Annotated in this window: 95 protein-coding genes, 6 tRNA genes, 2 rRNA genes and 1 other annotated feature (1 of these 104 cut by a window edge); of the genes, 54 read left to right on the forward strand and 49 right to left on the reverse strand. The window is 63.3% G+C overall.

Features of this window, described 5'->3' with window-relative positions; genetic code table 11:
* From HXS65_RS00005 to rlmM, 3 genes are all read left to right on the forward strand, one after another.
* Positions 1-109, forward strand: a 23S ribosomal RNA gene (locus tag HXS65_RS00005); the annotation flags it as partial.
* A gap of 137 nt (positions 110-246) precedes the next feature.
* Positions 247-331, forward strand: a sequence feature (5S ribosomal RNA rRNA prediction is too short).
* A gap of 273 nt (positions 332-604) precedes the next feature.
* Positions 605-720, forward strand: a 5S ribosomal RNA gene (gene rrf, locus HXS65_RS00010).
* 195 nt (positions 721-915) lie between these two features.
* The gene (rlmM, locus tag HXS65_RS00015) at positions 916-1,989 is read left to right on the forward strand and encodes a 23S rRNA (cytidine(2498)-2'-O)-methyltransferase RlmM (RefSeq protein WP_103751373.1); all 1,074 of its coding nucleotides are present in this window, start codon (positions 916-918) and stop codon (positions 1,987-1,989) included.
* Between the two features lie 139 nt (positions 1,990-2,128).
* Here the strand turns inward: rlmM and HXS65_RS00020 are convergent, their stop codons facing one another.
* Positions 2,129-2,413: an antibiotic biosynthesis monooxygenase gene (locus HXS65_RS00020; RefSeq protein ID WP_077371336.1), complete on the reverse strand. Its 285-nt coding sequence runs from the start codon at positions 2,411-2,413 to the stop codon at positions 2,129-2,131.
* A gap of 59 nt (positions 2,414-2,472) precedes the next feature.
* On the opposite strand from HXS65_RS00020, the gene tusA reads away from it, so the two are divergent.
* Positions 2,473-2,718: a sulfurtransferase TusA gene (tusA, locus tag HXS65_RS00025; RefSeq protein WP_077371338.1), complete on the forward strand. Its 246-nt coding sequence runs from the start codon at positions 2,473-2,475 to the stop codon at positions 2,716-2,718.
* Between the two features lie 11 nt (positions 2,719-2,729).
* Here the strand turns inward: tusA and HXS65_RS00030 are convergent, their stop codons facing one another.
* Both HXS65_RS00030 and HXS65_RS00035 read right to left on the reverse strand, forming a co-directional pair.
* Positions 2,730-3,464 carry a hypothetical protein gene (locus tag HXS65_RS00030; RefSeq protein WP_077371340.1) on the reverse strand — a complete coding sequence of 245 codons (735 nt, stop codon included), beginning with the start codon at positions 3,462-3,464 and terminating at the stop codon, positions 2,730-2,732.
* A 322-nt stretch (positions 3,465-3,786) separates the two neighbouring features.
* Entirely contained in the window at positions 3,787-5,190 is a 1,404-nt protein-coding gene (locus tag HXS65_RS00035; RefSeq protein ID WP_240499759.1) for an MATE family efflux transporter, read from the reverse strand.
* A 461-nt stretch (positions 5,191-5,651) separates the two neighbouring features.
* On the opposite strand from HXS65_RS00035, the gene HXS65_RS00040 reads away from it, so the two are divergent.
* The 5 genes from HXS65_RS00040 to HXS65_RS00060 all read left to right on the forward strand — a co-directional run bounded on the left by HXS65_RS00040 (position 5,652) and on the right by HXS65_RS00060 (position 12,164).
* Positions 5,652-6,269, forward strand: a complete 618-nt coding sequence (locus HXS65_RS00040; protein WP_077373049.1) for an elongation factor P hydroxylase — start codon at positions 5,652-5,654, stop codon at positions 6,267-6,269.
* A 240-nt stretch (positions 6,270-6,509) separates the two neighbouring features.
* The gene (locus tag HXS65_RS00045) at positions 6,510-7,556 is read left to right on the forward strand and encodes a Fe(3+) ABC transporter substrate-binding protein (RefSeq protein ID WP_176492850.1); all 1,047 of its coding nucleotides are present in this window, start codon (positions 6,510-6,512) and stop codon (positions 7,554-7,556) included.
* 139 nt (positions 7,557-7,695) lie between these two features.
* Positions 7,696-9,498: an iron ABC transporter permease gene (locus HXS65_RS00050; RefSeq protein WP_240499590.1), complete on the forward strand. Its 1,803-nt coding sequence runs from the start codon at positions 7,696-7,698 to the stop codon at positions 9,496-9,498.
* A 179-nt stretch (positions 9,499-9,677) separates the two neighbouring features.
* Positions 9,678-10,214, forward strand: a complete 537-nt coding sequence (locus HXS65_RS00055; RefSeq protein WP_169477178.1) for an HPP family protein — start codon at positions 9,678-9,680, stop codon at positions 10,212-10,214.
* Positions 10,215-10,442: 228 nt separating this feature from the next.
* Positions 10,443-12,164 carry a DEAD/DEAH box helicase gene (locus tag HXS65_RS00060; RefSeq protein ID WP_176492851.1) on the forward strand — a complete coding sequence of 574 codons (1,722 nt, stop codon included), beginning with the start codon at positions 10,443-10,445 and terminating at the stop codon, positions 12,162-12,164.
* A gap of 92 nt (positions 12,165-12,256) precedes the next feature.
* Here HXS65_RS00060 and HXS65_RS00065 read toward each other — a convergent pair whose 3' ends face one another.
* Positions 12,257-12,823, reverse strand: a complete 567-nt coding sequence (locus HXS65_RS00065; RefSeq protein WP_240499589.1) for a hypothetical protein — start codon at positions 12,821-12,823, stop codon at positions 12,257-12,259.
* Positions 12,824-12,882: 59 nt separating this feature from the next.
* Positions 12,883-13,842: a TatD family hydrolase gene (locus tag HXS65_RS00070; RefSeq protein WP_176492852.1), complete on the reverse strand. Its 960-nt coding sequence runs from the start codon at positions 13,840-13,842 to the stop codon at positions 12,883-12,885.
* 330 nt (positions 13,843-14,172) lie between these two features.
* Here HXS65_RS00070 and HXS65_RS00075 point away from each other — a divergent pair, with 330 nt between their 5' ends.
* A complete protein-coding gene (locus HXS65_RS00075) occupies positions 14,173-16,110 on the forward strand; it encodes an ATP-binding cassette domain-containing protein (RefSeq protein ID WP_136938377.1) in 1,938 nt (645 codons plus the stop codon).
* A gap of 88 nt (positions 16,111-16,198) precedes the next feature.
* On the opposite strand, the gene HXS65_RS00080 is transcribed toward HXS65_RS00075, so the two are convergent.
* Complete coding sequence (locus HXS65_RS00080) at positions 16,199-16,651, reverse strand: universal stress protein (protein ID WP_077371357.1); 453 nt, start codon at positions 16,649-16,651, stop codon at positions 16,199-16,201.
* A gap of 247 nt (positions 16,652-16,898) precedes the next feature.
* On the opposite strand from HXS65_RS00080, the gene HXS65_RS00085 reads away from it, so the two are divergent.
* Positions 16,899-17,447 carry a preprotein translocase subunit YajC gene (locus tag HXS65_RS00085; RefSeq protein WP_176492853.1) on the forward strand — a complete coding sequence of 183 codons (549 nt, stop codon included), beginning with the start codon at positions 16,899-16,901 and terminating at the stop codon, positions 17,445-17,447.
* A 143-nt stretch (positions 17,448-17,590) separates the two neighbouring features.
* Here the strand turns inward: HXS65_RS00085 and slyA are convergent, their stop codons facing one another.
* On the reverse strand, positions 17,591-18,037 hold the full coding sequence (gene slyA / locus HXS65_RS00090) for a transcriptional regulator SlyA (RefSeq protein WP_077371363.1): 447 nt from the start codon (positions 18,035-18,037) through the stop codon (positions 17,591-17,593).
* 178 nt (positions 18,038-18,215) lie between these two features.
* Entirely contained in the window at positions 18,216-19,328 is a 1,113-nt protein-coding gene (locus HXS65_RS00095; protein WP_077371366.1) for a DUF5924 family protein, read from the reverse strand.
* A gap of 410 nt (positions 19,329-19,738) precedes the next feature.
* Between HXS65_RS00095 and fadB the strand changes: the two genes are divergently transcribed.
* The 3 genes from fadB (at position 19,739) to HXS65_RS00110 (ending at position 24,288) form a co-directional block, all read left to right on the forward strand.
* Positions 19,739-21,889 (forward strand): fatty acid oxidation complex subunit alpha FadB, encoded by a 2,151-nt coding sequence (fadB, locus tag HXS65_RS00100; RefSeq protein ID WP_136938375.1) that lies wholly within the window; start codon positions 19,739-19,741, stop codon positions 21,887-21,889.
* Between the two features lie 94 nt (positions 21,890-21,983).
* A complete protein-coding gene (gene fadA / locus HXS65_RS00105; RefSeq protein WP_136938374.1) occupies positions 21,984-23,162 on the forward strand; it encodes an acetyl-CoA C-acyltransferase FadA in 1,179 nt (392 codons plus the stop codon).
* Positions 23,163-23,355: 193 nt separating this feature from the next.
* Positions 23,356-24,288, forward strand: coding sequence for an amidohydrolase (locus tag HXS65_RS00110; protein ID WP_176492854.1), 933 nt, complete (start codon positions 23,356-23,358; stop codon positions 24,286-24,288).
* 89 nt (positions 24,289-24,377) lie between these two features.
* Here HXS65_RS00110 and HXS65_RS00115 read toward each other — a convergent pair whose 3' ends face one another.
* The 4 genes from HXS65_RS00115 to leuS form a co-directional block, all read right to left on the reverse strand.
* Positions 24,378-24,728 (reverse strand): DUF6482 family protein, encoded by a 351-nt coding sequence (locus HXS65_RS00115; protein ID WP_103751361.1) that lies wholly within the window; start codon positions 24,726-24,728, stop codon positions 24,378-24,380.
* Positions 24,729-24,770: 42 nt separating this feature from the next.
* Complete coding sequence (gene holA, locus HXS65_RS00120; RefSeq protein ID WP_077371377.1) at positions 24,771-25,829, reverse strand: DNA polymerase III subunit delta; 1,059 nt, start codon at positions 25,827-25,829, stop codon at positions 24,771-24,773.
* A gap of 145 nt (positions 25,830-25,974) precedes the next feature.
* A complete protein-coding gene (gene lptE, locus HXS65_RS00125) occupies positions 25,975-26,544 on the reverse strand; it encodes an LPS assembly lipoprotein LptE (RefSeq protein ID WP_084209267.1) in 570 nt (189 codons plus the stop codon).
* A gap of 182 nt (positions 26,545-26,726) precedes the next feature.
* Entirely contained in the window at positions 26,727-29,327 is a 2,601-nt protein-coding gene (gene leuS, locus HXS65_RS00130) for a leucine--tRNA ligase (protein WP_176492855.1), read from the reverse strand.
* Positions 29,328-29,656: 329 nt separating this feature from the next.
* On the opposite strand from leuS, the gene HXS65_RS00135 reads away from it, so the two are divergent.
* Both HXS65_RS00135 and HXS65_RS00140 read left to right on the forward strand, forming a co-directional pair.
* Positions 29,657-30,298, forward strand: a complete 642-nt coding sequence (locus tag HXS65_RS00135; protein WP_308477992.1) for a zinc ribbon-containing protein — start codon at positions 29,657-29,659, stop codon at positions 30,296-30,298.
* A complete protein-coding gene (locus HXS65_RS00140; protein ID WP_176492856.1) occupies positions 30,298-31,512 on the forward strand; it encodes a M48 family metallopeptidase in 1,215 nt (404 codons plus the stop codon). Before HXS65_RS00135 ends, HXS65_RS00140 begins: the two co-directional genes overlap by 1 nt.
* Positions 31,513-31,607: 95 nt before the next feature.
* On the opposite strand, the gene HXS65_RS00145 is transcribed toward HXS65_RS00140, so the two are convergent.
* From HXS65_RS00145 to miaB, 6 genes are all read right to left on the reverse strand, one after another.
* Positions 31,608-32,360 (reverse strand): YdcF family protein, encoded by a 753-nt coding sequence (locus tag HXS65_RS00145; protein WP_077371390.1) that lies wholly within the window; start codon positions 32,358-32,360, stop codon positions 31,608-31,610.
* A 65-nt stretch (positions 32,361-32,425) separates the two neighbouring features.
* Positions 32,426-33,955, reverse strand: a complete 1,530-nt coding sequence (gene lnt, locus HXS65_RS00150) for an apolipoprotein N-acyltransferase (protein ID WP_176492857.1) — start codon at positions 33,953-33,955, stop codon at positions 32,426-32,428.
* A gap of 87 nt (positions 33,956-34,042) precedes the next feature.
* Positions 34,043-34,951 carry an HlyC/CorC family transporter gene (locus tag HXS65_RS00155; protein WP_077371396.1) on the reverse strand — a complete coding sequence of 303 codons (909 nt, stop codon included), beginning with the start codon at positions 34,949-34,951 and terminating at the stop codon, positions 34,043-34,045.
* Positions 34,952-35,079: 128 nt separating this feature from the next.
* Positions 35,080-35,694 (reverse strand): rRNA maturation RNase YbeY, encoded by a 615-nt coding sequence (ybeY, locus tag HXS65_RS00160; protein WP_176493268.1) that lies wholly within the window; start codon positions 35,692-35,694, stop codon positions 35,080-35,082.
* A 122-nt stretch (positions 35,695-35,816) separates the two neighbouring features.
* Positions 35,817-36,950 (reverse strand): PhoH family protein, encoded by a 1,134-nt coding sequence (locus tag HXS65_RS00165; RefSeq protein ID WP_375782198.1) that lies wholly within the window; start codon positions 36,948-36,950, stop codon positions 35,817-35,819.
* Positions 36,951-37,151: 201 nt separating this feature from the next.
* Positions 37,152-38,501: a tRNA (N6-isopentenyl adenosine(37)-C2)-methylthiotransferase MiaB gene (gene miaB / locus HXS65_RS00170; RefSeq protein WP_077373068.1), complete on the reverse strand. Its 1,350-nt coding sequence runs from the start codon at positions 38,499-38,501 to the stop codon at positions 37,152-37,154.
* Positions 38,502-39,311: 810 nt separating this feature from the next.
* On the opposite strand from miaB, the gene HXS65_RS00175 reads away from it, so the two are divergent.
* Both HXS65_RS00175 and tmpT read left to right on the forward strand, forming a co-directional pair.
* A complete protein-coding gene (locus HXS65_RS00175; RefSeq protein WP_307722825.1) occupies positions 39,312-39,998 on the forward strand; it encodes a TIGR04211 family SH3 domain-containing protein in 687 nt (228 codons plus the stop codon).
* A gap of 70 nt (positions 39,999-40,068) precedes the next feature.
* Positions 40,069-40,752: a thiopurine S-methyltransferase gene (tmpT, locus tag HXS65_RS00180; RefSeq protein ID WP_255304378.1), complete on the forward strand. Its 684-nt coding sequence runs from the start codon at positions 40,069-40,071 to the stop codon at positions 40,750-40,752.
* A 139-nt stretch (positions 40,753-40,891) separates the two neighbouring features.
* On the opposite strand, the gene HXS65_RS00185 is transcribed toward tmpT, so the two are convergent.
* The 3 genes from HXS65_RS00185 to ggt form a co-directional block, all read right to left on the reverse strand.
* Complete coding sequence (locus HXS65_RS00185) at positions 40,892-41,494, reverse strand: YajG family lipoprotein (protein ID WP_077371405.1); 603 nt, start codon at positions 41,492-41,494, stop codon at positions 40,892-40,894.
* A gap of 157 nt (positions 41,495-41,651) precedes the next feature.
* Positions 41,652-42,917 (reverse strand): MFS transporter, encoded by a 1,266-nt coding sequence (locus tag HXS65_RS00190; protein WP_255304379.1) that lies wholly within the window; start codon positions 42,915-42,917, stop codon positions 41,652-41,654.
* 132 nt (positions 42,918-43,049) lie between these two features.
* A complete protein-coding gene (gene ggt / locus HXS65_RS00195; RefSeq protein WP_255304419.1) occupies positions 43,050-44,720 on the reverse strand; it encodes a gamma-glutamyltransferase in 1,671 nt (556 codons plus the stop codon).
* Between the two features lie 368 nt (positions 44,721-45,088).
* On the opposite strand from ggt, the gene rpe reads away from it, so the two are divergent.
* Complete coding sequence (rpe, locus tag HXS65_RS00200) at positions 45,089-45,796, forward strand: ribulose-phosphate 3-epimerase (RefSeq protein WP_077373074.1); 708 nt, start codon at positions 45,089-45,091, stop codon at positions 45,794-45,796.
* Positions 45,797-45,803: 7 nt separating this feature from the next.
* Positions 45,804-46,145 carry a GIY-YIG nuclease family protein gene (locus HXS65_RS00205; RefSeq protein WP_176492860.1) on the forward strand — a complete coding sequence of 114 codons (342 nt, stop codon included), beginning with the start codon at positions 45,804-45,806 and terminating at the stop codon, positions 46,143-46,145.
* Positions 46,146-46,225: 80 nt separating this feature from the next.
* Here the strand turns inward: HXS65_RS00205 and HXS65_RS00210 are convergent, their stop codons facing one another.
* Positions 46,226-47,527, reverse strand: coding sequence for an NAD(P)/FAD-dependent oxidoreductase (locus tag HXS65_RS00210; RefSeq protein ID WP_077371416.1), 1,302 nt, complete (start codon positions 47,525-47,527; stop codon positions 46,226-46,228).
* A 292-nt stretch (positions 47,528-47,819) separates the two neighbouring features.
* Between HXS65_RS00210 and HXS65_RS00215 the strand changes: the two genes are divergently transcribed.
* The 5 genes from HXS65_RS00215 (at position 47,820) to trpC (ending at position 53,143) form a co-directional block, all read left to right on the forward strand.
* On the forward strand, positions 47,820-48,641 hold the full coding sequence (locus tag HXS65_RS00215; RefSeq protein ID WP_375782199.1) for a phosphoglycolate phosphatase: 822 nt from the start codon (positions 47,820-47,822) through the stop codon (positions 48,639-48,641).
* A gap of 107 nt (positions 48,642-48,748) precedes the next feature.
* Positions 48,749-50,236, forward strand: coding sequence for an anthranilate synthase component I (gene trpE, locus HXS65_RS00220; RefSeq protein WP_077373081.1), 1,488 nt, complete (start codon positions 48,749-48,751; stop codon positions 50,234-50,236).
* Positions 50,237-50,558: 322 nt separating this feature from the next.
* Positions 50,559-51,194: an aminodeoxychorismate/anthranilate synthase component II gene (locus HXS65_RS00225; protein WP_077371419.1), complete on the forward strand. Its 636-nt coding sequence runs from the start codon at positions 50,559-50,561 to the stop codon at positions 51,192-51,194.
* A gap of 75 nt (positions 51,195-51,269) precedes the next feature.
* Positions 51,270-52,316: an anthranilate phosphoribosyltransferase gene (gene trpD, locus HXS65_RS00230; protein WP_084209260.1), complete on the forward strand. Its 1,047-nt coding sequence runs from the start codon at positions 51,270-51,272 to the stop codon at positions 52,314-52,316.
* Complete coding sequence (gene trpC / locus HXS65_RS00235; RefSeq protein ID WP_176492861.1) at positions 52,316-53,143, forward strand: indole-3-glycerol phosphate synthase TrpC; 828 nt, start codon at positions 52,316-52,318, stop codon at positions 53,141-53,143. The genes trpD and trpC overlap by 1 nt, the downstream gene beginning before the upstream one ends.
* A gap of 175 nt (positions 53,144-53,318) precedes the next feature.
* Here trpC and HXS65_RS00240 read toward each other — a convergent pair whose 3' ends face one another.
* From HXS65_RS00240 to ugpB, 7 genes are all read right to left on the reverse strand, one after another.
* Positions 53,319-54,128: an HAD-IIB family hydrolase gene (locus tag HXS65_RS00240; protein ID WP_084209799.1), complete on the reverse strand. Its 810-nt coding sequence runs from the start codon at positions 54,126-54,128 to the stop codon at positions 53,319-53,321.
* 55 nt (positions 54,129-54,183) lie between these two features.
* Positions 54,184-54,969: a DeoR/GlpR family DNA-binding transcription regulator gene (locus HXS65_RS00245; RefSeq protein ID WP_167593051.1), complete on the reverse strand. Its 786-nt coding sequence runs from the start codon at positions 54,967-54,969 to the stop codon at positions 54,184-54,186.
* Between the two features lie 7 nt (positions 54,970-54,976).
* Entirely contained in the window at positions 54,977-55,768 is a 792-nt protein-coding gene (locus HXS65_RS00250) for a glycerophosphoryl diester phosphodiesterase (protein WP_176492862.1), read from the reverse strand.
* Between the two features lie 192 nt (positions 55,769-55,960).
* Complete coding sequence (locus HXS65_RS00255; protein WP_084209798.1) at positions 55,961-57,070, reverse strand: sn-glycerol-3-phosphate import ATP-binding protein UgpC; 1,110 nt, start codon at positions 57,068-57,070, stop codon at positions 55,961-55,963.
* 131 nt (positions 57,071-57,201) lie between these two features.
* Positions 57,202-58,047 carry a sn-glycerol-3-phosphate ABC transporter permease UgpE gene (ugpE, locus tag HXS65_RS00260; protein ID WP_084209256.1) on the reverse strand — a complete coding sequence of 282 codons (846 nt, stop codon included), beginning with the start codon at positions 58,045-58,047 and terminating at the stop codon, positions 57,202-57,204.
* Positions 58,047-58,922, reverse strand: coding sequence for a sn-glycerol-3-phosphate ABC transporter permease UgpA (ugpA, locus tag HXS65_RS00265; protein WP_077371440.1), 876 nt, complete (start codon positions 58,920-58,922; stop codon positions 58,047-58,049). Before ugpA ends, ugpE begins: the two co-directional genes overlap by 1 nt.
* A gap of 191 nt (positions 58,923-59,113) precedes the next feature.
* A complete protein-coding gene (gene ugpB, locus HXS65_RS00270) occupies positions 59,114-60,478 on the reverse strand; it encodes a sn-glycerol-3-phosphate ABC transporter substrate-binding protein UgpB (protein WP_373996113.1) in 1,365 nt (454 codons plus the stop codon).
* A 280-nt stretch (positions 60,479-60,758) separates the two neighbouring features.
* Here ugpB and HXS65_RS00275 point away from each other — a divergent pair, with 280 nt between their 5' ends.
* Entirely contained in the window at positions 60,759-61,346 is a 588-nt protein-coding gene (locus tag HXS65_RS00275) for a hypothetical protein (protein ID WP_077371445.1), read from the forward strand.
* A 125-nt stretch (positions 61,347-61,471) separates the two neighbouring features.
* Here the strand turns inward: HXS65_RS00275 and HXS65_RS00280 are convergent, their stop codons facing one another.
* Positions 61,472-63,940, reverse strand: a complete 2,469-nt coding sequence (locus HXS65_RS00280) for an acyl-CoA dehydrogenase (RefSeq protein ID WP_176492863.1) — start codon at positions 63,938-63,940, stop codon at positions 61,472-61,474.
* A gap of 38 nt (positions 63,941-63,978) precedes the next feature.
* Here HXS65_RS00280 and HXS65_RS00285 point away from each other — a divergent pair, with 38 nt between their 5' ends.
* Positions 63,979-64,227, forward strand: coding sequence for a hypothetical protein (locus HXS65_RS00285; RefSeq protein ID WP_176492864.1), 249 nt, complete (start codon positions 63,979-63,981; stop codon positions 64,225-64,227).
* A gap of 238 nt (positions 64,228-64,465) precedes the next feature.
* On the opposite strand, the gene betA is transcribed toward HXS65_RS00285, so the two are convergent.
* The 3 genes from betA to betI all read right to left on the reverse strand — a co-directional run bounded on the left by betA (position 64,466) and on the right by betI (position 68,783).
* A complete protein-coding gene (betA, locus tag HXS65_RS00290; RefSeq protein WP_136938359.1) occupies positions 64,466-66,181 on the reverse strand; it encodes a choline dehydrogenase in 1,716 nt (571 codons plus the stop codon).
* 370 nt (positions 66,182-66,551) lie between these two features.
* Entirely contained in the window at positions 66,552-68,033 is a 1,482-nt protein-coding gene (betB, locus tag HXS65_RS00295) for a betaine-aldehyde dehydrogenase (RefSeq protein WP_084209252.1), read from the reverse strand.
* 87 nt (positions 68,034-68,120) lie between these two features.
* Positions 68,121-68,783 (reverse strand): transcriptional regulator BetI, encoded by a 663-nt coding sequence (gene betI / locus HXS65_RS00300; RefSeq protein ID WP_077371460.1) that lies wholly within the window; start codon positions 68,781-68,783, stop codon positions 68,121-68,123.
* 494 nt (positions 68,784-69,277) lie between these two features.
* Between betI and HXS65_RS00305 the strand changes: the two genes are divergently transcribed.
* The 5 genes from HXS65_RS00305 (at position 69,278) to HXS65_RS00325 (ending at position 71,004) form a co-directional block, all read left to right on the forward strand.
* Positions 69,278-70,231, forward strand: coding sequence for a choline ABC transporter substrate-binding protein (locus HXS65_RS00305; RefSeq protein WP_084209251.1), 954 nt, complete (start codon positions 69,278-69,280; stop codon positions 70,229-70,231).
* 86 nt (positions 70,232-70,317) lie between these two features.
* Positions 70,318-70,394: transfer RNA gene (locus tag HXS65_RS00310), tRNA-Met, on the forward strand.
* 174 nt (positions 70,395-70,568) lie between these two features.
* A tRNA-Asn gene (locus HXS65_RS00315) sits at positions 70,569-70,644 on the forward strand.
* Between the two features lie 78 nt (positions 70,645-70,722).
* Positions 70,723-70,798: transfer RNA gene (locus tag HXS65_RS00320), tRNA-Asn, on the forward strand.
* Positions 70,799-70,928: 130 nt separating this feature from the next.
* Positions 70,929-71,004, forward strand: a tRNA-Asn gene (locus tag HXS65_RS00325).
* Between the two features lie 348 nt (positions 71,005-71,352).
* Here HXS65_RS00325 and HXS65_RS00330 read toward each other — a convergent pair.
* Complete coding sequence (locus HXS65_RS00330) at positions 71,353-73,452, reverse strand: carboxy terminal-processing peptidase (protein ID WP_176492865.1); 2,100 nt, start codon at positions 73,450-73,452, stop codon at positions 71,353-71,355.
* Between the two features lie 294 nt (positions 73,453-73,746).
* Here HXS65_RS00330 and HXS65_RS00335 point away from each other — a divergent pair, with 294 nt between their 5' ends.
* Positions 73,747-75,075, forward strand: a complete 1,329-nt coding sequence (locus tag HXS65_RS00335) for a M18 family aminopeptidase (RefSeq protein WP_077371469.1) — start codon at positions 73,747-73,749, stop codon at positions 75,073-75,075.
* A 247-nt stretch (positions 75,076-75,322) separates the two neighbouring features.
* Here the strand turns inward: HXS65_RS00335 and HXS65_RS00340 are convergent.
* Together HXS65_RS00340 and HXS65_RS00345 are read right to left on the reverse strand one after the other, a co-directional pair.
* Positions 75,323-75,399 (reverse strand) — tRNA-Met (locus HXS65_RS00340).
* Positions 75,400-75,480: 81 nt separating this feature from the next.
* Positions 75,481-76,815, reverse strand: coding sequence for a D-amino acid dehydrogenase (locus HXS65_RS00345; protein ID WP_176492866.1), 1,335 nt, complete (start codon positions 76,813-76,815; stop codon positions 75,481-75,483).
* A 153-nt stretch (positions 76,816-76,968) separates the two neighbouring features.
* On the opposite strand from HXS65_RS00345, the gene HXS65_RS00350 reads away from it, so the two are divergent.
* Positions 76,969-77,928: a LysR family transcriptional regulator gene (locus HXS65_RS00350; protein WP_176492867.1), complete on the forward strand. Its 960-nt coding sequence runs from the start codon at positions 76,969-76,971 to the stop codon at positions 77,926-77,928.
* A 104-nt stretch (positions 77,929-78,032) separates the two neighbouring features.
* Here HXS65_RS00350 and ychF read toward each other — a convergent pair whose 3' ends face one another.
* The 8 genes from ychF to HXS65_RS00390 all read right to left on the reverse strand — a co-directional run bounded on the left by ychF (position 78,033) and on the right by HXS65_RS00390 (position 85,585).
* Complete coding sequence (gene ychF / locus HXS65_RS00355; RefSeq protein WP_077371478.1) at positions 78,033-79,124, reverse strand: redox-regulated ATPase YchF; 1,092 nt, start codon at positions 79,122-79,124, stop codon at positions 78,033-78,035.
* A 298-nt stretch (positions 79,125-79,422) separates the two neighbouring features.
* On the reverse strand, positions 79,423-80,007 hold the full coding sequence (pth, locus tag HXS65_RS00360) for an aminoacyl-tRNA hydrolase (RefSeq protein ID WP_084209246.1): 585 nt from the start codon (positions 80,005-80,007) through the stop codon (positions 79,423-79,425).
* Between the two features lie 31 nt (positions 80,008-80,038).
* On the reverse strand, positions 80,039-80,671 hold the full coding sequence (locus HXS65_RS00365) for a 50S ribosomal protein L25/general stress protein Ctc (protein WP_077371484.1): 633 nt from the start codon (positions 80,669-80,671) through the stop codon (positions 80,039-80,041).
* Between the two features lie 179 nt (positions 80,672-80,850).
* Positions 80,851-81,792, reverse strand: a complete 942-nt coding sequence (locus HXS65_RS00370) for a ribose-phosphate pyrophosphokinase (RefSeq protein WP_169477176.1) — start codon at positions 81,790-81,792, stop codon at positions 80,851-80,853.
* A gap of 72 nt (positions 81,793-81,864) precedes the next feature.
* Positions 81,865-81,939 (reverse strand) — tRNA-Gln (locus tag HXS65_RS00375).
* A gap of 29 nt (positions 81,940-81,968) precedes the next feature.
* On the reverse strand, positions 81,969-82,847 hold the full coding sequence (gene ispE, locus HXS65_RS00380; RefSeq protein WP_176492868.1) for a 4-(cytidine 5'-diphospho)-2-C-methyl-D-erythritol kinase: 879 nt from the start codon (positions 82,845-82,847) through the stop codon (positions 81,969-81,971).
* Between the two features lie 68 nt (positions 82,848-82,915).
* The gene (gene lolB / locus HXS65_RS00385; RefSeq protein WP_077371490.1) at positions 82,916-83,590 is read right to left on the reverse strand and encodes a lipoprotein insertase outer membrane protein LolB; all 675 of its coding nucleotides are present in this window, start codon (positions 83,588-83,590) and stop codon (positions 82,916-82,918) included.
* 111 nt (positions 83,591-83,701) lie between these two features.
* Positions 83,702-85,585, reverse strand: coding sequence for a tetratricopeptide repeat protein (locus HXS65_RS00390; protein WP_176492869.1), 1,884 nt, complete (start codon positions 85,583-85,585; stop codon positions 83,702-83,704).
* A 529-nt stretch (positions 85,586-86,114) separates the two neighbouring features.
* On the opposite strand from HXS65_RS00390, the gene hemA reads away from it, so the two are divergent.
* The 12 genes from hemA to HXS65_RS00450 all read left to right on the forward strand — a co-directional run bounded on the left by hemA (position 86,115) and on the right by HXS65_RS00450 (position 99,748).
* The gene (hemA, locus tag HXS65_RS00395) at positions 86,115-87,386 is read left to right on the forward strand and encodes a glutamyl-tRNA reductase (RefSeq protein ID WP_084209244.1); all 1,272 of its coding nucleotides are present in this window, start codon (positions 86,115-86,117) and stop codon (positions 87,384-87,386) included.
* A complete protein-coding gene (gene prfA, locus HXS65_RS00400; protein WP_077371499.1) occupies positions 87,383-88,468 on the forward strand; it encodes a peptide chain release factor 1 in 1,086 nt (361 codons plus the stop codon). Before hemA ends, prfA begins: the two co-directional genes overlap by 4 nt.
* A gap of 1 nt (position 88,469) precedes the next feature.
* Positions 88,470-89,318: a peptide chain release factor N(5)-glutamine methyltransferase gene (prmC, locus tag HXS65_RS00405; RefSeq protein ID WP_176492870.1), complete on the forward strand. Its 849-nt coding sequence runs from the start codon at positions 88,470-88,472 to the stop codon at positions 89,316-89,318.
* 260 nt (positions 89,319-89,578) lie between these two features.
* Entirely contained in the window at positions 89,579-90,079 is a 501-nt protein-coding gene (locus HXS65_RS00410) for an Lrp/AsnC ligand binding domain-containing protein (RefSeq protein WP_077371505.1), read from the forward strand.
* A 112-nt stretch (positions 90,080-90,191) separates the two neighbouring features.
* A complete protein-coding gene (locus HXS65_RS00415) occupies positions 90,192-90,944 on the forward strand; it encodes a molybdopterin-synthase adenylyltransferase MoeB (RefSeq protein ID WP_176492871.1) in 753 nt (250 codons plus the stop codon).
* A 299-nt stretch (positions 90,945-91,243) separates the two neighbouring features.
* Positions 91,244-92,629 (forward strand): FAD-binding oxidoreductase, encoded by a 1,386-nt coding sequence (locus HXS65_RS00420; protein WP_176492872.1) that lies wholly within the window; start codon positions 91,244-91,246, stop codon positions 92,627-92,629.
* Positions 92,630-92,728: 99 nt separating this feature from the next.
* The gene (locus tag HXS65_RS00425) at positions 92,729-93,898 is read left to right on the forward strand and encodes an ABC transporter ATP-binding protein (RefSeq protein WP_255304380.1); all 1,170 of its coding nucleotides are present in this window, start codon (positions 92,729-92,731) and stop codon (positions 93,896-93,898) included.
* Positions 93,899-93,900: 2 nt separating this feature from the next.
* Positions 93,901-94,824, forward strand: coding sequence for an ABC transporter permease (locus tag HXS65_RS00430; protein ID WP_084209239.1), 924 nt, complete (start codon positions 93,901-93,903; stop codon positions 94,822-94,824).
* Positions 94,821-95,621 (forward strand): ABC transporter permease, encoded by an 801-nt coding sequence (locus HXS65_RS00435; protein ID WP_176492873.1) that lies wholly within the window; start codon positions 94,821-94,823, stop codon positions 95,619-95,621. Before HXS65_RS00430 ends, HXS65_RS00435 begins: the two co-directional genes overlap by 4 nt.
* A 106-nt stretch (positions 95,622-95,727) precedes the next feature.
* Positions 95,728-96,792 (forward strand): PotD/PotF family extracellular solute-binding protein, encoded by a 1,065-nt coding sequence (locus HXS65_RS00440; protein WP_077371523.1) that lies wholly within the window; start codon positions 95,728-95,730, stop codon positions 96,790-96,792.
* A gap of 73 nt (positions 96,793-96,865) precedes the next feature.
* Positions 96,866-98,263, forward strand: coding sequence for a glutamine synthetase family protein (locus tag HXS65_RS00445; RefSeq protein ID WP_077371526.1), 1,398 nt, complete (start codon positions 96,866-96,868; stop codon positions 98,261-98,263).
* A gap of 192 nt (positions 98,264-98,455) precedes the next feature.
* On the forward strand, positions 98,456-99,748 hold the full coding sequence (locus HXS65_RS00450) for an FAD-binding oxidoreductase (protein WP_136938348.1): 1,293 nt from the start codon (positions 98,456-98,458) through the stop codon (positions 99,746-99,748).
* A gap of 83 nt (positions 99,749-99,831) precedes the next feature.
* Here the strand turns inward: HXS65_RS00450 and HXS65_RS00455 are convergent, their stop codons facing one another.
* The gene (locus HXS65_RS00455) at positions 99,832-101,208 is read right to left on the reverse strand and encodes a glutamine synthetase family protein (protein WP_077371532.1); all 1,377 of its coding nucleotides are present in this window, start codon (positions 101,206-101,208) and stop codon (positions 99,832-99,834) included.
* A 257-nt stretch (positions 101,209-101,465) separates the two neighbouring features.
* Between HXS65_RS00455 and HXS65_RS00460 the strand changes: the two genes are divergently transcribed.
* Positions 101,466-102,251 carry a gamma-glutamyl-gamma-aminobutyrate hydrolase family protein gene (locus HXS65_RS00460; RefSeq protein ID WP_176492874.1) on the forward strand — a complete coding sequence of 262 codons (786 nt, stop codon included), beginning with the start codon at positions 101,466-101,468 and terminating at the stop codon, positions 102,249-102,251.
* Between the two features lie 122 nt (positions 102,252-102,373).
* Positions 102,374-103,870, forward strand: a complete 1,497-nt coding sequence (locus HXS65_RS00465; RefSeq protein ID WP_136938345.1) for an aldehyde dehydrogenase — start codon at positions 102,374-102,376, stop codon at positions 103,868-103,870.
* A 123-nt stretch (positions 103,871-103,993) separates the two neighbouring features.
* On the opposite strand, the gene HXS65_RS00470 is transcribed toward HXS65_RS00465, so the two are convergent.
* The 4 genes from HXS65_RS00470 to gatC form a co-directional block, all read right to left on the reverse strand.
* The gene (locus HXS65_RS00470; protein ID WP_084209232.1) at positions 103,994-104,545 is read right to left on the reverse strand and encodes a cupin domain-containing protein; all 552 of its coding nucleotides are present in this window, start codon (positions 104,543-104,545) and stop codon (positions 103,994-103,996) included.
* Between the two features lie 126 nt (positions 104,546-104,671).
* A complete protein-coding gene (gene gatB / locus HXS65_RS00475; RefSeq protein WP_176492875.1) occupies positions 104,672-106,126 on the reverse strand; it encodes an Asp-tRNA(Asn)/Glu-tRNA(Gln) amidotransferase subunit GatB in 1,455 nt (484 codons plus the stop codon).
* Positions 106,126-107,604: an Asp-tRNA(Asn)/Glu-tRNA(Gln) amidotransferase subunit GatA gene (gene gatA / locus HXS65_RS00480; RefSeq protein WP_077371547.1), complete on the reverse strand. Its 1,479-nt coding sequence runs from the start codon at positions 107,602-107,604 to the stop codon at positions 106,126-106,128. Before gatA ends, gatB begins: the two co-directional genes overlap by 1 nt.
* A 133-nt stretch (positions 107,605-107,737) precedes the next feature.
* The gene (gene gatC / locus HXS65_RS00485) at positions 107,738-108,025 is read right to left on the reverse strand and encodes an Asp-tRNA(Asn)/Glu-tRNA(Gln) amidotransferase subunit GatC (RefSeq protein WP_077371550.1); all 288 of its coding nucleotides are present in this window, start codon (positions 108,023-108,025) and stop codon (positions 107,738-107,740) included.
* A 242-nt stretch (positions 108,026-108,267) separates the two neighbouring features.
* On the opposite strand from gatC, the gene HXS65_RS00490 reads away from it, so the two are divergent.
* The 6 genes from HXS65_RS00490 to HXS65_RS00515 form a co-directional block, all read left to right on the forward strand.
* Entirely contained in the window at positions 108,268-109,305 is a 1,038-nt protein-coding gene (locus tag HXS65_RS00490) for a rod shape-determining protein (protein WP_043332576.1), read from the forward strand.
* Between the two features lie 64 nt (positions 109,306-109,369).
* Positions 109,370-110,335 (forward strand): rod shape-determining protein MreC, encoded by a 966-nt coding sequence (gene mreC / locus HXS65_RS00495; protein WP_255304420.1) that lies wholly within the window; start codon positions 109,370-109,372, stop codon positions 110,333-110,335.
* On the forward strand, positions 110,335-110,817 hold the full coding sequence (mreD, locus tag HXS65_RS00500) for a rod shape-determining protein MreD (RefSeq protein WP_077371553.1): 483 nt from the start codon (positions 110,335-110,337) through the stop codon (positions 110,815-110,817). Before mreC ends, mreD begins: the two co-directional genes overlap by 1 nt.
* A gap of 87 nt (positions 110,818-110,904) precedes the next feature.
* Positions 110,905-111,585 (forward strand): nucleoside triphosphate pyrophosphatase, encoded by a 681-nt coding sequence (locus HXS65_RS00505; protein WP_176492876.1) that lies wholly within the window; start codon positions 110,905-110,907, stop codon positions 111,583-111,585.
* Between the two features lie 139 nt (positions 111,586-111,724).
* The gene (rng, locus tag HXS65_RS00510; protein ID WP_176492877.1) at positions 111,725-113,188 is read left to right on the forward strand and encodes a ribonuclease G; all 1,464 of its coding nucleotides are present in this window, start codon (positions 111,725-111,727) and stop codon (positions 113,186-113,188) included.
* A gap of 341 nt (positions 113,189-113,529) precedes the next feature.
* On the forward strand, positions 113,530-114,985 hold the 5' end (the start) of the coding sequence (locus tag HXS65_RS00515; RefSeq protein ID WP_176492878.1) for a YhdP family protein. Its footprint extends 2,660 nt past the window's final position; the window shows 1,456 of its 4,116 coding nt (coding positions 1-1,456); it begins with the start codon at positions 113,530-113,532; its stop codon lies beyond the right edge, outside the window.

Raw genomic sequence — 114,985 nt, forward strand, 5'->3', positions numbered from 1 at the left:
CTTGCGCCTCCTGAAGGGCCCTTGAAGACTACAAGGTTGATAGGCTGGGTGTGGAAGCACAGCAATGTGTTGAGCTAACCAGTACTAATTGCCCGTGAGGCTTGACCATATAACACCCAAGGGGTTTGCTGCGGTAAACGCCGGGATTGCGACAGGATCGACGATATATCGGTCAGCATGATTCATATTGCGAGTCGCGAGGCCACAAGCCTCGGGACTCAGGCATCGCAAGATGCCACCGTTTCGCCTGACGACCATAGCGAGCGTGAACCACCCGATCCCATGCCGAACTCGGAAGTGAAACCGCTTAGCGCCGATGGTAGTGTNAGCCCCCTTCAAGATGAGACTTCCCTGAGGCCTTGCGCCTCCTGAAGGGCCCTTGAAGACTACAAGGTTGATAGGCTGGGTGTGGAAGCACAGCAATGTGTTGAGCTAACCAGTACTAATTGCCCGTGAGGCTTGACCATATAACACCCAAGGGGTTTGCTTCGGCAAACGCCGGGATTGCGACAGGATCGACGACATATCGGTCAGCATGATTCATATTGCGAGTCGCGAGGCCACAAGCTTCGGGACTCAGGCATCGCAAGATGCCACCGTTTCGCCTGACGACCATAGCGAGCGTGAACCACCCGATCCCATGCCGAACTCGGAAGTGAAACCGCTTAGCGCCGATGGTAGTGTGGAGTTTCTCCATGTGAGAGTAGGTCATCGTCAGGCACTTATACCGAACCGCCCCTGCAGCCTTGCTGCAGGGGCGGTTCTCTTTGCGGGTCAAAAACCGGAAAGCCGGTACCCGTCAGCTGGCAGGCCCGGTGGGCCTGAGTAGCGGCTTCCTCGCTGAGTCAGTCATTGTCGCCATGCTTGTCGTGGACAGGAGCGAGGCGGTAGACTCCCCAGCCTTCCGTTATGGAGATGATGATGCAACCTCAAGAACTGTTGCTGTATTGCCGCCCGGGCTTCGAGGCCGACCTGGCCGCAGAAGTCTGTGAAAAGGCCGCTTATCTGGGCGCCCCGGGTTATCCGATTGCGGCACGCGACAGTGGCTTCGTGCGTTATGTGGTGACAGGTGATGAGCCCGCCAATAGCCTGCATCGTGACATGCCGCTTCAGGCGTTGGTCTTCGCTCGCCAGACACTGGTGGCATTGGAGCCATTGGTCGGCATGTCGCGGGAGAATCGAGTCTCGCCGATTCTGCAGCAGGTGGTCGACGCTGGCTGGAGCTTCGAGGAGATCCGCCACGAGATGCCGGACACCAATGATGGCAAGGCACTGTCGGGCCTTGGCAAGGCCGTCGGCCGCCCGTTGGAGTCTGCGCTCAAGAAGCGTGGTGCACTGCGTCGCAAGGCCGGTGGGCGGGCGCTGCACGTCTTCTGGACGGATGGTGACGAAGTGCAGCTGGGCATGAGCTTCCCGGGCAACCGCAGCGAATATGCCAACGGCATCCGTCATCTGCGTTCGCCGAGCCGTGCCCCCAGTCGCTCCACACTCAAGCTGGAAGAGGCCTGGCATGAGTTCGTGCCGCGCGACCAGTGGGAGCGTCGCATCGCGGTTGGCATGCAGGCAGCGGATCTTGGGGCAGCGCCGGGTGGCTGGACCTTCCAGCTGGTCGAGAAGGGCATGTTCGTGTTTGCCATCGACAATGGCCCCATGAACAAGGATCTGATGGCGACAGGACAGGTAGAGCATCTCAAGGAAGATGGTTTTACCTGGGAGCCACCGCTGCGACTGGACTGGCTGGTCTGTGACATCGTCGACAAGCCCATCCGCGTGACGGAGATGGTCGAGCGCTGGCTGAAGAAGCGCTGGTGCAATGAGGCGGTCTTCAATCTCAAGCTGCCGATGAAGCAACGCTGGAAGGAAGTCTCCCGCTGTCTCGATTATCTGGCGGCCAGCCTTGAGCGTTCCAATGTCGGTGCCGAGATCCGGTGTCGTCACCTGTACCATGACCGCGAAGAAGTCACCGTGCATGTGCGTATCACGCACTGAGCCACCGGGTTCTCTGGTGCAACCACAAGCCCCCACGGACCGAGCGGTCCGTGGGGGCTTGTCTGTGCGGTACTGTCAGGTCGATGGACAGAGCCTCGCTGAGGGATGCTGCATTCGCGAGGCTTGAATCTCTCGCAGGTCAGGTGTGCTCAAGCAACACGATGCGTTCCGGTTGAGAAAGCATCGGCCCCAGACGCGCCATCATGCGTTCGCGCGCGTGACTGCTCGACCACTCCTGCCAGGCTCTTGCGTCTCGCCATGAAGTGATCAATATTCGGTGGCCGGGACGTCCGCTTTCCACCAGATTCTCGCCCGAGATGAAGCCCTGTGCATGCATGGCTTCACGCACGACCTCGCGTGAGGCCTGCTCGTAATCCTGTTCGAGTCCCGGCATGATATGCCGCTCGATCATTACCTTGATCATGCCCGTCTCCCGTCTTCATACATTCTGCCTTGTCAGTGGCAGGACCTCAGGAGTCATTGATGACCGATACCCCCTTGCCCGTTGCCGATGCAGAGCTGGATACCAGCGGTCTGTATTGCCCCGAACCCATCATGATGCTGCACAACAAGGTGCGTGAGCTCGCGAGCGGAGACCTGCTGCGTGTCGTGGCGACCGATCCGGCGACGACACGTGATGTGCCCAAGTTCTGTGCATTTCTTGGGCACACACTGGAGCGCAGTGACGAAACGCCGGATCACTTCCTTTATGACATTCGCATCAGTTGACGTCAGTCGTCTCAGGCTTCGCGGTCGTGCACTTCCACACTGACCTGATCACTTTCGCCGGTCATCATCAGCGCGAGAGCTTCCAGGGTGGCCGGGTCCTGCTCACGAATCTGGTTGGCGACGGCGCGCTGGAAGAAATAGACCACGTCATGACGACTGCGACCGGGGTAGAGGCAGTCATCTCCAGCCAGCACCGGTGTCTGGGTGACGCGTGTCTCATCGACCAGCAGTGCCTCGATGTTGCCATCGCTGTATAGACGCCAGCCGAACACCTGCTTGAGCTGCCACGCAGACTCGCCATTGGTCATGCACAGGGCATGAGTCCCGAGCGTATCCGGTAGCTGCTGCAGCAAGGTGGTCTTCTCCGACACCTCATAGTCGTAATAGGCCGCGGCATGCTCGAGCTCATAGACCTTGTGGTCCGGAGCCAGCATGAAGACCTCGTCGGTTTCCGGGTCTCGGTAGCCGACGAAGTGGCCCTGCTGCGGATCTTCCAGCTCATGGCAGGGCATCAGCCCCTCCATCCATGGCACCAGGCCGACCACCTCACCATCCTCGCGCAGACCCCAGGCCAACACGGGAAGGCTGTAGTAGCTCTCCGGGTCGCTTTCGAGCTGATAGAGCATTTCCAACCCATCGTGTTCCGGCGCAAGCCGGAGAATACGACGTCGTGCACGCATCCTGTCACGCATGACATTCAGGTCGATGACCTTGGCGGAGCGGGGGGAAGAAACTGGTACGCCCATGACGAACCCTCCTCAGCAGCTTGTCGATCGTCCTCGGCGTGTGCGGGTGTGCAAACAGCCGCCGCTTGCAAGATGGCGCACTGCATATGAATGCACTGCCTTGAATAACCATTAGCACAGCCTGAGCCCTGACGGTAACCCCTCCTTGGACGAAATGACCGTCCATGCGCAGATGAAGGATTAAACGCAAACGCCCCGCGACCGGGGAAAAGGCCGGTGGCGGGGCGTCTGAGGCGAGTGCTTGAGCGGGTGGGAAAAGGGATGGAACACTGGCCGCCGTCGGTATCACGAGCTCGCGGCCAGCGTTGGCAGGGGGCTTCGCTCAGCCGGGCAGGCTGCCCTCCTGAATGGCGCGGCGCGCGATGACCCACAGACGCCAGCCAAGCAGCAGAGCCGCCACGGTCAGGCCGGCCACCATGCCAATCCAGTAGCCATAGACACCCATGCTCTCGACAGCCCAGGGCCAGACGGGGAACTGCTCACTGCCCACCCCCAGCAGATGTCCGCCACCAAGACCGATGATCCAGTAGGCGAACATGGTGATCAACATGATGATGCGAGTGTCCTTGAAGCCGCGCAGAGCCCCCGCCATGGCAACCTGCAAGGAGTCGGAGACCTGATAGAGCATCGCCAGCGTGATCAGGGAAAGCGCCAGCGCCTGCACCTTGAGGTTGCTGGTGTAGAGCGCCACGGCAGGCTCTGCCAGTACCCAGATCACCAGGTCATTGATCAGAGCGACCACCAGTGAGAAGGCCACGCCATTCCACGCCACGAAGCGCGCCTCGTTCATGTCACCACGGCCGATGGTATGCCCCACTCGTACGGTGAGTGCCATGGCCAGTGACAGGGGGAGCATGAACAGCAATGAGGTGAAGTTGAGCGCGACCTGGTGGGCTGCCACCTTGATCTCACCGAAGCTTGCCACGAACAGCGCGATGACGGTGAACAGCGTGACCTCGAAGAAGATGGCGATGCCGATCGGCAGACCGACCTTGAGCAGTTCCGAGATCTTCTTGAGCTGAGGCGCGCTGGGTTGGCACCAGAGAGCGACTGCCTGGTAGGCGCTGCTGCGACGGGTGTAGAGAAACATGCTCAGACACATGATCCACATGGCAAGCCCTGTCGCGATACCGCAGCCTGCAGCGCCCATGGCCGGGATATCGCCCAGCAGTCCCGGCAACGTGATCCCCAGCAAGTCATCCACGCCTGCAGAGCCATAGATCAGCAGGTAGTTGAGCGGAATGTTCGACAACAGGCCGATCAAGCTGATGATCAGCGCCGGACGAGTATGATTCATGCCATCGGAATACGCGCGTAGCACTTGATAGAAGGCGGCGCCCGGCATGCCCCAGGCAATGGCCATCAGATAAAGCGTGGCCTGTTCTGCCACCGCGCCGGGCACCTCCATCAGCGTGAAGATTGGCGCCGCCAGGAACCACAGTGCCAATCCTGACAGACTGCCGAGCACCAATGAGATCCACAGTGACTGGTGAACGTTGTCACGTACCTCACCGCTGCGGTTACCCCCCATCAGCTGTGCCACGACGGGTGTCAGCCCCATCAAGGTGCCAGCCATCAACAGCAGCAGAGGCACCCAGAGGCTGGACCCCACCGAGACGGCTGCCAGGTCCGTCGCGCTGGAGCGACCGGTCATCAGGACATCCACGGCGCTCATGCCTGCCTGAGCCAGCTGAGCACCGCAGATTGGCAGTGCCAGCGTGACCAGACGTGAGGTCTCGGCGCGTACCCGGCTGGCGAATGGCGCCTGAGAAGAGGCTGCAGGCGTGGAGGCGGATGAATGGGAGGGTTCGGCGGGGGGCACGGCAGGCTCCTGCTGGTAATCGAGAATCATTCTTGCTTGGCGCGCCATCCTAGCAGATAAGGCCTGCCTGCGGGGCGCAAGAGAGTGAATTATCAGCGCTTGGTACTCACCTGTCAGGTGGAATGACGTGATACGAACGAGCCACGTACAATGCTCGACATCGTCATGCAGTACCGTCCCTATCTCCGGGTACTGATATCGCTGCTGATTCACACGATCGTCGAGACTTGCCTGTGTTGCTTTCTTCAGAACTTTCCCGCGTGCCTCGCACCCTGTCATCACGTCATGAGGCGTGCAGCGCAGACGGCGATGCCATGCCTGATCATGCCCTGGCGGGGGGGCAGGCCCTGACGGATCAAGAGTCGATGGACCCTGAGCTGACGGCGTTGACTTCCCTCTTCGATGGACTGTTTGCCACGTCCTACAACACCTTGTTGCGGCGCGCCCCCCACGAACCTCTCTATCTGCCCGCCGGCATGACGACGGATGAGGTGCAGGATGGGGTCGCCAGCGGCGACTCTCCAGGCGATGAGCTCGGCTTTCATCGTCTCTATCTGGCGCGCGGCTTCTTCTCCAGCGCTCTGCACGAAGTCAGTCACTGGTGCATCGCGGGCCCTGAGCGACGCCTCAAGGAGGATTACGGTTACTGGTATGCACCGGACGGACGTGATGCACACCAGCAGAAGGCCTTTGAAAGTGTCGAGGTAGCCCCGCAGGCGCTGGAGCAATTGTTCCACCGTGCAGTCGCCAAGCCGTTTCATGTCAGCGTCGATAATCTGGAGCTTGAGGTGGATCGCGATGCCTTCGCACAGCGTGTCGACGAGCGGGCCGCTGAATACGAAAGGTGCGGCCTGCCAGCACGCGCCAATGCCTTCCGACATGCGCTGCACGCTGTCTGGCAGCGCAAGCTTTCACACACGCAAGCCATCCAGGAGGCGATGACGCTATTGCCTGCCGTCGGGGAGGATGGCCGCGTGGCCTGATGCGCCCGCCATGCCGGCGCAGGACATTGTCTGTTCCGCGCGCCTCGAGATATCCCGCTGTGGAATCGCCGGGTTTTCAGGCATGAACTGCTAGCACGGATTGCGAAAACTGCAAGTCAGCGTTGCACGAGCGTTGCGATCGGAAACCCTTTGTGATTAGAATGATTCGCATTGCTACGATCATTCTGCTTCCCCTGCACCAGCAGGCCAGAAGCGGGGACCTTCGAACAGGGGTATTCGATGACAGCTTCCACCACGATTTCTGCATCCTCCGTCCGCAAGCTGCTGCTGGGCGCACTGGCTGGCGTTACCGCCGCCACGGCGCTGCCGGCTCAAGCCCAGGAAGAGGTCAACGTCTATTCCTATCGTCAGGCCTATCTGATCGAGCAGTTCCTCAAGGAGTTCACCGAGGAGACCGGCGTCAAGGTCAATGTGGTCTTCGCCAAGCAGGGCCTGGCCGAGCGTCTCAAGCGGGAAGGGCGCAACACTCCGGCTGACGTTCTGCTGACCGTGGATGTGGGACGTCTGCAGGAGCTGGTCGACGAGGAGCTGGTCAAGAGCGTCAATGATGAGGTCATCGAGGCCAATCTGCCCGATCAGTACCACGGCCCCGACAATCAGTGGTTCGGCATCACCACGCGCGCACGGGTGCTCTACACCAGTGTCGAGCGTCTCGAGGCCGGTCAGGTGGCAAGCTATGACGACCTGGCGGATCCGAGCCTGAAGGGGCGCGTCTGCTCACGCGCCGGTGATCACCCCTACAACGTCGCACTGATCGCCTCACGCATCGCGCACAACGGTGAAGAGGCCACGCGTGAGTGGCTGGAAGGCTTCAAGGCCAATCTGGCGCGCAAGCCTCAGGGTGGCGATCGTGATCAGATCAAGGCGATCCGCGACAACGTCTGTGATGTGGCCATCGGCAACAGCTATTACTACGGCAAGATGCTCGACAATGACGAGCAGCGCCCGTGGGCCGAGAAGGCACGTATCGAGTTCCCGGATCAGAACGGCGTCGGCACGCACATGAACATCTCCGGCATGGCGATGACCAAGTACGCGCCGCACGAAGAGAATGCCCTCAAGCTGATGCGCTTCCTCACCGAGAAGACCGCCCAGCACATGTATGCCGAGGTCAACTTCGAGTATCCGGCCAACCCGGAAGCCGAGAGCTCCGAGCTGCTGACCTCATGGGGCGAGTTCAAGCAGGATGACCTGCCGCTGACCGAAGTCGCCAAGCTTCGCAAGCGCGCCGCGCAGATGGTCAATGAAGTCGGCTTCAACCAGTAAGGGCACTCGCCGGAGCCAGAGGCTACCGAGCGAGCTGTCATGAACGAAGAGGGGCTGTCGCGATGCGACAGCCCCTCTTCGTTTGCGCAAAGCATGTAAAATAGACGCAATTGCAGTTGCGGGATAACGAGGACGTCAGATGACCCAGGGCAAGCGGCTGTTGGCTGAGCAAGGTGCGAGCTTTGAAGGAGAGGCGGTGGCCGCCATGAGCGGCACCGGGCGTTCGCCGGCCGCCCAGGAAATGGCGCACTACGATGCAGCGGCCATCCGGCGTCGTCAGCGGCGTCTCGGAACCCACATGGGCTGGTTCGTCAGCGCCTGGGGCGTGGCCGCACTGGTGGTCATGCCGGTGCTGGCCGTCGTCTGGCTGGCTGTCTTCGGTGACGATGGCAGTGATCAGGCCGGGGAGGGCATCTGGCCGCATCTCGTCTCCACCGTGCTCCCCGATTACGTCATGACCAGTCTGGCGCTGGTGGCGGGAGTGGCGGTCCTCAGTGGCAGCATGGGGGTCGTCTCGGCCTGGTTGACCACCATGTATCAGTTTCCGCTGCGACGCACCTTCGAGTGGTCGCTGCTGTTGCCGTTCGCGATTCCCGCCAACGTCATCGCCTATATCTATACCGACGTCTTTGAGTATGCCGGCCCCTTCCAGGGCGCGCTGCGTGCCCTGTTTGGCTGGGATTCGCCCCAGGATTACTACTTCCCGGAGATCCGCAGCCTGGGGGGCGCCATCCTGATGCTGTCCCTGGTGCTGTTTCCCTATGTCTTCATGCTGGCACGCTCGGCATTTCTCGATCAGTCGCCCTCACTGCGCGATGCCAGCAGAACGCTGGGCTGCAACGGGTGGCAAAGCTTCTGGCGCGTGGCACTGCCCAGCGCCCGACCGGCGATTGCCGTCGGCCTTGCACTGGCGATGATGGAGGCGCTCAACGACTTCGGAACTGTGGACTACTTCGCGGTACGCTCGCTGACCGCCGGCATCTTCAATGTCTGGCTCAACATGGGCAGCCTGCGCGGTGCGGCGCAGATCGCGCTGTGCCTGATGATCTTCGTGGTCACGCTGATCTGGCTCGAGCGGCATGCTCGGCGTCGTCAGCGCCAGTTCGGCAAGGGCGATCGCTACCGTCGCTATCAACGTCCGACCCTGACGGGATGGCGGGCATCAGTGGCGTCACTGGCCTGTTTCCTGCCGCTGTTCTTCGGTTTCCTGCTGCCGGTGGGCTTGCTCACGCGGCACGCCATCCTGTATTTCGAGGAATCCTGGACACCGGACTTCGCAGGCTATGCCGTGAACAGCCTGATACTGGCGGTGAGCGCTGCGGTACTGACCCTGATCATCGGGGTGCTGCTGGCCTATGCCAAGCGGCTGGATCGCACCGCCAGCGTACAGCAGGCACTCAAGCTTTCGAGTCTGGGCTACGCCATGCCGGGGGCCGTGCTGGGGTTGGGCGTTCTGGTACCGCTATCCGGCTTCGACAATGCCCTGGACAGCTTCCTGCGGGCCAATTTCGGCATCTCCAGCGGATTGCTGCTGACGGGAACGATGGGCGCGATCATCATCGCCTATGTGGTGCGCTTCTTGGCGATTGCCGCGGGCTCCATCGAGTCGAGCCTCGACAAGGTCACGCCCTCGATGGACATGGCGGCACGCTCGCTGGGCGAGAACACCTTCTCGACCCTGCGTCGTGTGCATCTGCCGCTGATTCGTCCGGGGCTTCTGACCGCGGCGCTGGTGGTGTTCGTGGATGCCATGAAGGAGCTGCCGGCCACCTTGCTGCTGCGCCCCTTCAACTTCGATACGCTCGCCACTCATGTCTATCAGTACGCCTCCGATGAAATGCTCGAGCAGGCGGCGCTGCCGGCACTGGTGATCGTGCTGGTCGGTATCCTGCCGGTGATCGTGATCTCGCGCACCATCGTCGCCTCACGCAGCGAAGCGTGAACGAGCAAGAGTAAGAGTAAGAGTAGGAGTAAGAGAGACGAGAGCCGGCGTGCGTGACGGGAGTGACCGGTGCCGAGCGGGCATCAGCTTATTGCCATACGGTAGTTGTCCCTGCCCTTGAGATCGCCTAGGGTGCAGCGCTTGATGACGCAAGGACACTCCCGGAGACGACTCGCACGATGATCAAGCCTTATCTGACCAAGATGCGCGGAGGCCCGCTCAAGCGTGGCAAGCCGCATGTTGCCGATGCCCTGTGGTCCTGGCTGGGGGCCTTTCTCGGCATGGCGTTGATCGGCTGGATGTCATCACATTATCTGGCGGTCAGCACCTTGCTGCTGGTCGGCTCCTTCGGGGCGACCTCGGTACTGCTCTACGGTGCGCCGCATAGTCCGCTGGCGCAGCCGCGCAACGTACTGGGCGGCAACCTGTTGTCGGCGCTGGTCGGCGTGGCCTGCTATCACTGGCTGGGCGACGGCTGGCTGGCAGCCGCCATGGCAGTCTCGGTGGCACTGCTGGTGATGCAGCTGACGCATACCCTGCACCCGCCGGGCGGTGCCACGGCCTTGATCGCGGTGATCGGCGGTGAGCCCCTGCATGCGCTCGGCTACTGGTATGCCTTGCTTCCCGTCGGTCTGGGGTGCCTGGCCATGCTGGTGCTGGCGGTATTGATCAACAACCTGGCGCGTCATCGTCGCTATCCGCTGCACTGGCATTGAGTCATCAAGTGCCACCACCGGGCGCGTGCTTCTGCAGTCGCCGGCGGAAGGTGATAGACTGGGTCATCGCCTGACGCGAGCGACTGGCAGCAGTCCGCCGAGGTCACCCAGACCAACGCCTTCTTCACTGTGCCTGATACGCCTCGCTCTCTCTCCCGGCACGTGCCCGGCCAGGCGCCATTCCTTAATGATCGACCAGCACGTGGCCGGTCAGCCGAAGAGATATTGATGACTGAGACTACTGCCAACTCCATCCCGGCTTTTGCCGCCCTGGGGCTGTCCGCTCCTGTTCTGAAAGCGATTGCCGAGATGGGCTATTCCACGCCGTCCCCGGTGCAGGCGGGTGCGATTCCTGCCGTGCTGGAAGGTCGTGACGTGATGGCTGCCGCGCGCACCGGTACCGGCAAGACTGCCGGTTTCGCCTTGCCGCTGGTCGAGCGCCTCTCAAACGGCGCCCCTGCAGGCGCCCGCAAGATCAAGGCCCTGATCGTCACGCCGACGCGTGAACTGGCCGCGCAGATCGACGAGAACGTCACTGCCTACTCCCGTCACCTGAAGCTGCGCAATGCCGTGGTGTTCGGTGGCGTGAAGATCAATCCGCAGATCAGCCGCCTGTCTTCCGGCGTCGAGATCCTGACCGCCACACCGGGTCGCCTGCTGGACCTGCACTCCCAGAAGGCCATCGATTTCTCGGATCTCGAGACGCTGGTGCTGGACGAAGCGGACCGCATGCTGGACATGGGCTTCATCCACGACATCCGCCGCCTGCTCCAGCTGCTGCCGACCAAGCGGCAGACGCTGCTGTTCTCCGCGACCTTCTCGGACGAGATTCGCGGCATGGCCAACAAGCTGCTCAATGATCCGGTCGCCGTGGAAGCCAGCCCGCGCAACACCACGGCCGAGAAGGTCGAGCAGCATATCCATACCGTGGAGAAGAGCCACAAGCCTTCGCTGCTCAAGCATCTGATCCTCAAGGAAAACTGGCATCAGGTGCTGGTCTTCACGCGTACCAAGCATGGGGCCAACCGTCTGGCGACCAAGCTCGAGAAGTCCGGCATCAGCGCCGCGGCGATTCATGGCAACAAGAGCCAGAATGCCCGTACCAAGGCATTGGCCGGTTTCAAGAACGGCGAAGTGCGCGTGTTGGTTGCCACCGATATCGCGGCACGTGGCCTGGATATCGAGCAGCTGCCGCAGGTCGTGAACTACGAACTGCCCAATGTCCCGGAAGACTACGTTCACCGGATCGGACGTACCGGTCGCGCCGGTGCCAGCGGGCGTGCCATCTCGCTGGTTTCCAGCGATGAGCGCAAGGAGCTCGGCGGTATCGAACGTCTGCTCAAGGGCAAGCTCAAGCGTGTCGAAGTGGAAGGTTTCGTGCCGGAAGTCGACGTCGAGCCGGAACGTGAGCCGCGTCAGCCGCGTGGCGGCCAGCGCTCTGGCGGCCAGCGCCCTGGCGGCAAGCCTGCCGGTGAAGGTCGTGGCAATGGTGGCCAGCGCACTGGCGGCGCTCGTTCTGACGGCCAGCGCACTGGTGGCAAGCCTGCCGGTGAAGGCCGTGGCAATGGCGGTCAGCGCTCTGACGGCCAGCGCACTGGCGGCCAGCGCACTGGCGGCCAGCGCACTGGCGGCGCTCGTTCGGATGGTCAGCGTACTGGCGGCAAGCCTGCCGGTGAGGGCCGTGGCACTGGCGGTCAGCGCACTGGCGGCGCGCGCTCGGGCGGCCAGCGCCAGCAAGGTGGCGGTGCCAATCACGACGACGACAATCGCGGCAATCGTGCTCCCGCTCCGCGTGAGGTGGATGGCAACCGCGTCGCGCCGCGCCCGGAAGTGAACGGCAATCGCGCGCCGGATGCACCGTCCAGTGAAGAGCGTCCGCGTCGTCGTTCACGTGGTGGCCGCAATCGCTCCAGCGGTGGCAATGGCGGTGGTGGCCGCTCCAACGGCTGAGCCTTGCGGGACAGACTGAAGTCGTGAACCAGAACGCCCCGACAACTACCGGTTGTCGGGGCGTTCTGCGTTTCAGAGATGGCGGAATGAAATCAGACGTCTTCTTCCCAGTCGATCTCATAGTCCGGGCCTGTGCCCTGGATGTCTTCATCGCCACGCACACCGTCACCGCGCAGGCGGGTGTGGATGGCCAGCATCACCATCACCTCGTTGTCCGGTCGGAAGGGCTGCAGCCCCTGCTCGAACAGCATGTTGTTGCGCTCGCGTGCCCAGTCGCCGGGGGATAGTTCCGGGTAGAGGCCCTCGGCAGGAGCAAACTCGATGAAGGGATCCATGTTGTAGGCATCGAACAGACGCGCCAGCGCCTGTTCGTCATCCATGACGCCGGTGGTATAGAGCGTGGTCTGGTAGTAGTCCTGCTCCAGCTCCTTGAGCACGTCGAGAGGGCTGACGCCGAAACTTCTCAGGTCATCCAGGCTGTAGTCGCCCAGTTCCAGCATTTCCCCATCCAGCCATTCATCGTCAGGCTGAATCAGGACATGCTTCATCTGCCCATCGGGCAGGGCCCAGGCGATGGCCAGGGGCAGGCTTGAGTCCTCGCCTGTCTCGACGGCGATGAAGGCGGGGAAGTCGCCTGTTTCAGGTTCGTATTCGTGCATTGTCGTGTCCAGAGCAGGGAAGCGTGCAAAGAAGGGCGTGCAAGGGAAGGCGTGCCGTGTCAGGCCGCGGGCAGGCGGAAGAAGCGGGTGGCAGTCGCCGTGGTGGCCTGCGCCAGCGCTTCCATCTCCATGCCGCGCAGGGCAGCGACCTCGGCCAGAATCCAGACCAGCAGCGAGGGTTCGTGGCGGCGTCCCTTGAGCTTGGCGGGCAGATTGCGTGGCACCAGATAGGGGCAGTCGGTTTCCAGCATCAGGCGTTCCAGCGGAATCTCGCGACACAGGCTGCGCAGGTGCTCGCCGCGGCGTTCATCGCACAGCCAGCCGGTCAGCCCGATATGCAGGTCGAGATCCAGATAGCCATATAGTGTCTCACGCTCGCCGGTGAAGCAGTGCACGACCGCGTGGCTGATGTCGTCCCGCCAATGCTTGAGCATCTCGAGCATCTGTCGGCCGGCGTCACGTTCATGCAGAAACAGTGGCAATCCTGTCTCGGCGGCAAGGGTCAGCTGGGCCTCGAAGGCGCGAGCCTGCTCGGCGGGCGTGGAAAAGTTGCGATTGAAATCCAGGCCGCATTCGCCCACCGCGACCACTTCCTGCTGGGCCAGCAGCTCCCGGATACCGCGCTCGACCTCATCGTTCCACTGGCTGGCATCATGCGGATGCACACCGGCGGTGGCAGAAAGGCCACGATAGCGCGCCGCCAGCGCCTGAGCCTCACGCGAGCCGTCCAGGCTGGTGCCGGTCAGGATCTGCTGGCTGACGCCCGCCGCGCGAGCTCGCAGCAAGGTGCCCTCGATGTCCTGAGCATAGCTTTCATGGGTCAGGTTGACGCCGATGTCGATCAGCGGCGTCGGGCTTGCGAAGCGCAGCGCCGGCGCCAGCCGAGTCAGGGCCGTCTGGCGATCGCTGTCATCGAGGGACAGGTCGGCGCACAGGTCGGCAAGCGAGGTCTCGCTCAGTTGCTCCGGGTCATAGCAGGGCAGCGCTGAGGGATCAGCATGGGGAGGAAGCGCGGACATCGAACACCCTTGAGTCACGGGGGAGGGAGAAGGAACACGGCAGTGAAAGGCGTACCAGGTCGTCTGCTGGCCTGGCACTCGAGAGTCCGGCACCGGGCGATCGGCTCGTTGGCAATGCCAGGCGCACGACGTGCTTTCAAGTGGTCGGCCATTCTACCCAAGCCGCCGATGTCTTTCAGCCCTTGCGGTGTCTTCCATCGCCTGTACGCTGCGCCTCGGGTAGAATGGCGTCATTCTCCGGCGCGCGTCGCTGGCGGCGGCCTGTCCGCCTGACTCCCACTTCCTCCGCGGCCTTCCCGGCCCCGGACCCGTCACGAGTTGCTGCTGCACATGGCATTGTTACGACTGGAAAATCTTCAGCTGGCCTATGGCCATCACGTTCTGCTCAATGGGGCGGATCTTGTCGTCGAGCGCGGCGAGCGCCTGGCGCTCGTCGGCCGCAATGGTACCGGCAAGTCGACCCTGCTCAAGCTGATCACCGGCGAGTTCCAGGCCGATGCCGGTGAGCTGTGGAAGGCGCCGGGCCTCAAGATCGGCGTGCTCTCCCAGGATCTGCCGGCGGCGGAAGGTCGCACGATCTTCGATATCGTTGCCGAAGGCCTGCCGCAGGCAGGTGCGCTGCTGGCGGAATACCATCACCTGATCAGTGATCCGGAACCGGACCTCAAGCGTCTCGAGCACGTGCAGGTCGCGCTGGAAAGCGTCGATGGCTGGCAGTTCCAGCAGCGTATCGATACCGTGCTGACCCGCCTGGGCCTGCCGGAAGACACCATGATGGAAGATCTCTCCGGTGGCTGGCGTCGGCGTGTCGCGCTGGCGCGTGCGCTGGTATCCGACCCGGACCTGCTGCTGCTCGATGAGCCGACCAACCATCTGGATCTCGATACCATCGCCTGGCTGGAAGAGCAGGTCGCGGCCTTCTCCGGCGCCGTGCTGTTCATCACCCACGACAGGGCCTTCCTCAAGCGCCTGGCGACCCAGATTCTGGAGCTTGACCGTGGCCGCCTCGGCCGTTATCCGGGCGATTACGCGGCCTATCAGGCCCAGAAGCAGCACGAGATGGATGTCGAGGCCAAGGAAAACGCCGAATTCGACAAGAAACTGGCCCAGGAAGAGACCTGGATCCGCCAGGGCATCAAGGCGCGCCGCACCCGTAACGAAGGTCGCGTGCGCGCGCTGGAGAAGATGCGTGATGAGCGTGGACAGCGTCGTGAGGTGCAGGGCCGTGCGCGTATCGCCGTCGATTCTGCCGAGCGCAGCGGCAAGCGCGTCGTGGAGCTGGAAAATGTCAGCTATCGCTACGACGAGGCGCAGGACAAGTGGGTCATCCGTGACCTGAGCGTCGAGATCCAGCGCGGCGACAAGGTCGGCCTGCTGGGGCGCAACGGCGCGGGCAAGACGACGCTGCTGCATATCCTGCTGGGTCAGCTCGAGGCCAGTGAAGGCAAGCGCATCGAAGGCACCAAGCTTCAGATCGCCTACTTCGATCAGCTGCGCAAGGGCCTGGACATGGAAGCCACCGTCTACGACAACGTGGCGCGCGGCAGCGACCGTGTCACGGTCGGCGGGCGTGACATGCACGTGATGAGCTACCTGCAGAACTTCCTGTTCACGCCGGACCGCGCGCGTCAGCCGGTGCGTTCGCTGTCAGGGGGCGAGTCCAATCGCCTGCTGCTGGCGCGTCTGTTCACCATGCCGGCCAACGTGCTGGTGCTCGATGAGCCGACCAACGACCTGGATGTCGAGACGCTGGAGCTGCTCGAGGAGCTGCTGCTCGACTTCGACGGTACCGTGCTGCTGGTCTCCCACGACCGTGCCTTCATGGACAACGTGGTCACCAATATCCTGGCCTTTGAGGGCGACGGGATCGTCAAGCCGTATGTCGGGGGCTACAGCGATTGGATACGTCAGGGCGGGCATCTGCCGCCGGCACCGTGGGAAGTCGAGCGTGAGCGCGAGGAAAAGCACCGTCGTGAGGCGCAGGCCGAGGATGAGCGTCGCAAGCGTGAAGCCGCCCAGGCGCAGCAGGCCCCCAAGAAGGTCAAGCTGCCCTACAAGTTCCAGCGCGAGCTGGATCTGATTCCGGCGACCATCGAGACGCTGGAAGCGGAGATCGCGACGCTGGAAGCCGAGATCGCGGCGCCCGAGTTCTACACGGGGGATGCCAAGGCCGTGAAGACGACGCTGGAGAAGCTCAGCCACAAGCAGCAGGTGCTGGAAGAGACGATGGAGCGCTGGATGGAGCTTGAGGCCATGCAGGAAGGCTGAGTCTCTTCTCTCGTCTCCCCGAGTGCGTAATGACACGAGGGCAGCCATTGGCTGCCCTCGTGTCATCTCGGCTCACTGACCGCCGGCGTCATTCTTCGCTGTCATCTGCCCCCACCCGGACGGCCAGCACATCACACTGGGCACCATGCAGGACACCAGTGGAGGTGGAGCCCAGCAGCAGGGCGAAGCCATGGCGACCATGTGAGCCGACCACGATCAGATCCACGTCATGTTCTGCGGCAAAGCGATGAATCTCGCTGTCCGGCATGCCGACCACGACATGCTGATCTTCAGGCGCGATACCGTGTGGCGTGGCGATGTCCCCCAGTCGCTCACGGGCATGGGAATCCAGCTGATCCTGAATGCTGGTCAGATCCATCGGGATGTCCCCGCCATAGGCAAAGCCCAGTGGCTCGAGGGTATGCATGATGGACACCTTGGCACCATTGCGCTTGGCGATGGGCAGTGCGCGTTCCAGTACCAGGTGGGAATCCTTGGTCAGATCGACAGCGACCAGTACATGCTTGTATTCGTTGCTCATCCTGAATTCCTCCCGTAGAGGTGGGCCATTCGAGTGGCGTCGTGCACCTGCTTCCATGCTAGGCTTGCCGCCCCCCGGAAGACAATGACTTGCATCAACGTATTGCCAGTGCGCCAGGCGCAACCCCCGTACGCGGTTGGATGGCTCGGGCTTTGGGCACGTTTCTGGTTGTCCGCACGGCGGCGTTTTCCGCAGTCGTTCGATGATGACGCGAATTTCTTACTGACACTTCCTGGCAGGACATTTCATGACGACAGCTCTGATCATCATTTTCGTGGTGCTGGCGATGTTGTCGCCGCTGACATGGTTACGCCCCAGCAAGCGTGAGACACGCACGTCACTGGTGCGCAAGGCCGTGATCGCGGACGGCATGCGGGTTGACCTGAAGGCAGCACCGCTTTCGGATGCCCCCAAGGGGATCGTCGGCTATCGTCGTCCCTGGCCCACCGAGCGCGATGTCACTCCCTTCATCCTCGTCCACGACGAGTGGGCCAGCGATGCACTGCGTGAGACCGTGCCCGGATATCGTTGGCGTGAAGAGAGTCGCCTGGCGGAGGACCCCGACTTCGCGGCCGCTCTGGAACATCTCACGCGGGCATTGCCGGAGGATGCCCTGATGCTGGAGTCCTCACTGTCCGGCTTGACGCTGTGGTGGGGGGAGAGCCTGGCACTGGAAGACTGCGAGGCGTGGCGCCGGGAGTTCGAGGCACTGCATGCCCTGTTGATCGCCAAGGCCCCCATTGCCCATCGCCGCCGTCCGTTGGTGGGGACAGAGCCCAGAATGCCGGGCGGGTGAGCGTGATATCTCGGGCTGCCCTCGGCCGCGAACAGGGCCGGCGCGTGACCTGAGCTTGCCTTGAACGTCTTGCAAAAAAGCCCCCGTCGAGTCACTCGATGGGGGCTTTTTCCTTTCCCGCTGGCGTATCCGGACACGCTCGCTCAGGCGCTTTCCGGCACCTTCTCGGAGATTTCCAGGCCATTGCGTTCCATGACGCGCAGGCATTCGCAGAATTGGTCGACCTGCTCCGGCGTGAGCCCCTCGAGCATCTCGATGCGGGTCTGCTCGGCGATGGCATCGATCTTCTCGATCAGCGGCAGTGCCTTGTGTGTCAGGAAGATGCGCTTGGTGCGGCGGTCTTCCTCACAGGCGCGGCGTTCCACCAGCCCCTGCTCGCTGAGCTGATCCAGCGTGCGTACCAGAGACGGTGCCTCGATGCCGATGGAGCGTGCCAGATCACATTGTGGCTGGCCGTCTCCGAGTCGCCACAGGTGTACCAGCGTCATCCAGCGGGTTTGTGTCAGCCCAAGCGGGGACAGTCGCTGGTCCAGGATGGCGCGCCATAGGCGCGGCAGGCGGGAAAGCTTTAGCCCGATATCTTCATGCATGGGTATGTCGTCCACAGAGTGCAAAGGATGAGTGGGCTTTTATCCTGGCACCCCTCGGTGCCGCCCTTGTCTTCAGCATGCTAGGCAGCCTGGATAATTACAAGCCTGCGAACGAATTTTACGCCCAAGGTCGAGTAACCGAGGGTTCACGCTTCAGGGTCACTCACGTCGCGAAGCGTCACAGGCCCGGAATCAGGTTGGTGATCCGCCAGCCGGGGATGCCCGCCGGCCGTGCCAGGCTGCTGTCCGCGAAGGTGGCCACCTGCGGATCATCACTGACGAGGAAGCGCAGACTGCCGATGCGCTGCCCGTTCATGGTCTCGACATCGATTTCCCATTCCCCCTCGCTGCCCTTGGGGAAGGCCGTCTTGTGTGTCCATGCCCGATAACCTTCCTTGCGACCGCCGTTGATGTTCAAGGCGATGCGATCCACCACTTCCCCGTCATGTCGCCAGACGTGATAGACCTTCTCCGACAACCCGCGCGGGGCGCGAATGGCCGTGTAGGCGTAGAGGCCTCTAGCGGAGAGTTGTGCTGGGGTCAGATGCATCTCGCCTCGCGGTGTCCGCGCCGCGGTGTCGAAGTCCGGCGAGAGGCTGCTGGCGTTGATCCAGAGCGTGGCAGGCGGAATCCAGGCGCGTGCCCCCCATGCGCCCACCCCCAGCATCACGCTGATGCCGATCATCGCCAGGCCACCGACCAGCCCGCGGGCAATCCGCAGGTTGGCGACACTGGGCAGCGCGAATAGGCTCATCGCGGCACAGGCAGCCAACAGACTCTCGCCGGTGGTCAGTTCCAGCAGCAGGGGCAGGGTGACCAGTACCACGACGAATACGCACAGGGCGTGGAAGCCGAAGTACAGCCAGCGATGGCGCTCGGCCAGTCGGTAGTAGAAGGGGTCGAGTATCGACAGCAGAGTCGCGCCGCACAGCAGCAAGGTGAAGCCTGCCTGGCCACTGGCCCAGTCGGTCGTCGCCAGAAAGAACGGCAACGTGAAGCACAGGGTCTCCTGCTGGATCAGCTGCGCCACGAAGGTGGCCAGCTTGCGGGGCAGGGCATTCTGGCCGCGATGACGGCGCAGACGGCTCCACAGGCCTTCGGCGATCAGGATCAACCAGGCCAGCATCATGCCCAGCGCCAGCATGCCACCCAGCCATTGCTGACGATTGACGAGGAAGAAACTGCAGATGCCCGCAGCGAAGCCGATGGGAGGCCATAGCCAGTGCCAGCGCTTGGTGCGTTCGACGATGCCAGTCAGGCGCAGATACAGGGCGGTGAGAGTGCTGCTCATGAAAGCATGGTATCGGTGTGGCCTTTGAGAGCCTGCTGGAGGGCAAGGATATGCCGCTGCCAGCCTGCGTGTCGGGAAAGCGCCAAGAGTAACGCGACTGCCTTTCCGGGTGTAGCGTCGATCTTTGCCCACACCCGCTGTCGATGTCAGGCACCAGAGACAGGAACCGGCATGGAGACTGCCCCGGACCCCCGACCTTTCGCTAATGTCCGCAGGCTTGATCTTTGCCCGTCTGTGGCCCAAGCTGGCTGTATTCAAACGCTTGTATGAAGCGCTGTGGCGAGAGATGACTCTCCTGCGGCGCCTCTGGAAGCTTCGAGTCCGGCGAGGCCGGTTGCCAGCGCACCCATGGCAGAGACCATCCTGCGCCTGACAGCCCCTTCACCCCTTTCTCTTGTGGAGATCCGTGGATGATCTATTCAGGCAAAACGCTATCCGTCGAGGCCAATCAGGACGCCATCGCCCTGTTGACGCTCGACCTTGAAGGCGAATCGGTCAACAAGCTGGCCAGCTACGTACTCAAGGAGCTGGGGGAGGCGGTGGAGGCCATCAAGGCGACGGCCGACCTGAAGGGGCTGGTCATCCGCTCCGCCAAGGAAGCGTTCGTGGTCGGTGCCGATATCACCGAGTTCCATCAGATGTTCGAGAAGGATGAAGCCTTCCTCATCGACATGAACATGACCGTCCATGGCATCTTCAATGCCATCGAGGACCTGCCGTTCCCCACCGTCACCGCCATCAATGGGCTGGCGCTGGGCGGCGGCTGCGAGATCACCCTGACCACCGACTTCCGCGTCATGGCGGACAGCGCGAAGATCGGCCTGCCGGAGACCAAGCTCGGCATCATTCCGGGCTGGGCGGGCTGCGTACGTCTGCCGCGCCTGATCGGGGCGGACAATGCCATCGAATGGATCTGTGGGGGCACCGAGAATCGCGCCGACAAGGCCCTGGCAGTCGGCGCCGTCGATGCCGTGCTGCCGGTGGCCGAGCTGGACGCGGCGGCACTCGACATTCTGGCGCGCGCCAATGCGGGTGAGCTGGACTACATGGCACGGCGTCTCGAGAAGACCTCGCCGCTCAAGCTCAATGCCATCGAGCAGATGATGGCCTTCGAGACCGCCAAGGGCTTCGTGGCAGGCAAGGCCGGCCCGCACTATCCGGCGCCGGTGGAGGCCATCAAGGTCATCCAGAAGGGCGCGGGCGAATCGCGTGAGCGTGCCCAGGCCATCGAGGCCAAGACCTTCGCCCGGATGGCGCTGACCGACGTGGCCTTCAATCTGGTCGGCCTGTTCATGAACGATCAGGTGGTCAAGAAGAAAGCCAAGGGATACGAGAAGCAGGCGAGCAAGATCCAGCAGGCTGCCGTACTGGGTGCCGGCATCATGGGCGGTGGCATCGCCTATCAGAGCGCCAGCAAGGGCACGCCGATCCTGATGAAGGACATCAATGGCGAGGCCATCGAGCTTGGCCTGAAGGAAGCGCGCAAGCTGTTCGGCAAGGGCGTCGAGCGGGGCAAGCTGACCACCGAGAAGATGGCGCAGGGGCTGTCCAACATTCGCCCGACGCTGTCCTATGGCGATTTCGGCAACGTGGATCTGGTCGTCGAGGCGGTGGTCGAGAACCCCAAGGTCAAGGCGTCGGTGCTGGCCGAGCTCGAGGACAACGTGGCGGATACCACCATCCTGACATCCAACACCTCGACCATTTCCATCACGCGTCTGGCGGAATCACTCAAGCGTCCCGAGAACTTCTGCGGCATGCACTTCTTCAACCCGGTGCATCGCATGCCGCTGGTGGAAGTCATCCGTGGCGAGAAATCCAGCGACGCGGCGATCGCCGCGACCGTCGCCTACGCCCGTCAGATGGGCAAGACACCGATCGTCGTCAACGACTGCCCGGGGTTCCTGGTCAACCGCGTGCTGTTCCCCTACTTCGGTGGCTTCAGCCTGCTGGTCGAGAAGGGCGCCGACTATCAGCGCGTCGACAAGGTGATGGAGAAGTTCGGCTGGCCGATGGGCCCGGCCTACCTGCTGGATGTGGTCGGCATGGACACTGCGGTCCACGCCAATGCGGTGATGGCCGAAGGCTTCCCGGATCGCATGGCGCGTGAGGGCAAGACCGCCATTCAGGTGATGTACGACAACAAGCGACTGGGTCAGAAGAACGACTTGGGCTTCTATCGCTATGAGGAAGACCGCAAGGGCAAGCCGAAGAAGCTGCCTGATGAAGCGGCGCAGGCACTGGTCAGTGAAGTGGTCAGCGAGACGCGCGAATTCTCCGATGATGACATCATCGCGCGCATGATGGTGCCGCTGTGCATGGAAACCATCCGGTGTCTGGAAGATGACATTGTCGGTACGCCGGCCGAGGCGGACATGGCCTTGATCTACGGCATCGGTTTCCCGCCGTTCCGTGGTGGCGCACTGCGCTACGTCGATGCCATGGGCGTGGCCGAGTTCGTCGCGCTGGCCGACAACCTGGCCGATGAGCTGGGGCCGCTGTATCGCCCGACCGAGGCACTGCGTGAGCGCGCCAAGCGCGGCGACGCCTTCTACGCCTGAGCCTTTGATTGCTGAGCACACCCAAGTGGGGCCAGCACTATCCGACCAGAATTTTCGGCTCTCGCGACAGCGAGGGCCATGAGGGAGCCAGACAATGAATCTGAATCCGAGAGATGTGGTAATCGTCGATGGCGTGCGCACTGCCATGGCCAAGGCCAAGAATGGGGCCTTCCGCCACGTGCGCGCCGAGAACCTGTCCGCCGCGGTGATGCAGGCGCTGTTCGACCGCAACCCCGGCCTGGTGCCGGCAGAGGTCGATGACGTCATCTGGGGCTGCGTCAACCAGACCCTGGAACAGGCCATGAACATCGCGCGCAATGCCGCCATCATGACCGGCATCCCGCGCAGCGTGCCGGCGCAGACGGTCAACCGCCTGTGTGGCTCCTCGATGAGCGCGCTGCATATCGCCACCGCCAACATCAAGGCCGGCATGGGCGACTTCTACATCATCGGGGGTGTCGAGCACATGGAGCACGTGCCGATGGCGCATGGGGTCGATGTCAACCCGGCGGCCAGCAAGCACGCGGCCAAGGCCGCGATGATGATGGGCCTGACCGCAGAACTGCTCGGCAAGATGCACGGCGTGAGTCGTGAGCAGCAGGATGAGTTCGGCGTGCGCTCTCACCAGCGTGCCCAGGCGGCCGCCGATGAAGGTCGTTTCGATGACGAGATCATCGGCGTCGAGGGCCATGATGCCGAGGGGCGCCGCGTGATGGTGACCCGTGATGAGGTCATCCGTGGCGATGCCAGCATGGAATCCATGGGCAACCTCAAGCCGGTGTTCGATCCCAAGGGCGGCACCGTGACGGCGGGCACCTCCTCCGCACTTTCCGTGGGTGCCTCGGGCATGGCGGTGATGAGCGCCGAGCGCGCTGAAGCGCTGGGTCTCAAGCCCATCGCCCGCGTACTGTCCACCGGTGTGGCCGGGTGCGATGCCTCCATCATGGGCTACGGCCCGGTACCGGCCTCCAAGCAGGCACTCAAGGCAGCGGGGCTGACCATCGACGATATCCAGACCGTCGAGCTCAATGAGGCCTTCGCGGCGCAATCGATTCCCGTGCTCAAGGACCTCGGCCTGCTGGAACGCGCCGACACGGCGGTCAACCTCAACGGCGGCGCCATCGCGCTGGGGCATCCGCTGGGCTGTTCCGGTTCGCGTATCTGCACCACCTTGCTCAACGTCATGAAGCAGCAGAACACGCGCCTGGGTCTGGCGACCATGTGCATCGGCATGGGGCAGGGGGTCGCGACGGTCTTCGAGCGTCTCGACTGACTGCGCTTCGCCTGAGATGGCGATCACGCACCGGCAGAGTATCTTCAAGCGGCATGTCTTCGGACATGCCGCTTTTTCGTATGCGTGCTTTTGTCTGGAAACGAGAGAGGGGGCGCAGTATCGTGACAGAGGGCACTGAAACGCGAAGTCGCCCAGAGCTTGATGATCGAGGTTACGCGAGGGAGTCGCATCGATGGATTGGAACCATGTCGAGCAGGATCTGCCGTGTGCGGCACCGCCACGTCCCCTGCCGCATCCCCTGACGTTCCGGCTGCCTCCGGGCAGCATTGATTGCCACCTTCATGTGTTCGGCGATCCGGTGCGTTATCCGCTGGCGGAAGACAGGACCTACAACCCTGCCGAATTCGGGCTCAAGGACGCGCTGGAAATGCACCACGCGCTTGGCGCCCGTCATGGCGTCCTGATCCAGCCAAGTGTCTATGGCTATGACAATCGCCTGCTGTGCGACAGCCTCGAGAACTGTCGTGAGCGAGGGCTGGATTATCGCGGCATCGCCGTGGTCTCGCCCGAGATCAGTGATGCAGAGCTTGAGCGGCTCTCCAGGCTAGGCGTCTGCGGGGTGCGCCTCAATCTGATCTTCTCCGGCGGGCTGCGCTGGCGTGATGTCGTGCTGCTGGCGGACCGTCTGGTCCGCTTCGACTGGCATCTGGAATGCCTGATCGATGTCTCGACCTTCCGTGACATGGAGGCACGGCTCGGCAGTCTGCCGGTGCCGGTGGTGATCGACCACATGGGCCACCTCGCGGCTTCACGGGGGCCGGAATGTCCCGGTTTCACCGCGCTGTGTCGGATGCTCAAGCAGGGACGTACCTGGGCCAAGCTGTCGGCGCCATATCGACTCACCACCCGGGGACGCCTGCCGTATTCCGATGTCACGGCACTGGCGCGGGCACTGGTCGCCGCCAATCCCGAACGCGTGGTGTGGGGCAGTGACTGGCCGCATCCGCATATCGGGGTCGAGATGCCGGAGGAGGACACGCTGGCGGAATTGATGCAGCGCTGGCTGCCGGAGCGCGAGATGCGCGAGAAGATCTTCCGCGACAATCCACGCAAGCTCTATGGGTATCCCGCCTTCGTGAAGTCGAAGGTCGAGGAGGCGCACTGAGCGCGGATCGAGCGCCCAGGTGAGCCTCAGGGGCGTGCCGCAATGACAGAAGCCCCCGTCAGTGAACTGACGGGGGCTTCCTGATATGGCTACAGCGTCTTGAACGCCACACGCGTGCCATGGGCCAGCAGGCTGGCATTGTCGACCGGAGTCGTGGGGAGGCCGATCATCTCATCCTGCACTTCCGCCCAGGTCTGCACGCCATGCGTCAGCCCCAGTGGCAGCAACAGGCGACTGACCCACTGCGTGCCGGTGAAGCGCAGGGACTGGCCATCTTCATCGACCAGACGACTGATGCCGTCGGCATGATGCAGGCGCACCAGATACAGCCCCTGATCCAGCGTCTGGATTTCCACGGTCAGCGTGTTGCCTTCGGCGAGCCATCGACGCAGGGTCTCGACACTGACGCCTTCGCCAAGCAACGGGGGTGTCATCTGCATGGGATCTCCCTCGTGTCAGAGGCACGTCGGACCGTGCCAGGATCACCCCACCTTGTAAGCGTGAGGCAGTTCGGCCAGCGGGCCGCGTCCACCGGCGAGCGTCAGGGCGAGATCCACCATCCCGTCCCAGATAGGCAGCGTCATTCCGCCCTTGATTGCCATGTCGAGTCGCTGCGAGAACAGCAGCAGCTTGTGCAGACGCTTGTGGGGCAGACGATTGAGCGCCTGCTGATAGAAGGGACGCCGCTTGTCGAAGATCATCGGTTTCTGCGCCTTGCAGGCATGCTCGAAACTCTGGCCTTGATCGAGGTGCTGACGCAGCGAGAGCAGGGTGCGCAGCTCGCGCGTCAAGGCCCACAGGATCACCGGCGGCTCGACCCCTTCTCCCCGCAGGCCCAGCACGATACGCCCGCTGCGCTCGATCTCGCCCTTCAGGCAGGCATCTGCCAGCGTGAAGACATCATAGCGGGCATTGTCCTCGACCCCCTGGGCGATGGCATTGCCATCCAGGCGTGCGCCCGGCGGGTGCAGCAGCGCCAGCTTCTGCAGCTCCTGGTCCGCGGCCAGCAGATTGCCTTCGATGCGCTCGGCCAGCAGCCGGGCGGCGTCCTGATTCAGTTCCAGGCCATGCAGGCGGGCGCGATCACGAATCCAGAAGCCGAGGCGGGAATGATCCACCGGCCAGACCGCGATGAACACTCCCACCTTCTCGAGCGCCTTGAACCACGCCGTCTGCTGCACCTTGCGGTCGAGGCGTGCGGCGGTGATCAGCAGGATGTCGCCATCCTTCTCGATGCGCTCGGCATAGGCCTTGAGCACCTTGCTGCCTTCCTGGCCGGCGCTCTGGGTGCCCAGGCGCAGCTCGATCAGCTTGCGCGAGGCGAACAGTGACATGCTGGCGGCAGATTCGGTCAGACGGCCCCACTGGAAACCGTTCTCGACGTGAAGGACTTCCCGCTCCTCGACGCCGGCCGCACGCGCCGCGCGCCGGATGGCGTCGCAGCTTTCCTGATGGATCAGAGGCTCGTCGCCCGCCACGATATAGACCGGAGACAGGCGCTTGTTGAGTTGCTCTTCCAGCTTGTCGGGATAGACCTTCATGAATGTCCTTCGATCCTGCACGGGAGAGGGCGGTGACGCTGGATGGCGGCAGACGCACACGGCTCCGCGGTGGTCGGTTGCCCGATAGCGCGGAGCCGTGATGGTGGTGCGGTCTACTGGTGAGCGTCTCGCCAGTTCAGAGAGTTCAGGGGGTGATGGCGCGCAGGCGGTCCATCAGCTGACGACTCAGCTCACGATCATTCTGCTCACCGGCACGTTCACGCACGTCATCGGTGTTGAGCAGGTTGTCGTCGTTGGTGTAGTAGTCGCTGCTGGCTTCCAGCTCCTGCTGGTTGGCCAGGTAGGCACCGTCCGACTTGCGTTGCAGCGAGTAGACGACACGATAGGTCAGCTCGCGCTTGATGCTGCCTGCATCACCAAAGGTGATCTGATGGACATCTTCATTCAGCTTGCCCAGATTCAGGCGCAGTGGTGCATCATCGCTCAGGCGGATGTCGGCCTGCTTGAGCGCTTCGCGCAGCGCGTCGTGGGTATCGGTGTTCGGTGCCTGGACATCGAGTTCGGTGATGGCCATCGGCGTGGCGTCGTAATCGCGCAGCTGGAAGCCACAGCCGCTCAACGTCAGCGCGACGCCAACGCCAATGGCCGCCATCAGGCGGCGAGGAGCCGACCGGCGCGGGGCAGCTGACGCTGCGGTCTCGCCGGGGCTGCGTGATGCGTCCACTGATGCACTGTTGGAATTCGCCTGCGTCACCGTGACCTCCTGTCATGAACGAGTGTCATGAATGTCCTGCGAGAGCGCTGCATGCTCCGGAGATTCCCGCAAGCCATGCCGCGCACGAAATTTGGCTGCCAGCCATCCGCAAGAGGATGCGGATGGCTGGCAGGAGCCCGACGCGCTCAGGCGCCGGGTGCGGGGCGTGCCCCGGTATCGCCTCAGTTGGCGACGATGTTGACCAGCTTGCCCGGTACCACGATGACCTTGCGCACCGTCTTGCCATCGGTGTGCTTGGTGACGTTGGCATCTGCCAGGGCAGCAGCCTCGATGGCATCACGGTCGGCATCGGCGGCGAAGGACAGACGCGCCCGCAGCTTGCCGTTGACCTGCACGACCAGCTCGATGCTGTCCTTCTTCATCGCATCCCTGTCCGCGACCGGCCAGCTGGCGTCGATCACGGCTTCCTCGTGGCCCAGTGTCGCCCACAGCGAGTGGCTGGCATGCGGGATGATCGGTGACAGCAACAGCACGCAGGCCTCGACGGCTTCACGGCTGACGGCCAGGCCCTGCTCGGAGGCGTCCTCGAAGCGGCTGATGGCGTTGACCAGCTCCATCACGGCCGCGATGGCGGTGTTGAAGGTGGTACGGCGACCGATGTCATCGCTGCACTTGGCGATGGTCTCGTGCGTCTTGCGACGCAGTGCCTTCTGGTCATCGTTCAGGCCTGCCACGTCCAACGCGGCCGGGGTGCCGGCAGCGACGTGCTCGTGAACCAGACGCCAGACGCGCTTGACGAAGCGATGCGCGCCCTCGACACCGGAATCGGACCACTCCAGCGACTGCTCGGGCGGTGCGGCAAACATCATGAACAGACGCACGGTGTCGGCGCCGAAGCGGTCGATCATCGACTGCGGGTCCACGCCGTTGTTCTTGGACTTGGACATCTTCTCGGTGCCACCGATCTCCACCGGCAGGCCATCGGACTTCAGCACGGCCTTGATGGCACGGCCCTTGTCGTCGGTCTCGACGTCCACGTCCAGCGGGTTGAACCAGTCGCGGCCGCCTTTCTCGTTGATGCGGTAGTAGGTATCCGCGACCACCATGCCCTGGGTCAGCAGCTGCTTGAACGGCTCATCGCTGTCGACCAGGCCGAAGTCCCGCATCAGCTTGTGGAAGAAGCGCGAGTAGAGCAGGTGCAGGATGGCGTGCTCGATGCCGCCGATGTAGTAGTCGACCGGCAGCCAGTAGTTGGCGCGCTCGTCCAGCATGGCCTCGGCATTGTCCGCGCAGCAGAAGCGCGCGTAGTACCAGGAGGACTCCATGAAGGTGTCGAAGGTGTCGGTCTCGCGCTGCCAGCCATCGCCCAGGTCACTGAAGGACGGCATCTTCTTGATCGGCGAACCGCCGGAGGCGTCGAATTCGACTTCCAGTGGCAGCTCGACCGGCAGCTCGTCGTCGGTCAGCGGGATGGATTCGCCATTCGGACCATTCTTGACCGGAATCGGCGCGCCCCAGTAGCGCTGACGCGAGACGCCCCAGTCGCGCAGGCGGAAGTTGGTCTTGACCTCACCACGGCCCTGCTCGACCAGACGTGCGGCGATGGCATCGAAGGCGCTCTCGAAGTCGAGCCCATTGAAGTCGCCGGAGTTGATCAGCACGCCGTGCTCGGTGAAGGCAGCCTCGCTGACGTCAGGCGCGTTGCCGTCGGCATCGGCGATCACGGCTTCGATGGGCAGGCCGTACTTGGTGGCGAATTCGTGGTCGCGCTCGTCGTGGGCCGGCACGGCCATCACGGCACCGGTGCCGTATTCCATCAGCACGAAGTTGGCGACGTAGACCGGCACTTCACGGCCCGTCAGCGGATGGATGGCCTTGAAGCCCGTATCCATGCCGCGTTTTTCCATGGTCGCCATGTCGGCTTCGCTGGTGCCGCCACGCGCGCATTCGGCGTTGAACTCGGCAAGCTTGGCATTGTGCTCCGCCGCGGCCTTGGCCAGCGGGTGAGCGGCGGCGACACCGACGTAGGTCACGCCCATCAGGGTGTCCGGACGCGTGGTGAAGACGGTCAGGGATTCCTGCACCTGGCTTGCCTCGGCATCGAGGCCGAAGCTCAGCTCGACACCGCGCGACTTGCCGATCCAGTTGCGCTGCATGGTCTTGACCTGTTCCGGCCACTCGACCTTGTCGAGGTCGGCCAGCAGCTCTTCGGCATAGTCGGTGATGCGCAGGAACCACTGCGGGATTTCCTTGCGCTCGATCAGCGCGCCGGAGCGCCAGCCACGGCCGTCGATGACCTGCTCATTGGCGAGCACGGTCTGGTCCGCCGGGTCCCAGTTGACGATGGAGCTCTTCTTGTAGACGACTCCCTTCTCGACCAGCTTGGCGAAGAACCATTGTTCCCAGCGGTAGTATTCCAGGTCACAGGTCGCGAACTCACGGCTCCAGTCGTAGGCGAAGCCCAGCGCCTTGAGCTGATCGCGCATGTAGGCGATGTTCTCGTGGGTCCACTTGCCCGGCGCGACGTTGTTCTTCATCGCGGCATTTTCCGCCGGCAGGCCGAAGGCATCCCAGCCCATCGGCTGCATCACGTTCTTGCCCTGCATGCGCTGGAAGCGCGAGATCACGTCACCGATGGTGTAGTTACGCACGTGCCCCATGTGCAGCTTGCCGCTGGGGTAGGGGAACATCGACAGGCAGTAGAACTTCTCGCGGTTGGCATCTTCCACCGCCTTGAAGCACTGATTTTTCTCCCAGTACTGCTGGGCAGCCTGTTCGATCTGGTCGGGAGCGTACTGTTGAGACGTATCCTGTGAGTCCATCGGGTCCGTTGCTACCTTGGCGTTGGCCTGTACCTGTCCAAGCGGGCAGGCAGGGCGTGAAGAGATGGGCGGTCCGCTTGGCAAGGCCGCCACTGTCAGCGATGGGGTCAAGTCTACCCCAGACGCCAGGCCTCAGGTAGGGGAGGCGACTGCCATGGTCCGCCGTGAGACCGGTCTTGACAGGGTGACGCGATATCCTGACCTGCGTCACGTCCTGCAGGCGGCCACGAGTGGGTGTGGCTTGTGAAGCAACGCCAACACCACCATGCTTGAGAGAGCGCCCCATGCCTCCCGCAGACCGGGAGACGCTGATGATACAAGGAGAGTCCATGAGCCAACCACGTGAACCCCGTGATCCGCACGATCCCGCCAGTGCCACCACGTCCTCGCATGACAGCGGCTTTGAAGATACCCCGATGCCCTCCCGCCAGCCGCAGGGCGAAGGGGAAGGACGTCTCGGCGATGCCTATGGGCGAATCCTGACGCGTCTGGAAGACAGCAGCGGCGAGTTGTCCTGGGAAGGGCTCAAGGCCGAGCTGGATGAAGCGGTGAAGTTCGAGGCCGAGGTCGAGGAGTTCACCCGTGACGAGCTGGCGCTGCTGCGTGCCTGGGTCGAGCGGGACATGCAGGAATTCCGTCGCCACCTGGCGGCCGGTGGCGAAGGGGTCGCCAGCTGGCTGGGGATTGATCTCGACGTGCTGTCGCGCAGCGTCAGTTCCGCGCTGATGTCCATCGCGGATCGCACCGTGGTGGACCGCGCGCACTTCGAGGAAGACCTCGAGGCCGCTCGCGCCGACTACACCAGTGGAGAAGTCATCGCGCCGGGGCTGCTGCACTGCGTGCATTGCGAGGCCATCACGACCTTGACGCGCCCCAGCGTACTGGAGCCCTGCCATGCCTGTGGGCACCGTTTCTTCGCACGCGGGGCGCCGCAACCCGCGCCATCAACCGATGCGGACCCCCGGGACTGATGGCGACACCGCACGACTGGTTCCTGCCAGCGCATCAGGAGTGGACGGCAGGGCATCGCGCCCGAGCCGTCCAGTGCATGATCGCGCATTTCAATCAACAGGCTCGCCCGCGTGCCGCGGGCCTCTTCAAGCAGGTGTCCTACTACCTGTTCCTGCTGGGGGATTATCGCGCTGCCGGTCAGATACTCGGCCAGGGTTGTGATGAATGCCCCGAGGATGAAGAAATCGCCCTCAATCGGGTGGTATGCCTGTCGCGGGCGGGTGATGCGTCAGGGGCCATCGCCGCTGGGCAGAGGCTGGTCGATGGAGGAAGCCGCAATCCGGTACTGTTCGATGCGTTGGCCTCCTGCTGTGCACGCCTGGGGCGCCATGCTCAGGCACGTGGCTTCGGCAGTCGCGCATTGGAGCTCAAGGATGTCGCGTACGGAGACCAGCCGCTTGCCAAGGACTGGGCATTGCCCTCCAGAGCCCCATCGGCGGTGGCAGCCGGCAAGCGGCGAGTGCTGTCCTATGGTCTCTGGGGCCAGGGGCCGCGTTATCTGAATGGCATGTTGCATAACCTGTTGCTGGCACCGGTGCTCTACCCGGGCTGGCAGGTGCGGCTGTATCACGACGACAGTGTGCCAGAGGATTTTCTGGACATCGCCCGGCAGCTGGACGCCGAGCTGGTGGAACGTCCGAAGACCGACTCACTCAGACAGCGGCTGTGCTGGCGATTTGCGGTCGCGGATGATCCCGGCGTTGGCTATTTCCTGGTGCGGGACTGCGACAGTGTCATCAGTCTTCGCGAGGTACGAGCCGTGCAGATGTGGCTGACTTCCGGGCGCTTCTTCCATGTGATGCGCGATTGGTGGACGCATACCGATCTCGTGCTGGCGGGACTCTGGGGAGGTGTCGCCGGGGTGCTGCCCTCGATGGAGGGGATGCTGGCGGACTGGAGTCCCCGGCAGGTGGAAACCCCGAACATCGATCAATGGTTTCTCAAGGAGCGCGTCTGGCGCTATCTGCGTACCAGCCTCATGAGCCATGACCGCTGTTATTCGCTGAAGGTGAACTCGCGCGCCAGCCTGGCGTTTCCCGATGATGTGCTGGGTGAGCTTCCCGCGGGCAATGCCCATGTCGGATGCGATGAATGGACGCGGGACCCGGCTTTCCAGCGTCGCCAGCTGGGGCCCTGGCTCAGGCAGGCCAGCTGGATGCAGGAGGTCACCTGAGAGCGTGAGCGCGGCAGGGTGGCATTGATGACCAGAGACACGACAGGCTGCCCATGGGCAGCCTGTCGTGTCTCTGGTCGGTGGCCTCGATGCGTCTAGCGACCCACCAGCCAGCCGATCCACTCGTGCAGTGCCCAGCGTGACTGGGTCAGCGCGGAGCTGTTGGGAATCCAGGCATCGATTCCCAGCCCGGAGACGGTGGTGTATCCCACCGGGGCCGGAATGATGGTGCGGAAGCCCTGATTCTGGAAGTTGCGCATCGCGCGCGGCATGTGCCAGGCACTGGTGACCAGCACGATCTTGTTGATGTCGTCTTCCTTGAGCATCTCGCGAGTGTAGCGCGCATTCTGCTGGGTATTCTCGCTGCGGTTCTCAAGCCAGCGCGCCGGGTAATCGAATTCATCGATCAGCGAGCGCTGCATCAGTTCCGCCAGGGTGCCATCGTCCGATGAGGAGACCTTGCCGCCGGTCAGCAGGATCGGCAGCTCGGCATTGCGCGCGACCCGCACGCCTTCGTCCAGCCGGCTGAGCGTCTCGCCGTTGATCCGGTCCCGTCCCTGCAGCTCCGGCGCATTGTAGTAACGGCCACCGGACAGCACGACCACCGCCTGAGCCTGAATCCATTCCGCCGGTGCACTGGGCTGAATGCGCTCAAGCCCGGCCATCAGGCGTGTGGAGACGACCGGTGACGCCAGGAGCCACATGCCAAGAATGGCCAGTGCCATCAACGCCCGCGCCAGAGTCGGCCAGCGCTTGAGGATCAGCATGGTCAGGATCAGCAGCAGCAGCGGGCCGCCGGGTGGCAGTATCAGGTCCTTGATGATGCCGAGAAACTCGGTGAAGCCCATGATGGTCTCGCTTGTTCAGAGGCGCTGCCGGGCATCTCCCGGCAGCGGATAGGGGGAGCAGCGTATCAGCTGGACGCCTTCATGCCACGGCGTGCCGCCAGACGTTCACCGATGCCTAGCATCAGGCTCGGTGCCAGCAGCAGGCCCACCAGAATCCATATCGGCAGCAGTCCGAAGCGCATCCAGGGCGTCATGCCCAGCTGCAGGCGGATGTCGCCGGTGACGGTCGCCTCCTCGAACTGCGGGGCGCGGGCAATGATCTCCCCCTGTGGCGAGATGATCGCCGTCACCCCGTTGCTGGTCGCGCGCAGCAGGAAACGTCCGTTTTCCAGTGCGCGAATCTGTGCCATCTGCAGGTGCTGGAGTGGCCCGATGGAGTGACCGAACCAGGTGTCATTGGACACGGTCAGCAGCACGGTCGAGCTCAGCGCCCGCTGGCGAACCAGCTCCGGATAGACGATCTCGTAGCAGATGGCGACCCCGATACGCAGCCCGCTCACGAACAGCGGTTCCTGCTGACTGTCGCCTGATTGCATGCTCGACATCGGCAGGTCCAGGAAGCCGATGATGCCACGCAACCAGCTCTCCAGCGGCACATATTCTCCGAAGGGCACCAGATGTTCCTTGCGGTACTGGGCCGAAGGGTCATCGATGGGGATCACGCTGTTGTAGAAGCGGTTGTCGGCGTCGCGCTCGACGATGCCGGTGATCAGCCCGGTCTTGGGAGGCAGCGTCGCCTGGATGCGTTCCAGGAAGGGTTCGGCCTGATCGCGCAGCATCGGCAGTGCGGTTTCCGGCCACACGATCAGGTCGGCATCGTCCTGCACGGCCCGGGTCATCGCGGCATAGGTATTGGCCGCGCGTCGCTGGCCCTCGGCGCTCCACTTGATCAGCTGCGGCAGGTTGCCCTGCAGCAGCGCGACGCGTGCCGGCTCTCCGCCGGGATGCGTCCAGCTGGTCGGCAGCAGCAGACCCGTCCCCCACAGCACCACCAATGGCACGAGGGTCAGCCAGCGCCGCCTGAGCGCCAGGTTCCACAGCAACGCACCGGACAGCGCGATGATCAGCGAGACGCCGTAGACCCCGAGTATCGGCACCCAATTGGCCAGCGGCGACCCCACCGCACTGTTGCCCAGCAGCAGCCACGGGAAGCCGGTGAAGGCCCAGGTGCGAAACAGCTCACTGATGACGAAGACGGCAGCGAACGACAGCACGTCCAGCTGGCGTGAGCAGAAGCGTTGCCACAGCCCCATCCACAGCATCGGGAACAGCGCCATGGTGGCGACGAACAGCATCGTCAGCAGCACGGCCAGCGGCATGCCGGTATAGCCGTAGTCATGGATCGAGACATAGACCCAGCTGGCGCCACTGCCGAACAGACCGACGCCATACCACCAGGCGCGCAGGAAGCCACCGCTCGGCATGCGCAGGGCGCCGTAGAGCAGCCCCGCACCCACCGGGCCCAGCCACCATTGCTCGAAGGGGGCGAAACTCAGGGTGATCAAGACACCGGCGATCAGAGCCAGCAGGTGGCCCAGCGCATTGCTCAACGACGACGTGCCCCTGAAGGCCGCCGGGTGAGGTGATTCGGACATGCCGCTCTCCTTGTAAAATGCCAGACACACCGTCGGGCATGTCTGGCATTGTCCTCTATCGATTCAGCCTGGCATCAGCGCCATGGGTCACTCACCGCTGATGTGCGCGCGATGCTCAGCGGAGGGCGGGGCATCACCGGTGGCATCTTCCAGGCGGCAGACCTGCACCTGGCGAATGCGACGGTTGTCGGCATTGAGCACGGTAAAGCGCCAGCCGGCGAAGTCGGTCGACTCCTGGCGACGTGGCATGTGGCCGAAGCGCTGGATCATCAGACCGCCGATGGTATCGAACTCTTCATCCGGGAAGTCGGTGGCGAAGTGCTCGTTGAAGTCCTCGATGGTGGTCAGCGCGCTGACGGCGAACTGGCCGTCGCCCAGCTCACGGATATCCTCATCCTCATCGGTGTCGTGCTCATCCTCGATGTCGCCGACGATCTGCTCGAGAATGTCCTCGATGGTGATCAGGCCCGCGGTGCCGCCGTATTCATCGATGACCACCGCCATGTGATTGCGGGTCTCGCGGAATTCCTTGAGCAGGCTGTTGAGGCGCTTGGACTCCGGGATGAACATGGCCGGACGGATGGCTTCGCGTAGATCGAAGCGCTTGCGCTCGCTGTCGTTCTGCAGGATCAGCGGCAGCAGGTCCTTGGCCAGCAGGATGCCGAGCACCTCGTCGAGGTTCTCGTCGATGACGGGATAGCGGGAATGCGCCGATTCGAGGATCAGCGGCAGGTACTCCTCAGGACGCTGATCGACCTGGATGGCCTGCATCTGGGAGCGGGGGATCATCACCTCGCGGACTTGCTGGTCACTGATTTCCAGCGCGCCCTCGATGATGGCAATCGCGTCCTGATCGAGATTGAGGCGTGGGCCTACCTCGGTCAGGAACTGAAGCAGCTCACTGCGGGAGCTGGGTTCGTCGGTGTCGCTTGAGAAGGCGCCGAACAGCTTATCGAGCCAGGATTTCGAATGGCTTCCCGATCGGTCTTCGCTCATGCGTTAGTTTCTCTTTTCCTCGGTGGCGATACCCCATCGTCGTGGGGGTATCGGGGCTGCCGGGTGACGCCTGGACGAACCAGGCATCACCCGACGGCGGGTGCTGCCGATGCGAAAGGGCATCGGCATCATTGATTCTCTTCCCGGTAGGGGTCGGCAATGCCCAGCCCTGCCAGCACGTCACGCTCGAGGGCTTCCATATGCTCGGCGTCATCGTCCTCGATATGGTCATAACCTAGCAAGTGCAAGGTGCCATGCACGAGCATATGGGCAAAATGGTCCTCGAGGGACTTGCCCTGAGCGGCCGCTTCCCGCGCCACGACGTGTACGCTGATGACGAGGTCGCCGAGAAAGCGCGAGGCGTCGTCCGCCTCATCCGCGGCCTCATCCTCAGCCGTCATCAGTTCCGGGGTCTGCGGCGCCTCAGCATCCCCCACGCCACCTGACTCCAGCATGACATCGTCGTCAGCGGCGTCGCCCTGAGGCTGGCCGTCGAGGCCGGCGTCTTCACCGTCATCGAATCCCGGAGCTTCCTCGGCGAAACGCTCCGCCAGTTCGGCTGGCAGGGCGAAGTCGTCGAGATCCAGTGGCTCATGCGGGAAGGACAGCACATTGGTGGAGGAGTCCTTGCCGCGATAGTCGCGGTTGAGCCCGCGGCTTTCTTCCTCTTCCACCAGGCGCACGGTCAGCTCGTAGGGGGTGTCATCCGCCTCGCCGTCACTCTGCAGGGCGTCATCGGCCATGGCCCCTGCCAGCGCCGCGGCCACCCAGGCCTCGAGCTGATGGCTCGCCGGCAACGGCTGGCCATCGATCTCGCTCTCGGTGACAGCGAGTTGCAGGTCCACGACCACGGCAGGTGCCTGGCTCACTGAGCACCCCCATTGCCGGAGGGCCTGTCACTGGACGAGCTGTTCTCGAAGGGCGGCGTGCTGCCCTGGGCATTGAGTGCCGCCATGCGCGCTTCGCGCTCGGCCTGGCGCTTCTCGCGACGCTCGCCTTCCTGCTTCTCTTCCTCGGCCTCGAAGCTGTCGTAGGCCTCGACGATGCGCTGTACCAGCGGGTGACGCACCACGTCCTTGGCGAGGAAGCGGGTAATGCTGATCCCCGGGGTGTCCTTGAGCACTTCCAGCACGTGCGCAAGGCCCGACTGGGTACCACGCGGCAGGTCGACCTGCGAGACATCCCCTGTGATGACGGCGGTGGAGCCGAAACCGATGCGCGTCAGGAACATCTTCATCTGTTCGCGCGTGGTGTTCTGGGACTCATCGAGAATGATGTAGGCATTGTTGAGCGTCCGGCCACGCATGTAGGCCAGCGGGGCGATCTCGATGATCTGGCGCTCGATCATCTTGTTGACGTGCTCGAAGCCGAGCATCTCGTAGAGGGCGTCATAGAGCGGGCGCAGGTAGGGGTCGATCTTCTGGGCCAGATCGCCGGGCAGGAAGCCGAGCTTCTCGCCGGCCTCGACCGCCGGGCGCACCAGCAGGATACGGCGCACTTCCTGATTGTTGAGCGCTTCCACCGCAGCGGCGACGGCCAGATAGGTCTTGCCGGTACCGGCCGGGCCGATGCCGAAGTTGATGTCGTGGTTGCGCATCTCGGTGACGTAACCCTGCTGGTTGAAGCCGCGCGGGCGGACCAGCACCTTGGGAGTACGAATCACCACGTCGCCGTAGCTGACGTCCTGGTCTTCCGCGGCTTCCACCAGTGCCTCGACACCGGATTCCTGCAGGAAGAGATGGACGGTCTCGGCATCGACTTCCCCGGCACCGGTCTCGCGATAGAGGTGCTCCAGCACGTTGGCTGCGGCCTTGACGGCAGTCGAGGGACCGGCGATCTGGAAGTCGTTGCCGCGGTTGCGCAGGGTGACACCGAGTCGGGATTCGATCAGCTTGAGGTGCTCGTCGCGCTGACCGGTCAGGCTGGCCAGACGCTGTGGGTCTGCCGGCTCGAGCGTCATGTTGAGAATGCGATTGGCTTGCTGGGGCTGGTGGCTCAAGGCGTCGAATGTCCTGATGCAGGTGAATGCGTGAGTCGCGGTGGGCAAGGAATTCACCTGAGTGAAACCCGGCTGCCACGTCGTTGAGAAGAGCTTAATGCGCGATGGCCGTACAGGGCAATTGTCCTGTACGGCCAACGTGGCTATCCGCTTGATAGTGGGGGCTGATGGCGCCTCGTCAATCCCTGGGGCGACGAGTGATCAATAGCGATAGGGAGAGGCGAGCTCGCCACGCAGCGAATTGGGATAGGCCTCGGTGATCTCGACATCCACCAGGTAGCCGATCAGCTCGGTCGGGTTGGCGGCGCGGAAGTTGACCACGCGATTGTTCTCGGTACGCCCGGACAGCAGGCCCGGATCGCGCGGCGAGAACCCGGAGACCAGAATGCGCTGGGTGGTGCCGACCATCTTGCGCCCGATCTGCATCGCCTGCTGATTGATGCGCTCCTGCAGGATCATCAGGCGCTCCTTCTTCACCTCCTCGGGCGTATCATCCTCGAGGCTGGCCGCCGGGGTGCCGGGGCGCGCCGAGTAGATGAAGCTGAAGGAGTGATCGAAGCCGATCTGGCCGATCAGGTCCATGGTGTCCATGAAGTCCTGATCCGTCTCGCCCGGGAAGCCGACGATGAAGTCGGAAGAGAAGCTGATGTCCGGACGCAGCGCACGGATGCGCTCGAGCTTGTCGATGTAGAGATCACGCTCGTGGCCACGCTTCATCGCCGCCAGAATGCGGTTGGAGCCTGACTGCACCGGCAGGTGCAGGTGGCTGACCAGCTCGGGGATCTCGCCGAAGGCCTCGATCAGCGAGTCCTTGAACTCCAGCGGATGCGAGGTGGTGAAGCGGATGCGGTCGATCCCCTCGACCTGCGCCACGCAGCTGATCAGCTCGGCCAGGTCGATCTCCTCGCCCAGCAGGTTGAGGCCGGCGTAGGCATTGACGTTCTGGCCCAGCAGATTGATCTCGCGCACACCCTGGTCGGCCAGATGGATGACTTCATCCATCACCTTCTCGAAGGGGCGGGAGACTTCCTCACCACGGGTGTAGGGCACCACGCAGAAGGTGCAGTACTTGGAGCAGCCTTCCATCACCGAGACGAAGGCGCTGGCGCCGTCGCTCTTGGGCGCGGGCAGGTTGTCGAACTTCTCGATCTCCGGGAAGGTCACGTCGACCACGGAGATCTGCTTGAGGCTCTCGCGACGCGTATTGAGCATCTTCGGCACGCGGTGCAGGGTCTGCGGGCCGAAGACCATGTCCACATGTGGCGCGCGCTTGCGCAGGTTGTCGCCTTCCTGACTGGCCACGCAGCCGCCGACACCGATCACCAGGTCCGGATTCTTCTCCTTGAGCTTCTTCCAGCGTCCCAGCTGATGGAACACCTTCTCCTGCGCCTTCTCGCGGATGGAGCAGGTGTTGAGCAGGATGACGTCTGCCTCGGATTCGTCGCTGGTGACTTCCATCTGGTGCGATTCGCCGAGCAGATCCGCCATGCGCGCGGAGTCATACTCGTTCATCTGGCAGCCGTGGGTCTTGATGAAGAGTTTCTTCGCCATTGCCTTGTGTGAACGCTCTGAGCTGCGCGCCGAACCTTCGTTCACTCCCGGCTCTCGACACCTTGGGTGGCGGAGGGCTTGAGAAGTGGTCAGGAGAAGGGGCGCGACTTGTGATGAATGAGCCCCGAGGCCTGAGCCTGGCGGGAATCGAGGGCGTGGCAGCCTTGAGACGTGATGCTCACTGCGTGCCTGAGCCGAAATCAGGACGGCATAGTATAGGAGTCTGACGGGCATGCGGCCAGCCCTCAGACCGTGGCGGCCCCTGCAAGCTCTGGGGTTTCTCATGGAAATGTCGGGGGCGGGACGGGAGTGGCGAGAGGCTTGCACGCATGGCTTCAGGCTGAGAGTGGCTGTGGTATCCTCACGGGCAGATTGGCGACGTCCGCGTGTGATATCCGTCTCAAGCCCGTGTTGCAGGGCAAACAGGCAGCTGTCAATAGCTTGATTTATTGAGGTTTTCATGCCGACAGTGGCGGCACTGGTGCTGGTCAAAAAATAAACGATTTGTTGGCGAGGCAGGCATTTCGCCGTGCGCGGACCTTCCATCGTCACGTTGTCCCAAGACTTATCCACAGAAAGTGTGGATGTCTGATGACAGCGAAATATCTACTACGTCCCAGCGGTATAGTGATGTCAGGCAGGAAGCCTCGCGTCACGCAACCTGTCAGACAGCGCATGGGCAGATCAAGGCATGCCACGGCATGCCGACAAGCGGTCGACGGTGTTCGGCAGATGCGTTCGGAAGCCTCGATTCCGATGCCTGCTCGTCAGCGGCGACCACCGCCCTCAGACACCCATGAAGAACGCGACATGATGCGATCACTCACTCTCAGCACCTTTTCCCTTCGTTCACTCGGCAGCGTGAGCCTGCGCTCATTGCGCCGTGCCTTGCTTGGGCTTGGCGTCACCGGCAGCCTGATGCTGGGACTGTCTGCACCGCTGGCCAATGCCGCGAGCGAGCGTTGGGTCTCTGACAATCTCACCACCTTCGTGCGCAGCGGCCCCACCGATGGTTACCGTATCGTGGGCACGGTGGAGGCCGGGCAGCCGGTCGAGCTGCTCGACGTCCAGAATGACTACAGCAAGATCCGCACCGCCAGCGGTGACGTGGTCTGGCTGCCTTCCGCCGACCTTCAGGACACGCGCAGCGTCAATGCGCGTGTGCCGGCCCTCAGCAGCAAGGTCAAGGAGCTTACGGCCAGGCTCGATGGCATCAATGACGAGTGGGAAACCCGGGTCTCGGACATGAAGGCTGGCCTCGAGACGCGTCAGGCGCGCATCGAGGAGCTGGAAGCCTCCAGCAACAGTCAGTCCGCGGAGCTTGAGCAGGCCCGCAGCAAGATGCGCAAGATGCAGGCGCTGCTGGACACCCAGAAGCAGGACCTGCTGATGCGTTACTTCATGTATGGCGGTGGTGTGGCCGGTGCCGGACTGCTGGTCGGCCTGATCGTGCCGCACCTGCCGCGCCGCAAGAAGAAGCGTCACGGTTTCCTGTAATTCGTGAAGGTCTCCACTCGCCCGAGTGTCGCCGCACTCGGGCATCTCCAGATTCCAGGAGGGCTCTCCCATGTCAGCAGATGACCCCGTGTCAGCGTTGATGTCAGGCAATGCCCCGGCCAGTGACCCCTGGCTTGCGCGTTGGGCCGAAGGCCGGATCGGGTTTCATCTGCCGGCGCCCCATCCGGCGCTGGAGCGCTGGTGGCCGCGTCTCGACGTCGCGCCCCAGGCCAAGGTGCTGGTGCCGCTGTGTGGCAAGAGTCTGGACATGCGCTGGCTGGCGGCTCAGGGGCATCCGGTGCTGGGGATCGAGCTTGCGCGTCAGGCCTGTGAGGCCTTCGTGGCCGAGGGAGTCGGGGATGTCTCGCGCTATCGACTGGATCACTTCGAATGCTTCCGTCAGGGGCCGGTCGAGCTGTGGTGCGGAGACTTCTTCCACTTCCACATCGATCATGTCGATCATCTCGATGCCTTCTATGACCGTGCGGCGCTGATTGCACTGCCCGAGGCGACTCGCCAGCGTTATGCCTTCCATCTGGCTCAGCTGTTGCCGCCCGGCGCTCGCGGCCTGTTGATCAGCCTCGAGCGTGACACGGAGCGTGAACAAGGGCCGCCGTTTCATGTCTCGGAGGCGGAAATCCGGCGGCTGTTGGGCGCCAATTTCACGCTGGAGGTGCTGGAGCGCCGTGCGCCGGATGATCGTGGTCTGCACGAGACGGTCTGGGCGCTGGTGCGCAAGGGGCCCAGAGAGTGATTGACTGATCCACCCCGCCGCGATGCCTGGCGGGTCTGCCTCATCTCGTGAAACGCCACCGCCGCCCATTGGGCGGCGGTGGCGTTTTCGTTGGACGAGCAGGTGGTGCGGGGCTGCTTGACGCGTCTCCCGAGTGGACTTACTGGTCCAGCTGGCGGATCAGGGTGGTGTCCTGGAAGGCGCGTGTCAGGGCATCCCCGATCACCAGAGAGACCAGTTCGGTATTCTTCTCCTGGCTGGGCTTGAGGGCGTAGCCCTGATCACGCGTGGCGGTATAGCTGCCGGTGTAGCGCTGCTTGCCGGAGACCGCGACCGCCTGGATCACTCCGTTGAGTGCCGCGGTGTCGGTGAGCAGACCGCCGCGCTTCACGCCATAGGCCAGCTCGGTCAGCGAGAGGGTCAGTTCGGTGGCACCGGCATTGGCCTGCTCGGCGGTCACCGGCACGAAGCCCATACGGCGCAGGGCGCTGATGGCCTGTGCCTCCAGCTTGGGCGTCAGATCGCCGGTCGGGACCACCAGATAGCTGGAGGCGTTGGTGGCACCATCACGGGTGCCGATGCGCTCAGAGGGTCGCTCGTCGCGCACTTCCACCACCACCTGCTGGCCATGGCCGACCACCCCCATCTCGCCAACCTGCGGGTTGACGTACAGGCGTTGCGGGCTGGTGCCGCAGGCGCTGAGTAGCGCGGTCGTGGCCATCAAGGCCACGCTCATGCAGGTAATACGCAGGTGTCGCATCATCGTTCGGGCTCCCGGGCCGGTGGCCGGTCAACAGTGGAAGGATCACGAGAGCCGGCTGAATGGCAGGCTCCCGGATTGATGGGCGCGAGTATAGGGTCAGATCGCGCCGGGTGAGTAGTGGAAATTCTGGCTCATGGCTGTTCCCGTTCGGCGACGCTCACTGGCCGGGCGGCACCCGGCGCGTCAATGCCAGCAGCCCCAGCAAGGGGCCGGGCAGAATGCTCAGCAGCAACAGGCTGCCCTGTGCGGCGATCAGCGGGGTCAGCAGGGCGATCGAGACCAGTGACAGGCTGAAACCGATGGCATTCATCAAGGCCAGCGCACTGGCCTGCAGCTCGACGGGCGTGCCGCCGGCCGCCAGCGCGGAGAATTGCGGGGAATCGATCACGGCCATCAGACTCCAGAGCGCCAGCAGGCCCAGCAGCAGGCCATAGCCGGCCTCGAGTTGCATGGCACCGACGAACAGCAGGGTGAGGATCACCGAGCCCGCCAATCCCAGGCGCGCGACCCACAGACTCCCGCGGGTGCGCGACAGCCAGCCTCCGACCACGCAACCGGGTCCGCCCACCGCGATCACCATGAAGCTGTGCAGCGCCAGTTGCGTGGCCGAGAGCGAGAGGCCGTTGAGTCTGGCCATGGTCGTCAGCAATAGCGGCACCAATGCCCACAGCGTATAGAGCTCCCACATGTGGCCGAAGTAGCCCAGCGCGCCGCGCACGAAACCGGGATGACGCCAGGCGGCCAGCCCTCGTGTCGCGCGGGCAAGCAAGGACGTCTGCGACGAGGCAGGCGCTGGTGCGGGCGGGGCGACAGCGGGCAGCAAGGCCACCAGTCCGGCCCCGGCCACGGCCAGCAGCGAGGCCATGCCGATCGCCGCCCCCCAGGGGAGCGAGAAACTGCCACTGAGTTGCAGGGCAGCCAGGCCATGTGGCAGCGAGGTGCCCAGCACCAGCATGCCGACCAGCCAGGCCAGTGCAGCTCCGGCGCGGTCCGGGGCCGTCTGTACCATCAGCTTGAGTCCGATGGGATAGATGCCGGCCAGCGCCAGGCCGGTCAGCACGCGCAGCGCCGAGGCACTCAACAGCCCCGGCGCGAGGATGAGCGCCAGGTTGGTCAGCGCCCCCAGCAGGCACGAAGCCATGAACAGGTGGCGTGCCGCGAAGCGGTCTGCCAGTCCCGCCAGCCCCAGGGTCAGGGTGCCGACGATGAAGCCGCCCTGTACCGAGGAGGTCAGTTGCCCCAGGGCGCCAGCGCTCTCGCCGGCAAAGTTCCAGCTCGCCAGCATTGGCGTCAGCACGGCATTGGGCGTGAACCACAGGCTGGTGCCGAACAGCTGAGCCAGCGCGATGAGGGCGACGGGGTAACGGCTGGCCAGTTGCCGCCAACGGGCATCGGCCGAGGAAAGAGACTTTGAGGAGGACAAGAGAGCACCTGGTTGAGCGCGAGCGACATGAAAACGGGCGACACCGTGGAGTGTCGCCCGTATCGCAGGTCCTGACCAGTCAGGCAGATGACGCATCGCTCAGAGCGTCAGGCGCAGCGCGAGTGGCCTCGCTCAAAGCCCCATGGCCGAGGAGGTGGAGCGGCGCGGGTCGGCACCGCCATAGAAGGTGCCGTCCTGGATCATCACGGACTGGATGGCCCCCATGGCGTCCTTGGTGACGACCTTGTGGCCCATCGCCTCGAGCAGGCGGATGGTGTCCTGACTGATGCCCGCCTCGATGCGGATCTCATCCGGCAGCCACTGGTGGTGGATGCGCGGAGCGCTGACCGCCGACTGGATGTTCATGCCGTGGTCGATCACGTTCATCAGCACCTGAAGCGTGGTGGTGATGATGCGCGAGCCGCCGGGGCTGCCGGTGACGAGGAAGTTCTTGCCATCCTTCATCACGATGGTCGGGCTCATGGAGGACAGCATGCGCTTGCCCGGCTCGATCTTGTTGGCGACGCCACCGATCAGGCCATAGGCATTGGGCACGCCCGGCTTGGCGGAGAAGTCATCCATCTCGTTGTTGAGCAGGAAACCTGCGCCATCCACCACGATGCCGGAGCCATAGCTGAAGTTGATGGTGTAGGTATTGGAGACGGCCAGGCCATTGCCATCGGCGATCGAGAAGTGGGTGGTCTGGTTGGATTCATAGGGCTGCGGCTTGCCGGGCTTGATCTCGCTGGACGGCGTGGCCTGGTTCATGTCGAACTGGCCGCGCAGCTCCTTGGCGTAGTCCTTGGAGGTGATGCCGGCCAGCGGCACATCGACGAAGTCGGTGTCGCCCAGATACTCGGAGCGATCGGCGTAGGCACGGCGCATCGCCTCGGCCATCACGTGGATGGTGGCGGCGGAATTGAAGCCCATCGCCTGGATGTCGTCACCCTCGAGCATGTTGAGAATCTGGACGATGTGCGCCCCGCCGGAGGAGGGCGGGCTCATCGAGAAGATGTCGTAGCCACGATAGGTGCCATGGACCGGCTCACGGATTTCCGGCTCGTAGGCCTTCAGGTCATCCATCGTCATGATGCCGTCATGGCGATCCATCTCGGCGACGATCAGCCTGGCCGTCTCACCTTCATAGAACTCCCGTGCCCCATTGGCGGCGATACGCTTGAGCGTCGCGGCCAGCTCCGGCTGCTTGAACAGCTCACCCGCCTCGTAATTGCTGCCGTCTGCCTTGTAGAACACCTTGGCGGTGCTGTCCCACTTGGCGAGGCGGTCCTTGGCATCGCTCAGCCCCTTGGCGAAGCGGGTCGGGATGACGAAACCGTCTTCCGCCAGCTTGATGGCCGGAGCCAGTGCCTGCTCGAGCGTCAGGGTGCCGTAGTCCTCCAGTGCCTTGGCAAGACCGGCCACGGTGCCGGGCACGCCCGCAGCGCGATGCGTGAAGCGAGACCACTCGGCCACGGCTTCGCCATTCTCGTCCTGGAACATCGTCTCGCTGGCCGCAGCCGGAGCTTTCTCACGGTAATCGATGGCGACCACCTTGCCGGTCTTCTCATCGGACACCAGCATGAAACCGCCGCCCCCGATGTTGCCGGAGCGGGGTTGGGTCACGGCCAGCGCGAAGCCGGCCACCACGGCGGCATCGACGGCATTGCTGCCTTCCGCCAGGACATCACGTGCGACCTGTGAGGCCAGGTAATGGCTGGTGGCGACCATGCCATGCTTGCCTTCCACCGGATGGAAACGCTCGCCTTCCAGAATCGCGCTGCTGTCCGCGAAGGCGGCCGGCATCGCGGTGGGCAGTAGACCTGCCAGAGGCAGTAGTGCCGCCGCGGCGAAGGTCTTCAGACGCTTGCGTGCTGCACAAGGGGTGTCGAACATGAGTGGTAGTCCCTTTATCGTTATTGGAGTCGCTGCATGGCGTCGGTGACGCGCGCGCCACGTGCTGTCGTGAGTCGCATCGGGAGTGGCTACCCAGACGAACCGTTTTACTATCAGATGCTAATGCACCAATTTCAACCTCGATGACGACGGCGTCCGTCGCGCAGAGGGGAACGCAAGCGCTGGTGCCGGAACGGCATGACGCTTCACACAGTGCCTGTCTTTTGTGAGAGGGTGACGTAAAATGCCCCTTCCACTTGCTGATGGCGCCTGATGACATGTCTGATCTACTGCCGAATGATTTCAAGATTGCCCCGTCGATCCTGTCTGCCGACTTCGCCCGCCTGGGGCAGGAAGTCGAGGATGTGCTGGCGTCCGGTGCGGATATCGTGCACTTCGACGTGATGGACAATCATTACGTGCCCAACCTCACCATCGGTCCGATGGTGTGCAAGGCGCTGCGTGACTATGGCATCACGGCAGAGATCGATGCGCACCTGATGGTCACCCCGGTGGATCGCATGATCGGCGACTTCGCCGAGGCAGGCGCCAGCTTCATCACCTTCCATCCGGAAGCCTCCGATCACGTCGATCGCTCGCTGCAACTGATCCGTGACGCGGGCTGCAAGTCCGGCCTGGTCTTCAATCCGGCCACGCCGCTGTCCTATCTCGATTACGTGATGGACAAGGTCGACATGATCCTTCTGATGAGCGTCAATCCGGGCTTCGGCGGGCAGTCCTTCATCCCCGGAACGCTGGACAAGCTGCGTGAAGCGCGCCGGCGCATCGATGCCTCCGGCTACAACATCCGTCTCGAGATCGATGGTGGCGTGAAGGTCGACAACATCGCCGAGATCGCGCGTGCCGGTGCTGACACCTTCGTCGCGGGTTCCGCCATCTTCAATGCGCGCAGCGACAGCGATGCCAACCGCTATGACAGCGTGCTGGCGAAACTGCGTGCCGAGCTTGCCAGCGTGCGTGGCTGATCCGGCCATGCCGGAAGCGACTGTGCCGGGAGAACCGCGTGTCGCGGACGCGGCGGCGCAGACGGGCGAGACGTCATCCGAGTGGTGGCTGTATGTCCTCGAGACGGCCCAGGGGCGCCTCTATACCGGCATCAGTACCGATGTGACGCGTCGCCTGAGCGAGCATGCCGGCGGCAAGCGGGGCGCGCGTGCCCTGCGTGGCAAGGGGCCCTTGACGTTGTGTTATCAACAGGCGGTCGGGGATCGCTCGCGGGCACTCAAGCTCGAGTACCGCGTCAAGCAGCTGAGTGTCTCCGCCAAGCGGCGCCTGATTGCCGGCGAACTGACGCTGGAGAGCCTGCTCGGGTAAGTGCCTGAACGCACAAGTGCCTGAACGAAAAACGCCCCCGACGGAGACCGTCGGGGGCGTTTTTCGTTCTGAGCGGGTGATCAGTGCAGCTTCATCTTCGGACGCAGGTAGCGATTCAGGCCATCCACGATGACGGTCATGCCGGTCTTGATCACGCCGTGGATCGCCATCTGGTGCATGCGATACAGCGAGGCGTAGAAGAACTTGGCCAGGCGGCCTTCGATGAATAACGAGCGCGCGGAGGCGCCGCGCATCAGCGAGCCGACGGCATCGAAGTGCGCCAGCGAGATCAGCGAGCCATGGTCCTTGAACACGAATTCCTTCAGCGGCTTGTTGTCCATTGCCGCACGCAGATTCTTGACCATCAGACTGGCCTGCTGGTGAGCGGCCTGGGCGCGTGGCGGCACGCGCTTGTCATCCGGCTGCGGGCAGCTGGCGCAATCGCCGAGCGCGAAGATGGCGTCATCGTCGATGCTCTGCATGGTCTGGTGGACCTTGACCTGGTGGTTGCGCTCGGTGGACAGGCCCAGCTCCGACAGGAAGGACGGCGCTCGGATACCAGCGGCCCATACGCTCAGATCCGCCTCGATCAGGGTGCCATCGGCCGTGGTGATGCCGCGTTCGTCGGCACAGGTCACGCGGGTGTCAGTGTGGATGTCCACACCGAGCCGGGTCAGCTCCTTGGCGACCGGCTTGCCGATGCGCTCCGGCAGGGCCGGCAGGATGCGGGGAGCGGCCTCGATCAGATGCACCTTGACCTGACGATCCTCCAGCGAGGAGAAGCCATAGCTGTGCAGCATCTTTGAGGCATCGAACAGCTCGGCGGACAGTTCGACCCCGGTCGCGCCGGCGCCGATGATGGCGACGTTGAGCTGCTGGCGCTCACACTTGTCGCCATTGGCGCTGAAGCGCAGGAAGGTGTCGAGCATGTCGCGACGGAACTTCTCGGCCTGCTGCGGGCTGTCCAGGAAGTGACAGTGCTCGGCGACGCCCTGGGTACCGAAGTCGTTGGACACGCTGCCCAGCGACAGCACCAGATAGTCATAGCTCAGGGTGCGCGAGGGCAGCAGTACGGTGCCGTTGGCATCGTGGATGGCCGCCAGTGTCAGCTGCTTCTCTTCGCGCTCCAGGCTTTCGAGAGTCCCGCGTTGGAACTTGTAGCCGTGGGCCTTGGAATGGCCCTGGTAGGACACCTCATCAAGACCGGAATCCAGCACGCCGGTGGCCACTTCGTGCAGCAGAGGCTTCCAGATATGCGTGGAATTGCGATCGATGAGGATGATTTCGGCTTTCTTCTTGCGACCCAGCTTGTGGCCAAGCTTGGTGACAAGTTCCAGACCGCCGGCGCCACCGCCGACAACCACGATGCGGGGAATAGCCATGGAGAGCTCCTGAGAGTGACAAGATCGAAAAGGACAAGCAGAAACTGGCTGTCGCCGGAGCGTCGGGTTGCGCGTTTTTTCGTTGTCACTGGCGCCACACCCGGAGGGACGGTCGACTGAATGGCGCTATGGTAACGTGACCGCTGGCGTGCTAATAGTGGCAGGGTGAAGGAATGTAATTTTTTTACGGATTTTTCCAACAAAACAGATGAAACCATGCGTTGCGTGGATGAATGGCGGACGATTCTCGTCCCGTGACAGCCGGATTCAGCGAGTGATCTCAGGAGGCCAGGTGAGCGAAAAGACGGTAATGCAGACTTCCGACGAGGCGTCTGTCCAGACCGCGTCTCATTCCACTTCCACGCCCTGCGATACCGCGCGTGGCGGGGACGCTATCGGGCCCCGACCCGAGCAGGTACAGAGCCTCGATCACGGGCTGGCGCATCCGGCATTGCGGGGCATCAAGATGGTGGCCTTCGATCTGGATGGCACCCTGATCGACTCGGTGCCGGACCTTGCCAACGCGATCGACAGGATGCTGGTCGATGAAGGCTTGTCGGCACTCGGGGAAGACCGCGTGCGCGACTTCGTCGGCAATGGCGCGCGGGTGCTGGTGGAGCGAGCGCTTGAGGCGCATGGTCTGGCGACGGATGATCTGACGCGGGTCGAGCGTGCGCATCAGTGCTTCCTGGCGCATTACGCCGCGGACCCCAGCTCGCGTACACGGCTATATCCCGGTGCGCGTGACTGTCTGGAGGGGTTGCATCAGGCCGGTGTGGTCGTGGTGCTTATCACCAACAAGCCGGAAACCTTCATCGAACCGCTGCTCTCGCATTTCTCGCTGGCGGAACACTTCGCGCTGGCGTTGGGCGGCGACAGTCTGCCGACGCGCAAGCCGGACCCCGCGCCGTTGCTGTTCGCGGCCGAGCGCCTGGGGGTCGCGCCGCGGGAGGCGTTGATGGTCGGGGATTCACGTCACGATATCGCGGCAGGTCGCGCCGCCGGTTTCCGGACGCTGGCGGTGCCCTACGGCTACAACCACGGTGAGCCGATCGCGCGCAGTCATCCGGATCACATCGTCGAGTCCCTGGCCGAGCTGGTCGTCGCAGACTGAGCCTGCCAGACAGCGCTGCCGCCACCGGCACGCGATGATAGACTGACGCCAGACAAGCCGGTCGCGTACCGGCAACGCCCCCTCCGTGGAAGGAACTGCAGGTCATGATGACCCCACAACACTTCGCTGAACTGGCCGAGGCAGGCTACAACCGCATTCCCGTTACTCGTGACGTGCTGGCGGACCTCGACACACCGCTGTCCACCTATCTCAAGCTGGCTGACATGCCGTGGACCTTCCTGCTGGAGTCCGTGCAGGGCGGCGAGAAGTGGGGGCGCTATTCGATCATCGGCTTGCCGTGCCGTGAGCGCATCGAGGTGCGTGGTCAGGTCGTGGCGCATCTGGTCAATGGCGAGCAGACCGGCATGACCGAGGTGGAAGATCCGCTCGAGTGGATCGAGCAGTTCCAGACGCGCTTCCGGGTGCCGGTCATCGAGGGCGCACCGCGCTTCAATGGCGGGCTGGTCGGCTACTTCGGCTATGACACCGTGCGCTACATCGAACCGCGCCTGCGGGGCGTCGAGAAGCCGGACCCGCTGGGCGTGCCGGATATCCTGTTGATGGTGGCCGACGAGCTGGTGATCTTCGACAATCTCTCTGGCCGCCTGACGTTGCTGACCCATGCCGACCCCGAGACACCCAATGCCTTCGAGGCAGCCTGCGAGCGTCTCGAGCGCCTCGAGATCCAGCTTCGCAGCGCCACGCTGAATACCGTCAGCCCCGGTACCGGCGGTGATCCTGTCCAGGAGACCGATTTCACTTCCGGCTTCACTGAGGAAGGCTTCAAGGGCGCGGTCGAGAAGATCAAGGAATACGTGCTGGCCGGTGATGTCATGCAGTGCGTGCCGTCCCAGCGCATGTCGATTCCCTACCGTGCCGCGCCGTTGGATCTCTATCGTGCGCTGCGCAGTCTGAATCCCTCGCCGTACATGTTCTTCTTCAATCTGGATGATCATCACGTCATCGGCTCGTCGCCCGAGATTCTCTCGCGTCTCGAGGATGGTGAAGTCGCGGTGCGTCCCATTGCCGGAACGCGCGTACGCGGTGCCACCGAAGAGGAGGATCTGGCGCTCGAGAAGGATCTGCTCTCGGACCCCAAGGAAATCGCCGAGCACCTGATGCTGATCGACCTGGGCCGCAACGATGCCGGGCGCATCAGTCAGACCGGTAGCGTCAAGGTGACGGACCAGATGGTGGTGGAGCGCTACTCCCACGTCATGCACATCGTCTCCAACGTCACCGGCAAGCTGAAGGAAGGGCTGGGGCCGATGGACGTGCTGCGTGCCACCTTCCCGGCGGGCACGCTGTCCGGCGCGCCGAAGATTCGCGCCATGGAGATCATCGACGAGCTGGAGCCGGTCAAGCGTGGCATCTACTCGGGTGCGGTGGGCTATCTCTCCTGGCACGGCAACATGGATACCGCGATCGCGATCCGTACCGCCGTGCTCAAGGATCAGGTGCTTCACGTCCAGGCCGGTGCCGGGGTGGTCGCGGATTCCGTCCCGCAGTCCGAGTGGGACGAGACCCTCAACAAGGGGCGTGCGCTGTTCCGTGCCGTGGCGATGGCGGAGCGTGGCCTGGACAACCTGGACTGAATGCCGCGCCATGCACGACAGGGAGTGGCCCGGCGGCCTTGCGGGGCCGCTCCCTGCAATGTCGCATGTGATTGACACTCCCAACGGCTCAACGCACTATTGACCTATGACGCTACGTAACCCGCACGACCTCAGCCAGCAGTGGTGGCGCTCCTGAAAACGGGGCGGCTTTCGCATGTCTGAAGTTCGAGGACGTACGACCAGAAGAATGCCGCCGACCAGGGCGGCATTTTTGTTGCTGGACGGCGGGAACGACACCAAAGGAGGGCGGGCAGGCCGGTGAATCACGGCACGGATCCGCTCCCGAGAATGGACACTGACCATGCAGGCATTCACTTCGCAGGACGCCAGCGCGCCACGCGTGCTGATGATCGACAACTTTGACAGCTTCACCTACAACATCGTCCAGTATCTGAGCGAGCTTGGGGCCGAAGTGCTGACCGTGCGCAATGACGCCATCACGCTCGAGCAGATCGAGGCGCTCGGTGCCACGCATCTGGTGCTTGGGCCGGGGCCGTGCACGCCCAATGAGGCCGGGATTACCCTGGACGTCATCCGTCACTTTGCCGGCAAGCTGCCGATCCTGGGGGTCTGTCTCGGCCATCAGGCCATCGGTCAGGTCTACGGTGGCAAGGTGGTGCGTGCCCCTCAGGTGATGCATGGCAAGACCTCCGCCGTCCATCACGACAACAGTGGCGTCTTCGCCGCGTTGGCCGAGCCGCTGGAAGTCACGCGTTATCACTCGCTGGTCGTCGAGCGCGACAGCCTGCCTGAGTGTCTTGTCGTCACCAGCTGGACGGGTGACGACGATGTCACCCCGCAGCTGATCATGGGGCTGCGCCACCGCGAGCTGGATGTCGAGGGTGTGCAGTTCCACCCCGAGTCGATCCTCACATTGCAGGGTCATGAGCTTCTGGCTAACTTCCTGCGACGCGGCGAGGTCGAGAAAGCCGCTTGAGCGGATGCAGATCGCAAGAGTCATATTTCATTTTCATGCGTCAGCCGCCGAGGCTGGCGTCTGCGGAGACACAACATGCAGATGCGTGAGGCGATTGGCGCCGTGATGCGCCGCCAGCACCTGAGCTACGACGACACTCATGCGGTCATGACGGCCATCATGACCGGCGAGGCAACCCAGGCGCAGATAGGGGCACTGTTGATGGCCCTGTCGATGAAAGGCGAGACTGTCGATGAGCTGGCCGCTGCCGCGCAGGTGATGCGTGAATTGATGACGCGAGTCACGGTGCGCGCCACCGATGCGGTGGACATCGTGGGTACCGGCGGAGATGGGGCCAATCTGTTCAATGTCTCCACTGCCGCAAGTTTCGTCGTGGCCGCGGCCGGTGGGCATGTGGCCAAGCATGGCAACCGCAGTGTCTCCTCGTCGTCCGGCAGTGCGGATCTGCTCGAATCGGCTGGCATCCATCTGGCGCTGAATGCCGAACAGGTCGCGCGCTGCATCGATGATATCGGGGTCGGCTTCATGTTCGCGCCCAATCATCATGCTGCCATGAAGCATGTGATCGGTCCGCGTCGCGAGATGGGGGTGCGCACCATGTTCAACATCCTGGGTCCGCTGACCAATCCGGCTGGCGCTACCCGTCAGGTGCTCGGCGTGTATGACCCCGCGCTGGTGCCGCTGATGGCCGAGGTGCTCAAGCGTCTCGGGGCCGAGCATGTGCTGGTGGTGCACAGCGATGACGGTCTGGACGAGATCTCGCTGGCGGCGCCGACCCTGGTCAATGAGCTCAAGGATGGCGAGATCCGCGAATACCGCATCGCGCCGGAAGACTTTGGTATCGCGCGCCAGTCGCTGGATTCGCTGGCAGTCGCGACGTCTGCCGACAGCTTGAAGCTGGTGCAGCAGGCGCTGCGCGGAGACGAGGGGCCGGCCAGCGATATCGTGGCGCTCAATGCCGGTGCGGCCCTGTACGTGGCCGGTATCGCGGACAGTCTCAAGGAAGGCGTCAATATTGCCGAGGACGTGCAGGCCAGCAAGCTGCCCTTCGAGAAGATGAAGGAGCTTGCCGATTTCACCCGTGTCTACGCCCAGGTCAATGATGAAGGAGCGACCCGCTGATGAGTACCGAGCAACAGACGACTGACAAGGCGCTGCCGACCATCCTGGCCAGAATTCTGGCGCGCAAGGAAGAGGAGATCGCCGAGCGCAGTGCGGCGGTGGGCGAGGCGGATCTTCAGACGCTGATCGAGAAGCAGAGCGCGCCGCGTGGTTTCATCAAGGCGCTGACATCTCGTATCGATCGCGGTGAGCCGGCCATCATCGCCGAGGTGAAGAAGGCCTCTCCCTCCAAGGGCGTGATCCGTGAAGACTTCGCGCCGGCCGAGATCGCCGTGGCATATGAGCAGGCCGGCGCTGCCTGCCTGTCGGTGCTGACCGATGCCGACTTCTTCCAGGGGCATGAGGACTTCATGATCGAGGCGCGCGACGCCGTCTCGATCCCGGTGATCCGCAAGGACTTCATCATTCATCCCTATCAGGTGCTCGAGGCGCGTGCCATCGGTGCCGACTGCATTCTGCTGATCGTCGCGGCACTGGACGATGCACGCCTGAGTGCTCTGCATGATCAGGCGCGAGAGCTGGGCATGGATGTGCTGGTCGAGGTGCATGATGGCGAGGAGCTCAAGCGTGCGCTGGCGCTGGGGATCGAGCTGGTCGGAATCAACAACCGTGATCTGCGTAGCTTCGAGACCTCACTGGAGACGACGCTGGACCTGTTGACCGACATGCCATCGGGAGTGCACGTCGTGACCGAATCAGGTATCCATACCCGTGAGGATGTGGCGAAGATGCGTGACCGTGGTGTCCACGGCTTCCTGGTGGGCGAGGCCTTCATGCGCTTCGAAGACCCGGGTGAAGGCTTGCGTGGGCTGTTCTTCCCACAGTAGGTAGTCTGTACTTTGGTAATATTGTTATCTTTAAGATAACAAGAGCCCGTCTCGGGATGCCGAGGCGGGCTTTTTCATCTCGTCAGGTCAAGCTTGGTGAGCTCAGTTCGACGGGCTCAGCTCGAAGGACTCGGTCTGGCAGGCTCAGTACGACAAGTGCAGCCGCTCGGCAGTCTCAGTGTCCGCTGTCGATGGCTGCATGTGACCCGAGCAGGGCATCGGCGATTTCCTCGACCCCGGCGCCATGACCGTGGCGGGTCAGCCAGGCGGGCTCCCAGCCCAGCGCTGCACGATGCTTGAGGATATTGGCGACGCCCACGGTATGCCGGAAGGTAGCGAACATCGGCGCGTCATTGGGGGCATCGCCGACGTACATCACCTCCTGTTCCAGTTGCATGCGGTCCAGTCCGAAGGTCTCGGTCAGGACACGCACGGCCATGCGTGCCTTGTCGAAGTCACCCTGCCAGGCATTGATATGGATGGAGCTGGCACGCGCCTGAATGCCGGCGGCCGTGAAGCCGGCGATGATGGCGTGGATCTGTGCCTGCGACAGCGGGCTGACGGCCTGACAGTGGTCCACCGCGACATCCGCGTAGCGGAAGGGCTGGTCCTGGGCCAGTGCGGCCTGGGGATGGTTGAGCAGCAGCTGGCGCGCCACCGTCATCACATGGCGTTGACGCGCGCGAAGACGTGCTTCGTCCTCCCACCAGGTCGTGAGTATCCGCTGCCCCTGGCGCTGAAAGGCGAAGGCGCCGTTCTCCCCGATCACGGCGGCCACTGGCCAGGCCCTGGCGATATGATCGCACCAGCCGGCACAGCCGCCCGTGACCGGAATGACCTTGATGCCGGCTGCCTCCAGGCGCTCGAGTGCCGCCAATGTCGAGGCATCGAGTCGCCCTTCCCGGGTGAGGGTGTCATCGATGTCGGTCAGCAGGTAGCGAATGCCGGACAGGGTGGTGGCTGGGCAGTGAGCGAAGGCTTGCATGGTGATTCCGATCATCCTCGTGAGCGGTGGGCCACAGGGGCGGGGGCTGAGTGATTCATTGGCGGTACATCACCTGCAGTGAGTGAGCCTCCGCCTCGGTCAACGCCATCTGGTGCTCGCTGGCGTGTGGGGGGCTGTCGGTGATCAGCAGATCGATATCGGTGAGCGGGCCGATCCGGCACATGGCGGCACGCCCCCACTTGCTGGCATCGGTGACCAGGATGCGGCGTCTGGCATGCCTGAGCAGGGCGCGACTGACGGCGGCCTCTTCAGGGTCGAAATCCAGCAGCCCCTCGGCATCCAGCCCGCCACATCCCAGCACAGCGATGTCCACCTGATGTCGGGTGAAGAAGGCCACGGTGGCGCTGCCGACCACATCGAGATCCCGAGGGCGAAGCTGGCCCTCGGCAAGCTGCACGCTGACATCCGGGTGGCTGGAAAGCGCTTGTGCCACCTGCAGGTTGTTGGTGATCACGCGCAGGCCGCGCCGGGCGATCAGTGCCTCGGCGACAGCCACCACGCTGGTGCCGATTCCCAGTGCCAGCGAGGCGCCATCGGGTATCTCGGCGACGACCTGGGCCGCCATGGCCTGCTTGGCCGGTCTCGCCAGCATGCTGCGCTGGGTGTGGCCCAGATTGTGTCCACCCAGCGGACGTTCGATGCCGCCATGACGCCGTCGCGCCAGTCCGAGATCACACAGCACGCCGAGATCGCGGCGTATGGTCTGCGGTGTGACCTCGAAGTCCACGGCCAGCGGCTCGACGCTCAACTGGCCGTCCCGCGCCAGGCGCTCGAGAATGCGTAGCTGGCGAGGGCTCAATGTCTCCAGTGACTGGCTCATGGCGATCTCACGACAAGGTGCGTTCGGTACAGGGAGACTGCGCAAGGTCCTGCTCGGAGAAGATACCGGGGTCATCGCTGATGACGGCACTGACCCCCCAGGTCCAGCGAGGGGAGAAGGCCGCGGCATCGTTGGGCGTGTAGCAGAGCAGCTTGCGCTGGGTGGCCGTGACGCGATTTGCCGCGACACGTGTCAGTGCACGCCAGTCCGCATGTACGGTGACTGCCTTCACGTCCTCGGCCAATGCCTCCCAGTCGTCGGGAATGGCGTCGTAGAGCAGCCCGATCAGCACCTTGCCGTCACGTTCCCGGCTCATGCGCAGGGCTTGCGGGTCGAATGACGAGAGAATCAGCCGCCCGACGGGCAGCGCCTCGACCGCCATGGGCACGACTTTCTCGACCAGTGCTCGAGTGTCGTGCCCCGGACTCAGCTTGAGCTCGAGATTGAGCCCCATGCCCAGCGAGGCGATCAATGCCAAGGCTTCCTCGAGTGTCGCCATGCGTTCCCCGGCAAAGCGGGCACTGAACCAGCTGCCCACATCCAGCGCCCGAGCCGCTGCCAGATCCAGGTTTCTCAGCCGCCCACGCCCATCGGAGCAACGATTGACGCTGGCATCGTGCCAGATGACAGGAGTGCCATCCTTGAGCAGCTGGACATCCAGCTCCACCCATTGGTGGCCGGCCTCATGGGCGGCGCGGATGGCGCTGAGCGTGTTTTCCGGCGCGTAGGCGGACAACCCGCGGTGAGCGATGGCCATTGGCAAGGCAAGTGATGTGCCGTGGGAGAAAGATGATGACATCGATGAACCTCGTTGGTGGATGGTGTCAGGCTCGACGCGTCAGGACGAGCACCCGGCGTGTCCTTGTTACCATCCGATGATGACGCTACGGGGGCAATCACTTTTGTGTGCATGTGCCTTTCGCGACAGGTTCCGCTCCAGGTCCTGCTGCAGGTTTCGCTGTGGCGACTCGTGCGCAGGCCAGGTGCTCCATCACTCGTGAGTTGCCAGGCGCTTGCCATCCGCACCGAACAGATGCGCGCGTGCGGGCGGAATGGCCAGGCGCAGGCATTGCTCCTCGGCGACGGCGTGCTCGCCGTCCAGTCTCACCACCAGCGGCTCCGCCTGGCCGTCCAGTCGGCAGTACGCCAGGGTGTCCGCGCCCAGTGGCTCGACCAGCTCGATGCGGGCCACAAGCTCCGCGGCACCCGGTGGCAGCGGGCTGTCCGGCTGCAGAACCTCGAGATGTTCCGGGCGGATGCCCAACGTCAGTGCGGCGTCCATGGGAGTCGCCTCGTGTTCTCTGGCCGCCGGTCGCAATGCCAGGCGCGCGCCGCAGGGCAGCGAGAGGCCTGCCTCCGTACGGGTGGCGCTCAGGAAGTTCATGGCAGGCGAGCCGATGAAGCCGGCGACGAACTGGCTGGCGGGTCGGTCATAGAGCGCCATCGGCGTGCCGAACTGTTCGACGTGGCCGCCATTCATCACCACCAGGCGGTCTGCCAGGGTCATGGCCTCGGTCTGGTCATGGGTGACATAGACGGAGGTGACCTTGAGGCGTTTTTGCAGGCGGCGGATCTCGAGGCGCATCTGCACGCGCAGCTTGGCATCGAGATTCGAGAGCGGCTCATCGAACAGGAATACCTGCGGCTTGCGCACGATGGCGCGCCCCATGGCGACGCGCTGACGCTGGCCGCCGGAGAGCTGCTTGGGACGACGATCGAGCAGCTCGGTCAGGCCCAGCAGTTCGGCGGCCTCGCTGACGCGATGCTGGATCTCGTCCTTGGGCGTGCGACGGTTCCTGAGGCCGTAGGCCATGTTGTCGAACACGCTCATGTGCGGGTAGAGCGCATAGTTCTGGAACACCATCGCGATATCGCGCTCGGCGGGCTCCAGGTCATTGACGCGCTTGCCGTTGATCTCCAGATCGCCTTCGGAGATATCCTCGAGCCCCGCCAGGGTGCGCAGCAGGGTGGACTTGCCGCACCCGGAAGGGCCGACGATGACGATCAGCTCGCCCTCACCGAACTCCAGGTCGATGCCGTGCAGGGCCTGGTAGCCATTGGGGTACTGCTTCTTGAGCTGCTTGAGTGTCAGTGTTGCCATGAGATGAATATCCAAAGCGGTGCCGTGACAGGCGTGAGAGCGGTCCATCACGGCGGAACGGAATCAGGTGGCCGGGCGCAAGGCGTCAGGTAAAAGGAGCGCGAATCACGAGGTGCCGGGGCGAGAGAAGGTCACTTCTCGCTGTCCACCAGCCCCTTGATGAAGTAGCGCTGCATGAACAGGATCACCAGCACCGGCGGCCCCATGGCCAGCAGCGTGGTGGCGGTGACGTCCTGCCACGGCACCAGGCCGTCGCCGGTGGTCAGCATGCGCTTGAGGCTGACGACGATGGTCAGGTAGTCGGCATCCGTGGTGATCAGCAGCGGCCACAGGTACTGATTCCAGCCGTAGATGAACATGATCACGAACAGTGCCGCGATGTTGGTCTTCGACAGCGGCAGCAGGATGTCCTTGAGGAAGCGCCACGGCCCGGCGCCATCGATGCGTGCCGCCTCGACCAGTTCGGCCGGGATGGTCAGATAGAACTGGCGCAGCAGGAAGGTCGCGGTAGCGCTGGCGATCAGCGGCAGGATCAGGCCTGCATAGCTGTCCAGCATGTTGAGGTCGGCCACCACCTTGAAGGTCGGCAGAATGCGCACCTCCACCGGCAACATCAGGGTGATGAAGATCAGCCAGAAGCACAGCTTGCGGAAGCGGAACTCGAAGAACACGATCGCATAGGCCGCCAGTACCGAGATGATGATCTTGCCGATGGCGATGCCCAGTGCCATCAGCATCGAATTGAACAGCAAGGTCATCACGTCGGCGCCGAGACTGCTGACGGGGTCTTCCAGCAGGTGGCGGTAGTTGTCGAATCCTGCCTCGCCTATCCAGACGGGGGCGACGTTGGAGTAAAGATCGCCCATCTCGTGGGTGCTGGCGCTGAAGGCGATCCACACCGGCAGGAAGAACAGCGCGCAGCCGACGATCAAGAGCGCATGGCTTGCGATATCAAGCCCGGGACGGTTGTAGCGCATCAGTACTGCACCTTCTTCTCGACATACTTGAACTGGATCAGCGTCAGCACGCCGACGATGACCATCAACAACACCGACTGGGCGGCACTCGACCCCAGATCCTGACCGACGAAACCGTCTTCATACACCTTGTAGACCAGGGTGCGCGTCGAGCCGCCCGGACCACCCGAGGTGGTGGCATCGATGGTGCCGAAGGTCTCGAAGAAGGCGTAGACCACGTTCATCACCAGCAGAAAGAAACTGGTCGGGGAGAGCAGCGGGAAGGTGATGGTCCAGAAACGTCGCCAGGGGCCGGCGCGATCCATGGCGGCCGCTTCCAGCAGGCTCTTGGGGATCGCCTGGAGACCTGCGAGGAAGAACACGAAGTTGTAGCTCATCTGTTTCCAGATCGAGGCCAGTACCACCAGCAGCATGGCCTGGTTGCCGTTGAGGTTGTGATTCCAGTCGATGCCGATGGCGGACAGCAGTTCCGGCAGGATGCCGAGCGTCGGGTCGAACAGGAACAGCCACAGGACGCCGGCCACGGCAGGTGCGACGGCATAGGGCCAGATGAGGAAGGTCTTGTAGGTGCTGGCGCCACGCAGCACGCGGTCTGCCAGCACGGCCAGCCCAAGGGCGAGTGCCATGGCGCCGAAGGCGACGGCAAAGGAGAAGTAGACCGTCGTCCACAGGGTTTCCAGATATTCCGCTTCGCCGAGGACCGCGAGGAAGTTGGCAAGTCCGGCAAATTCACGTGAAAGCCCGAAGGCATCCTCGATATAGAAAGCCTGTTCGATGGCCTGCAGGGCCGGCCAGAAGAAGAACACGCCGACGATGATCAGCTGGGGGGCCAGCAGGATCCACGGCGTGAAGGGATGTCGATTGAAATGGGCCATGCAGCAGAGGTCTCGCAAGGAAGAGGGACTGATCACGTCAGTCGTGTGCGCATGGTCGGCGCGGATTCGGCCGACCATGCGCCATCAAGCCGGGAGAGAAGGGAAAGGGCACCGGTATCGGGTGCGCTTTCCGCTCTCTGGCATCCAGGCATGGTGGGCCGCCCAGGCGGCCCACCATGGTGTGGCGGTGTTCAGCCGTTGGCGCGCTCGAACTTCTCCAGCAGCTTGTTGCCGCGCTCGACAGCCTGATCGAGACCGTCCTGCACGCTTTCCTTGCCAGCGAAGATCTTCTCGAGCTCTTCGTTGATCACGTCACGTATCTGCACCATGTTGCCCAGACGCAGGCCCTTGGAGTTCTCGGTCGGGGTCACGGAGGTCATCTGGGTGATGGCGACGTCAGTGCCCGGATTCTCGGCGTAGAAGCCCTGCTCACGTGTCAGCTCCGCCGCGGCGGTGGTGATCGGCAGGTAGCCGGTGAACTGGTGCCAGTCGGCCTGGACTTCGGGCCTGGAAAGGTACTGGAAGAACTTGGCGACGCCCTGGTATTCCTCATCGCTGTGGCCGGACAGCACCCACAGTGACGCGCCGCCGATGATGGAGTTCTGCGGCGTCTCGATCGCGTCGCTGTCGTAGGGCAGCGGTGCCACGCCGAACTCGAAGCCCTTGGCGCTTTCCTTGACGCCGGCATAGCTGGCGGAGGAGCCCATCATCATCGCGCACTCACCGGAGTAGAACTTCGGCGCCGCGTCATCGAAGCGACCGCCGAACACGAAGCGCTTGTCGGCCTGCCAGTCGTCGAGGCGCTGGATGTGGTCGACCACGGCGGTCTTGTTGAATTCAAGGCGGGTATCGGTGCCGGCGAAGCCATTGGCCTGGCTGGCGAAGGGCACGTCATTGCGTGCCGAGAAGTTCTCCAGCATCACCCAGGACGGCCAGGTGGTCGTCAGGCCACAGCTGCCCGCGCCGGAATCGACGACCTTCTTGAGGGCATCACCCAGCTCCTGCCAGGTGGCCGGCACGGATTCGACACCGGCCTTGGCCAGCATGTCCTTGTTGTAATAGGTGACCGGGGTGGAGGAGTTGAACGGCATCGACAGCATCTTGCCTTCGGTGTCGGTGTAGTAGCCAGTGACGGAAGACAGGTAGGCCTTCGGATCGAAACTCGCGCCTTCTGACGGTGCATAGTCCGCCATCAGCTGATGGACCGGCATGATGGCACCCTTGGCGCTCATCATGGTGGCGGTGCCGACCTCGAAGATCTGCACGATGTCCGGGCCCTTGCCGGCCCGGAAGGCGGCAATGGCGGACGTCATGGTCTCGGAGTAGTTGCCCTTGAAGACCGGCTTGACGACGAATTCATCCTGACTTGCATTGAAGTCGGCCGCGATCTCGTCGACCTTCTTGCCAAGTCCGCCCCCCATGGCGTGCCACCACTCGACTTCGGTGGCGGCCAGGGCACTGGCGGAAGCGGTCGCGAAACCGACTGCCAGCGCGAGGCTGGCAAGATGACGGGTGCCACGGGTGTTGAGCATTGCGTGATGGGTAGGGCGGCGCATGGTCGAGCTCCTGAGAGGGTCCCTGGTCAGCCTTGTGGGAGTCGCGCAGGCTGACTGCTGTCGATCGATGGCGAACGATCAAGCGAACATTTTTTTGTTCTTATGATGATCGTCCGAAAAGCGTAGACGACTCTAGAAGGCTTTCCTTACAACTTTATGACGGTTGGATGTTCATGTGCGGGTAACTACCGTCGGCCCTGCACGGGGCGCGGTGGATCAGGCGATCATCCGGCGAGTGTGCTAGTCTTGCGCGCTGAAAATGCCTGTGGCGGAGAATGCGATGAAAGTGGTGGAAGTGAGTGCCGGTGCCCGGCGCGATGCGTGTCTGGCGATGCTGTGTGCCGAAGTGCATGGCCGCGAGGGGGGACTGGATGCGCTGGTGAGCTATGCCGGTGTCCGAGGTGTCTGGTTCGAGAACGAGACCGCTCGCCTGTTCGCGCTGGTGGACGATGCCGAGCGCATCCACTCCGCCGCCCTGTTGGTGCTCGACGAGAATGCGCGCGGGCTGAATCTTGCCCTGTGGGCGACGCCGCCGGTCCATCGTGGCCATGACCACGGCATCGCGCTGGTGTCACAGCTGGCGGATCACGGTCGTCTGCAGGTGCGTCTCACCGACGGCTCGCTGGTCAGCGTGCTGCGTCGCGCCGGGATCAACGACTGGCTGGAGGCCGAGGCCGAAGGCGATCGCCCGCGTGAGCTGGTCGGCATGAATCCGGCGGCGCGTGTCGGCACTCTCGCGGCGCTGGACGAGCCGCTGCGTCTGGATCGCGAGCGTATCAAGCGCACCTTCAAGGCGCGCCCGAAGGACTTCGAGACCTACAAGAACGCCTTCGTGCGTGATCTCGAGCACTTCGCGCGTCATATCTGAGATCGAGATGACGCGAAGCATGGCGCCTCCTGCCAATAAAAAGGCCCCGCTCACTGAGCGGGGCCTTTTTGGTTCTGCGATCAGCGATCAGGTCTTGCATCGCTCACGCGGGCGTCGGCCGGTGATCAGGCGGCGTCCTGCTGTGGGTTGGAGGCTGTGCCGTCACTCGCCATCGGCTTGCGCACGAAGGCGTCGAAATCGAAGTGGTCGACGGTCAGCATGTCGAGTACCTCGGCTTCGAAGACGCGCATGAAGTCGCCATCCTCAGCGGACAGGATACCGGCCTCGACCGCCGCTTCGATGCGCGCTTCCGGTGACAGTGCGTCGGCCGGGATCTCGCCCTTGTGGTAGGCCTTGGCCAGCGTCTTGTAGATCGGCTCCGCACGCGGGTAATCCTTGAGCAGCGCGTTGTAGCGGGCGAGGGCATTGTCCTTCTGGCCTTCGTCCTGAGCGTCCCAGGTGTTGTCGGTCAGCTTGTTACGCAATGCACTGTCGGTGGAGACGGCACGTGCGATCTCGCGGGTCAGGCTGTCCCTGGGCATGGCGAACTGACGACCACGCGGCAGCGTGACGACGCGCAATGTCGTGGCCAGGGCACGGTTGGGCAGGTTGGCGAGCAGTTCGTCGAGTGCCTTCTCGGTGCGATGCAGCAACCATTGCATGCTGTAGTGGAACAGCGCTTCCTCGTGCTCACAGGCGTCCGATTCGTGCCACTGCTTGAGCGTCAGGGACGCCAGGTAGAGGTTGGAGAGCACGTCACCCAGACGAGCCGACAGCATCTCGCGTGCCTTGAGGCTGGAGCCGAGGCTGGCCATGGCCGCATCGGCGGACAGCGAGAAGGCGGCGCTGAAGCGGTTGATGTGGTTGGCATAAGGCGTGGCGACGGCGTCGAAGCCGGTGGTCTTGCCGCCGATGCCGAAGCTCTGGCTGAAGGCGCGGGCCGCGTTGCCGAAGATGAGGCCTGCATGGCGGAAGAAGGCCTTGTCGAAGGCGTTCAGGTCATCGGCATCCTTGGCGGCCAGCTCTTCCAGCACGTACGGATGGCAGCGGATGGCCCCCTGACCGAAGATCATCAGGTTGCGGGTCATGATGTTGGCGCCTTCCACCGTGATCGAGACCGGGGTGCCGGCATATGCCACGCCGATGTAGTTGCGCGGGCCGAGCGTCACGCCGCGTCCGCCGTGGATATCCATGCCATCGGTCAGCAGCGTGCGGGCCATCTCGGTCAGCTGACTCTTGAGGATGGCGGAGGGCACGGCCGGCTTGTGGCCGTTGTCGATCATGTTGGCGGTATGCAGTACGGCGGCCTGGCTGATGTAGTTCATCGCGGCCATGCGAGCCAGCGGCTCCTGCACGCCTTCCATCTCGGCCACCGGCAGGTTGAACTGGCGGCGAATGCGCGCGAAACCGGCGCTCCAGCCCAGTGCGTAGCGAGAGATGCCCGCGGAGCCGGACGGCAGGGTGATGCAGCGACCCACCGACAGACACTCGACCAGCATCTTCCAGCCCTGGCCGGCCATCTGCTCGCCACCGATCAGATAGCTGAGCGGGATGAAGACGTCCTTGCCGAAGATCGGGCCATTCATGAACGGCGCGCCGATCGGGTGATGGCGACGGCCGATGTCCATGCCGTCGGTATCACGCGGAATCAGGGCGCAGGTGATGCCGATGTCTTCCACGTCCCCCAGCAGGTGCTCAGGGTCGAACATGCGGAAGGCCAGGCCGACCACGGTGGCGACCGGGGCCAGGGTGATCCAGCGCTTCTCGAAGTTGAGGCGGATACCGACGACTTCCTCGCCGTCATGCATGCCGCGACACACGATACCGGTGTCCGGAATGGAGGTCGCGTCACTGCCGGCACGCGGGCCGGTCAGGCCGAAGCAGGGGATCTCGCGGCCATCCGCCAGGCGCGGCAGGTAATAATCCTTCTGTTCCTCGCTGCCGTACTTGAGCAGCAGCTCACCCGGGCCGAGGGAGTTGGGCACGCCGACGGTGACCATCAGCGTCTCGTTGACCGCCAGCTTCTGCAGTACCAGTGACTGCGCCTTGGCCGAGAAGCCGAGGCCGCCGTACTGCTTGGGAATGATCATGCCGAAGAACTTCTCGCGCTTGAGAAATTCCCACAGTTCCTCGGGAAGATCCGCACGCTCGCGGGCGATTTCCCAGCTGTTGGTCATGCCACAGGCGATGGAGCACTGCGTATCGATGAAGGCCTGCTCCTCACTGGAGATGCCCTCATTGCGCTGTGCGGTCAGAGTGTCCCATTGCGGCTTGCCGGAGAACAATTCGGCGTCCCAGAACACGGTACCGGCTTCCAGGGCTACCTTCTCGGTCGCCGAGACCTTGGGCGACACCTTCTTGAACATCGCGAACAGCCGCGGGCTGAGCCACTTGGTGCGCAGCGCCGGCAGGCCGCAGACGGCGACCAGTGCCGCGCTGATCAACAGCAGGACACCAAGCACCGGGGTGTCGATGCCCAGGCCGATGAGGCCGGTGACCGCCAGCACGCCGATGGCGGCCAGTGCACCGGATTCACGTGCCATGACGGTCAGCAGACCGGCAAGGGCGACGAGGATGAGGATGAGCTGCGTCATGGCAGGATCTCCAGGTTGCGTTGCGGGAGCTCTAGCGAATGGCCTTCCTCTTCAGCATAGCAGCCATGCGTTTAGAACAGTTGTTTGAATTATTGTCAGCCTATCCCAACTCGACTCACTCCGCCAGTCCACCCAAGGTCGAAGGTATGAAAGGTGAAGCGATGGAAGAGGCGTCGCGGGGAAAGCAATGGTGGCTGTGCAAGGTGTATGGGCAGCGAAAGGGGCCTTGGATACAGGGAGAGGCACTGGCCCCGGTCGGGACGTCATCGGAGCTGCTGATGCCATGAGACGGGATGAGGCGGTGCGGGCGGGATGAAGCGATGCGGGGGGGATGAAGCGATGCGGGGGGGATGATGCGATGCGGGCGGGGAGAAACGGGGAGGTGGGCTGCCACGACGGAAGTGATGGTCTGGAATCGAGACATGCCAGACATAAAAAAGGCCCCGCAGTGCGGGGCCTCGAACGATCGATGGTGCTTCCATGCCTGCCGTCAGCATAACGGAGGCTTACGTTGATCGCGCGGGATCAGCCGTTGATCGGCGCGGAATCGATCTGGCGCTTGGCGGGCTGCTTGGCCGGTGTGCCCGGCTCGACCACGAAGTAGTCGGCGTCGGACGGTGGCAGCGGAGCACGGCCCCGAATCTTGTCGGCCATCTTCTCCGCCAGCATGATCGTCGGTGCGTTCAGGTTGCCGGTGGGGATGACCGGGAACAGCGAGGCGTCCACGACGCGCAGGTTGTCGAGACCATGCACGCGACCGGCGCCATCGACCACGGAGGTCTCGTCACTGCCCATGCGACAGCTGCCGCACGGGTGGTAGGCCGTCTCGGCATGATTGCGTACGTACTCGTCGAGCTGCTCGTCCGTCTGGACGTCAGCGCCCGGCGCCAGTTCGCGGCCACGGTAATCGTCCAGTGCCGGCTGAGCGATGATCTCGCGAGTCAGGCGAATGGCGGCGCGGAACTCTTCCCAGTCACGCTCCTCGGCCATGTAGTTGAAGAAGATCGAGGGCGCGGCCTTGGGGTCCAGTGAGGTCAGTCGGACACGGCCCTTGCTCTGGGAGCGCATGGAACCGACGTGTGCCTGGAAGCCGTGACCCTGCACCGCACTCTTGCCGTTGTAGCTGATCGCGATCGGCAGGAAGTGATACTGCAGGTTCGGCCAGGCCTCGTTGGCATCGCTGCGAATGAAGCCGGCAGCCTCGAACTGGTTGCTGGCACCCACACCGGTCCCCTTGAGCATCCACTCCAGGCCGATGGGCGGCTGGTTGTACCACTTGAGGGACGGGTAGAGCGAGATCGGCTTGGTGCACTCGTACTGGATGTAGAGCTCGAGGTGATCCTGCAGGTTCTCCCCCACACCCGGCAGGTGGTGCACCATCTTCACGCCCAGCGGCTCGAGGTGCTCACGATTGCCGACGCCGGAGCGCTGAAGGATCTGCGGCGAGGCGATGGCGCCAGCACACAGCAGCACTTCCTTGCGTGCACGTACGCGGTGGTCCTGCCCCTTGCGCTCGTATTTCACGCCGACCGCTGTCTTGCCCTCGAACAGGATGACATCGGTGGTGGCACGCGTCTCGATGGTCACGTTGGCGCGCTTCTTGGCGGTATCCAGATAGCCGCGGGCGGTGGAGGCGCGACGGCCTTCCTTGGTCACGAAGCGATCCATCGGGCCGAAGCCTTCCTGCTGATAGCCGTTGACGTCTTCGGTGGCCGGATAGCCCGCCTCGATGCCTGCCGCGATGAAGGCGTGATAGAGCTCGTTGTTGCCTTCCTTGGGAGTCGTGACCGAGACCGGCCCATCGCCGCCGTGGTAGTCGTTCGGGCCGATATCGCGCGTCTCGCACTTGCGGAAGTAGGGCAGGCACTCACGATAGTTCCAGTCAGCCAGGATGGGATCCTTGGCCCAGTTGTCGTAATCCAGCGCATTGCCACGGATGTAGCACATGCCATTGATCAACGAGGAGCCTCCCAGCCCCTTGCCGCGGCCACATTCCATGCGGCGATTGTTCATGTGCGGCTCGGGATCGGTCTTGAAGTCCCAGTTGTAGCGCTGGCCCTGCAGGGGATACGCCAGTGCGGCAGGCATCTGGGTACGGAAATCGAAGCGGTGGTCACGGCCGCCCGCTTCCAGCAGCAGGACACTGACGTCAGCGTCTTCACTGAGGCGAGTGGCCAGCACGTTGCCGGCGCTGCCGGCACCGATGATGACGTAGTCGTATTCACGCTCGAATTGGCTCATGAAATCTCCTTTCGTATCAGATGCCACATGCGGGCGCAGGACGCCCCGTCGACGACGAGGGGTGGCCACTGCCGGGCGGATGGATACGGTGATGTGTCTGTGAGGAGCCGTCGGGGCAGCGCATGGCAAGTGGTATGCCATCACTGTCAGCGACTCGTCGGGATTCGTGCACTGCCAGCGCCGAAGTCATGAGTGGCGTGGCGTGCTGGCCGGCACGACGAGGGGTCGTCATGCCGGCGGGTGGGGCATCTGGCGCTATCTTCCGTGCATCAACTCACTGCAGCGGATCAGTGGATCAAGTGTCCTGATCCCGCATCCTGCGCCAGACGATGCTGCTGTCGTCGATTCAGGCCTCATGGCCTCAGGTGGCTCAGAAGGCGGACTCGAACGGCCCCATCTCGATCAGCACGGACTTGGTCTGAGTGTAGTGGGACAGCGTCTCGACACCATTCTCGCGACCGATGCCTGACTGCTTGTAGCCGCCGACCGGCATCTCGGACGGGGACTCGCCCCAGGTGTTGACCCAGCAGATGCCGGCTTCGAGCTGGTGGATCACGCGGTGCGCGCGGTTCAGGCTCTCGGTGAACAGGCCAGCCGCCAGGCCATAGGTGGTGTCGTTGGCGCGGCGGATGACTTCCTCTTCGCTGTCGAAGGACAGGATGGACATCACCGGACCGAAGATCTCTTCCTGCACGATGCGCATGTCATCGCTGCAGTCGGTGTAGACGGTCGGCGCGACCCAGGCGCCCTTGGCGAAGTCGCCTTCGCTCATGCGCTCGCCGCCGACCAGCAGACGTGCGCCGTCCTGCTTGGCGATCTCCAGGTAGGAGACGACCTTTTCCAGGTGCTCGAAGCTGACCAGCGGGCCGAAGGTGGTGGCGTGATCCTGCGGGTCACCGGCCTTGATGCGTGCGACGCGCTCGACGATCTTGGCCTCGAAGGCGTCCTTGACGCTGGCTTCGACGAAGACGCGGGTGCCGTTGGTGCACACCTGACCGGAGCTGTAGAAGTTGGCCATCATGGCGCCGTCGGCAGCACGGTCGAGGTCGGAATCCGCGAACACCAGCAGCGGGGACTTGCCGCCTAGCTCCATGGTGACTTCCTTGAGGCTGGAAGAGGCGGACGCGGACATGACCTTCTTGCCGGTGCCGGCTTCGCCGGTGAAGGAAATCTTGGCGATATCCGGGTGCTCGGTGAGCATCACGCCGACGCGGGCATCGCCCTGCACGACGTTGAACACGCCGTCCGGCAGGCCGGCTTCGGTGAAGATCTCGGCAAGCTTCAGTGCGCTCAGTGGCGTGACTTCGCTGGGCTTGAAGACCATGGCGTTGCCGGCGGCGAGTGCCGGGGCAGACTTCCAGCAGGCGATCTGGATCGGGTAGTTCCAGGCACCGATGGCACCGATGACACCCAGCGGTTCCTTGCGGGTGTAGACGAAGGCTTCCTGGCGCAGCGGCACCTGGGTGCCTTCGATGGCCGGCGCGAGGCCTGCATAGTATTCCAGTGCATCGGCACCGGTGACGATGTCGACCACTTCGGTCTCGGACAGCGGCTTGCCGGTGTCCAATGTCTCGAGCAGTGCCAGCTCGTCATTGCGCTCGCGCAGCAGGTCGACGGCGCGACGCAGGATGCGCGAACGCTCCATGCCGCTCATCGCGGCCCACACCTTCTGGCCCTGCAGGGCGCTTTCGACGGCGGCATCCACGTCCGCGCCGCTGGCCTGCTGTACCTGGGCGATGACGTCGCCGGTGGCCGGGTTGACGGTCTCGAAGGTTTCGCCAGAGGTCGCGTCAACGCGACGACCATTGATGTACAGGGTCTGGGTCGGGAAGCTTGCGTTGCTGTTGGCCATGCTTGCGCTCCTGTCAGGGATCAGAAAAGGGGGAGAGTCGTAGAGTACCGGTGGGTTCAAGCGTCCGAGCGGGGGAGGCTGTTGCGCTCAGGCATGCTCGGCAGGCACCGGGTGCGTCATGTCAGACGCTTGTGCATCTGCTGCTGGCGTGGAGACGTCAGCGGCGTGTTGCGCCAGCTGGTATTCCACATATTCATAGGCCAGACGCCGGGCTCGCTCGACGTCCAGTCCCTCGGGGTCCAGCGCGCCACGCAACCACAGGCCGTCGATCAAGGCGGCGAGTCCTGCCGCCGCATCGCGTGCCTCCACCAGCGGCATCACGCGACGGAAGATGGCCGACAGATTGGAGACCAGACGACGGTCATTGACCTTCTGCAGGCGCTCCAGCGGTGTGCGATGCATGCTGGAGGCCCAGAAGGCCAACCAGGTCTTGGAGACGCTCTGACTGACCTGGCTGCGATCGAAGTTGCCATCGATCACGGCGTGCAGGTGACTGCGGACGTCGTTCGAGGCGATTTCGGCGCGTCGCTCACTGACGGCTCTGCGCAGGTCGGTGAGGATCTGGCGCATCGTGGCCTCCATCAGGCCATCCTTGCCGCCGAAGTAGTGACTGATGATGCCGGCGGAGACGCCCGCATGCCGTGCGATCCGTGCAACGGTGGCGTCGGCCAGTCCTGCCTCATCGATGGCTTGCATGGTGGCCAGAATCAATTGGCGGCGACGAATGGGCTCCATTCCCACTTTCGGCATCAGCTTGCTCTCCCGTCAGGTGGCGTATCGGTGAAACTTGCGTAATCTTGGTACTGGTAGACGCCAAGGATACGCGGTTGTCACCGCATTGCTGAATCCGGCGTTCAATCGGGATTCGGCTCGATCTTGTCGTGACTCGAGTTTTATTGAACGTTCAATTAATAAAAAGTGTAGAGACAGAAAGGTGATGCGTCAAGTTGCATAATTCGTGGTTATTGAAAGCCAGGCTTGGTAGAACTATAGAGAACGCCAGAGGGCACAAGGCGTCCTTGCAAGGGCTGTGAAGGTGCTTACGAGGTGCCTCGTACGTCTGGCCCGGCAGCTCGTCAGAGACTGGCAGCTTCTCAACGACAGCATGGGAGCTTGTCGTGATGAGAGCGTGTCATGAGTGGCGCCTCCCGCGGGCTGTCACTTGTCGCCGGGCCGGGTGGGGATCAATGACACGTGTGACTGACGGACATGTACTGCTCATATAACAAAGAGAAGGGACAAGCATGAAATCATCATCAGGTTTTGCCGCATTGCCGCTGGGACTGGCCATGGGGATGCTGCTGGCACCCCAGGCGCACGCCGAGGTATCAGAGGAGTGCAGTACGGTGCGCTTCGCTGAGGTGGGATGGACGGACATCACTGCCACCACGGCGCTGACGCGCAGTGTCCTGGAAGGTTTGGGGTACGAGACGACCTCCGACACGATCTCCGTGCCGATCGCCTATGCCGGCATGAAGAACGATGACTTCGATGTCTTCCTGGGGAACTGGATGCCGTCGATGGCTTCCATCAGTGACCCCTATATCGACAAGGGGCAGGTAGAGCGACCGCGTGCGAATCTGCAAGGGGCCAAGTACACCCTGGCGGTGCCCCAGTACGTGCTGGATGCCGGCGTGACCTCGGTGGCGGATCTTGCCGACAACCTCGAGAAGTTCGATGGGCGCATCTACGGCATCGAGGCAGGCAATGATGGCAACATGATCATCGCCGACATGATCGATGACGATGCCTTCGGTCTGGGCGCCTTCGAGATGATCGATTCTTCCGAAGCCGGCATGCTGGCGGAAGTGAAGTCGAAGATCGCGGCCAAGGAGTGGGTCGTCTTCCTCGGCTGGGAGCCGCACCCCATGAACACTCGCTTCGAGATGGGATATCTGGAAGGCGCGGATGACTACTTCGGGCCGAACCTGGGCGGAGCGACGGTCTACACCAATACCCGCGCGGGATATAGTGAAGCGTGTTCCAATGTCGGTGCGCTGCTGGCCAATCTCGAGTTCAGCCTGGAGATGGAAAATCAGATCATGGGCGAGATCATGGATGAGGGTGCCGATCCGGATGAGGCAGCAGCAGACTGGCTCAAGCAGAACCCCAGCGTGCTGGAGGCATGGCTTGAAGGTGTCGAGACCACCCAGGGAGAACCTGGCCTGCCTGCCGTCAAGGCCTCGCTGGGCATCTGAGCATCCCGCTGACTCACTTTGACGGGCAATTGCAAAAAAGTGCTTGCAATTCAGCAGCCTGACCTGCAATATACGCCTCGTCGTGTGGCTACATAGCTCAGCTGGTTAGAGCACATCACTCATAATGATGGGGTCCCCTGTTCAAATCAGGGTGTAGCCACCAGTGATTCCAAGGCCTGCATCCGTGCGGGCCTTGTCACATCTGGATGTCGCCATGTGCGCTTTCGGAGGTGGATTCGGCAGAAGGAATCGAGCGAGTTCTGCGGTAGGTTGAATGCCCGAAGGTGGTTGACGCCATTGAGTATTTCCGTATAATTCGTCGCGTGTTCAAGGTTGTTCCTCGATAGCTCAGTTGGTAGAGCAAATGACTGTTAATCATTGGGTCACAGGTTCGAGTCCTGTTCGAGGAGCCAATAGCACACGCAGCATGCTTGAAATGTCAGTCTGACAGCATCCATGATGATGTCGCTGGCAGATGGATTTCCGGTCGTTCCTCGATAGCTCAGTTGGTAGAGCAAATGACTGTTAATCATTGGGTCACAGGTTCGAGTCCTGTTCGAGGAGCCAATCCCAGGCTTCCTGCCAATGCCGGAAATGACGCTGGTAGATGAGCATCTCATCGTCAGCTTCGATATCGCCCTGATATCGCCCTGATATCGCCCTGATATCGCCCTGATATCGATCGATATTTCGTTGTTCCTCGATAGCTCAGTTGGTAGAGCAAATGACTGTTAATCATTGGGTCACAGGTTCGAGTCCTGTTCGAGGAGCCAATATCACATCCCGTATCTCCCCCTCTTGCCAGTCGATCGTTCGAGATCCTACCTGCCTCTCGTCAGAATGACGTGATTCTGCGCTGATGGTGTCTTACTCCTGCAGCCTTCGCTGCCGCTTTTCTGTGTCTGCCTGCTTTCCTGTGTCCGCCCGCTTCCTTGCTGGTCGATCTCTTTCTGCTATTCGTTTCAGCTTGCCCCCGCGTGCCGAGCGCCGGTGCGTCGACTCGCCCGTGCGTGTCGATGACGCCTGCATCAGGCATGAAAAAGCCCCTGCACTCGGATCTGACACGAGGGCAGGGGCCTTGCAACCGCGATGTGCCGGCGCGTCAGCGACGACGAGAGAGTTCAGCGATCGCCATTGAGATGGGCGTAATCGAGCAGGATCTCGGCGCTTTCCTGGAGCTGAGCCTGATCGATGGGATCCTCGGCTGGCTCGTCGGTGCTGTCCTGCGTCTCGATCTCCTGCTGCAGGTCACTTTCTGCCGATGCGATGTGATCGCTGGCGGCATCAAGTTCGGCGAAGCTCGACAGCGGCTCCATGCCCAGTGCTCGGCGGCGCTTGTTTTCCAGTGCCAGTTGCTCGGCTTCCTGGGCATCCATCTCGCGCTTGCGCTGCTCACGATTGAGGCTGATGCTGGTCTGCTGGGCGCGCAGTGCCTTTGACAGCGCGACTTCGCTCTGCAGGTAGACGAAGTTGGGCTCCTGTTCGACACGGCTCTCGTGGCGGGCACGCAGGGCTGCCAAGTAGCGAGCCGGTTCCCCATAGCGACGATACTTCACCGGGCGAACCTGGTCCCATGGCAGGGCGTAGTCGAGGCTCGATTCGCCGATTTCCTTCGGGTCGATGATGCTGGGGAAGGCGATGTCCGGCTTGACGCCCTTGTTCTGGGTGGAGTCACCTGAGATGCGATAGAACTTGGCGCGGGTCAGCTTGATTTCACCTTGTGTCAGCGAGGAGATCGTCTGCACGGTGCCCTTGCCGAAGGTCTGGCTGCCGATGACCGGGCCGCGGCCATAATCCTGGATGGCGCCGGCAAAGATCTCGGAGGCCGAGGCCGAAAGGCGATTGACCAGTACGGCCAGCGGACCATCGTAGTGGGTGCCGGCATCGGTATCGCCATACAGGCTGATGCGTCCGCGGGCATCACGTACCTGCACGGTGGGGCCGCGGTCGATGAACAGGCCGATCATCGAATTGGCCTCCTGCAGGGCGCCGCCGCCATTGTTGCGCAGATCCAGGATGATGCCTTCCACCTGCTTGGCCTTCAGCTCATCGATGAGGCGCGCCACGTCACGTGTGGTGCTGCGATAGTCATCTTCGCCGGCCTGCCAGGCATCGAAGTCGACATAGAAGGCAGGGACGTGAATCACGCCGATCCTGTGCACGCCATCATTGCGCTTGACGTCGACGACCTTGGCATTGGCAGCCTGGTCTTCCAGCTTGACGGTGTCGCGGGTGATGTCCACTTCCCGTGTCTTGGTGACATCCAGGGACTGGGCCGGGATGACTTCAAGGCGCACGACGGAGCCTTTGGGGCCACGGATCAGGTCCACGACATCGTCAAGGCGCATGCCGACCACGTTGGTCCATTCGCCATCCCCCTGACCAACGGCCACGATGCGGTCCGCCGGCTTGAGCTCCCCGTCCTTCTCGGCCGGGCCGCCCGGTACCAGGCTTGAGACCTTGACGTACTCGCCTTCGGATTGAAGCAGGGCGCCGATGCCATCGAGTGACAGCTTCATCTGGATGTCGAAGGATTCGCCCTGGCGTGGGGAGAAGTATTCGCTGTGCGGATCGATGCTGCCGGTGACGGCGTGCATGATCAGGGTCAGGATGTCTTCGTCGTTGGTCTGCTCGATGCGCTTGAGCTGGTTGGCATAGCGCTCGCTGAGCGTCTTGGCGATGTCCTTGTCGCTCTTGTCGGACAGCGACATCGACAGCCAGGCGTTCTTGAGTCGCTTGCGCCACAGCTCATCAAGCTCCTGCTCGCTGTCGGCCCAGGGGCTTTCCGCACGATCGAGTGCGAGTCGATCATCGCGGGTGAAATCGAAGCTCGGCTTGCCGTCCAGCGTCTTCACCAGCCATTCGAGGCGTGAGGTGAGGCGCTGCTGGTAGCGGGCATGCAGGGCGTAGAGGCGCTCGAGATCACCGTCGAGCATGGCGTCATCGAAGTCGTGGCGAAGATCACTGAACTCGGTGATATCCGAGTCCAGCAGATAGGCTTTCTGGGGGTCGAGTGTCTTGAGATATTGCGTGAATGCCTGGGTAGCCCATTGGTCATCCAGCGTGACATCTTCGTAATGCCCGTAACGCAATGATTCGGCAACTTCGCGAGCAGCCTGTGCATCGGCGTCAGTAGGGGTGACCGCGGCGCTGGCGGGGCCGGCCATGGCGAGACACAAGGCAAGGCATGCCGTGCGCCGGACGTTTGCAAACAGGCTCATCAATGAAGCACTCCCGATTCATGTACACTCTGCTCCCTGAGCGACCTCTCCGCGGAGAGGTCGAGCGGGCATTGTAGCAGCCTCCCGCGTCCGCGACAGTTGCCTGTCGTTGATCGGCGGGGCTTGCGGTATGGCGTGTCAGCGCTGCCTGGCGTGATCGGTCCTGCGGGACCTGCGCGGCTGACGAGAGCTGGCGGGTCGATCACCACCGCAAGGGAGGAGTCGTTTCGCTCTATCCATCATGTTTCTTCTTATACAGTGCCTTGCATTCATCTTCGAGGACTTGACGCTATCATGACTTACGCGATTGCGGATTCCCGCGTTCCAGCACTGCTTGAATTCCTGAATGTCTCTCCGACGCCCTGGCATGCCACGGCGACCATGGCGGCTCGCCTGGAGCGCGAAGGCTATCGCCGACTCGAGGAGACCGAAAGCTGGAAGTTGTCGCCCGGTGAACGGGCTTTCGTGACGCGCAATGATTCCTCGCTGATCGCCTTTCAGCTTCCTCGGGGTAATACGCAGCTCGAGGCAATACGGATGATCGGCGCGCACACGGATTCTCCTTGCCTGCGCCTGAAGCCCAATCCAGCCCAGCTCAGTCAGGGCTGGCTGACCCTGGGAATCGAAACCTACGGTGGCGTGCTGCTGAATACCTGGTTCGATCGCGATCTCGGGCTTGCAGGCCGTGTTCAGGTGCGTCACCAGGATGGCCGTCGCGAGAGTCTGCTGCTGACGGTGATGCGGCCGGTGGCCTGTGTTCCGAGCCTGGCGATTCACCTGGATCGTGACGTCAACAATGGGCGCGCCATCAATGCCCAGACGCAGATGTCCGCCGTGGTCATGCAGCTGGGCGAGGAGGCTGGCACTCCGGCTGAGGCCTTCCATGCGCTGTTGATCGAGCTTCTGGAAGAGCAGCACGGCGTGCGTGTCGCGGAGGTCATCGACTTCGAACTCGGGCTGCATGATCTGCAGCCGGCGGCCCAGGCCGGGCTCAAGGGCGAGCTGGTCGCCAGTGCACGCCTGGACAATCTGCTGTCCTGCTTCGTCGGCCTGGAAGCGTTGCTGGGGGCCGATGGCAGCCAGGGCGCGCTGTTCGTCGCCACGGATCACGAGGAAGTCGGCAGTGCCAGCGCCTGCGGTGCCCAGGGGCCTTTCCTGGCGGATGTGCTCAAGCGCATCAATCACTATGTGGGCTTGGACAACGAAGAAGGTTATCAGTGCCTCGTGCAGCGCTCCTTGATGATCTCCTGTGACAATGCGCATGCCGTCCACCCCAACTTCCCGGACAAGCATGATGCGGGTCATGGCCCGAAACTGAATGCGGGGCCGGTGATCAAGGTCAACGCCAATCAGCGTTATGCCACCAACAGCACCACGGCGGGTCTGTTCCGTGAGCTGTGCCGGGAGCAGGAGGTGCCGGTTCAGACGTTCGTCAGCCGTGCCGACATGGGTTGCGGCAGCACCATCGGGCCGATCACCGCCAGTGAAGTGGGGGTACCGACCTTGGATGTCGGGCTGCCGCAGTGGGGCATGCACTCGATTCGTGAGACGTCCGGCAGTGCCGATGTGGCGATGCTGATCAAGGTGCTGGTGGCATTCTGCAATCGCGAGCGTCTGGACTGAGCAGAGTTGAACTGACAAGCACGGTGAAACATTGAAAAATTGAAACATTGAAAGAGGCGGCCTGCGGGCTGCCTCTTTCGGTTTCGGCTCCGGTTCCGGCTCCGGTTCCGGTTCCGGTTCCGGTTCCGGTTCCGGTGTCGATTGTCGGCGGGAGTCACGAGCATGAGCGCAGGCGATGCGAGGGAATGTGAATCCGACGCAACAAAAAAGGCCTGACTGCAAGCAGTCAGGCCTTTCGAATCTTGGTTGGTGGCTACACCCTGATTTGAACAGGGGACCCCATCATTATGAGTGATGTGCTCTAACCAGCTGAGCTATGTAGCCGTCCAACGGAGGCGAATATTACGGATTATCCGTGATGTTGTCAACGCATCAGCCTGAAAAAGTGGCAGGGAATTCATCAGGCTAGCAGCCGAGCTGCTCTGCGAGGTGGTCGGGGAGGGTATCGAGGAGCGTGCCGGGACGGGTCTCGTGCGAGATGGCGCGTGCGATGAGGTCGCCACTGGCGCAGGCCAGCGTGAAGCCCAGGCTGCCATGTCCGACGTTCAGCCACAGGTTGTCCGGTCTGCCCGCTTGCTGGGGGCGGCCCAGGATCGGAGGGCCCTTCGGCGTGCTGGGGCGCAGCCCGGCCCACGGAGTGGCTTGCGAGAAATCGCCGGCGTCGGGGAAGGTCTCACTGGCCAGCTGACGCAGGGCGGCAATGCGCTTCTCGTCCAGCGCAGGATGGAAGCTGTCAGATTCGCGGTGGCCGATATCCACCATGGCCGCGACGCGCAGCTGTCGGGACTTGCGTCTATCCAGATCGGCGTAGACCACCTTGCGCGCGGCATCCGTCACGCTGATGCGCGGGGCCGCTGTCTTTGGGGTGTCAGCTGGCAGTGGCAGCGTGAGGCTGTAGCCCTTGAGCGGTTGCAGAGGCAGGCGGATGCCCAGCGGGCGGACCAGTTCGGTGGCGTGATTGCCGGCCGCGATGATCAGCGTATCGACGGCGTGGCGTTCGCGGCGGCCATCGGCGCGGGTGAGTTCGAGGTGCGCGATGCGCCCGTCGTGCGCGCTCAATGGAGCGACGCGGGTGCTGGCGAGGCGTGTATAGCGACCAGAGGCCTGCAGCTTGCGCTCCAGCGCCTGACAGAAGGCATGGCAATCCGCCGTCTCGTCCGAGGCGCTGAAGATTCCGCCCGACAGATGAGGCTGCTGGTGGATAAGCGAGGGCTCCAGTGCGATGCATTGACGTGCATCGAGCACCTGTTGGTCCTGAGGTGCGACGCGTGCGGCGGCGGCCTTGTCGAGCGCTGCGGAGTCGCGATGGATCACCAGCTTGCCGCGTTGCTGCCAGGCGAACTCCTCGAGTGCATCCTGAACTCGCCACTGAGTCATGATCTGTTGGCTGTGCAGTGCCAGGGCGAGCATCTGCGCTGCGCTTGCTCGATGCGTGCGCTGATTGCAGGCGGCCAGAAACTGCGTCATCCAGCGCCATTGCGAGGGGGCAAGCCGCGGGCGCAGCCGCAGCGGTGCCTCATTGCCTGCCAGCAACCACTTGATGGCCTGGAGGGGCACGCCGCTATCGGCCAGTGGCGCCACATAGCGGTAGCTCAACTGGCCGCCATTGGCGTGGCTGGTCTCGCGGGCGACCTCGACATGGGCATCGATCAGGGTCACGCAGTGTCCCGCTCGGACCAGTGCATGAGCGCTGCTCAGGCCGATCACGCCGCCTCCGATGATGGTCACATGACGTTGCATGGCAGGCTCCTGACGGTATGGGGGAGGCAGATGAGCATGCCTGTCCCGGGGCCGAGCGGCGAATGAAAGATCCCCGCTACGTCATAACCCTCGGTTATGGGGTAGGCTGTCGGCTGGACGTTGAGACAACACGACAGAATGTGGAGATCTTGCATGCGGCTCAGGGATCTGGAGGTCTTTCATGCGGTGTTGCAGGCCGGCAGCGTGACCGGTGCCGCTCGGCTGTTGCATGTTTCCCAGCCGGCCGCGAGCAAGGCGTTGCAGCAGGTGGAGCGGCAGTGGGGGATCGCGCTGTTCACCCGTAGCGCCGGACAGCTGGTGCCCACGGAGGAGGCGCGCAAGCTGGAGGCGGCAAGCCAGGGGATGCTGGGGCAGCTGGATGACGTCAAGCGGCTGGTCGAAGGCTTGCGTTCAGGTGAGGCGCAGTCTCTCAAGGTGGTGGCGACGCCGGCGATCGCCCAGCAGCTGTTGCCGCAGGCGCTGGGGCAATGGCGCCGGCGACATGCTCGAGTCAATTGCGAGCTGGCCACCCAGCACACCCGCGAGATCATCGATGCCCTGCTGCTGCATGAAGTCGATATCGCCTTCACCTTGAGTGCGCCGACGCATCCGGCACTGATGACTCGCGCACTGGCCCGCATGCCCCTGAAGGTATTGGCGCCAGCAGGGTACTGGGCACAGGAGTGTCAGCAGGCACCGATGACGGTGGCGGAGCTTGCCGGTCAGCGTCTGATCGCGCTGGGGGCGCATGATCCGCTGGCGCGACGTCTCGATGGCCTGCTGGCGAGCGAGATGCCGTCACCGTCTGAATCAGGCATCTCGCAAGCACCGTCATCCCCTCGCATCGTGACGCGCGTACAGACCTATCCGCTGGCAGCGGCACTGGTGCAGGCAGGGGAGGGGCTGGCCGTGGTCGATGCCTTGACGGCGCATACCGCCTGTCGGGAGCGTGGCCTGGACACGCGGACATTGCCCCAGGCCGGCGAGCTGATGCTGAGTGCCGTGTGGCGTCGAGAGGCGGGGAGGGGGCGTCTGGCGCAGTCACTGGCGGACCAGTTGGCGACGCTGGCGACGCAATGGCTGCAGGGCTGTGCTCTTGATGATGGGGCATGACCCATGATGCAGAACGCCCCTGACCTCGTGGGAGATCAGGGGCGTTCCCTGCAGCATCAGGCGCTTTCAGGCTGGCTCACCAGGTACTGACTGCGCCCGAGGCCTCAGACATTGAAGCGGTAGTGCACCACGTCGCCATCCTTGAGGATGTAGTCCTTGCCTTCCAGGCGCCACTTGCCGGCATCCTTGGCGCCTTGCTCGCCCTTGTAGGCGATGAAGTCGTCATAGGAGATGACTTCGGCGCGGATGAAGCCTTTCTGGAAGTCGGTGTGGATGACGCCAGCGCCTTCCGGAGCGGTAGCGCCGATCTTGACGGTCCAGGCACGCACTTCCTTCACGCCAGCGGTGAAGTAGGTCTGCAGGCCCAGCAGTTCATAACCGGCGCGGATCACGCGATCCAGGCCTGGCTCTTCCATGCCCAGCTCGTCGAGGAACATCTCGCGTTCCTCTTCCTCCAGCTCGGCGATCTCGGCTTCGATCTTGTTGCACACCGGCACCACGCTGGCACCTTCATTGGCGGCGATGCCACGCACGATGTCGAGGTAGGGGTTGTTCTCGAAGCCTTCCTCGCTGACGTTGGCGATGTACATGGTCGGCTTGAGGGTCAGGAAGCCGAAGCCACGCAGGATCTTGAGGTCGTCATCGCTGAGACCGAAGCTGCGCAGCGGCTGGCCTTCGGCCAGGTGCGGCTGGATACGCTCCAGCACCGCCTTGGTGGCGATGGCTTCCTTGTCGCCGCCCTTGGCGACACGGGCCAGGCGCTGGATGCTGCGCTCGACGCTGTCGAGGTCGGCCAGGGCCAGCTCGATGTTGATGGTCTCGATATCGGCGGCCGGGTCAACGTGATTGGCGACGTGGATGACGTTGTCATCCTCGAAGCAGCGCACCACGTGGGCAATGGCATCGGTCTCGCGGATGTTGGCCAGGAACTTGTTGCCCAGGCCTTCGCCCTTGGAGGCGCCGGCGACCAGACCTGCGATGTCGACGAATTCCATGGTGGTCGGAATCACCTTCTCCGGCTTGACGATCTCGGCCAGCGCATTCAGGCGAGGGTCAGGCATCGGCACGATACCGGTGTTCGGCTCGATGGTGCAGAAGGGGAAGTTCTCGGCGTCAATGCCCGACTTGGTCAGTGCATTGAAGAGAGTGGACTTGCCGACGTTCGGCAGGCCGACGATGCCGCAATTGAAACCCATGGCGCTAGATCCTGGTGTGACGTGTCGAATGGGGCGTGGCACTGATGACCGTCTCGACCGGCAGGCCCGGAGTGCGAGGGCACGGGCCATGCGAGGAGACGAGGGGACAGGCACGGTGTGAAGTCAGGCGGGAAGTGTAAGGCCTCATGCCGCCGAGGTCATCCATTGGGCGCATGTCGCGCGACAAATGATGCCTTTTGCTGCTGATCGCGTGGCGAGACGCGCACACGCAAGCGAGGTGATGCGCTGAGCGAATCACCGAAATTCGGAGAGGAGTGATGCCGGGTGATGCAGAGGTTCAGTGCTTGAAGGAGTGCAGGCGATTCATGGCCCGTGCCCATTCGCCGCTGAGGGCATCCGGGAGGGTCATGACCACTTCGTCGATGGCGTCATCGATGGCCAGGCGTTCAGCCTTGCCGGGACGCCCGAGCACGAAGTTGGTCACCAGCTTGGCATTGCCGGGGTGGCCGATGCCGATGCGGGCACGATGGAACGACTTGTCGTTGCCCAGTGCGCTGATGATGTCGCGAAGCCCGTTGTGCCCCCCGTGGCCGCCACCCTGCTTGTAGCGGGCGGTGCCGGGGTCGATGTCCAGTTCGTCGTGGGCGACGAGCAGTTCATCCGGGGCGAGCTTGTAGAAGTTGCACAATGCGGCCACGGCCTGACCGCTGCGATTCATGAACGTCGATGGGAACAGCAGATGCAGATCCTGACCGGCGAAGATGATCTTCGCGTACTGGCCATGGAACTTGCGTTCCGGACGCAACGTGGTGTGACCGTGGCGCGCAAGAGCGTCAAGGAGCCAGACGCCGGCGTTGTGACGGGTGTCTTCGTATTCGCTCCCCGGATTACCGAGGCCGATGATCGCTTTCACTCGTGACATGCGTGTCTGGCTCCCTGATCAGAAGGCTGCGTTATTCTGCAGCGGCTTCTTCGCCTTCAGCAGTATCTTCTGCGTCAGCAGAGATGTTCGGACGAGTGACGTTGACCACAGCGGTGTCGTGATCGGCACCGTGAGACAGGGCAACGGACTCGGCGCCTTCCGGCAGAGCGATGTCGGACAGGTGCAGGGTGTGGCCAACTTCCAGCTTGGACACGTCCAGCTCCAGGTATTCCGGCAGGGCTTCCGGCAGGCAGCTGATTTCGACGTCAGTTGCCAGGATGTGCAGGACGCCGTCCTGATCCTTGACGCCGACACAGGCTTCCTGACCAGTGATGTGCAGCGGCACGTTCATGGTCAGTTTGTGGGTCGGGTCGATGCGCAGGAAGTCGATGTGAGTCAGCAGCGGCTTGAACGGGTGACGCTGCAGGTCACGGATGACGACTTTCTCGGCCTTGCCAGCAACATTCAGGGTGATGATGGAGGAGTAGAACGCCTCATCGTCAACCGCCTTGTACAGGCTCGGCTTGTCGACCATGACCGGAGTCGGGGCCTTGTCGGCGCCGTAGACGATTCCCGGCACGAAGTCGTTCGTACGACGCAGGCGGCGGCTCGCACCTTTCCCCAGGTCTTCACGAACTTCAGCATTCAGTTTGAACAGTTTCATTTTGCAGATACCTCAAGGGTCTAATGAGAATCCGGCAGCCCCCGCGACCAGAGCGCTACCGGATCCATGAGGCCGGCCCGGAGATTTCCGGGCCGGCCGCTTGTCGGCAGATGACGGATCATCTGCCGGTGTCAGTGCCTCTTCCCCGAGCAGCGGCGAGCAGGGCCCGCCGACAGGACTCAGTGGAACATGGCGCTGACGGATTCTTCATTGCTGACGCGACGGATCGCCTCGGCGATCAGGCCAGCGACTGTCAGCTGGCGGATCTTGCCGGAACGACGTGCGGTGTCGGACAGCGGGATGGTGTCGGCCACCACCACTTCGTCGAGGACGGAGTTGGTGATGTTGTCGACCGCCGGGCCGGACAGGATCGCGTGGGACGCATAGGCCACGACGCGGTTGGCGCCATGATCCTTGAGTGCCTCGCCCGCCTTGCACAGGGTGCCGGCGGTGTCGATCATGTCATCGACCAGCACGCAGGTGCGGTCCTTGATATCACCGATGATGTTCATCACCTGGGCCTGGTTGGCCTGGGGACGACGCTTGTCGATGATGGCCAGCTCGCAGTTGAGCTGCTTGGCGATGGCACGGGCACGTACCACGCCGCCCACATCCGGGGAGACGACGATCAGGTTGTCATAGTTCTGACGTTCGATGTCATCGAGCAGGATCGGTGAGCCGTAGACGTTGTCCACCGGCACATCGAAGAAGCCCTGGATCTGGTCGGCATGCAGGTCCATGGTCATGACGCGATTCACGCCAGCCTTGACCATCATGTCCGCGACCACCTTTGCCGAGATCGGCACGCGAGCGGAGCGCACGCGGCGATCCTGACGGGCATAGCCGAAGTACGGCACGACCGCCGTGATGCGCGCCGCTGACGCACGACGCAACGCATCCACCATCAGGATCAGCTCCATCAGGTTGTCGTTGGTCGGTGCGCAGGTGGACTGCATGATGAAGACGTCCTTGCCGCGGACGTTTTCGTTGATTTCTACCGCAATCTCGCCATCGCTGAACTGACCGACGGTTGCGTGGCCCAGGCGGGTATCGAGGGCTTCAGCTACCTTGCGGGCGAGAGCGGGATTGGCATTCCCCGCGAATACCATCAGTTTTGACACGCGCAGCCACCTTTGGAGTCTTGTGGGATCTCGGGAGTGGAGAATTCCGGGTTGACCGGGAACGGCCAGGATTGGCTGGGGTACCAGGATTCGAACCTGGGAATGTCGGTACCAGAAACCGGTGCCTTACCACTTGGCGATACCCCAGCAACGTTCACTTCAACCAGTTGCTGTGCTCAGGCCGAAGCCAGAGCGGCATGAAGAGGGGAGAGATTGCAACCACGTGCCATGAAGGCGTGCCACGTCGGGCGCTCGGAGTCGAGTCGGCCCAGCACCTTGCTGGCCTGTCGTGCGTCATCGAACGCACAGAACACACAGGCGCCGGTGCCCGTCAGTCTGGCGGTGCCGAACTGGTCCAGCCAGTCCAGGGCGTCGGCGACTGCCGGGTACAAAGTGCGCACCACGACTTCGCAGTCGTTGCGGCCCCCCTGCAGTGCGCGCGCCATACTAATCGCGGGACTGGAACGTGTCAATTGCGGGTGGCCAAACACGGCGGGGGTCGCGACCTCGATGCCCGGGTGGATCACCACGAACCACGGGGTGTCCAGCGGGGCAGGTTCCAGTCGCTCACCGATGCCTTCGGCCCAGGCCGAAAAGCCGCGAACGAAGACCGGTACATCGGCCCCCAGAGCCAGTCCGAGCTCGGCCAGGGTGTCCAGGTCGAACTCAAGTTTCCAGAGGTGATCCAGCGCCAGCAGCGTGGTGGCCGCATCACTGCTGCCACCGCCCAGGCCACCGCCCATCGGCAGCACCTTCTTCAGTCGGATATCGACACCGGGCAAGTCATTCGAGCTCGCGACCTGGCCGCGTGCGACGGCCGCTTCTCTCAGCAGGCGAGCGGCACGCATGATCAGGTTGGACTCCGCGGGCACGCCTTCGATGGCCGGGGCGAGGTGAATGGCAGCGTCATCACGCAGCGTGAAGTCCAGTCGGTCACCGTGATCCAGAAACTGGAACAGTGTCTGCAGTTCATGATAGCCATCGGCGCGCTGACCGGTGATATGCAGCATGCGGTTGAGCTTGGCCGGTGCCGGCAGAGAAAGTGTCGCGGTCATCGTGTCCGTCATGGATGAGCTGGCCGGAATGCTGGCCGTGGAGAAAGAAGAGAGCGTCGGGGGCACGCTTAGAGTGCCTGCCACTGATTGACGATCAGGGTGGCGGTCAGATCGCCGTAGTAGAGTTTCATCTTGCGCGGCAGCCACAGTCCTTCGGCGCGGGTCCAATCCTGATAGTCCACCTCCCAGCCATCCTGATAAAGGGTATCGGGGAAGCCGAGGGCGTCACTCTTCAGGTCGTGCTCGCCCTTGGCTGCCACTCCGCGGACCCAGTCATCCAGGGCCCCCAGCGGCAAGGACCAGCCCAGCTGCGAGAGCATCAGGCTTTCGGCGTCCGGTGCCTGGAAGTCGCCGTCGGACGAGGAGAGGCGCACGCCCTCGGCATCACGCACCAGGGTCGTGCGGCCAGCACCCAGTGGGCCGGTGATCAGCATGTGGTAGTCATCGCCCTCCTGCTGCCAGTCAAGATTGGCGCTGTGACCTTCCTCCGGCGTGCGAATGCCGACCTTGCCTGCCAGTTGCCAGTGCGTGAGCGAATCGATCCTGTCGCTCTGCTGCTGCCAGTCACCTTCATTGCGGGTCAGGTCACCGGCGTTGTCGCTGGCCATCTGACTGGCACAGCCGCTCAGGCCCAATGTCATGGCCAGCAGGACTGGCCCCACCAGACGGCGCAACATGGCGAGGGAAAGGTGGCGTGTCCGGGGAGAGGAGAATGATGATAGGGGGAAAGAAGAGGAGGTCATGACGCGAAAGCCTTCCGGATGGCGGAATGAGAGTCGATGGGCAACCGATGGCGCCACCGGCGAGTCAGGATAATGGACTCGCCGATGGACAGAAAGTGCCGGGCTGTCCTGTCAGGGCGCATCCACGACCGGTCGCAGAGCCGGGATGCGCTGGAACAGGGCTTCCAGCTCGCTGGCCTCCTCGAAACGCTCACTGAGCTCGATGGCCAGGCTGCGTGCTTCATCCTGCTGCTTGAGTGACCACAGCACCTCGATGAGGTGTGCGCCTATCTCGGCATCCTGTTGCTGTGCCCAGGCCGCTTCCAGCGGGGGCAATGCCTGGGCGGCATCCCCGGTGAGGAAATACCCCCAGCCGAGGCTGTCGAGGATGGCAGGGTCGTTCGGCTTCAGTGCATGGGCGCGCTGAACCAGTTCGAGCGCTTCGGCGCGGCGGTCGGCATCCTCTACCAGCAGGGTGTAGCCCAGAGCGTTGTAGGCGCTGGCATTCTCGGGCTCCAGTGCAATGACCTGACGCAGGTCCTGCTCCATCTCCTCGAGACGCCCGTCATCGAGACGACGAATGCCGCGCAGGAACAGCAGGCTGGCCAGTTCGTTCTCCGTCACGGCAGCGCTTTCGCCGTCACCTTCGCTGCGTGCCCTGGTGAGTGTCTTCTGGCGAGCCTTGATGCTGCCGTCGAGCAGCTCGTCGGCGGCGGCGTAGTGTTCCTGGGCATCCAGCAGGTCGATCTCGAAGCTGAGCAATGTCATGGCGTGACGCGGATGACGCAGGCGCTCGACGGCAAGGAACTGGCGTGCCTCCTCGCTGCGATCATGCTCCACCAGCAGCTGTGCGGCGCGCGCGCGACTTGAGACGTAGCGCTCCCCATCCGGTACCTGTCGGTAATAGAGGATGGCGTTGTCGATCTCACCGCTGGCCTCTGCCGCCAGCCCGAGCAGGGCATAGGCGGCATCCGGGACCGGCGTGTCATCAAGCAACGGCAGCAACAGACGACGAGCATCCTCGGGAGAGTCGGCGTCCAGATAGAGGCTGGCCAGTGCCAGACGCAGGCGCGGTGCGTTGGCATGGCGGCTGACAAGGTCATCAATGCGCAGGCGCGCGGCCTCGATGTCACCACCGGCAAGTTCGGTCTGGGCGGCGCTCAGGATCAAGCGACTGTCATTCGGGGCGATGGCCAGGCCACGCTCGGCCGCCTGACGTGAGGCGCTCAGGCGGCCTGCGTCGCGCTCTATCTCGCTGCGAGCCAGCCACACTTCGGCCAGTTCGGGGAACTCGCCTTCCATCGCCATCAGGCGCCTGCGAGCGTCGGACTCATTTCCAAGCGCCGCTTCATAGAGCGCGGCGGCAATTCGCGGGCCCGGTTGCGCGGGATATTGCGCGACATGCTCCAGCAGCCGTGACAGCAGTGATTCCAGATCCGCGCCGGCATCGATGGACTGCTCCGCCAAGGTGGTCACGTTGCCGGTACCGCCGGCGGTCTCTACCGCGAGACGCTGCTCGAGCGCCGTCATCCAGTCGCCGCGCTCCACGGCTAGGCGGGCGCGGATGATGCCCGGCTCGGTCGCGGAATCATCCAGTTGTTGCCAGCGCTGGGCGGCACGCTCCAGCAGGGCAGGATTGTCGGCGTAGCGAGCGGCCAGCACGGCGCGCCGGGCCAGTTCCGGATCATCGAAGCGGCGGCTGGCGGCCAGATACCCATCGGCGGCGCTGGGGTAGTCGCCACGCTGGCCGGCAAGCTCCGCGCCCAGCAGCTGATTGAGGCTGTTGGCATCCAGGCCACTGGTGATGGGTGGGGCGGTATCCAGCGGGTCCGGCTGAGAGGCGAAGGGAGCCTGCGTGGCCGGCGACTGGCAGCCGGCCAGACCCAGCAGCACACTGGCCAGCAGGCAGCGTGTCCAGCGGCTGTCGGCCAGCCGTGCCGTGCCCGTCAGGCGCTCGGAAGGACTCGCGTGGGCTGCCCCGCGAGGGGAGTGTTCAGCGGCAGTCGATACGTGCATGCAACCTCGCAGTCAGCGGTGGAAGGATCTCGGCCAGTCGGCACGTTCCGGCCGGAGTCGCGCCCACGCCGTCATGAAACCCGTAAAAGGTGGCCTGGCAGCGTGTGCCTGCTGGAAATTCCGGCCCGACCTGCGCTCGGCCTCAGCAGCACACCCTGGGGATATTGATCGCTCCAGCATAACGGCTGAAGGCGGACGGGGATAGCATCGACGGTGCCTGTCATGGAGGCAAGGGCAGCGCCTGTCCGCTCGGCGTTTTCCTGAATCAACATGGCGGACGGGAGGTGATAGCATCAGACTGCCAAGCCCATGGAAATTCCTCATCGCTGGCCGCGCCCTGCAGGCTCGCGTGATGTAGGCGCTGTGATAGAATGAGCACGCTAATTTTACGATTTCAGCCGCTTTGACAAACGAGATCTGCAAGCAGGTGGCCAGGTGCCGGCCCCTTCATTGCGGAGGTTTTCCAAGCGACAGCCGCCTGTCCTCGATGCGAGCCCTGCCGGCCAGACCCTGACGACTGACTGACTCCATGACCCTTCTTGCCCTTGGCATCAATCATCGCACCGCCGCCGTCGATGTCCGCGAGCGCGTTGCCTTCACGCCGACACAGCTCGAGGCTGCGCTGGCCGAGCTGAAGCGTCTGCCGGAAGTTTCCGAGGCGGCGGTGCTCTCGACCTGCAATCGCACGGAACTCTACTGTGTGACCGAGGACGGTGCGCGCTCGGTTCTCGCATGGTTGAGCCGATACCATGGCCTGCCGGCTGAAGAGCTTGAGCGCTGCAGCTATCAACATCTCGGTGAGGAGGCGGTCCGCCACCTGATTCGCGTGGCGGTCGGCCTGGACTCCATGGTGCTGGGCGAGCCGCAGATTCTCGGTCAGCTCAAGGATGCCTATCAGTTCGCCCGCGGTACCGTCGGTCTCGGGGGGGAACTGGAGCAGCTCTTCCAGCATATCTTCCAGGTCGCCAAGCAGGTGCGTACCGAGACGGGAATCGGTGAGAACCCCGTCTCGGTGGCCTATGCCGCGGTCAGTATGGCGAGCCATATCTTCGATGACTTCTCGCGAGCCAATGCACTGCTCATCGGGGCGGGAGACACCATCGAGCTGGTGGCGCGCCACCTCAAGGAAGCGGGCATCGCCAACCTGTGCATCGCCAACCGTACCGTGTCGCGCGCCCAGTCGCTGGCTGATGAGCTGGGCGGGACCGCCATCGGCTTGGAAGGCATTCCGCATGCCCTCGAGAATGCCGATATCGTGATAGCCTCCACCGCCGCTCAGCTGCCGATCCTCGGCAAGGGCATGGTGGAGCGTGCGCTCAAGAAACGCCGTTACAAGCCGGTCTTCATGGTCGATATCGCCGTGCCGCGCGATATCGAACCGCAGGTCGGGGATCTCGATGATGTCTTCCTTTATACCGTGGATGATCTGCAGGAAGTCATCGAGGAGAACCGTCGTCATCGCCAGCTGGCGGCTGCCCAGGCCGAAGAGCTGATCCGGCAGGGTGTCAGTGCCTGGCAGCACCGCAAGCGTGTGCGCAGTGGCGGAGAAGTCATCAAGCGTTATCGTAGCCACGGCGAGCAACTGCGTGCAGAGTGCGAGGCACAGGCGCTGGCCGAGCTTGATCAGGGCCGTGACCCGCAGGAAGTCGTGGCGCAACTGGCCCGTCAGTTGGCCAACCGCTTCATGCATCACCCGACCCTGGCGCTGCGTCAGGCGTCAGGCGACGATCGACAGGATATTCTTCAGACGGCGCAGGAGCTGCTGCTCGCGCCGGTTGATTCATCACAGGACCCTTCATGAAAGACAGCCTCATCACCAAGCTCGACACCTTCCATGACCGCTTCGAGGAGATCTCCGCCTTGCTGTCGGAGCCTGAAGTGATCGGGGATCAGGCCCGCTTCCGTGACCTGTCGCGGGAGTATGCCGAGCTTGAGCCATTGATCGAGGCATGGCAGCGCCATCGCGCCTTGAAGGAAGATCGCGAGGCCGCCCTCGGCATGTGCGATGACAGCGACGCCGAGATGCGCGAGATGGCACGTGAGGAAGTCCGCGAGAGCGATGCGGCGCTTGACGTGCTGGAGGCAGAGATCACCCAGCTGTTGATCCCGCGGGACCCGGATGATGGGGCCAACGTCTTCCTCGAAGTGCGTGCCGGCACCGGCGGTGATGAGGCGGCGCTGTTCGCGGGGGACCTGTTCAAGATGTATTCCCGCTACGCCGAGCTCAAGGGCTGGAAGGTCGAGACCGTCAGCGCAAGCCACGGTGAGCATGGTGGCTTCAAGGAAGTCATCGCCCGCGTCAAGGGCGAGGGGGTCTACTCGCGCCTCAAGTTCGAATCCGGTGCGCACCGCGTGCAGCGCGTGCCTGCCACGGAATCCCAGGGCCGCATCCATACGTCCGCCTGTACCGTGGCGGTGATGCCTGAGGCCGATGAGGTCGGGGACATCGACATCAATCCGGCCGACCTGCGAGTGGATACCTACCGCAGTTCCGGGGCCGGGGGGCAGCACGTCAACACCACCGATTCGGCGATTCGCATCACCCACCTGCCCACCGGTGTGGTCGTGGAGTGCCAGGACGAGCGCAGTCAGCACAAGAACCGTGCGCGCGCCATGTCGTTGCTGGCAGCGCGACTCAAGCAGGCCGCGGTGGACAGCCAGGCACAGGCGACTTCCGATGCCCGTCGCAAGCTGGTGGGCTCCGGTGATCGCTCCGAGCGCATCCGCACCTACAACTTCCCCCAGGGACGTCTGACCGATCACCGCATCAATCTGACGCTCTACAAGCTCAATGAAGTGATCGCCGGTCAGCTGGACGAGGTGATCGAGCCGCTGGTCGTCGAATATCAGGCAGACCAGCTGACGGCACTGCAGGAGCAATGAGGTGAGAATCGATGTCACGTTGGCAGCCGCGGCTGCCCGTCTGAGTGAGTCGGGCAGCGAGTCTCCGCGTCTGGATGCCGAGCTGCTGCTGGGAGAGGTGATGGGGCGCGATCGCACCTGGTTCTATACCTGGGGGGATCGCGATCTCGAGACGGAAGCGGGCGCCGAGGGCGTGGCTCGCTTCGAGGCGCTGCTGGCACGCCGAGCCGAAGGACACCCCGTCGCCCACCTGCTGGGCCGCCGTGAGTTCTATGGCCTGATGCTGCGCTGCTCTCCTGCCACCTTGATTCCGCGCCCGGATACCGAAGTGATGGTGGAGTGCGCGCTGGAGCTGGCCGAGGCGTCCGAAGGCACGCTGCTGGATCTCGGCACCGGCACCGGCGCCATCGCGCTGGCCTTCGCTCGTCATCGTCCGCAGTGGCAGGTGCTGGGGGTCGATCTCATCGAGGAGGCCGTGCAGCTTGCGCGTGACAATGCCGAGCATCTCGCGATTCCCAACGTCGAATTCCGGCGCAGTGACTGGTTCTCCGCCGTTCCCGAGACCGGCTTTGCGCTGGTGACCGCCAATCCGCCTTACCTGGCCGATGATGACCCGCACCTGGCACTGGGTGACGTGCGTTTCGAGCCGCGCTCGGCACTGGTGGCGCGCCAGCAGGGGCTGGCAGACTTCCTGCATCTGATCGAGGCCGCGCCCCGCCACCTGGCCGCGGGCGGTCATCTCATGCTCGAGCATGGCCTGGCCCAGGGCAAGGAAGTGCGCGAGGCGCTGCGCGCCGGTGGTTTTCTGGAAGTGGAAACGCTGGAAGACCTCGGTGGGCGAGAGCGCATCACGCTGGGGCGCATTGGCTGACGCCTCCCCGGCGGGCGGGAATGCAGGCCGGCCCGGACTTGCCAGAGGAAACCCCTGCTTTCAGTGGAGCCTGCGTGGAATCCTCGTCGCAGGCCTGCCTGTGCGGGCGTATCTCCTGTCGGGCGGGTATGGTAGTAATAAGCGATGCATGACTGGAAAGGTCGCCTGATTACCCCCGCGTTCTCGGGTTGCCTGACTGCACGAAAGACAGGAGTAAGGATGATCCTGCTGCAAGTCACCCTGCTGGGAAAACTATTATAATGAAAGCGAAATCACGTTCTCTGGACCGCATTGACCTCAAGATCCTGCGCTGCCTGCAAGAAAATGCGCGCATTTCCTATGTCGACCTCGCCTCCGAGGTGGGACTCTCCACCACTCCCTGTCTGGAGCGAGTCAAACGCCTCGAGCGTGCCGGCATCATCCGTGGCTACAAGGCCGTGCTGGACCCCAAGGCGCTCAAGGCCAATCTGCTGGTCTTCGTCGAGATCAGCCTCGAGACCCAGTCACCCTCCGTCTTCGATGAATTCCGCCGTGCCGTCTCCAAGCTGCCGCAGATCCAAGAGTGTCATCTGGTTTCGGGGCAGTTCGATTACATCCTCAAGTGCCGGATTCCGGAAATGTCCGCCTATCGGCAGTTGCTCGGGGATGTGGTGCTGACACTGCCCGGGGTCAAGGAATCCAAGAGCTATGTGGTGATGGAAGAGGTCAAGGAGCAGTTCTCGCTGCATGTGCCGGACATCGAGGATCTCGACGCCAAGTGACGAGCCCCTGATGCCAGCGGCAGGGCTCAGGGTTTAGAGCTCAGAACTCAGGCCCAGGCCCGGCGGCCGGCCAAAGCACTCACTTCATTCACAGACAGACGGCTCACCTTCCATGCAAGATTCGCAACTGCTGCGCTATTCGCGTCAGATATTGCTCCCTCAGGTCGATATCGCGGGTCAGCAACGATTGCTGGCCGCGCGGGTGCTGGTGATCGGAGCTGGCGGCCTGGGGTGCCCGGCGGCGCTCTATCTGGCGGCAGCCGGTGTCGGCACGCTGGTGCTGGCCGATGATGACCATGTCGAGCTCTCCAATCTGCAACGTCAGATCGCCCACGGAGAGGCGGACATCGACCAGCCCAAGGCGCGCTCGCTCGCCAGCTCGGTGTCGGCGATCAATCCCGACACCGAGGTGATCGCCCTGTCCGAACGCCTTCAGGGCGAGGCGCTGGCCGAGCAGGTTGCCGCCGCGGACGTGGTGCTCGATTGTACTGACCGTTTCAGTTCGCGCTTCCCGATCAACGCCGCCTGCGTGGCGGCAGGCACGCCGCTGGTGTCAGGTGCCGCGATTCGTTTCTCCGGTCAGCTGGCGGTGTTTGATCGCCGTGAGGCAGATGCGCCGTGTTACGGCTGCCTGTATTCGCCGGAAGAGCAGGGCGATGAAGAGCTGACCTGTGCCGAGAGCGGGGTCATCGCGCCGTTGGTCGGCATCATCGGGGCCTTCCAGGCGCTGGAAGCGCTCAAGCTGATCAGTGGTGCCGGGCATGTGCATCGAGGGCTCGCCACCTTCGATGGCCTGACCGGTGAGTGGCGACGCATGGGGCTCAAGCGTGACCCCGCCTGTCCGGTATGTCGTCGCTCGACATGACATGAGTGGAGCACTCCCCGAGCACCCTTCACGCCAATGCGTGGAGAGTCTGTCACCAAGCCCCGCAGCCTCTCAGGCTGCGGGGCTTTTGCTTTTCTGATCTCAAAAGCCTGACGCTGATGACCTCAGGGGCGTGCGCCATTGTGGGGCGTAAAAGGGGGGGGGGCAAGGCGGTGCGTGTTGAAAATTTATACCTCGCGAGGCAATCAATATGCAGTATTTGCCGTTGACGTGTGGTAAATAACGCAAATATTCCCCGGGTCGGTGAATAAACTCAACAGTGGCGGGTAAGGAGGGGCATGGTCGGCTGCAGATCAGGCGCGACAGACGAGCCGCGGCGAGACCGCCAGGAAGCGCAGCGTGGGCGTGATGACATCCGCTCCTACTACCGGGCCAGTCAGCGTGTGACGCTTGCACCCTGTCCACCGTTGGCCGGGGAACGGCGCGCTGATGTCTGCGTGATCGGCGGCGGTATCACTGGCTGCTCAGCGGCTCTGCATCTCGCTGAGCGTGGCTATTCGGTCATCCTGCTGGAGGCGCGCGGCATCGGCTTCGGGGCTTCGGGACGCAGTGGCGGCCAGATCCTGCCGGGACTTGGCACCGATATCGCCACGGTCGAGAAGGCTCTCGGCCGTGAGCAGGCGCATGCCATCTGGGAGATGAGTCGCGAGTCGGTTCGTCTCACCACCGCAGTGATCGAGAAGCACCGGATCCCCTGTGATTATACCCGCGGCTATCTGCATGCTGCCGTCAAGCCGCGACATGTGCGCGAATTGCAGGAATTTCAGGCGCGCATGGCACGCGATCATGACTACCATGCATTGCAGTGGTTGCAGGGGGATGCCCTGCGAGCGCGAGTCGTTACCGATGCCTATCCCGGGGCGCTGCATGATGGAGAGGGTGGCCATCTGCATCCGCTGAATTACACCCTCGGGCTTGCGCGTGCTGCCCAGCGGGCAGGGGTCACGATCTGTGAACAGAGTCCTGTGCTCAAGCTCGAGCATGGCCGAAGTGGCAGTGGCATCGTCGCCAATGGCTCCGGTGGGCAGGCAGGGCGTGCGCGTGTGCATACCGCGCAGGGCAGCGTGAGTGCCGAGTTCGTGGTGGTGGCGACCAACGCCTATCTCGATGGCCTGGTCCCGCGGCTGGATGAGCGCATCATGCGCGTCGCCAATTATATCGTGGCCACCGAACCGCTCAGCGAAGCACAGGTCGCGCAGGTGTTGCCGGGCAATGATGCCCTTTCCGATGCCAACTTCGTGCTCGACTACTACCGTCTCTCTGCTGACAGGCGCCTGCTCTACGGGGGGGAGGTGAGCTATACCGGACGAGAGCCGCGCCACCTCAAGACGCGCATGGACGGCAAGATTCGCCGTCTGTTTCCGGCGCTTGACGGGGTGGGGATCGATTACCGCTGGGGCGGTGACGTGGCCATCACCATGAATCGGGCACCGGACTTCGGGCGTCTTGCCCCGAATGTCTATTACGCCCAGGGGTACTCGGGACATGGCATGTCGCTTGCAGGGCTGGCGGGCAAATTGATCGCCGAGACGATTGCCGGCCAGGCGGAACGTTTCGATGTCTTTGCCGCCATGCCCCACCGCGCCTTCCCGGGTGGACACTGGTTGCGAACTCCTCTGCTGGTCCTGGCGACCAGCTTCTACACGCTGCGTGATCGGCTCTAGGCCGAAGCCATGATGAAGGTGCTGCACATTTGACATCGTTGATCATCCCGACAGCCCATGAGCGGGACACGACTGGTGAGTAATCGCAAGGGAGGCGCGATGAGCGCAGTGGACAGCAACGAGGGTATGGCGCCTGAGCGAGACACGAGAGAGTCGTCGGAGGCTGGCCAGCCCCGGTTCCAGTGCCGTGCCGCGTCATCCATTCAGCTCAAGGGGCTGCACAAGCGCTTCGGCAACGAGGTGGCGGCGCTTGATGGTGTGGATCTCGCCATTCAGCCCGGCGAGTTCTTCACGCTATTGGGGCCTTCCGGGTGTGGCAAGACGACGCTTCTGCGCATTCTGGCGGGGCTGGAGGCATTGGATGAGGGGCAGGTGGTGATCGGCGGGCGCGATGTCACCGATGTGCCGCCGCATCAGCGCAGCATCAATACGGTCTTCCAGTCCTATGCGTTGTTCCCGCATCTCAGCGTGCGTGACAACCTCGCCTTCGGTCTGCGCATGCAGGGCATGCCGAGTGGCGAGCGCGAGGCAAAGGTCGCCGAGATGGCCGAGTTCATCAAGCTGGGGAGTCTGGTCGATCGCCGGGTCGACCAGCTCTCAGGTGGTCAGCGCCAACGTATCGCGCTGGCGCGGGCGCTGGTCTGCGAGCCGGATGTGCTGCTGCTGGATGAACCGCTGTCGGCGCTGGATGCCGGGCTGCGCAGTCAGATCCAGATCGAGCTGCTGCGTCTGCAGAAGCGCCTTGGCATGACCTTCGTGTTCGTCACCCATGATCAGCAGGAAGCGATGGTGATGTCGGACCGCATCGCGGTGCTCGACAGCGGCAGCATCCAGCAGGTGGGGACGCCGCGCGAGATCTATGAATGCCCGGTCAATGCCTTCGTGGCGCGTTTCATGGGGCATGCCAATCTGTTCGAGATCACGGCTCGCGATGACAGCCGCGATGACGCCGTCCGGCTGACCACGCCGCTGGGCATGCTGACGGCGCAGGCACCGGGCAGCGGCGGGTTGCTGCTGCTGCGCCCCGAGACGCTGGATCTGCGGCGGCGTCCCGCCAGCGAATTCGAACACTACGACGTGCTGGAAAATCATCTGCCGGGCCGAGTACAGGAGCGACTGTACCGCGGTAGCCATGCCGAATATCGCGTGGAGGTGGCGGGTGTCACCTTGCAGGTGGTGGTCAACAATCGGGGCGGCCAGTTGCCGGACGTGGGAGACCACGTCGATGTGGTGGTGGCCGCGCAAGACCTGATCACGCTGGAGGCATGACGATGGCCTATCACGGGAGCTTGCCCACGGCACGCAGTCGCGCGGTGGTGGCCGAGTCACGCCACCTGCTGTTGACGGTCGCCCCCGGCGCGCTGTGGATCATCATCTTCCTGGTGCTGCCCAGTCTCTATCTGATGAGCGTGGCCTTCATGAGCAATGGCCCCTATGGCTTGCCGGAGATGCCCTTGTCGCTGACCTCGTTTACGCAGCTGGCGGGTCAGGGCTTTCTCGGCTGGAGCCCGGGCAACCTCATGACGCTGGGGCGCTCGCTGTGGCAGACCGTGCTTTCCACCGTGCTGGTGGTGCTGGTGGCGTATCCGATCGCCTATCACATCTCGCAGGCAGACCAGCGCTGGCGGCCGATCATGCTGCTGGCGGTAGTCGTGCCGTCCTGGACCAATCAGGTCATCCGCACCTTTGGCTGGATGAACCTGCTGGCGCCGGGCACGCCGATGGCGGAGCTGGCCGAGGCCATGGGCATGATCGCGCCCAACATGGGGCTCTATCCGTCCAATTTCGCGGTCACGCTGGGGCTGGTCTACAACTTCCTGCCCTTCATGGTGCTGCCGCTGTATGCCGCTTTCGAGAAGCTCAATCTCTCGCTGGTGGAAGCGGCGCAGGATCTCTACGCCTCGCCGCTCAAGGCTTTCTGGCATGCGGTATTCCCCCAGACGTTGCCGGGGCTGCTGGCGGGGGTGGTGCTGGTGGCGATCCCGGCGTTCGGCATGTACGTGATTCCGGAACTGCTCGGCGGTGGCAAGGGCATGATGCTGGGCAATCTGGTCGCCAATCAGTTCTCCGGCAGTGCCAACTGGCCACTGGGGGCGGCGGGGGCGATCCTGATGTTGATCGCGACCTTCATCGGACTCTATGCCATGCGTCGCATCGGCAGGCGCCTGGGTGGCGGTGAAGAGGTGGTGATATGACGCGCGGCGGACTTCACAAGGGATTGCGGGGCTTCTGGTGGCTGACGCTCGGTTTTCTGTATCTGCCGCTGATCGTGGTGATGCTGTTCTCCTTCAATGCCTCCAACAGTGCCGCCAGCTTCACCGGCGTGTCACTGCGCTGGTATCGGCGCCTGCTGGGCAATGACGCGATTCTGTCGGCGCTGGGCAATTCGCTGTGGCTGGCGGTGGTCTCGTCACTGCTGGCGCTGATGATCGGGACGCTGATCGGCTATGGAATGTATCGCCATCGTCACCGCAAGCTGGGGTGGCTGATCGTGTTGATCTATCTGCCCATCGTGTTGCCGGACATCGTGTTCGGGATCTCGGAAATGACCTTCTTCGTCAAGATCAATGAGTTGACCGGGCTGCTGTCACCGGGGCTGGGCACCATGATCATCGCGCATGTCACCTTCCAGATTCCCTTCGTGGCGCTGATCGTCTATTCACGCTTCGTCGGTCTGGATCCGACATTGTTCGAGGCGGCCAAGGACCTCTATGCCACGCCGCGCCAGCGCGTGCAGTTCTTCATGTTGCCGACCCTGAAGCCGGCGTTGATCTCGGGCTTCCTGCTGTCCTTCACGCTGTCGCTGGATGACTTCGTGATCAGCTTCTTCACGTCAGGTCCGGAGAGCGCCACCTTGCCGATCTACATCTGGAGCGCGATACGCAAGGGCGTGACACCGGAGATCAATGCCATCGCCACCCTGATGATGGCGGTGGTCGCCCTGGCGGCGATCGTGAGTCTTGCGCTGTCACGCCGGCGCAGCGCTTCATGATTTCGCTGGAGGGTCACTCGTCGTACCCCGCCCCTGACCAGGCAGGCATGCCGGTATTGGGGGCGGGCATTCACCACCTTTCTCATCGACTGAACGGAGCATCACAATGACAACTCACACGCTGCGTCTCGCGGTCGCCATCGGCAGTCTGCTGCTGGCAGGCGCCGCCCAGGCTGAAGACCGGAAGCTGTATCTCTTCAACTGGACCCAGTACATGGACCCGGAGATCATCACCGCCTTTGAAGAGGCCTTCGATGTCGAGGTGGTCGAGAATTATTACAACTCCCTGCCGGAAATGCTGGCCAAGCTGAATGCCGGCGGGGTGTCCCAATACGACATCATCGTGCCGTCCAATTACTACGTGCCGCGCCTGATCAACACCGGCCTGGTCCAGAAGATCGACAAGGCGAAAGTGCCCAACCTGGCCAATGTCGATGCGCAGTTCAAGGACCCGAGCTTTGACCCGGGAGCCAACTACACCGTCCCGTATCAGTGGGGAGTCACCGGGCTGGTCTACAACGCCAGCACGTTCAAGGATGCCCCCAAGAGCTGGTCACTGCTGTTTGATCCCGCCGTCAATGCCTCATATCCGTTCAGCCTGATGGGCGATGGCCAGGTCAGCATGGGGGCGGCCTGTGCCTATCTCGGTCATGGCTATGACTGTACCGGCATGGATGCCTGGCGTGAGGCGGCCAGATTGCTGATCGAGACCAAGCATCGCGACAACTTCAGCGGCTTCTCCGATGGCACGCCGGCCCTGCAACAGCTGGCACGCAAGGTCACGCATGGTGCGCTGTCCTACAACGGCGACTATCTGTTCTATCTGGACGAGAATCCGGAGTCCTTCGCCGATATCAAGTACATGATTCCGGATGAAGGTGCCGAGAAGTGGGTCGATTCGATGATGATTCCCGCCAAGGCGCCGCACCCTGAGCTGGCACACGCCTTCATCAACTTCCTTCTGGACGCCAAGGTCGGCGCGCAGTTGTCCAACTACAACTACTACGCCAGCCCCAATGCCGCCGCCAGGCCGTATCTGGATGAGGTGCTGACCCAGCCACCGATCCAGCCCTCTGAGGATGACATGGCGCGTCTGCATTTCTCGCCGAGTCTCTCCGGTGAGCAGTTGCAGATCTTCCAGCAGTTATGGTCGGAAGTGCAGGCTCGTTGAGTCGGCGTCTCGTCGATCGCGGGCATCTCGTCATTGACCGCAGGCGCTGCCTGCGGTGTTCAAGGAAGGTGTTATGAGTGTCAATCACGTGGGTCACGAGCAGCCGGGTCATGAAGATGATGACGCGATCCTGCAGGAATGGTTCGCCGCTCACGGTATCACCGAGGTGGAATGTCTGGTCACGGATCTGACCGGCATTCTCAAGGGCAAGATCATGCCTGCGCGCAAGTACCTCAATGGCGGGCGGCCACGCCTGCCGGATTCGCTGTTTATCCAGACCGTCACGGGAGGCTATCCGGATGATGAAGACAGCCGATTCTGGAACCCGGCCGAACAGGACATGCAGCTGATTCCGGACGTGAACGCGCTCTATCTGGTGCCGTGGGCGGAAGACCCCACCGCACAGGTCATCCACGATTGCTATTACCTGAATGGTGAGCCGGTCGAGCTGTCGCCACGCTATGTGCTCAAACGGATACTGGCATTGTATGCCGAACAGGGCTGGCAGCCGGTGGTGGCGCCGGAGGCCGAGTTCTATCTGGTCAAGACCAATACCGACTCCGATTATCCGCTGGAACCGCCCATCGGCCGCAGCGGTCGGCAGGAGAGCAGCCGTCAGTCCTTCTCCATCGATGCGGTCAATGAATTCGATCCGCTGTTCGAGGAGATGTATGACTACTGCGAGGCGATGGGGCTGGATCTCGACACCCTGATCCATGAAGAGGGAGCGGGGCAGATGGAGGTCAATTTCGAGCATGGGGATGCTCTTTCTCTCGCCGACCAGGTGGTGATGTTCAAGCGCACCCTGCGGGAGACGGCGCTGCGACATGGCATGTACGGGACCTTCATGGCCAAGCCGATGGCCTATCAGCCGGGTAGTTCGATGCATATCCACCAGAGCCTGGTGGATGTCGAGTCAGGCAATAACCTGTTTGCCGATGCGTCGGGTCAGCCGAGCACGCTGTTCCGTCACTTCATCGGGGGCCTGCAGACCTATCTGCCCGCCGCGATGCCGTTCTTCGCCCCCAACGTCAATTCCTATCGGCGTCTGATGCGCAATGACACCAGCGGCTCCGCACCCATCAATGTCGAGTGGGGCCTGGACAACCGCACCGTGGGCCTGCGGGTGCCGGTGTCGGACGCGGCAGGTACGCGGGTCGAGAATCGTCTGGCGGGCGCCGATGCCAATCCCTATCTGGTGATGGCGGCTTCGCTGGCGTGTGGTTATCTGGGAATGATGGAGCGGATCGAGCCGCGCCCTCCGGTGGTCGGCTCGGCCTGGGAGGGCGGCAATACCCTGCCGGACGATATCGGCCCGGCACTCGATGCTCTGCATGCCTGTACGCCGTTGGCCAACATCCTCGGCGAGCGCTTCGTGAAGAGTTATCTGGCCGTCAAGCGTGCCGAGCATGGGGAATACTTCCAGGTCATCAGCTCCTGGGAGCGTGAGCACCTGCTGCTGCGTGTCTAGACCCCTGCGGTACGCCAATGGATACCGGGAGGCCACGACATCCGTCGTGGCCTCCCGAGGTTCAGGGGAAGAGGCGGGCGGAAGAAGGGTTGTCGTCAGTGAGAGGCATGACGCGTCAGTCCGGCGCTCATGGTGTGTATCTGCAAGATGTCTTGTTCGCAGGTTGATCTGGTCTACCACAAGGATGCTGTCATGAGTGCCACTACCCCCCTGGAGCCTGCCGCCTCCTGGTATGCCGCTTCCGCCAATGCCGCCCCCGAGCGCCCGCCGTTGTCCGGTGAGGTCAGCTGCGATGTCTGCGTGGTCGGCGCTGGCTTCACGGGAATCTCGGCGGCACTGCACCTGGCCGAGCAGGGGCTCAAGGTGATGGTGCTGGAGGCCGCCTGCGTGGGGTATGGGGCCTCGGGTCGCAATGGCGGGCAGATCGTCAACAGTTACAGTCGCGACATGGACGTGATCGAGGCGCGCTTCGGCGCACGGACGGCGCAGGCATTGGGCGACATGGCCTTTGAGGGCAATCGCATCATTCGGGATCGCATCGCTGACTATGCCATCGACTGCGATCTGCGCGACGGCAACCTCTTTGCCGCCTGCAACGCTCGTCAGCTCAAGGGACTCAAGGAGCACAAGGCCCTCTGGGAGCGCTATGGCAATACCAGTCTCGAATTGCTGGAAGGGGATGCCTACCAGCGTGAAGTGAGCGCCGAAGGGTATACGGGCGCCCTGGTCGACCACTCCGGCGGCCATCTCCACCCGCTCAATCTGGTGCTGGGCGAGGCCGCGGCCTTCGAGTCCCTCGGCGGGGTGATCTTCGAACATAGCCCGTTGGTGAGTCTCGAGCATGGCAGTCCGGTCGTGCTCAGGACGGCCGCTGGCGCCATCCGGGCCGAGCGTGTGGTGATGGCGGGCAATGCCTATCTTCACGGCGTGCTGCCGGAGCTCGAGGGCAAGTCGATGCCCTGCGGCACGCAGATCATCGCCACCGAGCCGTTGGCGGATGACGTGGCGCGCGGGCTGCTGCCCAATGGCATGGCGGTGGAGGACTGCAACTATCTGCTGGATTACTACCGCCTGACTCGCGACAACCGTCTTCTCTTCGGGGGCGGTGTCAACTACGGCGGTGAAGACCCCGCCGATATCGAGGCCCTGATTCGGCCCAAGCTGCTCAAGGTCTTCCCGCAGCTGGCCAGTGTCAGGATCGACTACGCCTGGAGCGGAACCTTCCTGATGACGCTCAATCGACTGCCGCAGTTCGGCGTGCTCAATGACAATGTCTATTACGCCCAGGGGTATTCCGGGCATGGCGTGACCTGCAGTCACCTCGCCGGGCGACTGATCAGCGAGGTGATGAGGGGGCGTGAGGGTCGCTTCGATGCCTTCGCGAACCTGCCGCATCTGCCGTTTCCCGGGGGACGACTGTTGCGAGTGCCGTTGTCAGCCGTGGGAGCCTGGTACTACCAGACACGCGACAGGCTCGGCCTCTGACGCACCCGAAGCGGGAGGTCAGGGCCAGTGGGCGCGCTCCGGCCGGAATGGCCACTGCGCAAGCGTGTCCGGGGTGAGGCGCCTCAGATGCTGCGCAGGTACCAGTCGTATTCCAGACGGCTGATGATCTGCATCGCGGCCTCGCGCTCCGCCCGGCGACCGGCAATGAAGACATTCAGGAAGCGCTCGCTGAAAGCGGCCGTGAGGGGAGCGCTTTCCTCCAGCAGCGTCAGGGCCTCGGGCCAGCTGTTGGTCAGGCTGGGCTCGAACTGATCATAGGCATTGCCGGTCACCGGCTCACCCGGGGAGATCCGATGGGTGATGCCATGGATGATGGAGGCCAGCAGCGTCGCCAGCAGCAGGTAGGGATTGACGTCAGCCCCGGCGACCCGATGCTCCAGCCGACGCGCCTCATTGGGGCCGGAGGGAATGCGGATGGCGACCGAGCGGTTGTCGAATCCCCAGGTGGGCGCCATCGGTACGTACAGGCCCTGCTGGAAACGGCGATAGGAATTCAGGTTGGGGGCAAACAGCGCCATGGAGGCGGGCATGAGTTCCAGCAGGCCGCCGATGGCGTGACGCAGGGTCTCGGTGCCCAGAGGATTCTCGCCGGGGTCTGCGAAGACATTGTGTCCATCGCGGTCCACCAGGCTCAGGTGCGCATGCATGCCATTGCCGGCTTCATCACCGTACGGCTTGGCCATGAAGGTCGCGTCGAAGCCATGACGCAGGGCGACACCCTTGATCAGGCGTTTGAGCAGGACGGCGCTGTCACAGGCCTTCATGACGTCGTCGAGATGAATCAGGTTGATCTCGAACTGACCCGGGGCGCACTCCTTGAGCGCGGTATCCAGCGGCAGCTGTTGGATGCGTGCGGCATCCTGGATCTCTTCCAGAAAGTCGGCATATTCATCCAGCTCTCCGATGGAGTAGAGCTGGCTTTCCGTGGCGCGCTCACCCGTGAGCGGAGAGCAGGGCGGCTGCACCATGCCCAGGTCATCGCGCTCACGATCCACGAGATAGAACTCCAGTTCCAGCGCGACGACGGCGGTCAGCCCCATCCCGGCCAGAATATCGACTTGTTTCTGCAGCTGATTGCGGGGGTCTGCGAAGAAGGGGCCGTCCCTGTCATCGCGCATGTTCATCAACAGCTGGCCTTGCTTGCCGCCGCGCAGCCAGGGGGCTGGCATCAAGGTGCCGGGGATCGGGCGGCAGACCTGATCCCCATCCCCGGTCTCCAGGCCCAGACCGGTCTCTTCGATGGTGTTGCCGGCGATATCGATCGCGAAGACGGAGCCTGGCAGGTTGATGCCCTGCTCGTAGGCCTTTTCCAGATTCTCGCGCGGGATACGCTTGCCGCGCTGGATGCCGCTGATATCACTGATCAGCAGGTCGATGCTCTCGATTTCCGGATGGCGGTCCAGAAACTCTCTGGCCTCATCGACGTGAAGGCTGTTCATGGGGGGGCCTGTGAGTGGGTGGTGGCACATCATATATCGCCACGCCATCCCGTGTTGTCAAATAATTCACAGCGCTTACCCGTTGCACCCTCGAGGCAGTATCATCGGCTGAGGCGCTTTCTTTCGATCTCTGTCCCGTGGTTTCCCCTTGCTTGAGATTGCCTTCGTGCCTGAGTGGCAAGGATGTCAGTTCAATCGATGTTGAATAAAATATACCAAATGACCGGGGTGCATGAGCGGCCCCTGAAGGAGAACCCATGACGTCTCGCCCTCTGGTGGGTGTGATCGCCTGCCGTCGCACGATTGAAGGCCATCCGGCGCACATGGTGACTGACAAGTACGTCAGTGCCCTGCGCGAATTCGGGCTGGAGCCACTGGTGATCCCGGTATGGGAAGACGTCATGGCTGACTCGGCCAGAGCGCTGCTGGCGCGACTGGATGGGTTGCTGCTGACGGGCAGCTATTCCAACGTGCATCCGGCGCGGTATGGCGAGGCCATCGCGCCGGAGAATACCTATGAAGACACGGCACGAGATGCGTCAGCCATGGCCTGGGTACCGCTGGCGCTCGAGTTGCAACTGCCGTTGCTGGGTATCTGTCGCGGCTTTCAGGAGCTGAACGTCGCCTTTGGTGGCAGCTTGCATCAGGCGGTGCAGAACGTGCCCGGCTTGAGGGATCATCGTGAGCCCGAGGGCGATCTCGACGTGCAGTTCGCCCCCTCCCATGGCATCAGCATCCTGCCGGGCGGGCGTCTGGCCGAGTTGTACGCCGCGTCTGAGGCGCGGGTCAATTCCGTGCATCAGCAGGGAATCGCGCGGCTGGGCGAGGGGCTGCGTGTCGAAGCGGTCGCTCCGGATGGTCTGGTGGAGGCGATCTCGATCATCGCAGCGGGAGCCTTCGCGCTGGCGGTGCAATGGCATCCCGAATGGAAGCCACGTCAGCACCCGCTGTATCAGGCGATTCTGGAAGGATTTGCCGCGGCCTGTCGGGACAGGTCCGGGCAAGCATCATCCGTTCAGGAGACACCTCGTCAGCCGTCGTGAAGATGACGACGAAGCCGCGTCCCGCGCGCCTGCAGACGCTGCAGGATGACACGGCGCTGGCTGCCTCTCCTGCGTTCTCGTGTGACCTGCCCCCCCTCTTACCTGACTTCGGAATCCTGATCATGAGCCGTCCCCGGACATTGACCGATTGGCAGGCGCTCGCCGCCCGTCTGACGCCGCAACTGCAAGGCAATGCCTTCATCAACGATGACTTCGTGCCGGCGGTCAGCGGCGAGACCTTCGAGTGCCTCAATCCGGCCACTGGGAAACGATTGGCGAAGGTGGCCAGCTGTGACGGCGCCGATGCCGAGATCGCCGTCCGACATGCCCGCGCCGCCTTCAAGAGAGGTGTCTGGTCGCGCATGGCGCCTGTCGAGCGCAAGGGCGTGCTGCTCAGGCTGGCGGACCTGATGGAGGCACACCAGGATGAGCTGGCGCTGCTGGATACCCTCGACATGGGCAAGCCGATCACCAGCGCGCTGGATGATGTGGCGGGAGCGATCGGTTCGATGCGCCATCAGGCCGAGTCCATCGACAAGCTGTACGGCGAGGTCGCGCCGACCGGCGAGCAGGTGCTGGGGCTGGTGCTGCGCGAGCCGCTGGGGGTGGTGGCCTCCATCGTGCCGTGGAACTTCCCGCTGATGATGACGGCCTGGAAGGTCGCGCCGGCGCTGGCCGCGGGCAACAGTGTCATCCTCAAGCCGTCGGAGAAGTCACCACTGTCAGCGCTGCGTCTGGCGGCACTCGCACGTGAGGCAGGTCTCCCGAGTGGCGTCTTCCAGGTGTTGCCGGGCTTCGGGCATACCGTCGGGCGTGCGCTGGCCCTGTCGATGGACGTCGAGTGTCTGGCCTTCACCGGTTCCACCACCGTCGGCAAGCAGCTGATGCAGTATGCCGGACAGTCGAACCTGAAGCGTGTCTTCCTGGAGTGCGGTGGCAAGAGCCCCAACATCGTGTTCGCCGATTGCGCGGATCTGGATCGCGTGGCGGAGAGTGCCGCTGCCGCCATCTTCTACAACCAGGGGGAGGTCTGCATCGCCGGTTCTCGCCTGCTGGTGGAAAACTCGATCCGCGACGCCTTCGTCGCCAAGGTGGTGGCGGCTGCCGAGCGCATGCAGCCGGGCGACCCGCTGGACCCGACAAGCTTCATGGGGGCGATGGTCGACAGCACCCAGCATGAGCGCGTGATGGGCTACATCCGCAAGGGGATCGAGGAGGGGGCGGTGCTGCGTGCCGGCGGCGAAGACGTTGCCGGGCCGGGGCTGTTCATCCGTCCGGTGGTCTTCGATGGCGTCACGCCCGAGATGGTGATCGGCCGTGAGGAAATCTTCGGGCCGGTGCTGTCGGTCTTCGGTTTCGAGACCGAAGAGGAGGCGCTGGCGCTGGCCAATGACAGTGATTTCGGACTGGCGGCGGGGCTCTGGAGCCAGGACATCGGCCGCATCATGCGCATGACCCATCGTCTCGAATCCGGCCAGGTCTTCGTCAACAACTGGGCGGGGGGCGATCAGAGCATGCCCTTCGGCGGCGTGAAACAGTCCGGCAACGGGCGCGACAAGTCCCATCACTCGCTGGCGGAATACACCCAGCTCAAGAGTGTCTGGATCGCGCTGAGCTGAACTGAAACCGGGCCGAACCGGGCTGTCACGCGTTGGCGGAAACACCGTGCAGCACGAAAAGAGGCCACGCGATCGCGTGGCCTCTTTTCTGTTGTCATCTGCCGCAAGTGTTTGCCGCAAGGTCTAGAACATGCGTGCCGGCGTCGCACAGCTGACCAGACGGCACTCGACTTCGCCGATGTTGCGAAAGCGATGCGGCACATTGGTATCGAAGTAGTAGGCTTCACCGGCTTTCAATACCCGGGTGTCGCTGCCGATGGTGATCTCGATCTCGCCTTCGATGACCACCCCGGCTTCCTCTCCCTGATGGGTGATCATCTCGCGGCCGGTGTCACTGACAGGCGGGTAGGTCTCGATCATGAACGACAGATTGCGATCCTGACGCTTGGCCCCGACCAGTTTGAAGACCACCTCTCCGCTGCCCACGTTCGTCAGCTCCTCTTCGCCATAGAACACCTTGGCGGTGTTCTCGAGTTCCATGGTGAAGAAATCACCGATGCTCATGGGAATGGCGGCGAGAATCTTGGACAGTGAGCTGACCGAGGGGCTGACCTTGCCCTGTTCGATCAGTGACAGGCTCGAATGGGTCACCCCACAGCGCTTGGCCAGCTCGCGTTGCGAGATGCCCCGCAGCGTACGCAGCGCCCGCAGGCGCGCACCGACATCATCTGCCATCAGAACTTCCTTCGCGAAGCGACGATTGACTGGAAATGCCTTGAGTCCTTGAGCGACAACGGCCAGCCTCGGGATGTCCGTGACTGGCCGTTGCATGCAGCGACAGGATGACTCAGAGGCGCAGGATCAGCTGAGGCTGTCCAGCTTTTCCTTGAGCACCTTGTTGACCTGTTGCGGGTTGGCGGTGCCGCGTGAGGCCTTCATCACCTGACCGACGAAGAAGCCGATCATCTTGCCACGCTTGTCCGGTTCGGCTTCCTGATACTGGGTCACCTGAGCCGGATTGTCGGCGATCACCTGGTCGACCACTGCCTCGATGGCACCGGTGTCCGTGACCTGCTTGAGGCCACGTGACTCGATGATCTCGTCGGCGCTCTCGCCTTCGCCATCCCACAGCGCGGCGAACACCTGCTTGGCGGCCTTGCCGTTGATGGTCTCATCGACGATACGCTTGATCAGGCCCCCCAGCTGGGCTGCCGAGACCGGGCTCACGGTGATGTCGAGATTTTCCTTGTTGAGACGCCCGGCCAGTTCGCCCTGCACCCAGTTGGCGGCTTGCTTGGCGTCGCCGCAGACATCCTTCACTTCCTCGAAGAAGTCGGCCATCTCACGGCTGGCGGACAGCACGCTGGCATCATAGGCGGACAGCCCCAGTTCGCCTTCGAAGCGTGCGCGCTTCTCGGCCGACAGCTCCGGCAGAGTCTGGCGCAGGTGTTCGATGTAGGCGTCGTCGACTTCCACCGGCAGCAGGTCCGGGCACGGGAAGTAGCGGTAGTCGTTGGCTTCTTCCTTGGTGCGCATGCTGCGCGTCTCGTCGGCATCCGGATCATACAGGCGGGTTTCCTGCACGACCTTGCCGCCGTCCTCGATCAGCTCGATCTGACGCTCCACCTCGAAGTGAATGGCGCGCTCGATGAAGCGGAAGGAGTTGACGTTCTTGATCTCCGCGCGGGTGCCGAAGGCTTCCTGCCCCTTGGGGCGCACCGAGACGTTGACGTCGCAACGCAGGGAACCTTCGGCCATGTTGCCGTCGGAGATGCCGAGATACGTCACGATGGCGTGGATCGCCTTGACGTAGGCCACCGCTTCCTTGGCGGAGCGCATGTCCGGCTCGGAGACGATTTCCAGCAGCGGTGTGCCGGCACGGTTCAGGTCGATGCCGGTCATGCCCTGGAAGTCTTCGTGCAGTGACTTGCCGGCGTCTTCCTCGAGATGGGCATGGTGGATGCGGATCGACTTGCGCGTGCCATCCTCGAGCAGGATCTCGAGTTCACCCGGCCCGACGATGGGCTGATCCATCTGGCTGGTCTGGTAGCCCTTGGGCAGATCCGGGTAGAAGTAGTTCTTGCGCTCGAACACCGAACGGCCGGCCACGGCGGCATTGACGGCGAGGCCGAAGCGCACGGCCATGGCCACGGCCTGCTCGTTGAGCACCGGCAGGGTGCCCGGCAGGCCGAGATCGACGGCGCTGGCCTGGGTGTTGGGCTCGGCACCGTAGGTGGTGGACGAGCCGGAGAAGATCTTTGACTGGGTGGCGAGCTGAGCGTGAACCTCAAGCCCGATTACGACTTCCCATTGCATCAGGCTTGCTCCTGTCCGAATTCCGGGCGCTGGCGGTGCCAGTCGGTGATTTGCTGGAACTGGTGCGCGACGCCCAGCAGGGTCTGCTCACCGAAGTGCGGGCCGAGAATCTGCAGGCCCACCGGGCGCTTGCCAGCCAGACCGGCCGGCACGCTGATGCCCGGAATGCCCGCCAGGTTGATGGCGATGGTGTAGAGATCCTGCAGGTACATGGACAGCGGGTCCTTGTGCGCGCCGAGATCGAACGCCGGGGTCGGTGCCGCCGGCCCCATCAGCACATCGACCTGGTCGAAGGCATCGAGGAAGTCCTGACGGATCAGGCGACGCACCTTCTGGGCCTTGATGTAGTAGGCATCGAAGAAGCCTTCGGACAGGGTGTGCGTGCCGATCAGGATGCGGCGCTTCACCTCGTCGCCGAAGCCTTCCTCGCGAGTGCGCTTGTAGAGGTCTTCCAGGTCCTGCGGGTCCGCGCAGCGGTGGCCGAAACGCACGCCGTCGTAACGCGACAGGTTGGAGGAGGCCTCGGCCGGTGCGATCACGTAGTAGGTCGGGATGGCCAGGTGGGTATGCGGCAGGGAGATTTCCTGCACGCTGGCACCGGCATCCTCGAAGACCTTGATCGCGGCACGCACGGAGGCTTCGACCTCCGCTGACAGGCCGTCGCCGAAGTATTCCTTCGGCAGGCCGATCTTCAGGCCCTTGAGGTCATAGTCCAGGCCTTCGACGTAGTCCGGCACGCCACGTACCACGCTGGTGGAGTCACGCGGGTCGGCGCCGGCGATCACGTTCATCAGGCGCGCGCAGTCCTCGGCGGAGCGTGCCATCGGGCCACCCTGATCGAGACTGGAGGCGTAGGCGATCATGCCGTAGCGGGAGACGCGGCCGTAGGTCGGCTTGAGGCCGGTGATGCCACAGAAGGCGGCCGGCTGGCGGATGGAGCCACCGGTATCGGTGCCCAGTGCCGCCGGGGCGAGGCCTGCGGCGACGGCAGCGGCGCTGCCGCCGGAGCTGCCACCCGGGACGGCGGACAGGTCCCACGGGTTCTTGACCGGACCATAGTAACTGTTCTCGTTCGAGGAGCCCATCGCGAACTCATCGAGGTTGGTCTTGCCCAGCATCACCACGCCTTCCGCCTTGAGCTTCTCGATCACGGTGGCGTCGTAGGGGGAGATGAAGTTGTCGAGCATCTTCGAGCCGCAGCTGGTGCGCACACCCTCGGTGCAGAAGATGTCCTTGATGGCCATCGGCACGCCGGTCAGCGGCGCGGCATTGCCGGCGGCACGCCTGGCGTCCGCGGCATCGGCCTCGCGCAGCGCCTCTTCACGGCACAGGGTGATGTAGCTGTTGAGCTCGCCGTCGAGGCGTTCGATACGGGCCAGGAAGGCTTCCGTCAGCTCGCGACTGGTGTACTCGCCGGCCTCGAGGCCTTGCGCCAGCTCACTGAGCGTCTTGTCATGTAGTGCAATGGACGATGACATGTTCGATTCCATCTGTGCACACGATGCAAAGGGCATCGCACGCGGAAATTCCGGGGGCGGACGGGGCGTGCCGCGTGGCGTGGTATCAGGTCTGGCGGTCTCTCACCTCACGTGAGGGATCGGCCAGGCGTGATCACTCGACGACGCGCGGTACTAGATACAGCCCCTGTTCTGTGGCCGGAGCCACCTGCTGAAAACGCTCGCGCTGATTTGACTCGGTGACTTCGTCGGCACGCAGGCGTTGCGTGGCTTCCAGCGGGTGCGCCAGGGGAGCGACGCCGTCGGTGTCGACCTGTTGCAGCTGGTCGACCATGGCGAGAATCCGATCAAGATCCGCGACATAGGCTTCGGCATCCTGCGAGGCAAGACCCAGGCGTGCGAGGTGAGCGGCACGCAGCACATCTGAATGTTCAAGGGCCATGGAAGTTTCCCTGTCTTGGCTTCGTGAGGCTTGAGGTAACGGCGAGTGCAGTCTGCTCGGTGACCTGGCGTTGGCCAGCAATGAGGCAACTGCTCGCCCGTTGCGCTGTCACAGTGTGATTCGGCGTGAAATGTACCACATCTGCAGCGCGCTGGCAGGCGTGTCAGCTTGCCGCCATGGGGTGGCAATGGTACCGTTCGCGTCTGCACAGGGTTCCGGTCTGGACTAGGTGATCAACTTCCATGTTTAAACGTTTACGTGGGCTGTTCTCGAGCGATCTGTCGATCGATCTGGGTACCGCCAACACGCTCATTTATGTGCGCGGTCGCGGTATCGTGCTCGACGAGCCCTCCGTCGTTGCCATTCGCCAATCCGGGAATGCCCGCAGCGTCGCGGCTGTCGGTGCCGATGCCAAGCGCATGCTGGGGCGTACCCCCGGCAATATCACGGCCATCCGCCCGATGAAGGACGGCGTCATCGCCGACTTCACCGTCACCGAACAGATGCTCCAGCATTTCATCCGCAAGGTGCATCAGAGCACCTTCCTGACGCCCAGTCCTCGCGTTCTGGTGTGCGTGCCGTGCATGTCGACCCAGGTCGAACGCCGCGCCATCAAGGAATCGGCCGAAGGGGCCGGTGCGCGTGAGGTCTACCTGATCGAGGAGCCCATGGCGGCCGCGATCGGTGCTGGTCTTCCCGTCGAGGAAGCCATGGGCTCCATGGTGGTCGACATCGGTGGTGGTACTACCGAGATCGCCATCATCTCGCTCAACGGCGTGGTCTACTCCGAGTCGGTACGCATCGGCGGCGACCGCTTCGACGAAGCCATCACCTCCTACGTGCGTCGCCATTATGGCAGCCTGATCGGTGAAGCGACGGCCGAGCGCATCAAGGAAGAGATCGGTTGTGCCTACCCGGGCGGCGAGCTGCGCGAGATCGACGTGCGCGGTCGCAATCTGGCCGAAGGCATTCCACGCTCCTTCACGCTCAACTCCCACGAGATTCTCGATGCGCTGCAGGAGCCGCTGGCGGCCATCGTCTCGGTGGTCAAGAGCGCGCTCGAGCAGTCTCCACCGGAGCTGGCATCCGACATCGCCGAGCGCGGTCTGGTGCTGACCGGCGGTGGTGCGCTGCTGCGTGACATCGACAAGTTGATCGCGGAAGAGACGGGCCTGCCGGTGATCATCGCCGAAGACCCGCTGACCTGCGTGGCGCGTGGCGGTGGCAAGGCGCTGGAAATGATCGATCAGCACACCTTCGAGCTGCTGTCGAGCGATTGACCTCGTCCGGGGCCGGGCATGCTGTGTGCTGTACGGCTGGTCCCGGCCTGTCGGAGGAAGTGCTATCAAACCCCTGTTCACGCGTGGCCCCGTGCCCGGCTATCGCATGCTGTTGTGTGCGGTGCTGTCCTTCGCGCTGATGTTTGCCGAAGATCGCTTCAGCTGGATGGTCGACGTGCGTGCCAGCATGGCGACACTGGTTTCCCCTGTGCAATGGGTGGTCAGTCTGCCTACAGAGGGCCTCAGCTGGGGCGCACTGGTGTTTGCCGACCAGCAGAAGCTCGCCGATGAAAACCGGGCACTGCGTGAGCAGCTGCTCAATCTGTCCAGCCGTGTGCAACGCATGGCGAGCCTGTCTGCCGAGAATTCCCGTCTGCGCGAATTGCTCAATGCCGGTCAGCGCAGTGATATCCCCTACATCACGTCCCAGTTGCTGACGCTTGATGCTGATCCGTTCTCCCATCGCATGGTGGTGGATCGCGGTGAGCAGGACGGCGTGCGCATCGGCCTGCCGGTTCTGGATGCCTACGGGCTGGTCGGTCAGGTCATCTCCACGTCGGCCTACAACAGTCGTGTGCTGATGATCAGTGATGCCAGTCATGCCGTGCCGGTGGAGGTCAATCGCAATGGCCTGCGCTTCATTGCCCAGGGCAGCGGCAAGATCGATCAGGTGGATGTGCTGCACGTGCCGGATACCGCGGATATCCGTGTCGGGGACCTGCTGGTGACCTCCGGGCTCGCGCTGCGCTTTCCGCGCGGCCTGCCGGTGGCACGTGTCACCGAGGTCTATCATGACCCCGGCAAGCCCTTCGCTCGCGTCAGTGCCGAACCCATTGCCCAGCTTGAGCGTTCGCGCAACTTCCTGATCCAGATGCCACCCGCCGTCGACGTGGAGAGCCTCTACGTAGATGACAGTCTTGACGAGCTGCCCAAGGACAACCTCGCCGCGCCCGCTTCGGACGCGGGTGACGAGGACGCGGCGGATGCCGAGGCGCAGCAGAGCGCCAATGCGCCAGGGGAGAACAACTGATGGCCTTTCGTCCCCAGACCACCTTGCTGTGCTGGTTCTCGTTGCTGCTGGCCCTGTGTCTTCAGGTCATGCCCTTGCCGGATGTGTGGTTGATCTGGCGTCCACAGTGGCTCGGTCTGATGCTGGTCTACTGGTGCATCGTCTCGCCGCAGAGTGTCGGTGTCTTCCATGGCTTCCTGTTCGGCCTGGCGCTGGATGTCCTGCAGGGGGCACCGCTGGGGCACAATGCGCTGGTGCTCTCGCTGACCGCCTTCATGGGCGTGTTGCTCTACCAGCGCATCCGCGCCTACTCACTGCTGCAGCAGGCCTTGCTGGTGATCGTGGTGCTGGGCATCGCGCAGCTGGTGGACCAGTGGTTGCGCAGCATCTTCGGTGCCGGGCCAGTGAGTCTGTCCTTCCTGCTGTCGGCGGTGATCGGGGGTGCACTGTGGCCCTGGCTCTACACCCTGCTGCAGATGCTGCGTCGTCGACTGACGGCGTGAGCCTGCGGCATGTCGTACGCATGAGAGCCGCCCCTTCGGGCGGCTTTCTGCTGTCTCATGATCAAGAAACCCGCCCAGGAGGGAGACATGTCAGCGTCGTCGTCCATTGTCGCAACCCCCGCAGCGCCCGAGATTCCCGGACGTTCGCCACGTCTTGTCCTGGCGTCCGGCTCGCCGCGTCGGCGTGAGCTGCTGGCCAGTATCGGTGTCAAGTGTGAGGTGGCCCCGGTCGACATCGATGAAACACCTCGTCCCGATGAGTCGCCGGAGCACTACGTCATGCGCATGGCGCGTGAGAAGGCACAGGCCGGATTCAGGCGATTGGACAAGGGGGAGGCTGAGGCGGTGGTGCTCGGAGCCGATACCGCCCTGGCGCTGGATGGCCGGATTCTGGGCAAGCCTCGCGATGAAGCGGATGCCCGCGAGATGCTGATGGCGCTTTCCGGTCGTCGTCATCAGGTCCTGAGCGCGGTGACGCTCTGCCATCGTCAGCAGGCGTCCGCCTCGAACGAGCCGTCACCATCCCTGTGCTGCGAGAGCGAGCTGGTCGAGAGCCGCGTGACATTTCGCGCCATCCATCGTGAGGAGGCCGCGCGGTACTGGGCCACGGGAGAACCCGCGGACAAGGCCGGCGGCTACGCGATCCAGGGGCTGGGCGCCATCTTCGTCAGCCATCTTGAAGGCAGTTACAGCGCGGTGGTCGGGCTGCCATTGCACGAGACGTCCCGCTTGCTCATGGCCAGGGGCATTGCCTGCTGGCAGTCGTGACGGTGGGTGGGCGGGCAGGGGGCCGCCGAGGGGATTGTGGAAAATCAGCCGCCGGTGACATCGTTAGTCGATAGACCACAGCCGGGGGCTGCCTTGCTATGTCATAATCGCAAGCAACGACTTTACAAGGACTTGCGCTATGAGTGGCGAGGTATTGATCAACCTGACACCGATGGAGACCCGCGTTGCGGTCGTCGAGAACGGTGTTCTGCAGGAAGCGTTCATCGAACGCAGCGGTCGGCGCGGTATCGTCGGCAATATCTATCGCGGCAAGGTGGTGCGCGTGTTGCCCGGCATGCAGGCGGCATTCGTGGACATCGGTCTTGAACGTGCCGCTTTCATCCATGCGCAGGAGGTGATGCCCGCGCATACCCCGCATGATGAGCAGCTGTCGATCCGCGAGCTGCTCAGCGAAGGTCAGCCGCTGGTGGTGCAGGTCACCAAGGACCCCATCGGCACCAAGGGAGCCCGACTGACGACGCATCTGTCGGTGCCCTCGCGCTACCTGGTCTACATGCCGGACTCGCCGCACACCGGGGTCTCCCAGCGTATCGAGAGTGATGTCGAGCGTGATCGTCTCAAGGAGATGACCGAGCGCTGCCTGACCGAGCTTGACCCGGACGCTCCGGGGGGCTTCATCCTGCGCACGGCCGCCGAGGGCATCAGCGAGGCGGAGCTCAAGCAGGACATGCATTTCCTGCTGCGGCTGTGGCGCAAGGTCAGCGAGCGGCGTCTGACTGCCGCCGTGCCCAGCGTGATCTATGACGATCTGCCACTGTTCATGCGTACCCTGCGTGACGTGATGCGAGACGAGATCGAGCGTGTGCGCATCGATTCCCGCGAGAACTATCTGCGCTTGAAGGAGTTCTCCAGCGAATTCATGCCGGACATGGAAGGGCGCATCGAATATTACCCCGGCGAGCGGCCGATCTTCGATCTGTTCAGCGTCGAGGATGAGCTTCACAAGGCGATGGGGCGCAAGGTCCAGCTCAAGAGCGGCGGCTATCTGGTGATCGACCAGACCGAGGCGATGACCACCATCGACGTCAATACCGGTGGCTTCGTCGGGCATCGCAATCTTGAAGAGACCATCTTCAAGACCAATCTCGAGGCGGCCACGGCGATAGCCCGCCAGCTGCGTCTGCGCAATCTGGGTGGCATCATCATCATCGACTTCATCGACATGGAAGAGGCCGAGCATCAGCGTCAGGTGCTCAGAGTGCTCGAGAAGTCGCTGGAGCGGGACCACGCCAAGAACAAGATGACCGGCGTGACCGAACTGGGGCTGGTGCAGCTGACCCGCAAGCGTACCCGCGAGAGTCTGGAGCAGGTGCTGTGCGAAGCCTGTCCGACCTGCCAGGGGCGCGGCACCCTCAAGACGCCGGAGACGGTCTGCTACGAGATCTTCCGTGAGATCATGCGCGAAGAGCGTGCCTACAGTCCGGATACCTACATGGTGCTGGCCTCCCAGAACGTGGTGGACCGTCTGCTGGATGAAGAGTCGGCCTCGGTGGCGGACCTCGAGAGTTTCATCGGCAAGACCATCCGTTTCCAGGTCGAGGCGCATTATACTCAGGAGCAATATGACATCGTTCTCATGTAAGGTGCCCGCCATCTGTGTTCCCGCCGATGGAGTCTCGCCATCGGTGCATTGATACACTCGTTCCCCCTGCTGACACAGCAGGGCGATGCATGGCCCTCGAGGTCGGGTGCCTCCCTCCTGCGTAGGCGTGAGGTAGCGTGTCATCATGTTTGCTCGGAGATCCGCGTGTGACCTCTTCCTCGGATGAGCCGCAAGTGCCACCCGCTGAGTCAGACAAGCTGAGAGCGGCGGATGGACCGACGGAGTCGGCCGCCACGGCCGGTGATGCTCCGTCATCTCATCAAGCCTCGTCTCCCGTCCCTTCGCCTTCACGGCGGCGGCGCTGGGGGCGAAGGCTCTTGATGGCGCTGGCGGCGCTGCTGGCGGTGCTGGCGATCGTGATCGGTGGCCTGCGCTGGTGGCTGACGACGCTGGAATCTCGCCGTGACGCGATCAGCGACTTCATCGCCACCCAGACCCACTCCAATGTCGGGATGTCATCGCTTGACGGGCGAATGGACTATCTCGACCCGGCCATCAAGCTCTCCGGCCTGAACCTCTTTCGGCCCGACGAGATGGAGGCGGCCCCGCTGTTGAGCGTGGAGCGTCTCGAGTCGCGGCTTGATGTGCTGTCCTCCCTGCGCCATCTGGCGCCCGTGTTTGACCGTGCGACCGCCACTGGCGTCATCGTTCACCTCTATCAGCATGACGATGGCAGCTGGGGCTGGCCGGGGCCGCCGCGCCCGCCTGAAGCCCTCGAGCCCAAGGGGCAGATGAGCCTGGAACAGCTCGAGCAGGGCCTGGCACTGCTGGCGCGCCAGCGCGTGAGGCTCGAGGATGTACGTCTCGTGCTGCATGGACGCAACGATACGCTCAATCTGAACGCGGCCGAGTTGTTGCTGGCCGGTGATGGTGAACGTGCTCATCTGGAGGGGCAGCTGCGCGTAGGGGAGTCGCCCCAGGCCGGCGTGAGTGCCGTGCTGGAGGTGCTGCCCGGCGACGCGGGGCTCGCCGATTATTCCGCGCAGCTGCAGGTGGAGCTGGATGCCGGTGCACTGGCCAGTGTCGGGCGCCTGATCGGTGAGCGCGACAGCCTGATGCTGCGTGACGCTGATGGCAACGCCACGCTGTGGGCGCGCTGGCGAGAGGCACGGCTGGAAGACGCTCGCCTGCGTCTCGATCTCAATCGTCTGACGCTGGATCACGATGGCGCCATGCTGGCCCTCAAGGACATCCATGCGCGGGGGCAGTGGCTGCGGGATCTGTCGGGCGGGGATCGCTGGCAGGCGTGGCTCAATCAGCTCTCGGTGGGAGCCTCGCAGCTCGATGACGCCGTCGTGAGTGACGGTGAGGCACAGGCGGCCCAGCGCTCAGATGCTCCATCGGATTCGGATTCCGCTTCACAGGAGCCGCCTGCTCGATTGCAGGCCGCGCTTGCCAGCCTCCCTGAGCGTATCTCCCTGTCGGGGGATCTCGCCGATGGCAGTGTCTCGCTTGTGACCGGCCGCTTCGATCTGGCGCGGGTGGCGCGCTGGCGCAACGTGCTGGAGCTGGGCGAGCTGGGCGAGATACTTGAGTCACTCGATCCGCGTGGCACCGCCACCGGACTGTCCCTGTCACTGGCCAATATCGGCCTTGAAGCCCCGCTGAGCATGACGCTGGCGCTTGGCCTGACGGATACCGAGGTGGAACCCTGGGAGGGCGCTCCGGGGCTCGGGCCGCTGGCGGCGTGGGTCACGGCGCGGAGTCGTGATGAAGGGGGCATGCAGGGCAGTGTCACCTTCCAGGGAGCCCCCGGCATGCGATTCCATTTCCCGG

It is taken from the genome of Cobetia sp. 5-25-4-2 (genome assembly GCF_013374075.1).
In the GTDB taxonomy this organism is placed as follows: domain Bacteria; phylum Pseudomonadota; class Gammaproteobacteria; order Pseudomonadales; family Halomonadaceae; genus Cobetia; species Cobetia marina.

Excerpts from the sequence above, each read along its gene's own strand:
- leuS (WP_176492855.1), bottom strand. The coding sequence starts at position 29,327 with ATGGACTCACAGGATACGTCTCAACAGTACGCTCCCGACCAGATCGAA.
- HXS65_RS00280 (WP_176492863.1), bottom strand. The coding sequence starts at position 63,940 with ATGACGCAGCTCATCCTCATCCTCGTCGCCCTTGCCGGTCTGCTGACC.
- HXS65_RS00420 (WP_176492872.1), top strand. The coding sequence starts at position 91,244 with ATGGTCGGCTGCAGATCAGGCGCGACAGACGAGCCGCGGCGAGACCGC.
- HXS65_RS00080 (WP_077371357.1), bottom strand. The coding sequence starts at position 16,651 with ATGAGCAACGAATACAAGCATGTACTGGTCGCTGTCGATCTGACCAAG.
- HXS65_RS00335 (WP_077371469.1), top strand. The coding sequence starts at position 73,747 with ATGACTTACGCGATTGCGGATTCCCGCGTTCCAGCACTGCTTGAATTC.
- HXS65_RS00145 (WP_077371390.1), bottom strand. The coding sequence starts at position 32,360 with ATGGGCTTCACCGAGTTTCTCGGCATCATCAAGGACCTGATACTGCCA.
- betA (WP_136938359.1), bottom strand. The coding sequence starts at position 66,181 with ATGAGCCAATTCGAGCGTGAATACGACTACGTCATCATCGGTGCCGGC.
- HXS65_RS00305 (WP_084209251.1), top strand. The coding sequence starts at position 69,278 with ATGAAATCATCATCAGGTTTTGCCGCATTGCCGCTGGGACTGGCCATG.
- lolB (WP_077371490.1), bottom strand. The coding sequence starts at position 83,590 with ATGACCTCCTCTTCTTTCCCCCTATCATCATTCTCCTCTCCCCGGACA.
- HXS65_RS00445 (WP_077371526.1), top strand. The coding sequence starts at position 96,866 with ATGAGTGTCAATCACGTGGGTCACGAGCAGCCGGGTCATGAAGATGAT.
- HXS65_RS00110 (WP_176492854.1), top strand. The coding sequence starts at position 23,356 with ATGGATTGGAACCATGTCGAGCAGGATCTGCCGTGTGCGGCACCGCCA.
- HXS65_RS00115 (WP_103751361.1), bottom strand. The coding sequence starts at position 24,728 with ATGCAGATGACACCCCCGTTGCTTGGCGAAGGCGTCAGTGTCGAGACC.
- HXS65_RS00425 (WP_255304380.1), top strand. The coding sequence starts at position 92,729 with ATGAGCGCAGTGGACAGCAACGAGGGTATGGCGCCTGAGCGAGACACG.
- HXS65_RS00020 (WP_077371336.1), bottom strand. The coding sequence starts at position 2,413 with ATGATCAAGGTAATGATCGAGCGGCATATCATGCCGGGACTCGAACAG.
- HXS65_RS00350 (WP_176492867.1), top strand. The coding sequence starts at position 76,969 with ATGCGGCTCAGGGATCTGGAGGTCTTTCATGCGGTGTTGCAGGCCGGC.
- HXS65_RS00455 (WP_077371532.1), bottom strand. The coding sequence starts at position 101,208 with ATGAACAGCCTTCACGTCGATGAGGCCAGAGAGTTTCTGGACCGCCAT.
- rng (WP_176492877.1), top strand. The coding sequence starts at position 111,725 with ATGAGTGGCGAGGTATTGATCAACCTGACACCGATGGAGACCCGCGTT.
- gatA (WP_077371547.1), bottom strand. The coding sequence starts at position 107,604 with ATGTCATCGTCCATTGCACTACATGACAAGACGCTCAGTGAGCTGGCG.
- ychF (WP_077371478.1), bottom strand. The coding sequence starts at position 79,124 with ATGGGTTTCAATTGCGGCATCGTCGGCCTGCCGAACGTCGGCAAGTCC.
- rpe (WP_077373074.1), top strand. The coding sequence starts at position 45,089 with ATGTCTGATCTACTGCCGAATGATTTCAAGATTGCCCCGTCGATCCTG.
- gatC (WP_077371550.1), bottom strand. The coding sequence starts at position 108,025 with ATGGCCCTTGAACATTCAGATGTGCTGCGTGCCGCTCACCTCGCACGC.
- HXS65_RS00085 (WP_176492853.1), top strand. The coding sequence starts at position 16,899 with ATGACGACAGCTCTGATCATCATTTTCGTGGTGCTGGCGATGTTGTCG.
- HXS65_RS00060 (WP_176492851.1), top strand. The coding sequence starts at position 10,443 with ATGACTGAGACTACTGCCAACTCCATCCCGGCTTTTGCCGCCCTGGGG.
- HXS65_RS00075 (WP_136938377.1), top strand. The coding sequence starts at position 14,173 with ATGGCATTGTTACGACTGGAAAATCTTCAGCTGGCCTATGGCCATCAC.
- gatB (WP_176492875.1), bottom strand. The coding sequence starts at position 106,126 with ATGCAATGGGAAGTCGTAATCGGGCTTGAGGTTCACGCTCAGCTCGCC.
- HXS65_RS00065 (WP_240499589.1), bottom strand. The coding sequence starts at position 12,823 with ATGCACGAATACGAACCTGAAACAGGCGACTTCCCCGCCTTCATCGCC.
- HXS65_RS00225 (WP_077371419.1), top strand. The coding sequence starts at position 50,559 with ATGCAGGCATTCACTTCGCAGGACGCCAGCGCGCCACGCGTGCTGATG.
- fadB (WP_136938375.1), top strand. The coding sequence starts at position 19,739 with ATGATCTATTCAGGCAAAACGCTATCCGTCGAGGCCAATCAGGACGCC.
- HXS65_RS00390 (WP_176492869.1), bottom strand. The coding sequence starts at position 85,585 with ATGCACGTATCGACTGCCGCTGAACACTCCCCTCGCGGGGCAGCCCAC.
- HXS65_RS00245 (WP_167593051.1), bottom strand. The coding sequence starts at position 54,969 with ATGAGCCAGTCACTGGAGACATTGAGCCCTCGCCAGCTACGCATTCTC.
- ggt (WP_255304419.1), bottom strand. The coding sequence starts at position 44,720 with ATGCCGGCCGCCTTCGCGGACAGCAGCGCGATTCTGGAAGGCGAGCGT.
- mreD (WP_077371553.1), top strand. The coding sequence starts at position 110,335 with ATGGCCTTTCGTCCCCAGACCACCTTGCTGTGCTGGTTCTCGTTGCTG.
- HXS65_RS00240 (WP_084209799.1), bottom strand. The coding sequence starts at position 54,128 with ATGCAAGCCTTCGCTCACTGCCCAGCCACCACCCTGTCCGGCATTCGC.
- HXS65_RS00070 (WP_176492852.1), bottom strand. The coding sequence starts at position 13,842 with ATGTCCGCGCTTCCTCCCCATGCTGATCCCTCAGCGCTGCCCTGCTAT.
- ybeY (WP_176493268.1), bottom strand. The coding sequence starts at position 35,694 with ATGGCCGATGACGCCCTGCAGAGTGACGGCGAGGCGGATGACACCCCC.
- HXS65_RS00435 (WP_176492873.1), top strand. The coding sequence starts at position 94,821 with ATGACGCGCGGCGGACTTCACAAGGGATTGCGGGGCTTCTGGTGGCTG.
- ugpB (WP_373996113.1), bottom strand. The coding sequence starts at position 60,478 with ATGCGCCGCCCTACCCATCACGCAATGCTCAACACCCGTGGCACCCGT.
- HXS65_RS00365 (WP_077371484.1), bottom strand. The coding sequence starts at position 80,671 with ATGAAACTGTTCAAACTGAATGCTGAAGTTCGTGAAGACCTGGGGAAA.
- holA (WP_077371377.1), bottom strand. The coding sequence starts at position 25,829 with ATGAAGGTCTATCCCGACAAGCTGGAAGAGCAACTCAACAAGCGCCTG.
- ugpA (WP_077371440.1), bottom strand. The coding sequence starts at position 58,922 with ATGGCCCATTTCAATCGACATCCCTTCACGCCGTGGATCCTGCTGGCC.
- HXS65_RS00430 (WP_084209239.1), top strand. The coding sequence starts at position 93,901 with ATGGCCTATCACGGGAGCTTGCCCACGGCACGCAGTCGCGCGGTGGTG.
- HXS65_RS00140 (WP_176492856.1), top strand. The coding sequence starts at position 30,298 with ATGGCGACACCGCACGACTGGTTCCTGCCAGCGCATCAGGAGTGGACG.
- HXS65_RS00095 (WP_077371366.1), bottom strand. The coding sequence starts at position 19,328 with ATGAGCAGCACTCTCACCGCCCTGTATCTGCGCCTGACTGGCATCGTC.
- prfA (WP_077371499.1), top strand. The coding sequence starts at position 87,383 with ATGAAAGACAGCCTCATCACCAAGCTCGACACCTTCCATGACCGCTTC.
- HXS65_RS00470 (WP_084209232.1), bottom strand. The coding sequence starts at position 104,545 with ATGGCAGATGATGTCGGTGCGCGCCTGCGGGCGCTGCGTACGCTGCGG.
- HXS65_RS00055 (WP_169477178.1), top strand. The coding sequence starts at position 9,678 with ATGATCAAGCCTTATCTGACCAAGATGCGCGGAGGCCCGCTCAAGCGT.
- HXS65_RS00345 (WP_176492866.1), bottom strand. The coding sequence starts at position 76,815 with ATGCAACGTCATGTGACCATCATCGGAGGCGGCGTGATCGGCCTGAGC.
- HXS65_RS00330 (WP_176492865.1), bottom strand. The coding sequence starts at position 73,452 with ATGAGCCTGTTTGCAAACGTCCGGCGCACGGCATGCCTTGCCTTGTGT.
- HXS65_RS00440 (WP_077371523.1), top strand. The coding sequence starts at position 95,728 with ATGACAACTCACACGCTGCGTCTCGCGGTCGCCATCGGCAGTCTGCTG.
- slyA (WP_077371363.1), bottom strand. The coding sequence starts at position 18,037 with ATGCATGAAGATATCGGGCTAAAGCTTTCCCGCCTGCCGCGCCTATGG.
- HXS65_RS00050 (WP_240499590.1), top strand. The coding sequence starts at position 7,696 with ATGACCCAGGGCAAGCGGCTGTTGGCTGAGCAAGGTGCGAGCTTTGAA.
- HXS65_RS00460 (WP_176492874.1), top strand. The coding sequence starts at position 101,466 with ATGACGTCTCGCCCTCTGGTGGGTGTGATCGCCTGCCGTCGCACGATT.
- HXS65_RS00135 (WP_308477992.1), top strand. The coding sequence starts at position 29,657 with ATGAGCCAACCACGTGAACCCCGTGATCCGCACGATCCCGCCAGTGCC.
- betI (WP_077371460.1), bottom strand. The coding sequence starts at position 68,783 with ATGCCGAAAGTGGGAATGGAGCCCATTCGTCGCCGCCAATTGATTCTG.
- HXS65_RS00490 (WP_043332576.1), top strand. The coding sequence starts at position 108,268 with ATGTTTAAACGTTTACGTGGGCTGTTCTCGAGCGATCTGTCGATCGAT.
- tusA (WP_077371338.1), top strand. The coding sequence starts at position 2,473 with ATGACCGATACCCCCTTGCCCGTTGCCGATGCAGAGCTGGATACCAGC.
- trpE (WP_077373081.1), top strand. The coding sequence starts at position 48,749 with ATGACCCCACAACACTTCGCTGAACTGGCCGAGGCAGGCTACAACCGC.
- ugpE (WP_084209256.1), bottom strand. The coding sequence starts at position 58,047 with ATGCGCTACAACCGTCCCGGGCTTGATATCGCAAGCCATGCGCTCTTG.
- hemA (WP_084209244.1), top strand. The coding sequence starts at position 86,115 with ATGACCCTTCTTGCCCTTGGCATCAATCATCGCACCGCCGCCGTCGAT.
- HXS65_RS00175 (WP_307722825.1), top strand. The coding sequence starts at position 39,312 with ATGATGCGATCACTCACTCTCAGCACCTTTTCCCTTCGTTCACTCGGC.
- pth (WP_084209246.1), bottom strand. The coding sequence starts at position 80,007 with ATGTCACGAGTGAAAGCGATCATCGGCCTCGGTAATCCGGGGAGCGAA.
- HXS65_RS00030 (WP_077371340.1), bottom strand. The coding sequence starts at position 3,464 with ATGGGCGTACCAGTTTCTTCCCCCCGCTCCGCCAAGGTCATCGACCTG.
- HXS65_RS00275 (WP_077371445.1), top strand. The coding sequence starts at position 60,759 with ATGAAAGTGGTGGAAGTGAGTGCCGGTGCCCGGCGCGATGCGTGTCTG.
- HXS65_RS00285 (WP_176492864.1), top strand. The coding sequence starts at position 63,979 with ATGGCCTTCCTCTTCAGCATAGCAGCCATGCGTTTAGAACAGTTGTTT.
- HXS65_RS00045 (WP_176492850.1), top strand. The coding sequence starts at position 6,510 with ATGACAGCTTCCACCACGATTTCTGCATCCTCCGTCCGCAAGCTGCTG.
- rlmM (WP_103751373.1), top strand. The coding sequence starts at position 916 with ATGATGATGCAACCTCAAGAACTGTTGCTGTATTGCCGCCCGGGCTTC.
- HXS65_RS00250 (WP_176492862.1), bottom strand. The coding sequence starts at position 55,768 with ATGTCATCATCTTTCTCCCACGGCACATCACTTGCCTTGCCAATGGCC.
- HXS65_RS00210 (WP_077371416.1), bottom strand. The coding sequence starts at position 47,527 with ATGGCTATTCCCCGCATCGTGGTTGTCGGCGGTGGCGCCGGCGGTCTG.
- HXS65_RS00450 (WP_136938348.1), top strand. The coding sequence starts at position 98,456 with ATGAGTGCCACTACCCCCCTGGAGCCTGCCGCCTCCTGGTATGCCGCT.
- HXS65_RS00040 (WP_077373049.1), top strand. The coding sequence starts at position 5,652 with ATGGACCCTGAGCTGACGGCGTTGACTTCCCTCTTCGATGGACTGTTT.
- HXS65_RS00255 (WP_084209798.1), bottom strand. The coding sequence starts at position 57,070 with ATGGCAACACTGACACTCAAGCAGCTCAAGAAGCAGTACCCCAATGGC.
- ispE (WP_176492868.1), bottom strand. The coding sequence starts at position 82,847 with ATGACCGCGACACTTTCTCTGCCGGCACCGGCCAAGCTCAACCGCATG.
- tmpT (WP_255304378.1), top strand. The coding sequence starts at position 40,069 with ATGTCAGCAGATGACCCCGTGTCAGCGTTGATGTCAGGCAATGCCCCG.
- HXS65_RS00505 (WP_176492876.1), top strand. The coding sequence starts at position 110,905 with ATGTCAGCGTCGTCGTCCATTGTCGCAACCCCCGCAGCGCCCGAGATT.
- fadA (WP_136938374.1), top strand. The coding sequence starts at position 21,984 with ATGAATCTGAATCCGAGAGATGTGGTAATCGTCGATGGCGTGCGCACT.
- betB (WP_084209252.1), bottom strand. The coding sequence starts at position 68,033 with ATGGCCAACAGCAACGCAAGCTTCCCGACCCAGACCCTGTACATCAAT.
- HXS65_RS00205 (WP_176492860.1), top strand. The coding sequence starts at position 45,804 with ATGCCGGAAGCGACTGTGCCGGGAGAACCGCGTGTCGCGGACGCGGCG.
- trpD (WP_084209260.1), top strand. The coding sequence starts at position 51,270 with ATGCAGATGCGTGAGGCGATTGGCGCCGTGATGCGCCGCCAGCACCTG.
- miaB (WP_077373068.1), bottom strand. The coding sequence starts at position 38,501 with ATGGCGAAGAAACTCTTCATCAAGACCCACGGCTGCCAGATGAACGAG.
- HXS65_RS00185 (WP_077371405.1), bottom strand. The coding sequence starts at position 41,494 with ATGATGCGACACCTGCGTATTACCTGCATGAGCGTGGCCTTGATGGCC.
- lnt (WP_176492857.1), bottom strand. The coding sequence starts at position 33,955 with ATGTCCGAATCACCTCACCCGGCGGCCTTCAGGGGCACGTCGTCGTTG.
- HXS65_RS00465 (WP_136938345.1), top strand. The coding sequence starts at position 102,374 with ATGAGCCGTCCCCGGACATTGACCGATTGGCAGGCGCTCGCCGCCCGT.
- HXS65_RS00410 (WP_077371505.1), top strand. The coding sequence starts at position 89,579 with ATGAAAGCGAAATCACGTTCTCTGGACCGCATTGACCTCAAGATCCTG.
- HXS65_RS00155 (WP_077371396.1), bottom strand. The coding sequence starts at position 34,951 with ATGAGCGAAGACCGATCGGGAAGCCATTCGAAATCCTGGCTCGATAAG.
- trpC (WP_176492861.1), top strand. The coding sequence starts at position 52,316 with ATGAGTACCGAGCAACAGACGACTGACAAGGCGCTGCCGACCATCCTG.
- HXS65_RS00415 (WP_176492871.1), top strand. The coding sequence starts at position 90,192 with ATGCAAGATTCGCAACTGCTGCGCTATTCGCGTCAGATATTGCTCCCT.